The sequence below is a fragment of the Longispora fulva genome (assembly GCF_015751905.1).
GTDB lineage: Bacteria > Actinomycetota > Actinomycetes > Mycobacteriales > Micromonosporaceae > Longispora > Longispora fulva.
In genome coordinates, this window is sequence record NZ_JADOUF010000001.1 from 6,048,827 (window position 1) to 6,160,914 (window position 112,088).

A 112,088-nucleotide genomic window follows, 5' to 3' on the forward strand; every position below is an offset into this window, starting at 1 on the left:
CCTGCCGCGCCGTCGACGACATGGGTGACCTGCGCGAGCCCCTCGACGGGCTCGCGCAGGCACACGCCCAGGTGTTGCGGGACAGCCAGTCCGGGCTGGGGCGCACGGCGCACCTGCTGGGCCAGGCGGCCCGGGAGTACCGGGCGCGGGATGTGGACGCGGCGACCAGCCTGGACAGGCTGCGGGGCAGCTCGTCCGCCCCGGGCTACGCCGCCACGGGCGGCACCGGCCCGGGTGGCGCGGACGTTCCTCCGCTCCCGATCCCCGAGTTCCACCGCCACGAGCGCCTCGCCGGCACCGAGGAACGCCTCGCCGAATACACCGACCTGTGGCACCGGCTGACCACCGACAACCTCCGCGCCCTCGTCACCGGCCCGCTCACCGGCCGGGTCGAGCGGCTCAGCTGGCTCGCCGCCGCGTACGCGACCCTCGGCACCGGCACGGCCGCCGTCCTCGACGAGATCGGTGCCGGCATCCCCACCTGGCGGACGCCGGCCGGCGCGGAGTTCGACGGCCACCTGCGCCACTGGCGGGCCGGCCTGTCCGGCGTCGCCGAGCTCGACCACGCCGTCGCCACCGAGCTGACCAGGGTGTCCGCCACCTGGGCCCGCTGCACCGAACGGGTCCTCGACCTCGCCGACGAACTGCTCGACGGCCCCCTGCCGCGCCTGCGCGCCCTGGTCTACCCGGACCGCAGCCTGAAGATCTGGCTGGTCCCGGCCCAGACCCAGGAGATCTACTCCGAGCTGCGCCGGGGCCTGGCCCTGCTCGCCGACATCGGCACCGACCTCGCGAAGGTCGAGCGGGCCGGCACGGCAATGGCCGACCAGCTCGGCCAGTGGCGGGGCGCGTGCGAGTCACTCCTGCCGAGCGCCGGCCGACGCGCATGAGCTTCGGGGAGCGCGACCAGCCGACGACGCCGTTCGGTGGCGTTCCCGGTCCGCGTACCGAGCCACCGGAGGTGGGGATGGACCTGTCCTCGACGGCGTTCGACGACCACTTCGCCCAGCTGGGGCAGTGGGCGAAGGAGGGTTGGCACTGGGACGACATCGAGTCCCGGGTCTACGACCTCTTCGACATCCCCGACCAGCACCGCCCTCCGGACTAAAAACCCGACCACCATTCGGTTACGCCGCGTCTCCGCACCCTGCCCGACGGCACCTCCACGGGAAGGTCAGCGGGCCCCGGCCCCAAAACGGCCCCCGGACCGGGCGTCAGCCCCACGCGCGGGGTCTGGCCAGCCAGGCCTTGCCGCCTTCGAGCACCGCCGCGTGCACCGCCCGTGCCAGCCGCGCGCCCCACACGGACCGCGGCCCGCCATACGGCTCCGATTCGCCCGTCACCGGACAGAGCAGGCACGACGCGTTGCTCGCCGTGCCGGTCGCCTCGATGCCCAGTTCCCACATCGCCTGCGCCTTGGCCTCCGCCGCCGTGGCGACGGCGTTCACGAGTGCCGCGTCGGACAGCCGGACCGGCAGGAAGCACACGAGGTTGATCGTGCCCGGCCGCATCCGGCGCAGGTGCCCGTCCGGGGCCGCGGCCCAGGCCGGGCTCCCGAGCCCGACGGTCGCGTGCGCCGTCACCCCGGCGTCGGCGGCCGAGACCACCTCGCGGACGTCCACCCCGGTCAGCAGCCCCACCCCGGGACCGGTCAGTCCGAGCCCCGCCGCCAACTCGCCGACATGTTCGGACGGGTCCGGCCGGCTGTAGGACATGGGGACGGTCGCGTTGAGGACCCAGTCTCGGACGCCCAGCCCGCCGCCATGCACACCGCTGGAGACCGCCGTCATGGGGGCGGGAAGTCTCCAGTACAAAATGGGGATTTGGAACCCGGATTCGGGCCGTGAGGTGAGTGTGCCGTCCACGCCCCCATCGTGTCCGACGGAGAAAACGACCTTGATCGTGGGTGCTGGCCCGTTTCCGACAACGATGGGCCTAGACTCGACTCGCGCGGGCACACCTGCGCGAGTGGAGGTTGCAGACGATGGATGAGGTACTGGGTCGCAGCGGGATCTTCCAGGGGGTAGATCCGGAGGCCGCCGAGGCGCTCGCGAAGGACATGGAGTACATCGACGTCCGCAAGGGTGACGTCGTGTTCAGCGAAGGTGAGCCTGGGGACAGTCTGTACATCGTGCTGTCCGGCAAGGTGAAGATCGGTCGCCGGGCTGTGGACGGGCGACAGAACCTGATCGCGGTCATGGGCCCGAGTGACATGATCGGCGAGCTCTCGCTGTTCGACCCCGGGCCGAGGACGGCGACCGCGACGGCGGTGACCGACACCCGTCTGTCCCGGCTGCGCAAGCAGGCCCTGCGTCCGTGGCTGACCAACCGGCCGGAGATCGCGGAGCAGCTGCTCCGAGTCCTCGCCCGCCGGCTCCGCCGCACCAATGACGCACTGGCCGACCTGATCTTCACGGACGTGCCCGGCCGGGTCGCCAAGAACCTGCTGCAGATGGCCAGCCGGTTCGGCACCCGCGACGGCGGCGTCCTGCGGGTCACGCACGACCTCACCCAGGAGGAGCTGGCCCAGCTGGTCGGCGCGTCCCGGGAGACCGTGAACAAGGCCCTGGCGGACTTCGCGTCGCGCGGCTGGCTGCGCCTCGACGGCAAGAGCGTGATCATCCTGGACCCCGAGCGCTTGGCCAGGCGCGCCCGGGTCTGACGGGATCCGCCGAGAACGAATCTGGACGGCGCAGTGAGCAGGTCCGCAGGGCTGGCCCTAGCGGACCTGCTCACTGCTTGCCAGATTCGCCCGCAGCGGGCCACTGCGCCTTAGAGCAAGATCAAGATCTTTATTTGTTACGCCGCGTCCCTTCTTCGGCACGCGGCGGTCTTCCCGCGCTGGTCAGAGGGCCGGGGTCACCCTGGCCTGGTCGGGGTGCGCCGCACCGGTCGTCAGCGATGCCAGCAGGGCGTCGCTCGCCGGCCGCTCCGCGAGCTGCTGCGTCGAGTACGCCAGCTCCACGGCCACCGTCGCCACCTCCCGCGCCTCCACCAGCTCCCCGGCGGCGGCCAGCGCCGAGGCGAGTGCCCGCTGGGCCACGATCCGGCTGCGCAGTTCCTCCACCGGGGACTCCGCCGCCCACCGGGCGTGCGCCACAGCCTCGTCGATCCTGCCGGCCTGGAGCAGCGCCTGGGCGTAGTGCGCGACGGCCTGGGTGCGGGGCAGCAGCAGCGACGGGCAGGCCGCGCACGCCGACACCTCCTCCAGCAGTTCCAGCGCGCGGTCGACGTCGCCCTGGGCGCGCCGGGCCTCGGCGAGCAGCACGAGCGGGCCGACCCTCGCCGCGTCCTGGGCGTCGTACGTCGACACGAGCTTCAGCGTCTGCAACGCCTCCTCCTCGGCCGCCGCGACGTCCCCCAGCTCCAGCCGGACATAGCCCCGGATGGTGCGGGCCATGCCGATGAGCAGCGGGTGGCCGGCCCGGGTCGAGTACGCCTCGGCCTCGTTGAGCAGGTCCACGGCCTGGGCGGGCTCGGCCAGCCCCCGGGCGACCACCCCGCGCACGATCATGGCCAGCCCCCGGCCCCAGTCGTCGTCGGTGGCCGCGAAGTCGCGGTACGCCCGCCGGGCCTCGCGGTCGGCCTCGGCCAGCTCGCCCAGCTCGGCGGCGGCGAACGCCTCCACACTGCGCAGGGTCCCGACGGCCCAGTGTTCACCGACCCGCTCGCCGAACGGCAGGAAGGCAGTGGCGAGCCGGCGGGCCTCGGCGAGTTTGCCGCCGAGTAGGCGCGCGAAGGCCGTCGTACCCCGGATCCATGCTCTGCCGACCGGGTCGTCGAGCTCGGCGAACAGGCGCGCGGCCCGGCCGAGCACGGTGTCGGCCGCATCGAAGTCGCCCCGGGTGGTGGTGACCCAGCCGAGGTGCTGCAACGCCCACGCCTGGTTGCGCCGATCCCCGGAGTCGACGGAGACCTTGTGCGCGGCCTCGAACCGCTGGGCGGCCTCGGTCAGCTGCCCGGCCAGGTAGTCGGCCATCCCGAGCCGCAGCAGCGCCTCGGCCCGTTGGGTGGGGATGTTGGCGGCCTCCGCGCCGGCGAGGGCCTCCGTCCACAGCCGCACGGCCTGCTCGGCGTCGCCCAGCACCCGGTGGGCGCGGCCGGCCAGGAGCTGGGCCTGCACCCGCACCAGCGGGTCGGCGTCGGCGAGGACGGGCGCCACGTGGTCGAGGGCGTCGTGCGGCCGGGCGAGTTGGAGCAGCGCGCGGGCGTAGGTGACCTGGTCGGAGGCTGACAGGGCACCGCCGGACAGGGCCGCGGCGCGTTCGGCGTACCGGGCGGCCTGCGTCGGGTCCCCACCCGACACCGAGCGCCGGGCCAGCCGGCCGAGGGCCGCGACCCCGAGCCGCGTGACGCTGGGCCGGTTGGGCTCGTCCTGGTCCTCGCGGAGGCCCATGGCCTGGCCGAAGTGCAGGGCCTGCTCGGCGTGCTCGGCGATGAACAGGTCGACGTCCACGGCGGACATGCCGGCCGGCGGGGAGGCCGACACCCAGCGGGCCAGCTCCGCGTGCCGTTCGGCCTTGTCCGCCATGCCCACCCCCGCGTACGCCGCCTGGCGCATCAGCGGGGTGGTGAACGAGTAGCCGTACCGTAGCCGGCGCAGCATCCGTCGGCTGAGCAGCTCTTCGAGCACCGGTTCGAGTTCGTCCTCCTGGGAGCCGAGCAGCATCTCCAGCGCACCGGACGGAACGGTGTCGCCCACGACGGCCGCAGCCCGGAGCACGGAACGCGACTCGGGCGGCAGGGCGTCGATGCGGGCGGCCAGGACGGCGGCCAGGTCCCGGGACAGCAGCCGGCCGTCGAGCGAGCCCGGCTCCAGGGTCCACTGGTTGTCCACGGAGGTCAGCAGGCCGCGCTCCTGGAGCAGGGTGACCAGCTCCGCGAGGTAGAACGGGTTGCCCAGCGCGGTGGCGAGCAGCTTGTCCTCGTCGGCCTGCGCGAGCCGGCCACCCGAGAGGTACGCCGACAGCAGCCGGGCGGCGTCGGCCCCCCGGAGCGGGGACAGCGCGTGCACCTCGGCGTCGGAGATCCGGCCGAGCACCCCGGCCGTGCGGACCAGCTCCGGGCGGCCCAGCAGCAGCACCAGCACCGGCCCGGTCAGCCGGGACAGCATCGCGCCGAGCGCGTCGATGCTCTGCGGGGTCGCGTCGTGCGCGTCGTCGACCTCGACCAGCAGCGGGGTCTCGGTGGCCAGCGCGGAGATCAGGGTGGCGACGGCCGCGGGGACCGCCTCCTCCTCGGACTGCTCCCTGCCGAGCCGCTCGGGCTGCATGACCGGCAGCTCGCCGAAGCCGAGCAGGGCGAGCAGCAGGTCGATGCTGATCGGATCCTTGACCTTGCCGCCCTTGGCCAGCCGCTCGGACACCCGGCGCAGCCGCTCCTCGGCGACGCCCTTGGTCAGCCCGGGGTGGGTGTTGCTGTCCTCCGGGTTGAGCCCGATGGCGACCCGGACCAGGTCGGCGAGGGGGGCGAGTCTCCTGCGTTCCCCGTACGCCGCGCAGCGCACCGACAGCGTCCTGGTCCCGCGCTTGGCCGCCTTGCGGGCCGCCTCGGCCGCGAACCGGCTCTTGCCGACCCCCGCCTCGGCCGTGACCACGAGAATACGCGGCTCGCCCCGGTCGATGACCTCCGCCAGCCGGTCGGTGACGCGGCCCAGGTCGGTCTCCCGGCCGAGGAACGCCGCCTCGTCGCTGAACCCGAGACGGGCCCGGTCCATCGGGGCGTCGAGCAGGCCGAGGAGTTCGTAGGTCTCGACCGGTTCGCGCTTGCCCTTGAGCTTGAGCGGGTGCAGCTTCCGCCAGGCGGCGATCCGTCGGGTGTCCGCCGCGGTGTACTCCCCCGCGTACGCGGTCCCGATCGCCGCCGCGTCGCCGATCCGGGCGGCGGTGTTCACGGTGTCCCCGATGACCGTGTACTCCACGCCCGCCTGCACCCCGGCCACCACCTCGCCGGTGTTCAGCCCGATCCGCAGCCCCATCGGGACGCCGCCGCCCTGCTCGTCGTCGAGCACCCGGCGGACGGCCCGCTGCATGGCCAGGGCGGCCCGAACGGCGCGCTCGGTGTCGTCCTCGTGTGCGACGGGCGCGCCGAAGACGGCCATGATGCCGTCGCCGGTCAGCTTGTCCACGTGCCCGCCGAAGGTCTTGACCGCGCCGGCCAGCGCGGCGAGCACCCGGTCGGTGACCGCGCCCACCCGCTCCGGGTCGCGGTCCTCCGACCAGGCGGTGAAGTCGGACAGGTCGCCGAACAGCACGGTGACGATCCGCCGCTCGGTGACGGGCAGCACGGCCTCGGCCGCCGGCAGGGCGGTGCCGCAGTTGTGGCAGAACCGCGCGCCGGGCACGGCCGTCGTGCCGCAGACCGCGCAGGTCACCGCGTCACCTTCAGGTAGTCGAGCTGGGCCTGGACCGTGAGCTCCGCCGCCCACCACAGCGAGGGGTCGACATCGGAGTAGACGATGGCGACGACCTCCGCCGGGGTGGTCGCGCCGGACCCGACGGCCGCACGGACCTGGTCCAGCCGGGCTCTGCGGTGCGCGAGGTAGTGGTTCGCGGCGGCCGAGACGTCGGCGAGGGGCGGGCCGTGGCCGGTGAGCGCGGGGATCGGGCCCAGGTCGGCGAGCCGGGTGAGGCTGGCCAGGTAGTCGGTGAGGTTGCCGTCCGGGTGCGCGACGATCGTGGAGCCCATGCCGAGGATCGTGTCTCCCGTGAGCACCGCCTCGCCGTTGACCAGGAAGGACGCGGAGTCGGACGTGTGCCCGGGGGTGAGCAGCACCTGGAGGGTGAGCCCGGTGAGCGGGATCTCGTCGCCGTCGCGCAGCCCCTCGGGAGCCCCGCCGTCCGGCTCCTCATGCCCGACCGGGTGCGCCCCGTGCGCGGGGTCGACGGCCAGGATCGGAGCCCCGGTCAGCTCCCGGAGCCGTGCAGCACCTTCGACGTGGTCGTGGTGACCGTGGGTCACCAGGATCATGGCGACGGGCCCGTGCGCGACGATCGCCGCGAGGTGGTCCTCGTCGAGGGGTCCGGGATCGACCACGACGCCGGCATACGCCTCCGGGTCGCGGAGGACCCAGGTGTTCGTCCCGGTGAGGGTCATCGGCCCGGGGTTGGGCGCACGGACCAACGTCGCCCACGCCGGCAGCTCGTCCAACAGGGCGCCCGCCGACCCGGACATCCGCCCCCCAGCATCCGTCATGACAGAGATGGTACGGCGACGAAGCTCACTATGCCCGGCGCGTAGTTACTCCGAGTCAATCGACCTACGCATATCGGGGCAACCGGGCGGACGACCAGGGAGGAGTTGTCGCCATCCAGTCACAGACGACGACAACTCCATCCAAAAGTGCTAGAACTACCGCACCTCGACGATCAGGTCGAGCTCGACCGGCGAACCCAGCGGCAGCTCCGAGACGCCGACGGCCGCGCGGGCGTGCCGGCCGGCCTCACCGAACACGGCGAGGAACAGGTCCGAGGCGCCGTTGATCACGCCGGGCTGTCCGGTGAAGCCCTCGGCGGACGCGACGAACCCGCCCACCTTCACGATCTTGACGACCTCGTTGAGCCCGACGAGCGAGTCCACCGCCGCGAGGGCGTTGAGCGCGCAGATCGCGGCCAGCTCCTTCGCGCGGTCGGCGGTCACGTCCGCGCCGACCTTGCCGGTCTCGGTGAGCTTGCCGTCCACGAACGGCAGCTGGCCGGACACGTAGACGAGGTTGCCGGTCCGCACGGCCGGCACGTACGACGCGACGGGCGCGGCCACGACCGGCATGGTGTGCCCGAGCTCGATGATCTTGGCGTAGGGGTCAGACATCACTTCTCCAGAGGGCGCTTCAGGTAGGCGACGGGCTGCTCCGGGCCGTTCGGTCCGGGGATGACCGTCACGAGTTCCCAGCCGTCCTGGCCCCAGTTGTCGAGGATCTGCTTCGTGGCGTGTACCAGCAGGGGCACAGTCACGTATTCCCACTTCGTCATGGTCCGAAAACCTATCAGTCGCCAGGTGGCACTACGCTGAGTCTGCAGCGCCACCACGCGGAGGGGTACATGCGGGCTCGCAGCGGACTGATCACCAGCCTCGTCTTCGGTGTTGTTCTCCTACTCTGTGTCGGCGGGGGCACCGGGGCGTTCCTCCTCGTGTCCTCCCTCGAGGGCAAGGGCGCCAGGACGCCGACCGCGGCGGTGGAGGGCTTCCTCACCGGCGTCTTCGTGCAGCGCGACGAGGACAGGGCCGCCGACTTCCTCTGCTCGGACGTCGACCCGACCCAGCTCGCCCAGAAGGTCAGCGAGGTCGACTCGCTGGTCCGGCGGTACCCGGATGTGACCTTCACCTGGACGACGGAACAGAAGTCGAAGGCCAAGCGCGAGACCGTCTACGACGTGCGGGTGACCGCGAAGACCCCGGCCGAGACGGTCGGGGCCCAGCACCTGGAGGTCACAGCGACGTCCAACGGCGGCTGGCGGGTCTGCGGCGTCAAGCGCGTAGCGGCATGAGCGAGCGCCAGCGAGCGAATCGTCGACACAGTCCCCTCGTGCCTCGTGCGACCGGCGAGCGCAGCGAGGCGGGCGCATGAGTCATCCGAGGCTGCACATCGTCACGGGCAAGGGCGGCACCGGCAAGACCACGGTCGCGGCGGCCCTGGCGCTCGCCCTGGCCGGCGAGGGTCGCCGCACGCTGCTGGTGGAGGTCGAGGGCCGTCAGGGCATCGCCCAGCTCTTCGACACCGCCCCGCTGCCCTACGAGGAGCGCAAGATCGCCACCGGCCCGGACGGCGGGGAGGTGCGGGCGCTCGCCGTGGACGTCGAGGAGGCCCTCCTCGAGTATCTGGACATGTTCTACCGGCTCGGTCGGGCCGGGCGGGCGCTGCAGAAGTTCGGCGCGTTCGACTTCGCGACCACGATCGCGCCGGGGCTGCGGGACATCCTGCTGACCGGCAAGATCAAAGAGGCGACGACCCGGACGGAACACAACAAACGGGTGTATGACGCGATCGTCGTCGACGGCCCGCCCACCGGCCGGATCGGCCGGTTCCTCAACGTGACGGCCGAGGCGGCCAAGCTCGCCAAGGTGGGTCCGATCAAGACCCAGAGCGAGGGGGTCGCGGCGGTCCTGCGGTCCCCGATGGCCACGATCCATGTGGTGACGCTGCTGGAGGAGATGCCGGTCCAGGAGTGCCGGGACGCGATCGCCGAGCTCACGGCCCTGGACATGCCGATCGGTTCGGTGATCGTCAACGCGACCCGGCCGTCGGCGCTGGACGGCGTCAAGATCACCCAGGCGGAGCTCAAGCGCGGGCTGACGTCCGCGGGGCTCCCCGCCGACAAGGCCACGGTCGGCGGTCTGCTGGAAGAGGCCAAGCTCCATCAGGTACGCCTGCGCCTGGAGCGCGAGCTGTCCTCGGAGCTCGACGCCCTGGAGTACCCGATGGTGCGGTTGCCACTGCTCCCCGACGGCATGGACCTCGCCGGCCTCTACGAGCTGGCCGCGACGCTGCGGGGTTCACTGTGAACCTGGACATGGACGCCCTGCTCGCCGACGCGCACACCCGGATCGTGGTGTGCTGCGGCTCCGGCGGGGTCGGCAAGACCACCACGGCCGCGGCACTGGCCCTGCGGGCAGCGGAGAAGCACGGCCGGCGCACCGTGGTGCTGACCATCGACCCGGCCCGCAGGCTGGCCCAGTCGATGGGGCTCACCGAGCTGGACAACACCCCGCGCAAGGTGGAGAGCGCCGATGGCGACCTGTTCGCGATGATGCTCGACATGAAGCGGACCTTCGACGAGGTCGTGCTCGCCCACACCGACCCGAAGCGCGCGAAGGAGATCTTCGCCAACCCGTTCTACCAGGCCATGAGCTCCACGTTCGCCGGGACGCAGGAGTACATGGCGATGGAGAAGCTCGGCCAGCTCCGCGCCACCGACGAGTGGGACCTGATCGTGGTGGACACCCCGCCGTCCCGGTCGGCGCTGGACTTCCTCGACGCGCCGCAGCGGCTCGCCCGGTTCCTCGACGGCCGGATGCTCCGGATGCTGCTCGCCCCGGCCCGCGCCGGGGGCAGGAGCGTGTTCAACCTGGTCACGGCCTCGTTCGGGGTGATGACGAAGGCGTTCACGAAGATCCTGGGCGGCCAGCTGCTCACCGATGTGTCCGGGTTCGTCACGGCGTTGGACTCGATGTTCGGCGGGTTCCGCGAGCGCGCGGAGCAGACGTACAAGGTGCTGCAGGCCCGGGAGACGGCGTTCCTGGTGGTGGCCGCCCCGGAGCCGGACGCGCTGCGCGAGGCCGCGTACTTCGCCGGCCGGCTCGCCGAGGAGAAGATGCCCCTGGCCGGCCTGGTGCTCAACAGGATGCACCGGCTCTCGGTCCCGGACCTGTCCGTCGAACGGGCGCTGGCCGCTGCGGAGAAGGTCGACAGCCCGGTGACGGCGGAGGTCCTGCGCGTGCACGCGGACCTCAGTCGGCGGGTGGCCCGGGAGCGACGGCTGGCTGACCAGTTCACCGCCGCCCGGCCGGGCGTGCCCGTCTTCGAGGTACCAGCCCAACCGGAGGATGTCCACGATCTGGACGGCCTCCGGCGGGTGGTGGGTTAGCAGATCTTCGCGAGTTCGCGATCCTTGAGGGCGGCCTCGAAGAGGCGCCGCCAGCTGGTGACCTGTGGGTGTCGGCGGATCAGGGCGCGGCGCTCCCGCTCGGTCATGCCGCCCCACACCCCGAACTCGATCTTGTTGTCCAATGCGTCGGCGAGGCATTCATAGCGAACCGGACATGTCCGGCACACTCGTTTTGCCACGTTCTGCTCAGCCCCCTGAACGAACAGTGCGTCCGGATCCCCGGACCGACACGCGGCTGCGCTCGCCCAATCAACGACAAGGCCCATATTTCCCGGTCCCCCCTTGTGGTGTCCCCCCTCATGGTTCGTTCGTGTACCCCACGTCCGAACCACCCAACCCTCACCCGGCGCGACCTGTGGTCAGCGAACCCCCTCGTTGACGCACCTTCCAAGCCGTGTGAACAAGTCTGCCCTGCGCGATCATCATCCTCCGTGATTGACCGATTACGCAATGTGTTGGAGAGAAAAACGGACAGTAATTTTCTCCTGACACATCGGAGTGGCTCACCCCCATCACGGGTGACGGAATGTCAACCTTCCCGTTGGACGCAACCTTCCCCGGACTCAGCACGTCTCTTGACACGTCAGGTCGGACCCGCGCGGGTGCCGGCCATACCGGCGCGTCACGTACTCTGAGGCGGTGCACTGGATGCGAGACCGCGATCGAACCCTGCTCTCCAACGCCGCTTCGCTGCTGGTCTGCGGCATCCTTGCCGGCGTAGTCGTCGCCGCCGTGGCCTTCCCGGCCGTGGCGGTCTCCGGGCTCGCCGCCAAGTCGGGAGCCGAGGCGTTCGAGAACCTGCCGAGTGAGCTCAAGACCCCGCCGGCGCCCCAGATCACCTATGTCAACGCCAGCGACGGCAAGACCCTGCTCGCGATGCTCTACGACGAGAACCGGCGCGACGTCGCGCTGACGGGCGTCGCGGACATCATGCAGAAGGCCATGGTCGCGGCCGAGGACACCCGGTTCTACGAGCACAAGGGCGTCGACCCGAAGGGCGTGGTCCGGGCGTTCGTCGCGAACAACGGCAGCGACGACGGCGACACCCAGGGCGCGTCGACCCTGACGATGCAGTACGTGCGGCAGTCGTTGCGGTACAACGCGACCACGCCGCAGGAGGTGCTCGCCGCCGTCGCGCAGACCCCGGCACGCAAGCTCAAGGAGATGCGCTACGCGCTGGCGCTGGAGAAGAAGCTCACCAAGGCCCAGATCCTCGAGCGCTACCTGAACATCTCCTACTTCGGGCACCAGGCCTACGGCATCTCCTCCGCCTCCCAGGTCTACTTCAACAAGCCCCCGGACAAGCTGACCCTCGCCGAGGCGTCGCTGCTCGCCGGCCTGGTGAAGTCGCCCAGCGAGTACGACCCGACGCTCAAGAACGGCAAGCAGTTCGCCCTCGACCGGCGGACCTACGTGCTCGAGCAGATGGTCAAGCTCAAGATGGTCACCCAGGCCGAGGCCGACGAGGCCGCGAAGGCCCCGATGAACATCACGGCGCACGACCTGCCCAACGGCTGTGTCAACGTCCAGCCCAACAACGCCGGGTTCTTCTGCGACTTCCTGGTCTCCTGGTGGAAGGAGCAGCCGGCGTTCGGCGAGGGCCCCGGGGAGCGGGAGGACCGGCTCAAGCGGGGTGGCTACACGATCACCACCACGCTCGACCTGAACCTGCAGAACACGGCCGTGGCCAACCTGAACGACCAGATCTCCAACCGCAACTCGATCGCGATCACCACCGCCGCGATCGAGCCGGGCACCGGCCGGGTGCAGGCGATGGCCGCGAACCGGAACTACAGCCTCGACCAGAGCGGCAACGGGGCGACCACCGACCCGGCGAAGCAGGGCCAGAAGGGCACCTGGCCGAACACCACGAACCCGCTGGTCAGCGGGGGCGGGGACATCACCGGGTACCAGGCGGGCTCGACCTTCAAGATCTTCACGCTGGTCGCGGCGTTGGACGCCGGGTTCCCGCTGGCCTACACGATCAACGCGAAGAGCCCGTACATCTCCAACCGGTACTGGAACTCCGAAAAGGGCGACTCCAGCTGCAACTACGACGCCGGTCGCCAGGAGTACCACTACTGTCCGAAGAACGACAACGCCAGCTGGATGAACGGCAACCGGTCCATGTGGACGGGCTTCGGGCGCTCGGTGAACACGTTCTTCGTCCCGCTCCAGGAGAAGGTCGGTACCTCCAAGGTGGTCAAGGCCGCCCAGGACGCCGGGATCAAGTTCCGGTCCAAGGGCGACGCCGAAATCTACGCCGGCCCCGCAGCCGACAACTACGGCTCCTTCACGCTGGGCGTCACGGCGACCACCCCGCTCGACCTGGCCAACGCGTACGCGACATTGGCGGCCGGCGGTAACCGGTGCGAGCCCATCCCGGTGCTGGAGATCAAGGACCCGGCCGGCAACAAGGTCGACGGCGCCACGCCGAAGTGCAGCCAGACGATCAAGCCCGACGTCGCCAACGCCGCGATCGACGCCGCCCGGTGCCCGCTCGACGACCAGTCGGCAGCGCACAAGTGCGACGGAGCCACGGCCAACGGCTTCCACAGCACCGTGGGTCGTCCGGTGGCCGGCAAGACCGGTACCTCCGACGAGACCTCGTCCACGGTCGTCGCCACCACCCCGCAGCTCAGCATGGCCGCCATCGCCGCCGACCCGGACAACCCGCAGCGCGGCGCGACCAACATGCACAACCAGGTCAACAACCTGGTCTCGAGAACCCTGCGCGACGGCCTCAAGGGCAAAGAGGTGAAGAACTTCACCCCACCGACCCAGCTGATGGCGTACGGCGACCAGAAGCCGGTCCCGTCCGTGAAGTGCCAGACGGCAGGGGCGGCCGAGTCCGCGATCCGGCGGGCAGGGTTCGAGGTCGAGACGTCCTCCGCCAAGATCCCGTCCGCGTGTCCCGAGGGCACGGTGGCCGAGACCAGCCCCGAGGGCCAGGCGCCCAAGGGCTCCACGATCACCCTGACGCTCAGCAGCGGCAAGGCCGGCGCGAGTGCCACCCCGGCCACCAACAACGGTGGCGGCGGGGGCGGCCCCGGCAATGGTGGCGGAGGAGGTGGCGGGGGCGGCATCCCGTTCCCGCCGATCCCGAACTGGCCACCGTCCAGGCGGTAGCGACAAAGGGGCACCCCGATCTCGGGGTGCCCCTTTCACGTTCCGGCCGTGGGGCTCGGGTCAGCCGAGCTGCTTGCGGACCTCCGCCGCGACCCGCCCACCCTCGGCCCGCCCGGCGACCGCGGCCTGAGCGGCCTTCATCGCCATCCCGAGGGCCTTCGGCCCCTCGAAACCACCGGCGGCGAGCGCGCCGGCCACCAGCTCGGTGAGTTCGGCGTCCGACAGCTGCGCCGGCAGGTACGCCTCCAGGATCTCCTCCTCGGCCCGCTCCTTGGCCGCCAGCTCCGTGCGGCCCGCGTCGGCGAAGGCCACCGCGGACTCGCGCCGCTTCTTGGCCTCCTTCGTCACGACGGCCAGCACCTCGTCGTCGCTCAGCTCCCTGGCCTGCTTGCCGGCCACCTCCGCGCTCTTCACGGCGGTGAGCACCATCTTCAGGGTGGAGGTCGTGAGCTCGTTGCGGGCCTTCATCGCGGTACGCATATCGGTTTCGAGCCGGTCCTTGAGAGTCGCCATACCGGGAAAACTACGCTAGGGGGCATGCGGACACGCAATGTAATTCGGTTGGCCGGTGCGGTCGGGGTTGTCGGGGCGGCATGTGTGGCCTACGGCACATTCGTGGAGCGGACCCGCTACACGCTGAGACGGGTCGACGTGCCGGTGCTCGACGCCGACGCCGAGCCCCTCCGGGTGCTGCACGTCACCGACCTGCACATGACCCCCAACCAACGCGGCAAGCAGGAGTGGGTGGCGGCGCTCGCTGCGCTCGACCCGGACCTGGTCCTGCTCACCGGCGACAACATGGCCCACCCGGAGTCGCTGTCGGGCGTGCTCCGCGCTGTCGAGCCGCTGCTGGACTTCCCGGGCGCGTTCGTGTTCGGCTCCAATGACTATCTGGGCCCGGTACCCAAAAATCCTTTCATGTATTTCAACCCCAACCGGGTGTACAAGCAGGGCGTGCCCCTGCCCAGCGAGGAGCTCCGGGCCGCGCTGACCTCGGCGGGATGGGCCGACCTGAACAACGCGAAGGCCACGGTGAAGGCCGGCGGCCGGCGGATCGACTTCGCCGGCGTCGACGACCCGCACGTGAACCGCGACGACTACGACTCGGTCGCCGGCCCGGTGGACCCGACGGCAGACATCCGGATCGGCGTGACGCACTCGCCGGCGTCCCGGGTCCTCAACCGGATGGTCGCCGACGGCTACGACCTGTTGGTCGCCGGCCACACGCACGGTGGCCAGGTGTGCATCCCGGGCATCGGCGCCCTGGTGACGAACTGTGACCTACCGCGCTCCATGGCCAAGGGACTGCACTGGTACTCCCGCGGCGACCACGCGGCGTGGCTGCACGTGTCCGCCGGGCTGGGGACGAATCCATACACACCATTCCGATTCGCGTGCCCGCCGGAGGCTACGGTGCTGACGCTGATCCCGCGGTAACCCGGTTGGCTTGAGCCCGGGGGGCTGCGCTACTATTTGGCGGCACGATCGGGGTATGGCGCAGTTTGGTAGCGCGCTACGTTCGGGACGTAGAGGCCGTCGGTTCAAATCCGGCTACCCCGACAGTTAGAACGGCAGGTCAGGGCCGGTTTCCCATCACGGGAGACCGGCCCTGACTCGTTTCAAGATCCGCTCCGGGAGAAATCTGGGAGAAGATCTTGAGAATGGGCCACTCAGGCGGCGGAACTCTCTCCCCGCAACAGCCGGTCCAGCACACCCACCGGGGACCCTGGGCTCAGCGTCCGGCGCTCGGCCAGGGCGGCAAGCCACAGCCCCGTCAAACCCTCCATGAGCGACTCTCGCATCGGAGCGGTGGTGTGGGAGTACCGGGCCTGGACCGATCCGTCCATGTGCCCCATGCGCTCGTCCTTGAGCTGCGCAGGGATGCTCAGCCCGTCCATGATCGTTTTGTGGCTGTGCCGTAGACCGTGCGGCGTCAGCCGAGGGGCGATCGGCAGCCAGCAGGCGTCGGCACGCAGTGCCGCGCCCCTCCCCCGTGCAGGCACCCCGGGCCAGGGTTCACCCAGGATCGGCACTGGTCGCGGTTGCCCGCCTGTCTGTCCGGGGTACCGGCCCGTGGCTGCCGGGTGAAACAGCCAACTCGCGAACCCTGACCGTCGCCAGTGCGCGGCCAGCTCTCCCACTCGCGCGCTGCGCACATAGCCGAGATCCGCGACAGCCGCCCGCACCGTGACCCGCGTGGCCTCTGGAACCGTGTCCGGTCTGTTCAGCACGTTGGAGACAGTGCCGGTAGACACGCCAGCTCTCCGGGCCACGTCGACCAGCTTCGGGCCGGGCAGGCTCGCGGCACCGTTGGCCGGTCGGTGACCACGGAACACGTAGGTCCGCCCATGGCAAGCGCAGGGCGGGTGCGCGGAGTGCGCGATGTGGTCGAGCAGTAGACGGCTGTGCCACCGCGGCAGGTCGATAGTCCTCCGCGAATCGTCCTTCGGTGGGCACCGGTGCAGTTCCCCGGTGTCCAGCTCGTAGAGCTGCCATTCCACCCGCAGCTCTCGCCCCCGGACGTACTCCGTCTCCAGCCCGACCATCTCCCCCCAGCGCATGCCGGTGTAGCCCTTCGTCACCACCGCGACGAATTCGTCATCGCGGCCCGACAACAGCGCGGCGCGTTCAGCGAGGAGGAGGATGCCCAACGCGTCGGTCACGGCCTTTTCGGGTCCGCGTCGGCTGGTTCGTCCGGCTCGTTTCCCTCGTCCGCGTCGCTTGGTGACGGGGTTGTCCGTGATCAGCTCCTCGTCCACCGCGTCGGACATGATCAGGTGGAACGTCGCCCGCCAGGTCTTGATGGTCGACTCCGCGTAGCCCAACGCCCGCTCGCGCTTCTCCCAGGCGTCGACATCCCCGCGCTTGATGTCCGCAAGCGCCCACTCCTCAAACGCCGTCAGGAGGTGGGTTTCGAGGTTGCGGCGGTAGGTCTGCATGGTCGATGCGGCGAGATCCTGGGCCGCGTACCACCGGGTGGCGTAAGCGCCGAACGTCTCCCGCCCGAGCGACGGGTCGCGCCAGGTGCGTTTGCGAACCCGGGCCTCTTCCTCCTCGGCGGCCTGCTCGGCCTCCCGCTTAGTGCGGAACCGGATCGTACCGCCGGCGTCGTCCTTGACGGTCCCGTACTTTCCAGTATCGATCTTGTACCGGCCACGCCAGTAGCCACCGCGATTCTCCGCGAACGCCATGTGCATCACTGCCCTTCAGAAATGGAACGCCCCGCACGGCAGTTGCCGTGCGGGGCTGACGAATCATGCTGCGGACCGCAGCGTTGCCGCGCGGACACGAGGCGGCGTACGCCCCTTCAACGGGATCACCGTTCCTTCCCCCTGGCTGCGTCGCTGCCGAGGGATGGCAGCCACGACAGTGGGGGTGCGATCGCGGTTGGTGGCTTCCACCTCGAAGAGGCGAATGATCTCGGTGATGTGCTGTTCGGTGAAGCGGTAGCTTCCGCCGATCCAGGCGAAGGGAATTCGCTTCTTTCGAGCCTGTTCCTTGACCCACCACTCCGAGCAGTCAAGGATCACGGCGACTTGGGCCGGACGGTAGAGCGCCGGCAGCCCCGTGACGGCGGGACCCCTGGGGGAGTCAGTGCGCACCACGTCTACCTCCCATGTAGCAGGTGCAGGGAACCCACCTCAGAGGCCGCAGACGATGCCAGCAGCACTCAAGGGTCTCCCGTGATGGATGACGACCCGCCTCCGATATGGAGTGTTTCAGCGGCCCTCTCAGAGCGCCGTAGAGGCAAGATCTCGAACGGGTTGGTAGCCAAGTAAGGGCCGGTTGCTCTCAGAGGCTCTGAGAGGGTCCGTTTCCGGCTCTCGGCCCGTGATCGTTCCGGGCGGGTGCCGATTTGGGGTGGGGTAGCCGTCCCAGCCGTCCCAGCCGTCCCAGTGCAGGTCAGCCCTGGGACGGCTTGAACGGTGGGACGGCTTAAGCCGTCCCAGGGACATCACGGCGACCGGCGAGAGGGTTCCGGCCCGGGGTTGCGTGGGACGGCTTGAGCCGTCCCACGCGAAAAGCCGTCCCGGGGTCTAGCTGGGCGGGGACGGCTGGGACGGCTGGGACGGCTCCCCCGCGTCCACCGGCTCCTCGGCCGTTTCGGGGCCAGGGATGTACCTGTTCCACGCGTCCTGGAACTCGACACGCAGGTAGCCCTTGGACTGTCCCAGCGGTGCGGGGAACCGGATGTTCTTCGACCGGATGTCGTACTCCCGCAACAGGTCACCGAGCTTCATCGCGGTCAGCCCCGCCGTTCCGTAACCGGCCCACGGTGCCTCGGGGTCGGCCTTGAGCCGTTCCAGGAGCAGCCCGGTCGGCAACGCGTCGAGGTCCGCGAACGCCGTCCGGCAGTCCGCGAGGAGCCGGATGCGGTCCGACGCCCCGGCCGTGTCGTCGGCAGCAGCCGTCAGGACGACGGCGGCGGCCCGTGCCCGATCGGGCCAATCCCCACCCGCCAGGTCCGCGATCGCGATCAGAGGCTCCCAGGTGTCGGCGGCCCGATCCTCCAAGGGCATGCCCGGCTCGGCCGCCTCCAGCGCCGGCAGATGCCCGGCGAGCCACTTCGTCAGCTCGACCCCGATCGCACGCAGCGCCGGACCGTCGCGACGCACCCGGTACGGAGCGACCGTCTCCCCAGGTGCCCGGCGGCGCATCCGGATGATGACGGCCCGGTCCTCGATCGTGTCCGGCATCGCGCCGATGCCGGCGAGTGCCGCCATGGCGAACGTGGGGATGTGCTCGACCTCGTTGCGCTGGTTGTTCCACCGGATCGTGGACCGGTTGCGCTGGTGACCCGCGTTCAGCAACCCGCGCAGGTCCTCGTTGTCCCCGGCCTTCGCCCCGAAGATGGTGTCCGCCTCATCGATCAGCAGGGTCGGCGGGGTGTCCATGCCGATCGAGCGGTACACGGCAGCCGTGGAGCAGTTCACCGTCATCAGCGGCTGGTGACACGTGCCCTCGACAACGTCGAGGAGACGGGACTTCCCGCACCGACGCTCCGGCGCCCGGATCACCAACCGGGGAGCGTGAGCCCACGCAGCCTGCGCGTGGGTCGCCGCGATCCACAAGACGGTGGCGTCGGCGGACTCGGGGTTGGGGGTGATGACGTAGCGGACGAGCGCGGCCCGCAGCGCGTCGAGCAGGGCGGCACCGTCGATCTTCACGGCACGTTGGGTGGTCATGCGGCGGCCCTCCGGTTGATCGGGTGAACGGTGGCGATGCGGTCGGCGGCACGGTGGGCGGGGCCGTGCGGGTGGTCGGCGGCGTAGGTCTCCATCTCCGCGATGCGGGCGGCCACCTGCTCCTCCCACGTCGGGGCGAGCGGGGCCGGCGCGGCGGCGATCTCCACCTGACGGGTCGCGACGTGCCGCAACGCGTGCTGGTAGCCGGAGTGCCACGCGGACTCGACCATGTAGCCGATGAACTCGTGAAACGTCGTCGGGTCAGAGAACATGGCGTGCATCGTGTGCTCGGCCACGGCCTGCGGGTCGGGGATCACGACGAGACCTCCGGGGTAGTGGCGGTCAAGGTCTGGAGCTGGAACAACAGGCCCAGCAGTCGGGCCTGCGCGGCGGCGTCGTCGGCCGGGAGCCGGACCGACAAACGCACCTCGGCGTGCTGCGCGCTCGGCCCGGCGACGCGGGTCAAGACGGCGGACCCGTTCGGGAGCTGGAGTCGCACCGGGTGCGCCCGGTGCTCCCCCAGGTCGCACCCGCGTCCCCGGCACCAGTCCGGGCACGTGGCTCGGTTGCGGCGGTTCATCGGCTGTTGCGGCGTTGGGTGGACAGGAACGTGAAGATCCGGCGTCCGGTGCGGATGCGCCGTCCGGTGCCCTTGCAGCGCCGGCAGTCACGCCACGCACGACCGAGGGGGGACCGGCGTTTGCCGGAGCCGGTGCAGCGCCGGCAGGCCGCGAACGGCCAGTACGCGCACGCCAAGGCATAACCGAGCGTGATCAGAGGTATTCCGAGGCAGAGGGTGCTAGCGAGGATGGTTCGGGGGTTCACAACGCCTCCACAGGCCGTTTCAGGGCATGGCGGTGGAAGGCCGCTAGCATGCTAGCGGCCTGGCCAGGTCAGATATGGATTGCTAGCGAAGGTGCTAGCGCTAGCACCACCCGGTACTAGCGCTAGCAGCCTTCCGGCACCTAGGCCGCACCCCGCTTACGGTCACGCTCCGTCATGACGTCGTGGACGTCGGACCGTGCGATGCCGCGTCGGGTGACGGCCTTGCCCTCGACGCGCTTACCGACGTCGGTGACCTTGATCCCCGGGTGCGGCTTGAGCGCCGCCGTGAGCTGTTCGGACGCCCAGCCCTCGTAGATCTCGGGCCGCATCTCGGCGAGACGCGTGGTCAACGTGTCGTTCCACGCCTTGGCGTCGCCCTCCGGCCACACGGCCAGGAGGTCAGCGAGGAGGTCGAACGTCGGGCCGGTCGGGCGGGTCTGCTCTTCCTCGGTCGGCATGGTGCCGGCCTTCTGCCGGTAGCCGATCGCGCGGCTGATGATGCGCTCCGCCGCGACGTTGTCGACGTAGTAGGACCGCTTCGCCCCCGGCTTGCCCAGCCCGGACAGGATGCCCCAACCGGCCTCTACGACCGGCTCGAACACCGTCGCGCGCAGCCCGTTCTTGTAGGCCGACGTCCCGAGGATCATGTCGTTGGCCGTCTGGTCTGCGACCGACAGGCAGAAACGGGTGTTGACGTTGCGCGTGATGCCGGTCGGGAGCGAGTCCTTGTCCGGGATCTGCGTCCCCAACAGGATGATGATCCCCAGCGCACGGCCCAGCTTGATGACCTTCTCCATCTTCTCGCCGGCCGGCTTGCCGAACGTCGGGTGCGAGAACAGTTCCTGCACCTCGTCGAAGAACGCGACGAGGGGGTGCAGCCCCGAGCCCTTCAGGGACGCCAGTTCCGGGGTGACCTTGTTCTCGGGTGCCTTGCCGGCCTTGCCGTAGTGGTCGATGCGCTTCGAGCGGCGCTGGCACTCCTCATACAGCCAGTCGACGAACGCCGCAGCCCGGCCGATGGTGTCGTCATCGAACCCGTTGCCGTACTCCAGGCACACGGGCGCGACCTTGGCGAAGTCCCCGACGCCCTTGAGTTCGTACCCGCGCAGCTCCACCCGAGGGTCAAGAGCCGCAGCGAGGACCAGGTCCCGGAGGGCGAACGTCTTGCCCGAACCGGGCTGTCCGCCGAAGAGCCAGTTGCGGAACATCAGCTCCGCGTCCACCGTGTCCAGGCGCGGGGTGGTGGCGAACGGGAACGGCTTGAACACGTCCACCTTCCCGCCCGAGATCAGCGGCCACGCGGGCTGCTTCATCTGCGACGCGGGTTCGTACCCGACCCAGAGGGCGAGTCGGCCGGTGTGCCCAGGGGCCTGCTCCGGCCAGACCTGGTCAAGGGGCAGCCGCAGGCCCGAGGCCAGGCGTCCGCGTCGGGCGATGACGTCGGATGCCTCGACCCCGTACGGCAGGTCGATGATGGCCAGGTGTCCGGGGCCGTCGCGGTGGATGTCGGTCGGGAACGCGATCGCCTTGGGGTTCTTCGCCACGGCCGAGTTGATCCCCGACAACTGGAGGCTGACCAGGGCGCGGCGGACCAGCTCCGCCGTGAGCTTGCGGTACTTGTTGCCCTCGATCACCCGGTCCGTGATCGGCTTGTCCGCCGGACGACCAAGCCGAGCCAGGACCGGCACCGACCCGACCGCGATCGCCCAGTTCCACCACGACGGCGTCGGCCCATACGCCAGGACCGCGCCGGCGATGCTGGCGGCGGTCGCGCCCCCGAAGACGAGCATCCACCGCCACCGGGCGGCGGCCTGGCGCTGCTTGTCCAGCTTGAGCCACGTCTCGGCGTCCTTTCGGTCGGCAGCCGCCTGGCGCAGCGTGTAGTTACCCTCCTCCGCCGTCGCCCACTTGAGCATCCGACCGATGCCCCTGAACAGGCCGACGGGTGCCCACCACAGCATCTTCGCGACGTACTTCGGCACCCGCAGCGCGTGGTACGCCGTGACGTACGCGGTCTGCTTGGTCCACCACCGCAGCATCGACCGGACCCCGCGCCAGGACCGCAACCACTGCGCCACGAGGGGGCGGCGGGCGGCTTCGCGCAGCGCGAACCCGGGGGTGATCTCGTCCGGCGGGTCCACCGGGCGGCCCAACGGCGGTTCGGTCACCTCGAACGACTCGAAGTCCTCCGGGTCGTCGGAGTCGTCGCCGTCGTCGGTGCGGATGTCCTGCGGGCGGGGAGCCGGGCGGGTGCGGTTGGCCCGCGCCGTGTCCAGGTCCACCACGTCCGCGTCAGGGAGGGTGAGGTCGTGTTCGTACCGGTCGAAGTCGAACCGGTCATCCGGGCTTGTCATGATGGTTCTACCTCCATGTTGGGGTGCGGGGCACAGCCGTGGTTTCCAGGCCGTGAGGGCTGTGCCCCGCGTGAAAGTCAGGCGTTGGGGCGGTTCGGGTCGATGACCACGCGCAGCGCGTGCAGCTCATCGAGGAGGTCCTCGACGATGTACTGCAAGTCACGGGGCTCGGTGTTCATGTCGCTGTCGGCGCGGTCCAGCAGCGCGGACAGTCGGGCGTGGGCGTAGGCGAGCAGGTCGGCCGGGGTGGTCACTTGTCCTCCTCGTGCAGGAGGTGCGCGAGTGCGGCGCCCATCCCGAGGACGGCCACCGGGAGGGAGGCGACGGCGGTGGTGATGGTCCAGTGCGCCTCGACCATGTGCGCGGCCGTCATCAGGTGATAGGCCACCTGACCGGCCGCGCCGACGGCGAGGGACGCGATCGCGGACAGGCGGGCGAACCGGCGGGCGCGGACCGGAACGTTCGGGGACAGCCACACCCGCAGCGCGAACGCCGCGTACGTCTCGACCCCGATCGGGAGCGTGATCGCCGTGTTGATGGTCGACCAGTGCCCGTCAGCGACGATGCCGGGGAGCAGGTTCACCATTCCGAACCCGGTCAGCGTGCCCAGCCCGACCCACCCGGACCAGATGGCGACGAACGCCGGCAGAGCCAGCAGCAGCACCGGCCACGACCGCACCTTCCGGACCGGCTTCACCGGCTCCGGGGCGGGGTTCGTACCCGGGTACGCGGCACCCGTGACCAGCCCGAACGGCTCCGCGATGTTCGGGGCCGACGTGGGCCGGTCCGGCACCGGGGCGGGCTCGACGCCGGGGCTCGTACCCGGGTACGCCACCGTGTCCCGGGCTGTGTCCGGCGAGGTGTCGACGTCCGGCACCGGGGCCGGCGGGGCGGTGTCGACGTCGGGGACGGCGTGCAAGTGCCGACCGTCCGGCTCTACCGGCACCGGCTCGACGTCGGCAGGCTCGTCGTCAGCCAGCGGCGTGAGCCGGGCCAGGACGTCGGCGGTGAACTGTGCCCGAGCCCCGGTCGACACGTCCCCGGCGTCGGTCAGCAGAACCTTGGCCAGCCCCCACTCGATCGGCTCGGCCGACAGGGTCTGGCGGATCGTGTTCGCCTTGGCCGGGCCGATGTGCAGCTCCGCCATGAGCCGGTTGCGCGACGGCAACTCCCCCAGGTCGATACCCAGGTCCAGCGCACGGGCCAGCAGGCCGTCGACCGGCAGCGGGTACGCGCTGGCCCGGGTGAGGGTCGGGGCGCTCACTGGGCACCCCCGATCGTGTCGAGGAGGTTGTCGACGTCCGTCGCGGTCGCGGTGAATGCCTCGATGTGGCACACCGCCAGCCACACGCCGTTCTCGCGGGTCTCGGCCTCGATGCAGCGCTGCCAGTTGTCGCCCTCGACCTGGTAGACGCGCATGGTCGGGGCCGGCAGGCCCAACGCGTCGGCCCACATCGCGACCGTTTCGGGGTCAGAGACCGAGGCGCTGATGCGTCCGGCGTCCTTGGCCACGTACAGCGTCGTCGGCACCGGGCACCCGGCGGCCACCGCAGCGGTCAACCGGTCCCACACGGCCACCCGCACGGCCTCGATGTTCACGATGGTTGCGGTCACTTGGCACCCCCGACCACGCCAGCGGCGAACTGGCCGATCCCGGAAGCGATGTTCACGGCAACGTCGGCGGCGGCGTGCGGGTTGGTGATGATGAAGAACACGACGAACGCGGCGACGATGTACACGGGGACCTTCTTCACGACCGGTTCTCCTTCCGGGTGGTGGCGCGCAGGTTGGCGACGTGCAGGGGCAGCGTTGCGGCGGTGACCAGCAGGCCCGCCGGGTGCCCGTGCCAGGCGGCGACGGCACCGGCGACGCTGACGGCGGCCAGCAGCAGCGAGTAGACGGTTCGCATCAGGACTCCATTCCGGCGCAGGTCAGGCACTCACCGAACTTGCGCGGGATGTAGTAGGTGCGCTCGGTGCCGCAGGTGGAGCAGGTGCGCCGTGCCCGCAGGGCCTCACCGATCGCGGCGAGCTGCGCGGGGGTCGCGGTCCGCTTCGGGAGCGCCAGGGCGACGCGGTAGAGGTAGGCGGTACGAACCCCGCCGACACCGCGCCACAGGACCTGAGCGGCGATCTCCTGACCACCCGGGCGCAAGCCCTCAGCGCGGAGCTGCCGGCGGGTCGCCAGACCGGCCGGGGCCGACTTCCACGGGAACGTCGGCACCGGGTGCCGCAGGGCGTCGGGGTCGAAGAACGCGGCCCGGTAACGGGTCGCGATGGCCATCAGGCCACCGCCCGCAGGACCGGCACGCTCTCGAAGGTCGCGGCGCCGGACAGGGTCGCCGCGATGATGCGGCGACGCGTCCGGCGGGCGCGACGGCTGTCGAGGTCAACCACCAGCGCGTCGACGGCCAGCAGCGTCTCGTCCAGGTCGTCCAGCGCCAGGATGTCGGCCTCGATCTGCGGCCACTCGGCCTCGATGGCGGCCAGCTCCTGGGGCGTCGGGCCGTCCAGGAGGTCGAGCACGTGCACCTCGACCGTGTCGGCCTGGGTGGGTTCCGCGCTCACGACCCGCAGGCCGCGTCGTGGGATGCTGTTCATGGGTCTAACTCCCTTGGGTAAAGGTCAGTGGAGGCCCGAAACGAGGCCCGGCGGCGGCAACCGCTGGGCCTCACCTGTGAGCCGTGAAAACGTTGTAGGCCGCGCTAAGCGGCGCGGCAACGCGGTAAACGCGCTGCCGGATGACGTGCACGACACCGCCGGGAAGCCAGGTTCCGAAGCGGCTGACAACACCCCCGCCAGACCGGCGGGAGCTGGCACTACGCACGAACCTCAGTCGTGCCCGGCCACCTTCACGGGGAGGTGACAACCCCTGTTGCATGTCTTCCCTGTTGAGTTCTCAAAGACCAAGCCGCGACAGCAGCTCGCAGAGCGCACTCCACCCGAAGTGGCGTAATCGCCCCGGCGACCGACCGGCCGAGATCCAGCGGCGGAACCGCCGAGTCTCGTTTCGTATGGCCAAGTTGCAGCCATATCGACATGGTGCACCTACTGCATTAGGTATGTCAACAGCCTCCTTGGTGGCGGCGTGTCGATGTGGTGCACTAGGTGCCGTAGGCAAGTCAGGCTGACCTGGAGGGCTTGTTGAGCACCGTTACCGGACAACCCCATTACCAGCGGATTGCCGCTGACCTGCGTGCCAAGATCCTTGACGGCACGTACCCGCCCGGAAGCTCCCTACCCTCAGCGAAAAGGCTGATGGAGAGCTACGGCGTGTCCTCGACCGTGATCCGCGAAGCGACGGGAGCCCTACGGGTCGAGGGTGTCGTGCAGGGCCAGCCGGGCAAGGCTGTCTACGTCCTGCGGGAACCGGACGGAACCGGCGAGGCTGCTGGGTTGGACCTCACACGCACGGTCGGCGAGCTGGTCGAGACTGTTCGGCTTCTCAGTGAACGAGTTGCCGCGCTCGAAGGTGCTCGACCGTCGAAGCGGTGATCCTCGGTTCTGCGTGATCGCTGTCATGCATTGAGCGTGCCGCAGCGTCGGTCCATCGTGTAGATGACGTGGCTGGACATGGAAGGACGTGGGGCGTGTCCCAAGAGGACGGCAGGCAGTTCCGGCCCAACCTCGTGCTCATCGACCATCGGCGGCGACGTGGATGGGAGTCACGCCGCAAAGCCGCACGGGAGCTTCACAGGCTCGGGCAAAAGCACGGCATACGCGAGACTCCGGCGCTTGAGTCGATCGAGAAGGCAATGTACCGGCATGAGACGGGACGTGCGGCAATCACGGACCCGGTTTACCGCCAGCTCTATTGCCTCGCGTACGACGCAACGCCGCATGACCTCTTCGGCGCGTTTGAGGCAGTCGAGGACAGTCGCGACCACTTTGTCGTACGCTCCCACAAGTTCATCCCGACATTCGTGGGGACAGAGGCTGTCGTACGCCTCATTGCAGATCTGGATTTGACCCCACAGTTGGGCCAGTGGACAGACTGCCACTCAACTAGTGTCGAGCATCCGGGCGGGCCATGCGACATGTATGCGTGGCCATTCGGAGTGGTGATCTACCATCTCGTGGAAGAACTAGAGTTCCCAAACGTCGCAGCACTCGCCGTGTGGCGGCAAGCGTCGTACCGAGACAATATGTTGTGGACAAGCGATGACCTTGAGGCGCACCTGGGAACGCCGCACCCGGCGTCATACATCCTTGGTGCCTATTGGATGGTCAAACCTCTTTGGTCGGGTGGATTGCTCGACACGGCACTGCGCATCCTGTGTACGCCGAAGGTCCTACTCAGGCGGGACTCCGACGGAGACGGCACGCTTGGGCATGCCGAGCTGGTCGAACGTAGCCTGATGGCCGAGGGGTACGAGCATGGCGAGATCGTTGACTTTGGAATCAAGGGCGTCTCGTCGGGCTATGCCTCGTGGTCGGGAGTGGTCTACTACCCGACAGCGCCGGACCGAGCACTGACCGAGGGTGAGTTTGTAGCATGTGAACTGGCGACTCAATCCCTGTGGGCTTATTGTGAATTTCTCAATAGTCAGATTGAAGCCGGGCGTGATCCCGTCGTTCCACCTGAGTACGGTTGGCGGTTCCTGAGGGGAATGCGTTCACGAATGACAACCCCAAGGCCGCGAGAGACCGGACAGCATCGCTCTTTGCGGAACGCAGTATTGCAAACCAGTGATCTTGTGCCCCACCTCGCGCAGGCAATCGAGACGCTTCGCGAATTGAACGAAGGATGATGGAATGAGCCCCGTTCTGATCGTCGTAGACATGCAAAACGGTTTCGTTCGTGAGAAGTCAGCGCATGTTGTGCCGAAGGTTGTGGATCTCGTGGACCGCTGGCAGGCAGCCGGCGGCGACACGCTCTTTACGCGGTACATCAACTATCCGGGCAGCCCGTTCGAGCGGCTGATTAACTGGAGCAAGCTACAAACTCAGCCCGAAATCGACTTCGTGCCGGAGTTGACACAGTACGTGGCCCGAGCGACGGCGGTCCTCGACAAGCCGATCTACACCCCGTTCACCGAGGAAGGCGCGTCCCTGATCCAGCGCCACGGCTGGACGGACTTGTACATCTGTGGGCTGGCCACCGAGAGCTGCGTCCTGAAGACAGCCGTGGACGCGTTTGAACGCGACCTGACCCCTTGGATCATCGAGGACGCGTCGGGCAGTCACGCGGGCCAAGAGGCTCATGACGCAGGGGTGCTTGTCGCCGGTCGGTTCATCGGTCGAGGGCAGATCATCGACATGGCACGTGTCCCCGCCGGACTGCTGGCAGCGAAGCGTTGATCGGCGCGGGGAGAAAACCGGGAGAGGATCTTGGCGCGAACCGCTCTGGCAGCCTACGTAGACCGATCCATACCAACGCTTTGACCTGCGCGTTTATCCCGAACAGCAGGTGATCAAGGTGCCCGGACGTTCTTCGGGACGTAGAGGCCGTCGGTTCAAATCCGGCTACCCCGACAGAACGGAAGGCCAGGTCAGAGATTCTCTGACCTGGCCTTCCGCGTTACCGGGGATCCGAGGACCATTCACCATCACGGCACGAAAACGGGATGGCGGACCATGGCCCCTGGCCTCAGCCTTGGGAAGTGACTTACCAAGACAGTCCGGCCGGCCCCGCCTACGGCGCGCCCCCCGCGAAGAAGTCGAACAAGACACTCCTCATCGTGCTGGCCGTCGTTGGCGGGCTACTCCTGCTGTGCTGCGTCGGCGGCATCATCGCCGTGGTCGTCGGTGGTAACGAGGTCAAGAAGAAGGTCACCGCCAGCCACCAGGTCAGGTTCGAGGTCACCTCGACCGAGGCCGGCAGCGTGTCGGTGACCTATCTGGCGGGCACCACGACCGCCACGCTCTCCGACGAGGCGCTGCCCTTCTCGAAGACGATCACGATGAAGGAGTCGTTCGGCATCGTCAGCGTCAACGCCTCGGCGGCATCCGGGCGGATGAGCTGCAAGCTGTTCGTGGACGGCAAGGAGGTCAACAGCAACGAGAGCGACCTGATGGTCGACTGCGTGGCAACGGTCACACCGTAGGTCGATTATTCAGCCGGCAGGCGAGGGGTCGGCGGACCGTGCTCTCGCCTGGCGGCTCTCACGGTGGCGGGAGAACCGGGGCTCGACGTCAGTCGACCTGCCGCGTTGGGCGGCTGGTCGCAGGGGTCGGGCTGCGGTCGAACCCAAGGACGGCCGCGTAGGCGTCGGCCAGGTGGTGGATGGTCGAAGGATCGCGTGTGCCGGCCGCCATGTCCGCGATCTTCCTCAGAAGCGCGAGTTTCGCCGCGTCCGCGGCTTCAGTCAGATTCGCCATGCACTCAGCGTAACCTCAAGGTCACCCTGCTGGCGGCGCTGTCCGGAGTGGCCGGTGCCGCCGTCGCCCTGGCGCGGGTCGGCTGCCGCGCCCCCGGCTCCGCGGGAGGCACGACAGCCCATGGAAACTACTGGAACTTCGCCTTCAGGTCTTCGACCTTCTCCTTGATCGCGTCGCCGGCCTGTTCCAGCTTGCCTTTGGCCTGGTCGCCGACACCCTCAGCGCGCAGCTTGTCGTCGCCGGTCAGCTCGCCGAGCTTCTCCTTGGTCTTGCCGACCAGTTCGTCCTTCTTGCCCTCGAAACCCATGTCCAGCTCCCTTCCTAGCGTGCCTACGGGTTACCCGGCGCTTCCGGTGACCAAACCCTGGTGTGGGCCAGCCAACAGTGCCTGACTGGTCAGATTCCCAGTATCGAGAGATAGCTTGTCGGGGTGCCCCGCCGATACTTTGTGCTGCTCGGATGGCTGTCAGCCTTCGCGCCGCTGTCCATGGACATGTACCTCCCGGCCCTGCCAGCCCTGGGCCGGGAGTTCGGGGCGCCCGCGGCCGACGTGCAGCTCACCCTCACGGCGTGCCTGATCGGCCTCGCGGTCGGGCAGCTCGTCGCCGGCCCGCTCAGCGACCGGCTCGGCCGGAAGATCCCGCTCCTGACCGGGCTCGCCGTCTACGCCCTGGCGTCCCTGGCCTGCGCCGTGGCGAACAACGTCGAGGTCCTGATCGGGATGCGGCTCCTCCAGGGGCTCGCCGGAGCGGCCGGCATCGTGATCGCCCGCGCCATCGTCCGGGACCTCTACGAGGGCGTGACCGCCGTCCGGGTCCTCACCATCCTCATGATGATCAACGGGTTGGCCCCGATCCTGGCCCCGCTGGTCGGCGGCGAACTGCTGCGCTTCGGCACCTGGCGGCTCGCGTTCCATGTGCTGTCGCTGATCGGGGTCGGGCTGCTCGCCGCGACCTGGCGGTTCCCGGAGAGCCTGCCGGCCGAGCGCCGTCGGGCCAGCGCGTTCGCCAACTTCGGACTGGTACTCCGCGACAGGGTCTTCCTCGGCTACACCCTCGCGTGCGCGCTGGCCTTCGCCGCCCTGTTCGGCTACATCTCCGCTTCGCCGTTCGTGCTCCAGAACGTGTACGGCCTCAGCGCCCAGCAGTTCAGCTACGCGTTCGCGGCCAACGCCCTCACCCTCGTGGTGTTCGGGCAGGTCAACGGGATGCTGGTCAAGCGGGTCCGCGCCGTGGTGCTGCTGCGGGCCGGGCTCGGCGTCACCCTGCTCGGCGGGCTGCTCCTGCTGACGGCCGTCCTCGGCGGGCTGGGGCTGGGCGCGGTCCTGCCGGCGCTGGCGCTCGTGGTGGGCAGCATGGGCGTCATCTTCCCCAACCTGACGGTGTTGGCGATGGCCGATCACGGCGCGACGGCGGGCACGGCCTCGGCGGTGCTCGGGACCGTGCAGTACATCGTCGGGGCGGCGGCGGTACCGCTGGTGGGGCTGGCCGGGGACCACACGGCGCTGCCGATGGCGATCGTGGTGGCCTCGCTGGCGGCGGCGGCCGTCGCGGCGTACACGTTGACGCTCCGGCCCAGGGTGTCCCCGGCCTGAAGAGGTGGTTACGGCTTCTTCGTCGGGGTCGGCGTCGGAGCCGGCGGCAGCGCGGCCAACTGGAGCGCCGGCCCCCCGGACACCGGGCCCGGGAGCGGCACGCTGGCCGGTGGAGCGGCGGCTGCGCCCACCAGCACCAGAGTCCCGGCGGCGATCCGGGCCCCGGTCAGCACCCCGTCCGGGCTGAAGCAGTACGTCCCCGGGTCGACCGGGGCGGCGATCGACGCCGATGTGGACTCGACCGAGTAGCACGAGCCCGGGGCCTCGAACTTCGCCACCGCCACCGACAGCGCGGCCGACCTGCTGGTCAGCGGCGGCAGCCAGTCGGTGAACAGGTGCTGGACCCGCACGTCGTACTTCCCCGGCACCGGCGCGGCCAGCTTCACACAGGTGGCGGGGCCGGGGGTCGCCGGGGCGGTGACCGGGGCCACCCCGCACTGGTAGACGCCGTCCTTGACGCTGACCATCGAGATGTTCGCGGTGCCGCCGAGCGCGCCGTTCGGGATGTCGATCCGCCACGAGCCGTCCACGCCGAGCGCCACGTCCATCTTCCGCGCCGGCTGCCCCTTCGGCGTGTACGTGTACGACGCCGTGTACCGGTGGTCCAGCGCCGCGGCGACCAGGCCGGCGAGCTGCGCGCGGGGCTCCTGGGGCGCCACCGTCCTCGTGGCGGCCGCCCCGGGCTTGGGCGGCGGGCCGTCCGAGCAACCGGACAGGGGCACGGCGAGGACGCAGAGGGCCAGGAGGGCACGGACGGGGCGCATTCGATGATTGTGCCCGATCCCACAGCCACACTCTGGGACGCTCTCGGGCGGACGTCCCATCCACCGGTAAGGTGCAGGAAGTACCGCCAGCGTTAAGGAGCATCGTGGCACTCGTCGTGCAGAAATATGGTGGCTCCTCGGTCGGTGACGCCGAGCGCATCAAGCGCGTGGCCGAGCGCATCGTCGCCACGCGCAAGGCCGGCAACGACGTGGTCGTTGTGGTCTCCGCGATGGGCGACACGACCGATGAGCTTCTCGACCTCGCCAACCAGGTGAGTCCGCTGCCCCCTGGGCGCGAGCTGGACATGCTGCTCACCTCGGGTGAACGGATCTCGATGGCCCTGCTGGCCATGGCGATCCACAACCTCGGGTACGAGGCGCGGTCCTACACCGGGTCCCAGGCGGGCGTGATCACCACGTCCGTGCACGGCAAGGCGCGGATCATCGACGTCACCCCGGGCCGGCTGAAGACGGCCCTTGACGAGGGCGCGATCGCGATCGTCGCCGGGTTCCAGGGCGTCTCCCAGGACACCAAGGACATCACCACGCTCGGCAGGGGCGGCTCGGACACCACGGCCGTGGCCCTGGCCGCCGCGCTGCACGCCGACGTGTGCGAGATCTACACCGACGTGGACGGCGTGTTCAGCGCCGACCCGCGGATCGTGCCGGACGCCAAGAAGCTTGACACGATCACGTACGAGGAAATGCTCGAGATGGCGGCGACGGGCGCGAAGGTGCTCATGCTGCGGTGCGTGGAGTACGCCCGGCGGTTCAACATGCCGATCCACGTCCGTTCGTCTTACACCAACAAGCCCGGGACCATGGTCTCCGGTTCGATGGAGGATCTTCCCGTGGAGCAGGCACTCATCACCGGCGTCGCGCACGACCGGAGCGAAGCGAAGATCACGATCGTCGGCGCGCCCGACGAGCCGGGCACGTCCGCTGCCATCTTCCGCGCCGTCGCCGACGCCGAGATGAACATCGACATGATCGTGCAGAACAACTCCACGGAGGGTACTGGGCGCACGGACATCTCCTTCACCCTGCCGAAGGAGGACGGGGCCGCAGCGATGGCCGCGCTCCAGCGGGTACAGGAGAAGGTCGGTTTCAAGGGTCTGCTCTTCGACGACCACATCGGCAAGGTCTCGCTGGTCGGGGCCGGGATGCGCTCGCACCCGGGCGTGACGGCGATCTTCTGCGAGGCGCTGGCCAGCGCAGGCGTGAACATCGAGATCATCTCCACCTCGGAGATCCGGATCTCGGTCGTCTGCCGGGACACCGACCTGGACGCAGCGGTCCGCGCGATCCACGACGCCTTCGAGCTCGGCGGCGACGAAGAGGCCGTGGTCTACGCCGGCACCGGCCGATAGTCATGACCCGTCTCCCCACGCTGGCGGTCGTCGGCGCGACCGGCGCTGTCGGCACCGTCATGCTCGAACTGCTCAGCAGCCGCAAGAACGTCTGGGGCGAGATCCGGCTGATCGCGTCCGCGCGCTCGGCCGGCCGGAAGCTCTCGGTGCGCGGCGAGCAGGTCGAGGTCGTCGCGCTGACCCCGGAGGCGTTCGACGGGGTCGACGTCGCGATGTTCGACGTGCCCGACGAGGTGTCCGCCGAGTGGGCCCCGATCGCGGTGTCCAAGGGCGCGATCGCCGTCGACAACTCCGGCGCGTTCCGGATGGACAAGGACGTGCCGCTGGTCGTCCCCGAGGTCAACCCGGAGCACGTCCGCAACCGGCCGCGCGGCATCATCGCCAACGCGAACTGCACGACCCTGGCCATGATCCTGTCGCTGGCCCCGCTGCACCGCGAGTACGGGCTGCGCGAGCTGATGGTGTCCTCCTATCAGGCGGCGTCCGGTGCCGGCCAGATCGGCGTGGACACGCTGCACGACCAGTTGTCGAAGGTGGCCGGCGACCGGTCGGCCGGCACCCGCACCGGAGACGTCCGGCGCGTCGTCGGCGACGACCTCGGGCCGTTCCCGGCCCCGCTGGCGCTGAACGTGGTGCCGTGGGCGGGCTCGCTGCGCGACGGCGGCTGGTCCAGCGAGGAGCTGAAGATCCGCAACGAGTCGCGCAAGATCCTCGGATTGCCGGACCTGAAGGTGTCCGCGACGTGTGTCCGGGTGCCGGTGGTCACCGGGCACTCCGCGTCGCTGCACGCGATCTTCGGCTCCGAGGTGGACGCCGACCGGGCCCGGGAGGTCCTGGAGGCCGCGCCCGGCGTGGTCGTGTCGGACAACCCGGCCGAGGACGAGTTCCCGACCCCGGCGGATGCCGTGGGTACGGATCCCACCTGGGTCGGCCGGATCCGCCGGTCGCTGGACGATCCGCGGGCGCTGGACTTCTTCGTCGTGGGGGACAACCTGCGCAAGGGGGCGGCGTTGAACACGGCGCAGATCGCTGAGCTGATCGCGGCGGAGTGGCGCTAGGCACCACCTGAGACGGATGACGGCACCTGCCCTGCTGGGCGGGTGCCGTTTTCGTGTGCGCTGGCGCGTGGAGTGTCCCCTGAACTGGTCACCTTGCGGGAGGGGCTGCAATTTTGCACGCCCCATCGCGCCGCTTCCGGCATGTCGGTGATCCGCGCATCTCGGTGGCTGGGACGGATGGGGCGCATGGCGAACCGGAGTCGTGAGAGGGCGGTCGCAGGAGTGCGCGGCGAAGAGCGCGTTCGCCGGAGGGCTTCCTGCGGCGTCGACTTCTGGCTGGAGGATGTCGCCCCATCGCGGGCGGGCGGGAGTTCCGGCACGGAGAAGAGAGCCGGACGCCCGCGCCAGGAGCGGGGTCGCTCGCGCGCGGAATACCCGATGAGCTGCGGAAATGACGAGACGCATCTCACGTAGCGGGACGAATTGTCTGAGGGTTGGGTGATCACGTAACGTGGTCGTGTCATGTGGCGCGCGCATCTTCTCCTTCGCTGCCGCGGCGAGGCCTCTCAGGCCGGCACCTCGCCGCGGGTTCCGACGCGCCCCTAGGGCCCGTCCGACCGGTCGCTCTCGAGAAGTAACTCCCCAGAGCATGACCTCCCGGAAGGCGTGACATGTCGCCCTTTGACACCCAGAAGCCCAGCAAGATGCCGTTCGGCCGCTATCAGGCGTACCCGTTCAGCGTGGATCTGCCCGATCGACAGTGGCCGGGCCGGCGGATCGAGAAAGCCCCGCAGTGGTGTGCCGTCGATCTGCGCGACGGCAACCAGGCGCTGATCGACCCGATGTCCCCCGAGCGCAAGCGGCGGATGTTCCTGCTGCTGGTGAGCATGGGGTACAAGCAGATCGAGGTCGGCTTCCCGTCGGCCAGCCAGACCGACTTCGACTTCGTCCGGATGCTGATCGAGGACGGGCTGATCCCCGACGACGTGATCATCCAGGTGCTGACCCAGTGCCGCGAGCCGCTGATCGAGCGGACCTTCGAGTCCCTGCGCGGCGCGAAGCAGGCGATCGTGCACTTCTACAACTCGACGTCCGCGCTGCAACGCCGGGTCGTGTTCGGCCTGGACCGCGACGGCATCAAGGACATCGCGACGTCCGGCGCGCGGATGTGCCAGAAGTACGCGGAGATGCTGACACCCGACACCGAGATCTACTACGAGTACTCCCCCGAGTCCTACACCGGCACGGAGCTCGACTACGCGCTGGAGGTGTGCTCGGCCGTCATCGACGTCATCGAGCCCACCCCGGACCGGCCCCTGATCATCAACCTGCCGGCGACGGTCGAGATGGCCACCCCGAACCTGTACGCGGACTCGATCGAGTGGATGCACCGCAACCTGCCCAACCGGGAGTCGCTGATCCTGAGCCTGCACCCGCACAACGACCGGGGCACCGGCGTCGCGGCCGCCGAGCTGGGCGTCGCGGCCGGGGCCGACCGGGTCGAGGGCTGCCTGTTCGGCAACGGCGAGCGCACCGGCAACGTCGACCTGGTCACCCTGGGCCTGAACCTGTTCGCGCTGGGTATCGACCCGATGATCGACTTCTCGGGGATCGACGCCGTGAAGCGCACCGTGGAGTACTGCAACCAGCTGCCCGTGCACGAGCGGCACCCGTACGCCGGCGACCTGGTGTACACGGCCTTCTCCGGCTCGCACCAGGACGCGATCAAGAAGGGGCTCGCGGCTGTGGACCCCCGGCTGTGGGAGGTGCCCTACCTGCCGATCGACCCCGCCGACGTCGGGCGGTCCTACGAGGCGGTCATCCGGGTCAACTCGCAGTCCGGCAAGGGCGGCGTCGCGTACATCATGGAGTCCGAGCATCATCTGGTCCTGCCCCGCAGACTGCAGATCGAGTTCTCGGGCGTGGTGCAGCGGCACACCGACGGCGAGGGCGGCGAGGTGTCGCCGGCCGCGATGTGGCAGATCTTCGAAGCCGAGTACCTGACGCCGGGGCGGCTGCGGATCGACACGTATTCGACGTCCACGGCCGCGGGTAAGGCCGAGGTCACCGCGCAGACCACGCTGGGCGAGCTGACCGGTGTCGGCAACGGGCCGATCGCCGCGCTGGTGTCGGCGCTGTCCGCCGTGGACATCGACGTGACCGTCCTGGACTACGCCGAGCACGCGCTGGCCTCCGGCGGGGACGCCAAGGCCGCGGCGTACGTGGAGTGCGCGATCGGCGGGGAGACGTACTGGGGCGTCGGCGTGTCCGACAACATCGTGACGGCCTCGCTGCGCGCGGTGACCTCGGCCGTGAACCGGGCGGAGTAGGCGGCCAACCGCCCCACACGGTGATCAACTACACGAAGTTGCGGTTTCTCCCACCGGAGAATGCGCAACAACGTGTAGTTGATCACCGTAGGTGGTTAGGCGGCCGCCTTCGACGGCCCGGAGCGGAGGAGGACACCGGCCGTCAGGCCGCCGCACACCATCAGGCCGGCACAGAAGGCCATCGCGATCCTGTACCCGCTCGCGAAGGCCACCGCGTTCGTGTACGACCCCACCGACAGCCCCGCCAACGCCGGCAGCGCCGCCACCGACAACAACCCCGCAGCCCGGGACACCGCGTTGTTGATCCCGCTGGCCACCCCGGCGAACCGGTCGGGGGCCGCGGCCAGCACCCCGGCCGTCAACGGCGCGACCAGCGTCGTCATCCCGACTCCGAGGACGAGCACCCCGGGCAGCACCCGCAGCCAGTACGACTCGCCGGCACCGATCAGCAGCAGACACCCGGCCGCGCTGATCACCGGCCCGACGGTCAGCGGGATCCGCGGCCCGAGCCGGTGCCCGAGCGCGCCGGCCCGCGACGAGAAGAACAACAGGACCAGCGTGAACGGCAGCAGGGACAGGCCGGCGGCGAGCGCGGAGTACCCGGCGGAGACCTGGAGGAACACCGGGAGGAAGAAGGCGACGCCGTAGACGGCCGCGTACACGAAGAGGGTCACGCCGTTGATCACGCTGAACTCCCGGCTCCGGAACAGGTGCAGCGGGAGCATCGGGGCCGTGCTGCGGCGCTCGACATAGAGGAAGGCCACCCCGGCGACGATGCCGAGGAGTCCCGCCGGGAGGTTGCCCTCGATCAGGGCGTAGGTCGTGCTGCCCAGGCACACGGCGGTGAGCAGCGCGCCGGGGACGTCGAACCGCGCTCGGGCCTCCGGTGAACGGGTCTCAGGCGTGTACACCAGGGTCAGCACGACGGTCAGCACCGCCAGCGGGACGTTGATGTAGAAGACCCACCGCCAGCCGAGGGTGTCGATCAGCCAACCGCCGACGAACGGGCCGGCGGCGATCGCGATCCCGCCGAGGCCGGACCACGCGCCGATCGCCTTGCCGCGCTCGTCGGGGTCGAACACCGACTGGATGATCGCCAGCGACCCCGGCACCAGCAGCGCCGCGCCGATCCCCTGCAGGATCCGGGCCGCGATCAGCATGCCGATGCTGACCGACACCCCGCACAGCACCGACGCCAGCGTGAACCACACGACGCCGATCAGGAAGACCTGCCTGCGGCCGTACCGGTCGCCCAGTGCGCCACCGAGCAGCACGAACGCCGCGAGGGTCAGCGCGTAGCCGTTGACCGTCCACTGGAGTCCGTCGAGCCCGGCGTGCAGGTCCTTACCGAGGTGCGGCAGCGCGACGTTGACGACCGTCCCGTCGAGGATGGCCATGCCCGAGGCGAGCACGGTCGCGGCCAACGTCCCGCGACCCGCCGCCGACTTCAACAACATGGCCGAATTGTCCCTCAATCTGGCATGGATCGCAGGTATTCAGTTCCTTGCTTCGTTCCCGACGCTCCAGGACGCTTGAGGGGTGTCCTCCCTCACGCGCGGTATCGCACTCCTCGTCACCGCCGCCCTGGTCGGCGGCTGCGTCCAGCCGGCCACCGGCTCGTCCTCCGACAAACCCAGCAACTCCCCCGAGAAGGCCTCGACCGCCAAGCAGCAGCTCGCGGCCCTGAAGACCGCCGCGTCGCGGTCCATGGCGGGGTACAGCCGGGAGAAGTTCCCGCACTGGCGCTCCCAGGGCGACGGCTGCGACACCCGCGAGTTCGTCCTGAAGCGCGCGGGCAAGGCGGTCAAGACCGACAGCGCCTGCAAGGTCACGGCCGGCACCTGGCTCAGTCCGTACGACGACGCGAAGCACACCGTCGCCAACGACATGGACATCGACCACATGGTGCCGCTGGCCAACGCCTGGCGCTCCGGGGCCAACGACTGGACGAACGACAAGCGCAGCGACTTCGCCAACGATCTCGACCGACCACAACTCTTCGCGGTCACAGCTTCCGTGAACCGCGCCAAGGGTGACCAGGATCCTTCCACGTGGAAGCCCCCGAGCCGGGCATACTGGTGCAGTTACGCGGAGAGCTGGATCACAGTCAAGTCGTACTGGCAGCTCACCGTCACGGAAGCGGAGCGCACCGCGCTCACCGACATGCTGGGGACGTGCACATGACCTCACCCAAGCCTGGGCCCCCTCCGGGGCGGACCGCCGCACCACCGTCCACCCCTGCCGCTCCGGCGGCACCGGCGCCCCCGCCCGGCGGCACGCCCGCGGCCCCTGCCGCTCCGCCGGCTCCGGCCGCTCCCGCCGCCCCGGCGGCCGCCACGCCCGCCAAGGTGTTGAAGACCGACATCGTGGCTGGTCCCGGCGGGGTGATGACGGACGAGGCCGGCGTCGTGACCGGTGACCTGACCCTGTCGACAGCGTCGGAGCACGGCAGCGCGACGGTGAAGGTCCAGTACAAGGACGCCGAGGAGTGGTACACGGTCACGGGCTCGAAGGTGACGCTGCACAATCCCGCGGACGCGGAGGCGATCCACGCCCTGGCCGTGGGCCTGCTCAACCGCCCGGCCGGCTAGCCCGAGGCCGCACGACTGACCAGTCACCGGCGAGCGCTGTCCTCTGGGCCCGACGGTGACGACATTTTCGGGGAACCTGTCGGTCAGGTTCCCCGAAAGCGTCAGTTCCGGGCGAGTACCCCCGCGTCGATCTCCGCCGTGAAGTGGCACGCCACCTTGTGGCCGGGGCGCACCTCGACCAGCTCCGGCCGCTCGGTCGCGCACTTGGCCTGCGCCCACGGGCAGCGGGTGTTGAACCGGCAGCCCGACGGCGGGTTGGCCGGCGACGGCAGGTCGCCCCGGAGCAGGATCCGCTCCCGCCGGTCCTCGACCTCCGGGTCGGGCACGGGCACGGCCGACATCAGCGCCCGGGTGTACGGATGCAGCGGCGTCGCGTACAGCTCCCGGGACGGGGCCTCCTCGACGAGCCCGCCCAGGTACATCACGCCGACGACGTCGGAGATGTGCTTGACGACGGCGAGGTCGTGGGCGATCACGAGGTAGGTCAGGCCCAGTTCGGCCTGGAGCTCCTCCAGCAGGTTGATGACCTGGGCCTGGATGGACACGTCGAGGGCCGAGACCGGTTCGTCGGCGACGATCAGCTCGGGGCCGAGGACCAGGGCCCGGGCGATGCCGATCCGCTGGCGTTGGCCACCGGAGAACTCGTGCGGGTACCGGGACATGGCCCACCGGGGCAGCCCGACCGCGTCCAGGGTCTCCATCACCTTGGTCCGCCGTTGCGCGGCGTTGACACCGAGGCCGTGCGCGACCAGTCCCTCGGTGAGGATGGACTCGACGTTCTGCCGGGGATCCAGGCTGGACATCGGATCCTGGAAGATCATCTGCATCCGGCGCCGACTCTTCCGCAGCGCCTCGCCGTTCAGCGCCGCGACGTCCACGCCGTCGAACACGACCCGGCCGGCGGTGACCGGGCTGAGCCGCAGCAGCGCCCGGCCGAGGGTCGACTTGCCGCAGCCCGACTCGCCGACCAGGCCGTACGTGCCACCCCGGGGGACTTCGAGGTCGACGCCGTCGACGGCGTACACGTGGCCGACCGTGCGGTCGAACAGGACGCCGCGCCGGATCGGGAAGTGCACCTTGAGGCCCTGCACGGACAACAGCGTCATACCCGCTCCTCGTGGCTCACCGGGTTCACGCACCGGCACAGATGCCCCGTGAACGTGTCCTCCAACTCCGGCGCCCCGCCGACGCACCTCTCGACCGCCCGGTCGCACCGGGGCTGGAACGCGCAGCCCTTCGCCCACGGCAGCGCGTCGCGCACCGACCCGCGGATCGGCCGCAGCGCCTCGTCGACGTCGGCGTCGAGCCGGGGAATCGACCCCAACAAGCCATGGGTGTACGGATGCCGGGGCGCCGCGAACAACGGCCTCCTCCCGGCCGCCTCGATCACCCGCCCCGAGTAGAGGACGTTGACGGTGTCGCACAGCCCGGCGACCACCCCGAGATCGTGGGTGATCATGATCATGGAGGTGCCGAACTCCCGGACCAGGTCCTTGAGCAGCTCGAGGATCTGCGCCTGGATCGTCACGTCGAGCGCGGTCGTCGGCTCGTCGGCGATCAGGAGCCGGGGCCGGCACGCGACGGCCATCGCGATCAGCGCGCGCTGCCGCATCCCGCCGGAGAGCTGGTGCGGATACTCCCGCAGCCGACGCTTCGGGTCCGGGATGCCGACCCGGTCGAGCAGTTCGGCCGCCTCCCGGGTCGCAGCGTCGCCCTTGAGCCCCCGGTGCCGGCGGAGCACCTCGGTGACCTGCAGCCCGATGGAGATCACCGGGTTCAGCGAGGACAGCGGGTCCTGGAAGATCATGGCCACGTCCCGGCCGCGGACGTCGCGCATGGCGCCCGGGTCGAGCTGGAGCAGGTCGGTGCCCTCGAAAAGGGCCTTGCCGCCGAGTCGGACGCCGCGCCGGGGCAGCAGCCCCATGATCGCCAGCGACGTCACGCTCTTGCCGCAGCCGGACTCGCCGACCAGGCCGACGATCTTGCCCTCCTCGACCGTGAAGCTCACCCCGTCGACCGCGAGCACGTCGGGCTCGCCGCGTCGGGTGAACGCCACGGTCAGGTCCTGCACGTCGAGCAGGCTCATGGTCACCGCCGGAGCTTCGGGTCGAGGGCCTCGCGCATCGACTCACCCAGCAGGGTGAACCCGAGCGCCGTGATGATGATCGCGACCGCGGGGAAGATGGACAGCCGGGGCGCGACGGACAGGTAGCGCTGCGCGTCGGCCAGCATGACCCCCCATTCCGGGTACGACGAGTTGGCGTTGCCCAGCCCGAGGAACGACAGCCCGGCCGCCTCGATGATCGCCACGGCCAGGGTCAGCGTGGCCTGCACGATCACGGGTGCGATCGAGTTGGGCACGATGTGGCTGAACACGATCCTGGGCTTGCGGACGCCGAGCGCCGTCGAGGCCAGCACGTAGTCCGAGTGGGCCTGGGCGAGCATGGAGCCCCGGAGCAGCCGGGCGAAGATCGGCACGTTGATCGTCCCGACGGCGATCATCACCGTGGGCAGCCCGTTGCCGATCATGGCGGCGAGGCTGATCGCGAGCAATAGGCCCGGTACCGACAGCAGGATGTCGATGAACCGCATGATCACGGAGTCGATCCAGCCGCCGACCCGGCCACCCAGCCCGGCTGCCGTGCCAGAGGCGATCCCGAGCGCCGCGCCGATGACCAGCCCGAACACCGTCGCCAGCACCCCGACCAGCAGCGAGATCCGCGCGCCGATCACGAGCCGGCTGAACTCGTCGCGGCCGAGGCTGTCCACGCCGAGCAGGTTGCCGGACCGGGGGCCGGGGAACAGGCCCATCGACTCGCTGATGTCGCCCCGCCAGGTCTGGGCGACCGGGTCGTGCGGCGCGAACAGCGGGCCGAGCAGCGCGATCAGCAGGAATACCGCGATGATCACGGCGCCGACGATGGCCGTGGGGCTGCGCCGGACCCGCTTGAACGCGACCCGCCACAGGCTCTCGCCGGTCTCCGCCCGGGTGCCGGCCAGCTCGGCGAGCTGGTCGATCCGGTCCTTCTTCCGACTCATCGCACCCTCACCCGTGGGTCGATCAATCCATAGGAGACGTCCACGGCGAGGTTCACCAGGACGTAGACGAGCGCGATCATCATGATGAAGCCCATCAGTACCGGATAGTCGCGGAACTCGATGGAGTCCCGCAGGAACGAGCCGATCCCGCCGAACGCGAACACCGTCTCCGTCAGCACCGCGCCGGACAGCAGCCCGCCGACCGCCAGGCCGATGACCGTGGCCACCGGGAGCAGGGCGTTGCGCAGGATGTGCCGGCCGCGCACGGTCCGCTCGGTCAGGCCCTTGGCCTCGGCGGTGCGCACGTAGTCCTCGCCGACGACCTCCAGGACACTGGCCCGGGTCATCCGCACGATGATCGCGAACGGGATGCTCGCCAGGGCGATCCCCGGCAGCACCAGGTGCAGCAGCGCGTCACCGGCCGCGTCCCACTCCCGGGTGATCAACCCGTCGAGGACGAACATGCCGGTCACGTGGGTGGCCTCGAGCAGGTCGCTCTGCCGGCCGGAGGACGGGAAGACGTGCAGGTACTCGGAGAAGATCGCCTTGAGCACGTAGGCGAGGAAGAACACCGGCACGCACACGCCGAGCAGCGAGCCCATCACCGTGCCGTTGTCGAGCCAGCTCCCCCGGCGGCGGGCGGCCATGTAGCCCAGCGGGATGCCGATCCCGATCGCGATGACCAGGGCTGTGACCGTCAACTCCAGGGTCGCCGGGAACCGTTGGCCGAACTCGGTCATCACCGGCCGGCCGGTCTGGATCGAGGTACCGAAGTCGAAGGCCACGAGCTTGCGCATGAACCGGCCGTACTGCACCCAGATCGGCTCGTCGAGGCCGAGGGACGCCCGGATCTGGGCCCGGCGCTCCTCGGTGGCCCGCTCGCCCAGGATCGAGGTCTCGGGGCCGCCGGGCAGCCGGTGCAGCCAGATGAACAGGAGCAACGACAGGCCGAACATGGTCGGTACCAGTTGCAGCAGCCGCCGGACGATGAAGCGAATCAAGAGGGACCTCCAGGACCGGCGCGGCACCCCTGATCGCTCAGGGGTGCCGCAACCGTGGCCGTCAGGACGTGAACTCGGCCGTGTAGAACTTCTCGTCGGTCAGCGGGCTCGGCTTGACGCCCTTGACGTTCTTGGCGAACGCGATCGACGGCGGGGAGGAGGACAGCGGCACACCGGGGAGGAACTCCATGATCTGCTTGTTGATGTCCTTGTACATCTCGATCCGCTTCTCGCGGCTCGGCTCGATGTCCACCTTCGCCAGGGCGTCGCGCAGAGCGACGTTGTCGAAGCTCCACTCGGGCTTCTGCCGGCCGAAGAACGTGCCGACGAAGTTGTAGCCCTCGTTGTAGTCACCGGTCCAGCCGACGATCCACAGGTCCGGCTTGCCGGCCCGGACGTCGTCCAGGTAGGTCGGCGACCACTTCTCCGGCACCGGGGTCACCTTGATCCCGGCCTCTTCCAGCCCGGCCTTGAGGATCTCGAAGATGTCCTTCGGGTTCGGCATGTACGGCCGGGTGACCTCGGTCGGGTAGTAGAACTTCAGCTCGACCCCGGTCGCGCCGGCCTCGGCCAGCAGGCTCTTGGCCTTGGCGACGTCGTGCGGGTACTTCTTCACGTCCGACGCGTAGCCCTCGACCGAGTCCGGCATGAACTGGTCGGCGACCTTGGCACCGTTCGGCAGCTTCGACTTGACCAGCGCCTCGCGGTCCACCGCGTAGGCGATGGCCTGCCGGACCCTGACGTCGGCGAGCTTCGGGTTGTCCTGACCCATGCCCAGGTAGAGGATGTTGAACGGCGGGCGGGCCGGGACGTCGAAGCCCTTGCTGGTCAGCGAGGGCACGTCGGCCGGGGCGACCAGGTCGTAGCCCTGGATCTCACCGGCTTCGAGGGCCTGGCGACGGGCGTTCTCGTCCGGGATCGCGCGGAAGATCAGCTTGGCGATCTTGGCCTTGTCACCCCAGTAGCCGTCGTTGCGCTCCATGGTGATCTTCTTGTTCGCCCGGTCCCAGCTGACGAACTTGAACGGGCCGGTGCCCACCATCTTCTCGAGCGCGTACTTCGGGTACGTCAGGTTCTTGGCGTCCCCGCTCATCGACTCGTTCGCGTACTCCGCGAGGGCCTTCGGGCTCTGGATCGACATCGCCGGCAGCGTGAACGCGCCCGGCAGCCGGCTCGTCGGCTTGTTCAGGGAGATCACCGCGGTGTTCGAGTCCTTCGCGGCGCAGCTCTTGAAGTTCGACGGCGGCGCGGTCGGGCTCTCGCTCTTCGCGAAGCCGCCGAAGGTGTCCAGCCAGTACTCCGCGACGTTCTGGTACAGGCCGGTGAAGTTGAACCAACGGTTGAAGTTCTGGCAGACCGCGTCGGCGTTGAAGTCCGTGCCATCGTGGAACTTGACGCCCTTGCGCAGGTTGAACGTCCACACCGTGCCATCCGGGGAGACGTCCCACTTCTCGGCGAGGCGGGGCACGAGCTTCGCGGAACCCTGCTCGTTGCCGATCAGGGTCTCCAGGACCTGCCGCGGCGGACGGTAGGTCTCGCCGTCCGTGGCCAGGGCCGGGTCCAGCACCTTGGGCTCGCCCGCGGTACCGAAGACGAGGGTCTTGTCCTTGCTGGTCGAACTGTTATCGCGCTTGCTCTCGGCGCAACCGGCGATGCCGACGGTCAATGCCGCGATCGCCGCGACCGCGCAAGCGGTCCTGAACCTGCTTCGTTGCATGATTCCACCTCGGCTGTGACTGGGGTCACTCTCTGGAAGGCACCTTAGTGGCCACAGGAGGCGGGAGGAATAGATGGCCATAGGTCGTGGTCAAATTGTGCCCTGTGTCACTCTCGGTAGTGGACGCCGGGTTGTGCGAGGCTGGGGCATGGCCTTCTCACCCAGCCGCCGGATCGTCGTGTTCGGAGTCGACGGCGTCCGGACCGACACCCTCGCGGCGGCGCGCACCCCCCGGATCGACGCGATCGCCGCCGACGGCTTCCACGTCGCGTTCGAGCTGAACGACCTCGCGCCCACCGTCTCCGGGCCGGGCTGGTCCAACGTAGCCACCGGGGTCTGGGCCGACAAGCACAACATCGACGGCAACATCTTCGCCGACCACCGGCTCGCCGACTACCCGGACTTCCTCACCCGGCTGCGCACCGCCTGGCCGGAGATCCGGACCTACGCCGCCGCCGACTGGCCGCCGTTGGTCGGTCCCGACTGCGAGGGCCCCGTGTTCGCCAACCCCCATCGGGTACTGCGGCTGGAAGCCTCCTCCCATGACTACGACTCGACCGGGGCCGACATCGCACTCGACGCCGCCCGCACGCTCGGCGAGGGCGACTACCACGCGGCGTTCGTCTACTTCGGCGAGCCGGACGAGATCTGCCACCACGAGGGCGTCACGCCGAACTACCTGGCGGCGGTGGAGCGGGCCGACGCGCGGATCGGCCAGGTGCTCGACGCGATCCGGGCCCGCCCCGGGTACGCGGCGGAGGAGTGGACGTTCGTCGTCGTCACCGACCACGGGCACATCGACACGGGCGGGCACGGCGGGCGGGACCCGTGGGAGGCGCGGGCGTGGATCGCTGCCAGTGGGCCCGGGATTCCGACGGGCGAGGTGACCGCCGAACACGCGGACATCGCGCCGAGCGTGTTCGCGGCCCTGGGCCTGGACGTCGAGGCGGAGTGGGGCCTGGAAGGCGTCCCGTTCGGCCAGCGGAAGGCCTGACGTGGAGCGCTTCCGGTCCTGGGACGGCACCGAGCTCAGCTTCCGGCTGATCGGTTCCGGCCCGCCGCTGGTCTGCGTGCCGGGCGGGCCGGGCCAGGCCGTCGAGTACCTGGCCGATCTCGGGGGGCTGTCCGCGCACCGGACACTCGTCCTGCTCGACAACCGGGGCACCGGCGCGTCGGAGGTACCGGCGGACCCAGGGACCTACCGGGTCGACCGGCTCCCCGAGGACGTCGAGGCGCTGCGCGCGCACCTCGGCCTCGACCGGATGGACCTGTTCGGGCACTCCGCGAGTGGCGGCGTCTGCATGCTCTACGCCGCGCGGTATCCGCACCGGCTCGACCGCCTCGTGCTGGTCGACCCGTCCCTGCGGGTGACCGGCATCCAGTCCGACGTGGGCGTCGAGGAGGTGCTGGCCGAGCGGGCGGCGGAGCCGTGGTTCGCGGAAGCGGTCGCGGCGCTGACCGCGGAGGCCGGCACCCCGGAGGAGTTGGAACGCTACCGCTGGCTGTCGGCCCCGCTGCTCTACGGCGCGTGGAACGCCGCGGCGCAGGCCCAGGCCGCCGCCGAGCCGGGGCAGTTCGCGGCACCAGCGACCGACGGGTTCTACGCGGACTTCGAGCCCGACCCGACCCTGCCGGCGCGGCTCGCGGACCTGCCGACCCCCGTGCTGCTGGTGGTCGGCGAGCACGACATCTGGCCCACCCGGGAGGCGGTGCGCGCGCTGGCGGACCTGTTCGGGAACGCCGACCTGGTGGTACTGCCGGGAGCCGGGCACTTCCCGTGGGTGGACGACCCGGCGGCGTTCGCGGCCACCGTGGCGTCGTTCCTCACCGGCGCGGCCGGATAGCCGGGTCCCGACCACCGGCGGCACCGGACAGCCAGGGCCGGACGATGGGCGGGGCCGGACAGCCCGGGCCGGACCATGGGCGGGACCCCACCGGGACCGCCGGGGCTAGACGGTGCGCCGGCCCTCGAAGGCCCGGCCGAGGGTGATCTCGTCCGCGTACTCCAGGTCGCCGCCCACCGGCAGGCCACTCGCCAACCGGCTCACGATCAGCCCCATCGGCTTGACCAGCAGCGCCAGGTACGTCGCTGTCGCCTCGCCCTCGGTGTTCGGGTCGGTGGCCAGGATCAGCTCCTTCACCTCGCCGCCCCGCAACCGGAGGAGCAGCTCGCGGATCCGCAGCTGGTCGGGGCCGATGCCCTCCAGTGGGTTGATCGCGCCACCCAGCACGTGGTACTTGCCGCGGAACTCGCCCGTCCGCTCGATCGCGACGACGTCCTTGGGCTCCTCGACCACGCAGATCACCTCGGTGCCCCGGCGGGGGTCCCGGCAGATCCGGCAGCTGTCGTTCTCCGAGACGTTGAAGCACACGTCGCAGAACCGGACCAGCTCCTTCACCCTGTTCAGGGCGGCGGACAGCCGGTGCACGTCGGCGTTGTCGGCGGCGAGAATGTGGAACGCGAGCCGCTGGGCGCTCTTCGGGCCGATGCCCGGCAGCTGCCCCAACTCGTCGATCAGGTCCTGGATCGCACCCTCGTACACGGCCTACATCCCCGGGAGACCGAGGCCACCGAGCGCGCCGGTGATCGGTCCCATGATCTTCTCGGTGAGCTTCTGGGCCTCGCCGTTGGCCACGTGCACGGCCGCGATGATGAGGTCCTCGAGGGTCTCGACGTCGTCGGCGTCCACGACCTTCGGGTCGATCTTGATGCTGCGGAGCTCCCCGGCGCCCGTCACGACGGCCGTCACCAGGCCACCGCCGGAACTGCCGCTGACCTCGGTCTCGGCGAGCTGCTGCTGGGCCGCCGCCACCTGCTGCTGCATCTGGGCAGCCTGCTGCATGATCTTCTGCATGTTCGCCATGGCGGCTCCCCCTCTGTCGGTATCGCCACTCAGCCTATCGTCCCTTTCGGGAGCCCCCGGCCGCGCGGGCGACCCGGCCGGGGTCGGGCAGCAGCCACACCACGATCCAGCCGAGGCCGGCGAGCAGGACGAGGAGCCCGGCGACGGTCAGGGTGACCTGGCCGCCCAGCGGCAGCGGGTCGTTGGAGAAGGCGCACCGGGTGGGGCGCTGCGGGTCGTAGCGGATCCGCCACCCCTTGCCCGCCCCCGGCGGCACGCCGTCCACCCGGCCGCAGCGCACCAGCTCGCCACGGGGGTCGCTGTACTCGAGCACCCAGGTCTGTCCCCCCTGGCGGGTCCTCGGCCCCTCGACGGACACCCCGGTCGTCTCCACGCCCCGGTCCCGCAGGCCCGACGTGACGGACCAGTTCCACAGTCCCAAAGTCGCGGCGAACAGGCCGATCAGCGCGACGACCACGGACGCCGAGTGCGGGGACCTGGCGCTACCTGACAACCGTGACATGCGTGCCGAGCAGCTTGTCAGCGAACGTCTGGCGCTGGGCGTCCCAGATCGGGAAGAACCAGCCGGCGAGCAGCGAGACGGTGTCCAGGACGTGCGCGACGTCGCGGAGCAGCGCCCGCCACAGGCCGATCGGCTCGCCCGAGTCGACGGACAGCAACCGGATCCGCAGCAGCCGCCGGCCGACGGTCTGGCCGGTGCGCCCGCTGAGATACCACCGGTTCGCCGCGGTCAGGACCAGCGCCACGATGCCCCCGGCGAGCTGCAGGTGCAGCTCGGCGGCCGCGAAGACCACCAGACCCACGATCCCCACATCGATCAGGTACGCGGCGGCGCGGAGCACCCAGTGCGCGTACCTGGGCCTCTTGTGGGCGGGGATCCGACTGCCCCGGGCTTTCTTCGCCATGGAACCGAAGTCTGGACCTGACCTCGATAGGCGTCAATAGGCCGCTAGGAGATCTTCTGCGCGCCCAGCATCTCGGAGAGCAGCTTCATGGCCTGCTCCTCGGAATTGAGGGGGGCGTCCTTGTCGACCACCTCGTCACCGGGCTCGTCCCCGGGCTCGAAGCCCTCGTACTCGGGGACGGCCTGGGCCGGGGCGACCGGGACCTGCACCATCGGGGCCGGCGGCGGCTCCTCCTCGTCGAAGGACGGCGGGAGGTCCGGCCAGGGTTCCTCGTCGTCCACCGCCGGAGGCGCGGCCTGGGTCGGGGCTGGGCGAGAGGATGTCGGAGGTGGTCCGGCCTGGGGGCGGGCCGCCGGGGCTGACGGGGCCGGGCGGGGCTGCGGAGCCGGGGCCGGGCCCGGGGTCGGGGTGGCCGGGCGGGGCGGCGGGGTGCCACCGCCGCCGATGTCGCAGCGGATCTTCAGGGCCGTGCCGAGCACCTGGAGGAGGGCCTCCTCCACGATCCCCGAGGCCTTGGTCACCTCGTCGGCCTGGAACTTGTTCTGGCAGACGAGCACGACGGTGATGCCGTCCAGGTCGCGGACCGTGACCTGGCGGACCAGGGCCGAGGCCCGGAGGCTGCGGTTGCGGACCTGGCCGAGGACCTCGTCCCAGGCCCGCTGGACGGCGACGACGTCGAGCGCGCCGGACGGGACTGGCGGGGTCGCCGGCGGGGTGGGGGTCGCGTGCGGGGTCGGCTGCGGCACGGCGGAAGCCGGTGCGCCCGGGGACCCGGCCGGCGGGAGGGCCTGGCCAGCCGGGAACGCCGGCGGGGCGGACTGGCTCGGGGAGCCGGCGGGCTGGGTCGCCTGGCCTGGCTGCGGGGTCTGGCTGGCCTGGCCCGGCGCTGGCCGCTGGGACCCCGCCGCCGGGGACTCCGCGGCCGGGCGGGACGTGTCAGCCCTGGTCGGGGCGCTCTGGGCTGCCGGAGGGACCGGGGTCGGCCCGGCGGCGGGAACGGCCGCGGCTGCCGGGGCAGGAACCCCCGTAACCATATTGTGGGTTTTGGATTCGAGCCTTTCGAGGCGCTGCAGGAGAGCGGCCGTGGTCTGTTCCGCGCCGGGCAGGAGCATCCGGGCGCAGATCAGCTCCAGGGTGAGCCGGGGGGCCGTCGTGCCGCGCATGGTGGCCAGGCCGTCGTGGACCAGCTCGGCGAGGCGGGAGAGTTCGGCGGTGCCGAGGCGCAGGGCCTGGGCGGTCATCCGCTCCACCTCGTCGGCCGGCACGTCCAGCAGGCCCTTGCCGATCGCGTCGGGCACCTGCTGGAGCACGATCAGGTCCCGGAAGCGTTCGAGCAGGTCGGTGGCGAAGCGGCGCGGGTCGTGGCCGGCCTCGACCACCCGGTCGATCGTGGCGAACAGGGCCGCGCCGTCGGCGTCGGCGAGCGCGTCGACCGTCTCGTCGATCAGGGCCGCGTCGGTGACGCCGAGCAGGGCGACGGCGCGCTGGTAGGTCACGCCCTCCTCGCCGGCGCCGGCGATCAGCTGGTCGAGGATCGACAGCGTGTCCCGGGCCGAACCGGTGCCGGCCTTCACGACCAGCGGGAACACCGCCGGCTCGATGGCCACGCCCTCGGCGGCGGCCAGCTGCTCGCAGTACGGCCGCAGGATGCTCGGCGGGATCAGCCGGAACGGATAGTGGTGGGTCCGGGACTTGATCGTGCCGAGGACCTTCTCCGGCTCCGTCGTCGCGAACACGAACCGGACGTAGTCCGGCGGCTCCTCGACCAGCTTGAGCAGGGCGTTGAACCCGGCGGAGGACACCATGTGGGCCTCGTCGATCACGTACACCTTGAAGCGGGAGGAGACCGGCGCGAAGAACGCCTTCTCCCGCAGCTCGCGGGCGTCGTCCACGCCGCCGTGACTCGCGGCGTCGATCTCGATCACGTCGATGGAACCCGCCCCGTCGGGGGCCAGGTCGCGACACGACCGGCACTCGCCGCAGGGGTTGGGCGTGGGGCCCTGCTCGCAGTTCAGCGAACGGGCCAGGATCCGGGCACTCGACGTCTTCCCGCAGCCCCGGGGGCCTGAGAACAGGTAGGCGTGGTTCAGCCGGCCGTTCCTCAGCGCCTGGATCAGGGGCTGGGTGACATGGTCCTGCCCGATGATCTCGTCGAACGTCCTCGGCCGGTACTTGCGGTACAGGGCTGTCACGGGTCTACTTTCTCACGCCGAGCGGCACGCCGTTCACGTGCACGGGTAGCCTGCTGGACATGCGCCGGCTCCTCACCCCCCGGTGGCTGCTGCTCCACCTGCTCGCGGCGGCCATCGTCGCCGCGATGCTCGGGCTCGCGTGGTGGCAGATCGGCCGGGCGCGGGACGGCAACGCGCTCAGTATCGGTTACTCCCTGGAATGGCCGGTATTCGCGGGTTTCACCATTTTTGTCTGGATCAGGGCTGTTCGGCGGGAGCTCCGGGGGTCGGTGGACGCGTTGCGGCCTGAGGTCGGCCCGCTGCCGTCCGGATCCGGCGCGCGGGCGTCCGGCGCGGGGGCGACCGGCGCGCGCCCGGCCGGCGACCAGGCCGGTGCCGACCAGAGCGCGGCTCCCGTCGAGCGGGCCTCCGGCGCGGACGTCGCCCGGCGACTCGCCGAGCAGCGGGCCGCCGCCCGGGCCTCGGCCCACGACGACGACCCCGAGACCGCCGCATACAACCACTACCTCGGGTGGCTGAACGCCCACCCGCACCGGTCGCCCAACGACTACCCGGGAGTACAGACATGACCGAGCGCGCCGAACTCGCCACCGACGCCGTCCAGGACGACGCCGTGCCGGCGGCCCCCGCGGTCACTCTCGCGGAGCCCGGCGTGCCGGGGGCACTGTCGCGCTACCGGCTCTCCTCGTACGTCGTCGGCGTCGCCCTGCTCGCGCTCACCCTGGTGGCGATGCCGCTGAAGTACCTGGCGGACCAGCCGGCCGGCGTCGCGATCGTCAGCCCGATCCACGGCCTGCTCTACATGGTCTACGTCGTGCTGACGTTCGACCTGGGTCGGCGGGCCGGCTGGCCGTTCGGCCGGATCGTCCTGATGATGCTCGCCGGCACGATCCCGTTCGTGTCGTTCTACGCCGAGCGGCGCGCGGTGGCCTGGGTGCGCGCCGCGGCGTGACCCACGGCGCCCATGCGCACACCGCACTGCGGCGCGTGCGGATCACGCGCAGCCGGGTGTCGGGGCACTCTTCTGGCGGCCCGCGCGGGGAAGCTGTCGCACCCCGGGAGTACGGTTATCGACCGTGACCGTCGACGTCGAAAAGCTGCTGGCCGCCGCCGTCGGAGCGGTCCCCGGTGGGGCCGAGCGACCCGGGCAGAAGGAGATGGCCAAGGCCGTCGACAGAGCCATCCGCACCGGCGAGCACCTGCTCGTCCAGGCCGGCACCGGCACCGGCAAGTCCCTCGCGTATCTCGTTCCGGCCCTGCTCGTGGACGGCCCGGTCGTGGTCTCCACCGCGACCCTGGCCCTGCAGTCCCAGCTGGTCACGGGCGACCTGCCCCGCCTCGCCGACGCCGTGGAGCCGGTGCTCGGCCGCCGGCCGACGTTCGCGCTGGTCAAGGGTCGGGCGCACTATCTGTGCAAGGCGAAACTGGAGTCGTCCAACGCCGACGAGCCCGACCTGTTCCAGCAGGACGACGCGCCGAAGTGGCTGGGCCAGGCCGGCAAGCTGGGCCAGCAGGTGACCCGGATCCGGGAGTGGGCGGAGACCACCGTCGAGGGCGACCGCGACGAGCTGGACCCGGGCGTGGACGACACGGCGTGGCGCAGCGTCAGCATGCCGGCGCGGGAGTGCATCGGGGCGCAGAAGTGCCAGTTCGGGCACGAGTGCTTCGCCGAGGCGTCCCGGGAGCGGGCCCGCGCCGCCGACATCGTGGTGACGAACCACAGCCTGCTGGCGTTCGACTCGTTCGCCGGCCGGCACATCCTGCCGGAGCACGACGTCCTGATCATCGACGAGGCGCACGAGCTGGCCGACCGGGTGACGTCGGCGACCCAGGCGGAGCTGACCACGAGCGCGATGGACGTCGCCGGTCGCCGGGCCCGCCAACACATCGACGCCAGTGCGTACGAGCGGCTGGTCGAAGCGTCCGACGCGCTCGCCGTGGCGCTGGCCGACGCCCGCCCCGGCCGGCTGGAGTCGCTGCACGGGCAGCTCCGCGAGGCGCTGACCATCGTCGACGCCGCCTGCCGGCACGCGATCGACGGCATCGGCGACATCAAGAACGACGACCCGTCGGCCGTGGACAAGCAGCCGGCCAAGGTCAACCTGGCGGCGATCACCGAGACGGCCCAGCGGCTGCTCGAGGAGGCCGCGCACGACGTGGCCTGGGTGGAGAAGGACGACCGGGGCAACCGGCGCGCGCTCGTGGTGGCCCCGTTGTCGGTGGCCGGCACGCTGACGGAGACGCTGTACCCGGAAAGGGTCGTCATCGCCTCGTCGGCGACGCTAGCCCTGGGCGGGGAGTTCAAGGCGGTGGCCCGTTCCCTCGGCCTGCCCCCGGCGGACGCCAAGCCCGAGGCCGGCCTGAAGTGGACGTCCCTGGACGTCGGCTCGCCGTTCGACTACCCCAAGCAGGGGATTCTGTACGTGGCGGCGCACATCCCCCGGCCGACCATGTCCGGCCTGTCGGACGGGGCGGCCGACGAGCTGGTCGAGCTGGTGGGCGCGATCGGCGGCCGGACCCTGGGGCTGTTCTCCTCGCGGAAGGCCGCCGAGCGGGCCGCGGAGGTGGTCCGGGCGCGCACCGACCTGCCGGTGCTGCTGCAGGGCGAGGAGTCGCTGCCGCTGCTGGTGAAGCGGTTCAAGGCCGAGCCGGAGACGTGCCTGTTCGGCGTCATGTCGCTGTGGCAGGGCGTGGACGTGCCGGGTGACGCGTGCCAGCTCGTGGTCATCGACCGGCTGCCGTTCCCCCGTCCGGACGAGCCGCTGTCGGCCGCCCGGTCGGCGGCGATCGACGCGGAGGGCGGCTCCGGGTTCGCGGCGGTCAGCGTCCCGCACGCCGCCGTCCGGCTGGCGCAGGGTGCCGGACGGCTGATCCGCACGCTCGGGGACAAGGGCGTGGTGGCGGTGCTGGACTCGCGGCTGCACACCCAGCGGTCGTACGGGCCGTATCTGCGCAAGTCGCTGCCGCCGTTCTGGTACACGACGGATCCGGCCGTGGTGCGGCAGGCGCTGAAGCGGCTCGGGACGAGCTGACGGCCCCGGGGGCAGCGCGGACTGCCCGCGCGGCGGCCCCGCCGGTCGGCCCGTCCGCGCCCGGCGCACCCGATGATCTACAGGTACAGCCCGGTCGAGTCGGGTTCGACGCGCTTGGCGGCGACAGCGTGCACGTCCCGTTCCCGCAGCATGATGTACTCCCGGCCGTGCAGCTCCACCTCCGAGCGCTCGTCGGGGTCGAACAGCACCCGGTCGCCGGTCGCGACGGCCCGTACGTTCGGCCCGACGGCCACGGCGGTGGCCCAGGACAGCCGTTGGGCGATGGAGGCGGTCGCCGGGATCACGATGCCGGCGGCGGACCGGCGTTCGCCCTCGTTGCCCTCGAGTTGGACGAGCACCCGGTCGTGCAGGAGGCGGATGGGTAGCCCATCGCTGGTCTGGGTATCGGTCACATCTGTTGACGCTACCGGCACGCTCGAACGCGCGACTATGGTGGTGTTCAAGCTGAACCGACGGGGAGGTGCACGCTGGCCAGGATGAAGGGCTGGGGCTCTCGTGCCCTGAGTGCCTGGGAGTCGATGCGCGCACCGGTGCGCGCCGCCGCCGAGCGACGGGATCAGGAGTTCACCCCGCCGCCCCTACCGATGGTGGTGGAGCCCGTGCCAGAGGTCGAGGTGTCGCCCGATCAGGAGGTGTCCCGGGGGATCCGGATCGCCGCGGCCTGGAGTTGGCGGCTGTTGCTGATCGGCGCCGCCGGGTACTTCGTGCTGATCCTGGTGGGTCGGCTGTCGGCGATCGTGATCCCGATCATCGTGGCCCTGCTGCTGTCCGCCCTGCTCACGCCGCTGGTCGGTTGGTTGCGCCGGGCCCGGCTGCCCGGTTCCCTGGCCACGGCGATCGCTCTGATCGCCGGCATCGCCGCCATCGTCGGGGTGCTGACGGCCGTGATCCAGCAGTTCGTGAGCGGCTTTCCGCTGCTGACGAAGAAGGCCGCCGAGGGCATCGAGCAGATTCAGGACTACCTGAAGACCGGCCCGTTGCACATGACCGACCACCAGCTCAACCAGATGCTGGACACCGTCAGGACGTGGCTGGTCGGCAACAAGGACAACCTGACGGAGAACGCGGTCTCGACGTTCGTCACGACGGCGCACGTCCTGACGGGCATGCTGCTGGTGCTGTTCGTCACGTTCTTCTTCCTCCGCGACGGCCAGCGGATCTGGACCTTCCTGGTGGGCCTGTTCCCGGTCCGGGCGCGGGAGTCGCTGGGCGGCGCGGGTCAGGCCGCGTGGCGGACGCTGGTGGCGTACGTGCGGGCGACCGTGCTGGTGGCGTTCATCGACGGGGTCGGCATCGGGATGGCGGTGTGGCTGCTGGGGGTGCCGCAGTTCGCGCTGCCGCTCGGGGCGCTGGTGTTCCTCGGTGCGTTCATCCCGATCATCGGGGCGACGCTGACCGGCGCGATCGCGGTACTCGTCGCGTTCGTGATCAAGGGTCCGTTCACGGCGTTGCTGGTGTTCGCCGCCGTGATCGCCGTACAGCAGCTCGAGGGCCACGTCCTGCAACCGTTGATCATGGGTCGGGCGGTGGCGATCCACCCGCTGGCCGTGATCGTGGCGATCGGGGCCGGTCTGGTGCTGGCCGGGATCGTGGGCGCGCTGGTGGCGGTGCCGCTGGTGGCGACGCTGAACACGGGGATCCGGTACATCGTGGGGCGCAATGTCGTGCTCACCGAGATGGAAGAAGACACCGGGTAGCTAATCCGGGCGGAAACTGTCCGGATTCGGTTCTAGCCTGGGCGCATGACAACCTTTGTTCTGGTACCCGGTTACTGGCTCGGCGGATGGGCCTGGCAGGACGTCACCGACGCGCTGCGGGCCGCCGGCCACGACGTGCACCCGGTCACGCTGACCGGCATGGCCGACCGGGCCGCCGAGGCCGGCCCCGACACGGACCTAGACACCCACGTCGCCGACATCGTCCGGGTGATCGAGGACAACGACCTGACCGACGTCGTCCTCGTCGCGCACAGCTACGGCGGTTCCCCGGTCACCGGCGTGGCCGACCGGATCCCCGACCGCCTCGCCCGGGTCGTCTATGTGGACAGCGGGCCCCTGCCCGACGGCTTCGCCCAGGCCGACTTCGGCGGGCCGGAGGGCCGGGCGTACCTGGAGAGCCTCGCCGGGGACGGGTGGCGGATCCCGCTGCCGTCCTGGGAGGACGTCGCCACCACGATGGGCGCGAGCCTGGCCGGCATGGACGACGCGGCGCTGGCCCGGTTCCGGGCGGGCGCGACCGACCAGCCGCTGGGCACCGTCACCCAGCCGATCCGGCGCACCGGGGCCGACGACGTGGCGTGCGACCTGGTCGCGTGCTCGTTCCCGCTGCCGGTGGTGCGCGAGATGATCGCCGCGGGGCATCCGTTCTTCGCCGCGCTGGGCGGGCCGCGGTGGCGACTGTTCGAGCTGACCACGGGCCACTGGCCGATGTTCAGCCGCCCGAAGGACCTGGCGGAGCTGCTGGTCGACCTCACGACCTGACAGATCAAGACCACACTTCGACGGTTACGCCGCGTCTCCGCCCCGACAGCGGCGGCACCTCTGCCGGGAGCTCCATCCTAGCGGCGCGCGTTCTCGCCCAGCCGGGTGGCCAGCTCCGCGACGGCCACCCGCAACCCGTCCGGGACCCGGATGGTGAATCCCCACCCCAACCCGGCGAGCATCACGGCCATCCCGTCCAACCGTTCGGCCCTGGTCGTGAACAGCACCCCGTCGGGCACCTCCACCAGCGTCCCGAGCGTCGGGGAGATCCGGCGCCGGGCGCTGTCCAGGTCGGTCTCCAGCACCACCTCCACCGGGTGCCGGTAGGGCACCTTCGCCAGCGAGTCCGTCACGTGCGCGACGGGGTCGAAGTCGACCGGCCCGGCGAAGGACTCCGCGGCCAGGCGCGCGGACAGCACCCGGTCGATCCGGAACGTGCGCACCTCGGAGCTGCGGTGGTCGAGCCCCGCGACGTACCAGCGGCCGGCGTGGAAGACCATGCCGTACGGGTCCAGCTCCCGGTCGGTCTCCTCGCCCCGCCAGGACACGTAGCGCAGGGTCACCCGGCGGTGGTCCCTGGCGGCGGTGGCAACGGTGAGCAGCACCGCGGCGTCCGGGGGCTCGCCGGACAGCGCCGGCAGCGTGAAGGCCAGGGTGTCGGCCACGGCCAGGGTCCGGTCCCGCAGCGCCACGGGCAGCACCCGCCGCACCTTGCCGAGGGCCCCGTCCGCGTCGCCCACGGCGAGGCCGAGCTGCCGGCTGGCGAGCAGGCCGACGACCACGGCCGTGGCCTCCGCGTCGGTGAACATCAGGGGCGGGAGCTTGTAGCCGGGGCGCAGCCGGTAGCCGCCGTACCGGCCACGGGCCGCCTCGACGGGGATGCCCAGGTCGCGGAGCTGGTCGGCGTACCGGCGAATGGTTCTGGGGTCGACGCCGAGCTGTTCGGCGAGCGCGGCGCCGCCCAGCCCCGGGCGGCCCTGGAGGAGTTCGAGGAACGCCAGGACCTGGGACGCGGACATCAGCCCCGGTAGCCGTAGGGGTAGGGCTGGTAGCCGTACATCGGCGGCGGGGGCGGGGGCGGCGGCGGGGCGACCGGGATCGGCACGACCGGGCTGGCCGACGGCGCGACGGCGCGCACCGAGCGGTCCGGGAACACCAGGTGGTAGACGGAGCCGTCCCAGCGGCCCTGCGGGGTGAGCGGGTCGCGGCCGGTGAACACGTTGCGGTACGCCGCGAGGTCGTGCAGCAGCCGCAGCTCCTCGGCCGCGAAGTCCGGGCCGGCCAGCCCGCGCTCGGCCCCGTCGCGGAGCAGGGCGAGCTTGGTGGCCGTGTCCTGGTAGCCGCGCATGGCCTGCGCGCCGGACGCGCCGGCGACCCGGCGGGCCCAGTACCGCGCGGTGAGGCGCCGGCCGACGGTGATCAGGGACGCCACCTCCGGCGGGGTCATCCACGCCGTCCGCACGTACGCCGGCAGCACCCGGCCGGCGATCCGGCCGTCCTGGGCCCTGGTCCACAGGGCGAATCCGAAGACGCCGAAGAAGATCGGCACCATCAGGCCGAAGTAGCCGTACAGGAACACGAGCTGGTTGTGGGCGCTGAGCGTCGCCATCAGGTTCCACGTGCCGTGCAGCATCATGGCCATCATCAGGCCGGACAACGGCAGCAGGGTACGGGTGACCTTGTTGGAGCTGCGCGCGGCGAAGCCGACGGCGATGCCCGTCATCGACGTGAACAGCGGGTGCGCGAAGCCGGACATCACCACCCGGACGACGAACAGCACGACCACGCTGATCGCACCCTGGGACACCAGGCCGGTGTCCGCGGACGTCCGCACGTAGATGCCGCCCATGTAGAGGATGTTCTCCATCATGGCGAACCCGACGGCGGAGAGTCCGAAGTAGACGATCCCGTCGGTGGGGCCGGAGAAGGACCGCTTCACGAAGATGTACAGCAGCAGCGGGCCGAGCGCCTTCATCGACTCCTCGATGAACGGCGCGACGAGGGTCGCCACATGGCTGCCGGAGACCCCGAGGTTCGGGAACACCCACTCGCCCATCAGCGTGTTGACCACCAACGCGACCGCGGTGGCGACGCACGCCCCCCACGCGAAGCAGAAGGCGAGGCGCTTCCACGGCTCCGGCTCGTACCGGTCGAGCCAGAGGAACGCTGAGACCAGCAGCGGGACGGGGAGGATCGCGCCGGCCAGCCCGACGAGGGTGGGGCCGACGCCGTAGGCGAAGCCCAGGTAGAGCAGCATCGCGATGCCACCGGCCGCGATCACCACCACCGCGATGATCATGACGATCAGGCGTTTCCAGTCGAAGCGCCTCGGCGGCGGGGGCGGCGGACCGTAGTGCACGTCACCCTGTGCGAGCTCTGCCATGGGCTCAGCTTATGCGGTAACCTCTCGGCAGGTCATGAGCGCCAGCGACAAGCCCCGGCTCGCTGGCCGGCAACCCTCCACCGCGGTGGGGTGCCCCGGGTGAGGACCAGGTCCAGCATTCGTTCGTGCTGGTCAAGCGCGGACCCCGGCACATTCCCCGAGGTCCCTGAGACCTCGGAGGATTCTCCATGTCCGCCCTCACCGCCACCCGCGCAGACCTCTCCGTCCTCGGCGCGGACGTCACGGTCAAGCTCGCCGACGGCACCCACGTCCCGTACGCCAACTTCGACTACGCCGCCACCGCCCCGTGCGCCTCGGCCGCCGCCCGGGCGGTGAACGAGATCCTGCCGCACTACGCGAGCGTGCACCGGGGCGCCGGCCAGCTCTCCCAGCTGTGTACGAAGCGGTACGAGGAGGCCCGCGAGACCCTCCGCGAGTTCGTCGGCTGCCGGCCGGACGACAACCTGATCTTCACCCGCAACACGACCGACGCGCTGAACCTGCTCGCGCACGCCGTGCCGGCCGGCACCACGGTCCTGGCGTTCGCCGCCGAGCACCACGCGAACCTGCTGCCGTGGAAGCGCACGGTCCGGCTGCCCTCGCCGTCCTCGCCGTCCGGGGCCGTGACCGCCGTGCACTCGGCGCTGCGCGAGCTGCGCCGCACCGAGGCCGACAGCCCGCTGCTGCTGTCGGTGACCGGCGCGTCCAACGTGACCGGCGAGCTGTGGCCGATCCGCGAACTGGCCGCCGCCGCGCACCTCTACGGCGCGCGGATCTGCGTGGACGCCGCCCAGCTCGCCCCGCACCGGGCGGTGGACATCGCCGAGCTGGGCGTCGACTACCTCGTGCTCAGCGGCCACAAGCTGTACGCGCCGTTCGGGGCCGGGGTGCTCGCCGGGCGGGCCGACTGGCTGGACGCCGCGGAGCCGTACCTGGTCGGCGGCGGCGCGACCGCGCACGTCGGCGACGCCACCCACGACGTGCGGTGGGCGGCCGGCGCCGCCCGGCACGAGGCCGGCACCCCCAACCTGCTGGGCGCGGTGTCCCTGGCCGCGGTGTGCACCGAGCTGGCGCTGGCCGACCGCGCCGAGGTCGAGGCCGAGGAGGAGGCGCTGACCGCCCGGCTGCGCTCCGGCCTGGCCGCGATCGACGGCGTGCACGACCTGAATCTGTTCGGACCCGAACACCCGAGGATCGGCGTGGTCGCGTTCGTGGTCGACGGTGTGCCGTCGTCGCGGGTCGCGGCCCGGCTGGCCACCGAGTTCGGAATCGGCGTGCGCGACGGGCTGTTCTGCGCGCACCCACTGACCCGCCGACTGCTGGGCGCCCGGGCGGGGCGCTCAGCAGTCGGCGCCTGTAGTGACGCGCCACGGGGCGTGGCGCACTGCGGGGACGAGAACATCCCGGACGTCACAGCCGTCCGGGCGAGCCTCGGCCTCGGGAGCACCATCGAGCAGGTGGACAGGTTGATCTACGCGGTACGGTCGATCGCGTGACTGACATGACCTACCGCCCACTGGGCAACTCCGGCCTGATTGTCTCCGTCGTGGGCCTCGGCTGCAACAACTTCGGACGTCCCGGCTCGGTGACCGAGGGCGTCGATGGCACCCGCGCGGTGGTCGACGCCGCGATCGACGCCGGCATCACCCTCTTCGACACCGCCGACATCTACGGCACCCCCGGCCGCTCGGAATCCCTGCTGGGCGAGGTGCTCGGCGAGCGGCGCGACCAGATCGTGCTGGCGACCAAGTTCGGCATGGACATGCAGGGCCTCAACGGGCCGGACTGGGGCGCGCGCGGCTCGCGGCGGTACGTCCGGCTGGCCGTCGAGGCGTCACTGCGCCGGCTGGGCACGGACTGGATCGACCTGTACCAGTACCACGAGCCCGACGGGGTGACCCCGATCCAGGAGACCCTGGCCGCCCTCGACGAGCTGGTGGTGGAGGGCAAGGTCCGCTACATCGGCAGCTCGAACTTCTCCGGCTGGCAGGTCGCCCAGGCCGACTACGAGGCGACCGGCGCGCGGTTCATCAGCGCCCAGAACGAGTATTCGCTGCTCAACCGGGCTATCGAGACCGAGCTGGTGCCGGCGTGCGAGGAGTTCGGGGTCGGCATCCTGCCGTACTTCCCGCTCAAGTCGGGGCTGCTCACCGGCAAGTACGCCCGCGACGAGGCCCCGGCGGCCGGCACCCGGCTGGCCAACCGCCCGCACGTGCACGCCGGCGCCGACTGGGACCTGATCGACCGGATCGCGACATTCGCCGCCGAACGCGGCGTCGGGATGCTCGACGTGGCGATCGGCGGGCTCGCCGCCCAGCCGGCCGTCGCGTCGGTGATCGCCGGGGCCACCAGCGCCGCCCAGGTGGTCGCCAATGTCGCGGCCGGCACCTGGGCCCCGGCCCCGGAGGAGCTCGCGGCACTCAACGCGCTGTAGCACCGGTACCCGTCGGCCAATTCGCCTGCTGGTCCGCTCTTTTCCCCCGAGTGGACCAGCGGCCGATGGGGTACGTTCTAGGTGTGCTGCCGCCGGAGCTAGACATCTCCGTCCGTCACGACACCAGCGAGACCGTCGTGGCGCTCATCGGTGAGATCGATATCAGCACCGTGTCCCAGCTCAGTGCCGCCGTGGAGAAGGCGCTCGTCGACACGCCGGCCTCCCGGCTGATCCTGGACCTGGAGAAGGTCACCTTCTGCGACTCCCAGGGCCTGGGCACCCTCGTCGTGCTCAACCGGGCCGCCGCCCGGTCCCAGCACGCCCTGATCCTGGTCAATGTCGGCGACTTCCTGCACCGGCTGCTGGACGTCACCGGCCTCAAGCAGGCGTTCTACATCCGGGACTGAGCGGCCCGGACGGGCCACCGCGCCGACCCGGGCTCACGTCGAGGGCCGGGCCTGCCCCAGCACCTTGGTCGCCTCGGCCACATCCCCCCGCTCCAGCAGAACCAGCGCCTCGTCCACGGCCCCGGCCAGCGCCGCGTACCTGGCCGCCGTCGCCGCCTGCTCCGTGAGCTGCTTGTTCTTCGACCACAGGTCCACGAACACCGACACCTTGGCCCGTAGCGCCCACGGGTCGAACGGCTTGGTCAGGTAGTCGACCGCGCCGGCAGCGTACCCCCGGAACGCGAGGTGTGAGTCCCGGTCCACGGCGGTGAGGAAGATGATCGGCACATAGCGGGTCCGCTCTCGCTGTTTGATGTGACTCGCCGTTTCGAACCCATCCATACCGGGCATCTGCGCATCGAGCAGGATGACCGCGAAGTCGTCGGTGAGCAGCCGCTTGAGCGCCTCCTCCCCGCTGGACGCGGTCACCGGCTCGACGGCCAGGCCCTGCAGGATCGCGGCGAGCGCGACCAGATTCTCCCGGCGGTCGTCGACCATGAGGACCTTGGGAGAGGACGTCACTGAACCCACCCGCCCATGAGTTCCAGCAGGTCGTCGAGGTCCACGGGTTTGGTGATGTAGTCGCTCGCGCCGGCCGCGAGGGCCTTCTCCCGGTCGCCGGGCATGGCCTTGGCGGTGAGGAACACGATGGGCAGGTCGACGAACTCGGGGATCCGCCGGATCGCCTGGGTCGTCTCGTTGCCGTCCATGTCGGGCATCATCGCGTCCATCAGAACGATGTCGACCTCCGGGTGCTCGGTGATCAGGCGGACGCCCTCGGCTCCGTTGTCGGCGTAGAGCACGGTCATGCCGTGCAGCTCCAGCGCGCTGGTCAGGGCGAACACGTTGCGTACGTCGTCGTCGACGATCAGGACACACGCGCCGTCGAGCCGCTGGGTGGTGCTGGTGACCCGCTGCTCCGGGCCGGCCGGCTGGCGGAGGATCGCCGGGGCGTTGGCTGCGCGCATGGTCGGCGTGCTGCTGGGCGCGGGGCGGGCCGGCAGCTGGATCGGCCGGATCGGGGCGAGGCCGGGCAGCACGTCCGGCAGGTACAGCGTGAACGTGGAGCCGGTGCCCGGCGCGGACTCCACGGTGATCGTGCCGCCGAGCAGCTGGGCGAGCTTGCGACTGATGGACAGGCCGAGGCCGGTGCCGCCGTACTTGCGGCTCGTCGTGCCGTCGGCCTGCTGGAACTCGTCGAAGATCAGGGACAACTTCTCTTCGGGTACGCCGATCCCCGTGTCCTGCACCGCGAACGCCACCACGTGCTCTGCCCCGTCCAGGGTCGGCACCCCGAACCGCGCGCCCCGGGGCGCGAGCCCGATGGTGAGCACCACGGAACCGGCGTCGGTGAACTTGACCGCGTTGGACAGCAGGTTGCGGAGGATCTGCTGGAGCCGCTGGGCGTCGGTGAGGACCGTGGCCGGCAGGTCGACGGTGCTGTCGACCCGCAGCTTGAGCCCCTTCTCCTCGGCCTGTGGCCGGAAGGCCCGCTCCACGTACTCGGAGATCTCGCTCAGTTCGACATTGCTGGCCTCGACGTCCATCCGACCGGCCTCGATCTTCGACAGGTCGAGGATGTCGTCGATGAGGGACAGCAGGTCGGAGCCGGCGTTGTGGATGGTGCGGGCGAACTCGATCTGCTTCTCGGACAGGTTGCGCTCGGTGTTGTCGGCGAGCAGCCGGGCGAGCAGCAGCAGCGAGTTGAGCGGGGTGCGCAGCTCGTGGCTCATGTTCGCCAGGAACTCCGACTTGTACTGGGAAGCCAGCGCCAACTGCTGCGCCTTCTCCTCCAGCCCCAGCCGGGCCATCTCGATCTCCTGGTTCTTGATCTCGATGTTCCGGTTCTGCTCGGACAGCAGCGCCGCCTTCTCCTCCAGCTCCAGGTTGGTCCGCGACATCTCGCCGGACTGGTCCTGCAGCTCCAGGGCGAGCCGCTGCGACTGGGCCAGCAGCTCCTCGGTGCGCTGGTTGGCCCGGATCGTGTTCAGCGCGACGCCGATCGTGGCGACGAGCCGGTCGAGGAACGTCAGGTGCAGCTCGGAGAACGTGGACAGCGAACCGAACTCGATCACGCCGAGCGGCTGGCCCTCGAACAGCACCGGCAACACGACGACATCGGCGGGCGGCGCGCTGCCCAGCCCGCTGCGTACCGTCAGATAGCCCGGTGGGGTTGACGTGACCCGGATCGTGCGCCGGGCGGCGACCGCCTGGCCGACCAGCCCCTCGCCCGGGGCGAACACCACGGCGTGGCCCTCGGGCACGTAGCCGTAGGAGCCGGTGAGCCGGAGCCGGGTGGTGCCGTCCTGGCCCTCCTGCTGGAGGAAGAACGCGCCGACCTGCGCCTCGATCAGCGGGGTGACCTCGTCCATGATCATGCGGCAGACCTCGCCGAGGTCGCGCTGGCCCTGCAACAGGCCGGAGACCCGGGCCATGTTGGAGTTCAGCCAGTCCTGCTCCGCGTTCTTCTTCGTGGTCTCGCGGAGCGTGACGATCATCTGGTTGATGTTGTCCTTCAGCTCCGCGACCTCGCCCTGGGCCGCGACCGTGATCCGCTGGGTCAGGTCGCCCCGGGTCACGGCCGTGGACACCCGCGCGATGGCCCGCAGCTGGGTGGTCAGGGTCGACGCGAGCTGGTTGACGTTCTCCGTGAGGTCCTTCCAGGTACCGGACACGCCGCGCACCTGCGCCTGGCCGCCCAGCTTGCCCTCGGACCCCACCTCGCGGGCGACACGCGTGACCTCGTCACCAAACGAGGACAGCTGGTCCACCATCGTGTTCATCGTGCTCTTCAGCTCGAGGATCTCACCCTGCGCGTCGATCGTGATCTTCTGCGACAGGTCACCCTTGGCGACGGCGGTGGCGACGGACGCGATGTTACGCACCTGCGCCGTCAGGTTCGACGCCATGAAGTTCACGTTGTACGTCAGGTCGCGCCAGGTGCCCGACACGCCCGTGACCTTCGCCTGCCCGCCGAGCTTGCCCTCGGTGCCGACCTCGCGGGCCACCCGCGTCACCTCGTCGGCGAAGGACGACAGCTGGTCGACCATCGTGTTCACGGTGCGGCCGATCCGCGCGAACTCGCCCCGCATCGGCTGGCCGTCGATCTGCAACGCCATCTTCTGCGACAGGTCGCCGTCGGCCACGGCGACGATCACGCGGGCGATCTCGGTGGTCGGCCGGCCCAGGTCGTCGATCAGCGCGTTGACGGCCCGCACCCCGCCGCCCCACTCGCCCGGGTGGTCGGTCACGTCGAGGCGTTCGGTGAGTTCACCCTCGCGGCCGACGATCTGCGCGATCCTGATCAGGTCCTGATTTCGGCGCTCGAGCTGTTCGACGACCTTGTTGAACCGGTCAGCGACCTCGTCGGCACCCTCGGAGGAGGAGTTTTGGGGCAGACGTACCTGAAAGTCACCCTGCTGGACACGCCCCAACGCGTCAACGAGCTGAGTGAGCAGCGCGGAGTCCATCGCCCCATCCTCCCCTGCGATGGCGCAAATGGCGAGAACCCGGCACCCTGATCACTATCTCGGCCATGAACTAGCGGAAAACTACTTGGTCAGGAGAGACTTCACCCGTGCCCACGCACGCCCGGCGACGGCTTCGACTGCCAGCCGACCACCAGTCACCGGCGCACGCCCGTGCCGCCGTCCGCGAGGTTCTCGCGGAGGCGGGCCTGGCGGAGTTGCTGGACGAGGCTCTGCTGTTGACCACGGAGCTCTCGACCAACGGTGTCGTGCACGCCGGTACTGACATCGATGTCGACGTCCAGGTCGACGACGCGGGCGTCACGGTCACGGTCACGGACTTCCACGCCGGGGACATCGGCCCGGCCACCCGACCCGACCACTTCAGCGAGGGCGGCCGGGGCCTGCTGCTGGTCGACCAGTTCGCCAGCGCGTGGGGCACCACGCACGGCGAGGACCGCAAGGGGGTGTGGTTCCGGCTGGACCGCACTCCCCCGTCCCACACCGAGCCGCCGGCCTCCCCGCAGCGCCGGGACTGGCTGTCGTTCCTGTCCGAGACGAGCGAGTTGCTCGCCCAGTCCCTGGACCCGGAGCTGACCCTGGCACTGATCCCGCAGCTGGTCGTGCCCCGGCTCGGGGACTGGTGCGCCGTGCACAGCGCCGACGAGTGGGGCAACCTGACCCTGTCAACGTGGCTGCACCGCGACGAGGCCGCGCTGCCCGTCCTGCGCCAGCAGCTCGACGAGGTCGCGCCCCGGCTCCGCGACGTGGTGACCTCCCGGGCCCCGATCACGCTGCCCCGGCCGTTCGAGGGGGTCGCGGTGCCGCTGATCGCCCGCGACCAGCTGCTCGGCACGCTGTCGGTGGGCCGGCACCTCGACCGGCTGCACAACGTCGACGAGGTCGCCGTGGTCGCCGACCTGGCCCGGCGGGTCGCGCTCGCCCTGGACAACGCGCGGATCCACGCCGAGCGGGAGAACATCGCCCAGGCGTTCCAGCGGGCGCTGCTGCCGGCCAAGCTGCCGTTGTCGACCGGGCTGGAGTTCGGCGCGGAGTACGTGCCGGCGAGCACCGGGACCGACGTCGGCGGCGACTTCTACGACGTCCTCCCGCTGAGCGACTCCGGCGAGTGGCTGGTCTCGATCGGCGACGTGTGCGGCAAGGGCGCGCAGGCCGCTGCCCTCACCGGCCTGGTCCGCGACGTGGTGCGGGTGCTGGTCCGCGACGGCCGTTCCCTGCCCCGGACGATGGAGCTGCTCAACACGACGATGCTCGAACGCGGCGACGGCAAGCACTGCACCCTGGCCGCGGCGATCGTGACCCGGTCGACCAGCGGGGTCGTGGAGCTGGAGCTGTGCCTGGCCGGGCACGACAAACCGGTGCTGCTGCACGAGGACGGCGGCACGACCCTGGTCGGCGAGGGCGGCACGGCGGTCGGCCTGCTGGACACGGTGCGTACCCCGCTGGCCACGGTCCGGCTGGCCCCGGGCGACGCCCTGGTGTTCTACACCGACGGAGTGACCGAGCGCCGGCGCGGCGACGAGCTGTACGGCCAGGGCCGGCTGCGCCAGGAGCTGGCGGGCCTGACCGGGCTGCCGGCGCAGGCGATCGCGAGCCGGCTGCGCGCCGCGGCGCTGGCGTTCTCGCCGGAGCAGCCTCGGGACGACATCGCACTGTTGGTGCTGCGCAACCCGGGCTGACCTCGGGTAGCGTTGCCCGCTATGAACGCAGTTCCCCCGCTCGCGAAGCAGGTTCCCACGACCCGTGTCCAGCACGGGGACACCACGGTCGACGAGTACGCGTGGCTCCAGGACAAGACCGACCCCGACACCATCGGCTACCTGACGGCGGAGAACGCCTGGGCCGAGGAGCGGACCGCGCATCTCGCGGGCCTCCGGGAGACGCTGTTCACCGAGCTGAAGTCCCGCACCCAGGAGACGGACCTGTCGGTCCCGACCCGACAGGGCGATTTCTGGTACTACAGCCGCACGGTCGAGGGCAAGCAGTACGGCATCCACTGCCGGGTGCCCGTCGTCGGCGACGTCGTCCCGCAGGTGTCCGCCGACGGCGCTCCGCTGCCGGGCGAGCAGGTGGTGCTCGACGAGAACGAGCTGGCCGGCGACAAGGACTTCTTCTCTCTCGGCACCTACGACCCGAGCCCGGACGGCACCCTGCTGGCGTTCTCGACGGACTACTCCGGCGACGAGCGGTACACGATGCGGGTGAAGAACCTGGTCACCGGCGAGGTCCTGCCCGACGAGATCCCGAACACCTTCCACGGCTCGGCCTGGTCGCTGGCCGGGGACGTGCTGTTCTACCTGACCGTGGACGAGGCGTGGCGGCCGCACCAGGTGTGGCGGCACACCCTGGGATCGGGCGAGCCCGACGTGCTGGTGCACCACGAGACCGACGAGAAGTTCTGGGTGAGCGTCGGCCTGACCCGGTCCGAGAAGTTCATCCTGATCGACATCGGCAGCAAGATCACGAGCGAGCTGCGATACATCGCCTCCGACGACCCGACCGGCGAGGTCAAGGTCTTCGGCGCGGGCCGGGTCGAGGGCGTCGAGGTGCAGATCGACCACCAGGGCGACCGGTTCTGGGTGCTGCACAACCAGGACGCGGTCAACTTCGTCATCGGCTGGACGCCGGTCGCCGACACGCACCAGTTCCACGAGGTGATCGCGCACCGCGACGACACCCGGCTGCTGGAGGTGCAGGCGTTCTCCGACCACGCGGTCGTGCACTTCCGCCGCGACGGCCTCACCGGCCTGCGGGTGCTGCCCAACGACGGCGAGCCGCGCGAGATCACGTTCCCCGAGCCGGTGTACGACGTGGCCCCCACCGGCAACGCGCACTACCCGGCGACCACGTTCCGGCTGTCCTACACCTCGCTGGTCACCCCCGACTCGGTGTACGACTACTCCCTGGCCACCGGCGAGCTGACCCTGCTCAAGCGCCGCCCGGTGCTCGGCGACTTCGACCCGGCCCGCTATGAGCAGTTCCGCGAGTGGGCCGTCGCGCCGGACGGCACCCGGGTACCCATCTCGATCATGGCCCTGAAGGGCACCCCCCGGGACGGCTCGGCCCCCCTGTCGCTGTACGGCTACGGCAGCTACGAGGCCAGCATCGACCCGTGGTTCTCCATCGCCCGACTGTCCCTCGTGGACCGGGGCGTCACGTTCGCCATCGCGCACGTCCGCGGCGGCGGCGAGATGGGCCGGCACTGGTACGACGACGGCAAGCTGCTGCACAAGATGAACACCTTCACCGACTTCGTCGCGTGCGCCAAGCACCTGGCGGCCGCCGGCTGGACGAGCCCGGAGCGCACCGTGGCCCGGGGCGCGTCGGCCGGCGGTCTGCTGATGGGCGCGATCGCCAATATCGCGCCGGAGGCGTTCGGCGGGATCGTGGCGCAGGTGCCGTTCGTGGACGCCCTGAACACGATTCTCGACCCGACGATGCCGTTGACCGTGGTCGAGTGGGACGAATGGGGCAACCCGCTCGCGGATCCCGAGGTCTACCACTACATGAAGTCCTACTCGCCGTACGAGAACGTCACGGCGCAGGAGTACCCGGCGATGCTCGTGATGGCCGGGCTCAACGACCCCCGGGTCGGCGTGCACGAGGCCGCGAAGTGGGTCGCGCGGCTGCGCGTGGTCGGCAAGGGCGGGCCGGTGCTGCTGAAGACGGAGATGGGCGCGGGGCACATGGGTCCGTCGGGCCGCTACGACGTGTGGAAAGAGGAGTCCTACGTCAACGCGTGGCTGCTGGACGTGGTGGGCGCCGCCTCCTAGCTGGCACCGGGCGCGGGGGTGAGGTTCGCGGGCCCTGGGGGCCGGGTCGCGCGCCATCTCACCCGGCCCGGCACGGGCCGGGCTGGGTGAGATGGCCGGAAGTGTCGGTCCTCCGTGATAGGAAGACCGCATGGCACACGTCCTGCTGCTGCACTCCGTCTACGGGCTCCGGCCGGCGGTCCTGGCCGCCGCCGAGCTGCTCCGGGGCGGCGGCCACACGGTCGCCACCCCGGATCTCTACGAAGGCTTCGTCACCGGCGACCTCGACGCGGGCATGGCCTTCCAGCGGGAGCACGGCTCCGCCGCCTTCGAGCGCGCCGTGGCCGCCGCGGCGGACCTCCCGGCCGGGACGGTCTACGCCGGCTTCTCCATGGGCGCGTGGGCGGCCTCAGAGCTGATCCGGCACGACCCGGCTCCGGGCGGGCTCGTGCTGCTGCACAGCGCCGGCGACGTCGGCACCGGCGAGCGGCTGCCGTGCCCGTGGCAGCTGCACGCCGCGGAGGGCGACGAGTTCGCCACGCTGGACGAGATCCAGGAGTGGGAGATGGCCGAGCCAGGCGGCGAGACGTTCCTCTACCCCGGCGGCGGCCACATCTACACCGACGCCGACCTGCCCGACTACGACGCGACCTCGGCCGACCTCACCTGGCGGCGCGTCCTCGCCTTCCTGGCCAGAATCTAAAACCAACATCGTCATCCGATGACGGTGGTCCCCGACCCGGGTTCCAGCGGTCCGACACGTGCACGCCCGGAAAGGCAATGCCCCGACGGTCAGACCAGGGCCGCCAGGAGTGCCGGGTTGATGTTGCCGCCGGAGAGCACCGCCACGGTGCGCCCGATCGGCAACTCCTCCCGGTGGTAGAGGTACGCGGCCGTGGTCACAGCCCCGCTCGGTTCGGCCACCAGGCGGGAGGAGCGGGCCAGCACGCCGACGGCCGCGCCGATCTCCTCCTCGGTGACGGTGACGATGGCGTCGACCACCTCGCGGATGTGCGCGAAGGTCAGCTCCGACAGCTGGGGGCTGCGGAGTCCGTCGGCGATCGTCTGCTGGGTGCTCTCGATCGGCCAGGACACGACCCGCCCGGCGGCGAGGCTCTCCCGGGCGTCGGCCGCCAGCGCCGGTTCGACCCCGATCACCTTCGCGCGCGGGGCGAGGGCCCGGATCGCGGTACCGACGCCGGAGATCAGGCCGCCGCCGCTGATCGGGACGAGTACGACCTCCACGTCGGGCAGGTCCTCGGCGATCTCCAGCCCGACGGTGCCCTGTCCCGCGATGACGTCGAGGCTGTCGAACGGCGGGATCAGTGGGTAGCCGTGCCGCGCGGCGAGTTCCTCCGCCCGGGACACCCGCTCGGCGGGTGCGACGACGATCACGTCGGCGCCGAGATTCTGCATCCCGGCGATCTTCACGTCGGGGGTGGTGTCGGGGACGACGACGATGGCGGGGATCCCGAGTTGCCGGGCGACGTAGGCGACGGCCTGGCCGTGGTTGCCCGACGAGTACGCGACCACTCCGGTCATCCCCGGCCGGATCGCGTTCCGCGCGCCCCGGATCTTGAAAGCCCCGATGGGCTGCAGGTTCTCCGGTTTGAGCCAGAGTGGTCGGTCGGCGTCGCCCCACGCGCAGGGGACGAGTGGGGTCCGCAGCGCGGTGCCGGCGATGGTCTCCGCTGCGGAGTGGATGTCACCCAAGGTCACGAGCCTCATAGTCGTCAAGGTAACCACACGGCGAATTCATCGTTATGTAGTTGGGTAGCTACCGCACGAAGTGGCACCAGCAGATAACTTGTTACCCCCCAGTCCAGCGTCTAGCCTTGGGACCGTTCGTCCGGGTACAGCGACCCGACGGGGGGAGCACCGGTCGAATGCCGCCGAATCGCCTCTGTGCGAATCGGGGACCCACAGTGCTAGTTGGGGTGAGTCCGTCACTGTTCGTAGTGATGGTAGGGCGATCTTCCCGCCCGAACCCGTCAGCTAACCCGGTAGGCGGCTGATGGAAGAAGGAGCCGACAGACCAGGTGAATTCCGTCCGCGGAGCCTACTTAGCCGTCGTCGCCGTCACCGCCACCGTCGTGATGTCCTTCGCGGGCAGCGCGCACGCCGACGATGTCGACGAGATCGAGCGCCAGCTGGATTCCAAGTGGAGCTCGCTGGAAACCACGATCGAGCAGTACAACAAGACCGCTGCGACGTTGAAGTCCACCAAGGCCGAGGCCGAGGCGGCGTCCGTCAAGGTCAAGCCCCTCCAGGACAAGGTCGACGCCGCGTACGCGCAGATCGGCCAGATGTCGGCCGCCGCGTACAAGGGCGGCAAGGCCAGCACCGCCAACGCGCTGCTCGGCGGCAACTCCGCGGACGCTGTCCTCCAGCAGCTGACCCTCCTCGACGCGATCAGCGGGTCGGAGCAGAAGCAGATCGACGAGCTGAACAGGCTCAAGGCTCCGCTCGACGCCGAGAAGAAGAAGATCCAGACTCTGCTCGACGCGCAGCAGAAGATGGAGTCGGAGCTCTCGGCCAAGAAGGTCGCCATCACCGGCGAGATGGACTCGTTGCAGACCCAGCGGGCCGCGGCGTACAAGGACCGGGCGAGCCGCAGCGGCACCCGGATCGACTATGTGCCGCCGTTCATCCCCGGCCCGCCCGGCAAGGCCGTGGCGTTCGCGATGGCCCAGATCGGCAAGCCGTACGTGTGGGCGGCCGCCGGCCCCGACTCCTACGACTGCTCGGGCCTGACGCTGGCCGCGTGGGCGCAGGGTGGCGTGACGTTGGGCCACTACACCGGCTGGCAGCGCGACGCCTCGACCCCGATCACCCGGTCGCAGCTGCAACCCGGTGACCTGATCTTCTACGGTGGCGACCGGCACGTGGCGCTGTACATCGGCGACAACAAGGTCGTGCACGCCCCGCAGCCCGGCCAGAACGTGAAGATCGAGAGTGTGGACATGGGCGGGGACAACCCGACCGCCTACGCCCGCCCCAAGTACGCGCACTGACACCCCCCTCGCGAACGGCCCGCCTCCCCGTGGAGTGCGGGCCGTTCGTGTCACGTGGGTGTGCCGTCGCCGGTCGGGGGCGGGGAAGGACCGCCGCGCGCCGGGGCGGGTGTCGCCGTAACCGGAAAAGGGTTTTAGTAGCGCGGGCCCTCGGGCGTCGGCAGCGCGTCGAGGTCCGCCAGGTCCTCGGCCGTGAGGACGAGGTCGGCGGCCGCCGCGTTCTCCTCCAGGTAGCCGATCCGCTTCGTGCCCGGGATCGGCACGACGTGTTCGCCCTGGGCGAGGGTCCAGGCGATCGCCACCTGGCCGGGCTTGGCACCATGCCGGTCGGCGATGGTGCGCACCGCGTCGACCAGCTTCTGGTTGGCGGCCATCAGCTCGGCGGAGAACCGGGGCATCAGGCGGCGGCGGTCGCCCTCCTCCAGGTCGTCGAGGCTCGCGAGCGCGCCGGTCAGGTAGCCCCGGCCGAGCGGCGAGAACGGGATGAACGCCGCCCCGTTGGCCCGCGTCCACGGCACGACCTCGTCCAGGTAGTCCCTGGTCCACAAGGACAGCTCGGACTGGACGCTGGCGACCGGGTGCACGGCGTGCGCGCGGGCGGCCTCGTCGGCGGTGACCTCCGACAGCCCGATGTGGCGGACCTTGCCGGCGGCGACCTGCTCGGCGAACGCGCCCCACGACTCCTCGATCGGCACGTCCGAGTCGACCCGGTGCAGCTGGTAGAGGTCGATGTGGTCGACGCCGAGCCGCTGGAGTGACGCGTCGACGGCGGCCCGGATGTGCTCGGGACGACCGTCGGGCCGCATCGCGGCCGGGAACGGGGCGGGCACCAGGCCGGCCTTGGTGGCGAGCACGACCTCGTCCCGGCGGCCGGCGAGCGCCCGACCGACGAGCTCCTCGTTGTCGTACGGCCCGTAGATGTCGGCGGTGTCGATCAGGGTCACGCCGAGGTCGATCGCCCGGTGGATGACCTTGATGTGCTCGTCGGGCGACTGGGTCCCCGTCGAGTACGCCCAGGTCATGCCCATGCAGCCGAGGCCGACCGCGCCGACTGTCAGGTCGGTGTTGCCCAGGGTGCGCTGATGCATCAGTACTCTCCCAGCTATCAGTGCTCTGATTGTTTCAAGAGCGAGACTATCAGAGCCCTGATAGTGTGGGCAACATGCAGCTCGGAATGTTCGTACGCAGGCTGGAGCAGACGCTGACCGCCGCCAAGGCCGAGGCGTTCCGGGAGACGGGGCTGACCGTGCCGCAGCACCTGGCGCTGCTCGTGCTCGCCGCGTCCCCCGGCAACTTCTCCGCGGCCCAGCTCGCCAGGGTCTGCCTGGTCACACCACAGACCATGTCGACGATCACGGCGAATCTGCTGGCCAAGGGGCTGATCGAGAAGCATCCGTCGGACGTGCACGCGCAGGTGCTGGTACTGAAGGCGACGCCGGCCGGGCTGGAGCTGCTGGAGCGGGCCGAGCCGGGACATCTCGCGGTGGAGGCCAGGTTGATCTCGACGTTCACGCCGGAGGAGCAGGAGAAGTTCCGGGAGTTCCTGATCCGGGCGCTGGACGCGCTCACGGACTGAAGCGGCGCGGGCCTGTGGCGCTCCCCGCTAGCTGACCGGGACGACCGTGCCCTGGCCGCTGACCCCGCCGTGCAGCTCCAGCCGGGTGAGCTTCGCGCCCTTCGGGATGTCGAACACCACGATGCCGGTCGCCTGCGCGCCGGCCGGGATCTCCTTGACCAGGGCCTGGTTGTCGCCGTTGGCGTAGACGCCGGCGACCGGGTCGCTGCGCACCTCGGCCGGCGCGTCCGTGAACGCGCGCTGCAGGGAGTCGGTGAAGACCCTTGCCTCGGTGGCAGTGTTCTTCACACCGAGGGTGACCAGGCAGTACTGCCCCTGGGGGGTCTTGTTCAGGGCGTCGGTGCCGACCCGCTCGACCCCGCACCGCACGTTCTGGGCGACGAACTCGAAGCCGGCGTCGCGGATCGGGCCGGTCGCCGACGGCGTCGGGGTGGCCGCGGCCTTCTTGTCCTCGTTCTTACCGCCTGTGGACAACACGAGGGCACCGAGGACAACCACGAGAAGTAGCGCGGCGATGCCCAGCGCGAGCGGCAGCTTGCTCTTGTTCGCCATGCGCCCGAGCCTACGTTCGACCTGCGGTTATCCACAGGTTATCCACAAGGAAGAGAGGTTACCCACAGGGTTGTCCACAACTTATCCACAGGTTGTGCACAGGGTTATCCACAGGCCCTGTGGACAACCTCACAGCCCGCGCGACGTCGCTACGCTCGGGCGCTCGGGCCATGGTCTCGTGAGGTCAGCGCCTCACTGGCGGAAGATCACCTTGGCGATGCCGGTGAGCTCCTTGGCCGCGATCTCCTCGCGGGTCAGGAACAGCATGGCCTGACCCTCGCCGACCACGACGTCGTCCTGGGTCGCCTCGGTGGTGCCCGAGAAGATGTGGAACCGCACCCCGACCCCGTCGGTGGCGCCCAGCTCGACCACCCGGCCGGCCTTGAGGTACGCGACGAGGCCGGTCTCCTCGTACAGCTCACGCTGGGCGGCGAGCAGCGGGGTCTCGCCCGGCTCGAGACGCCCGCCGGGTGGCGTCCACTGGCCCGGAGCCACCGGCGCGTCCTCGGTGCGGTGCTGCATGAGCACCCGGCCGGCGGGATCGGTGAGGACGATGACGGCCACCTCGCGAGTGATCTCCATGCCGTGAGGCTAGAGCGTCGCGTCGGTGGCGCCCGGATGGGGGCCGGACACGCCGACGCGCCCGGCGCCCGACCCCCTCGGGGGAAGGCGCCGGGGCGCGGCGGACGCGCTACGCGCGGATGATCAGGCGCCGGCGGTAGGCCCAGGCGAACAGGACCCCACCGAGCACGAGGAGACCGGCACCGATCGGGACCAGGGTCGTCCAGGAGTTCTGGCCCGTGACCGGGAGCTGGCCCTTGACGGACGGCGTGGCCGACGGCTTCGGGGTCGTGCCCCACACCACGGGGTGGTCCTCGACCTCGCCGCCCTTGACGGCGCCGAACACGGTCGGGGTCGACGCCGTGTCCGGGTAGATCCGGATCCGGATGAACGGGGTGTCGTTGACGTAGCCGGCGTAGTCCTTGCCCTCGGCGGCGGCCGGGACCTTGAAGGTCAGGGTCACCGTGGTCGCGTTCGGGGCGATCGGGGCGACCGTGCTCTCGTCGGCGTCGAACTTGCCGTTGTTGTTGAAGTCGAGCCAGCCGCCCATGACGCCGGCGATGTGCCCGGTGTTGGTGACGGGCACCGGCACGTCGACCGTGAGGCCGCTGCGGTCCAGGACCAGCGGGTCCGGGAAGGCGTCCTCGTCGTCGGTGCCGAGCTTGTCGTCGCCCTGGCCCTTGAGGCTCGGGTGCCCGTCGTTCTCCAGGTCGACCGTCTTACCGATGGCGAAGACCTGACCGTTCAGCGCCTCGGAGGCCGTGTGCCGGGGGCCATCCTCCGCCTCGCTGGTCTGGTAGCTGTCCGGGGCGTCGCCCCAGTCGGCGCTACCGGCATCCTCGACGGCGCCCGGGGCCGCAGGGGCCGCCGGAGCCACCGCCACGGCGACGCCGGGAGCTCCGGGGGCGGCCGGGGCGACGGCCACGCCCGGTGCGGGAGCAGCTGGGGCCGCCGGTGCCGGTGCGGCTGGAGCCACGGGCGTGGCTCCAGCCGCGCCGGGGAGGGACAGGGATCCAATGATTATCCAGCCGGCGGCGACAGCCGCAGCAAGCCGGGAATGTACTCGCACAGCACCATCCTTGGGAGAGAACCATCAGCCTTACGGCATGATTAGCGGATCTTACCCCATATGTCCAATTAGCTGAGATACCGGCTCAGTGCGGTAACCAGTGATTGTGCTGCTTTCTGGCGAAAGTCCGGGCTTTTCATCAGGCTCGCGTCGCCGGCATTGCGCATATTGCCGGCCTCCAACATCACCTTCGGCACGGTGGTCAGGTTCAGACCACCCATGTCGGTACGGGGGTTCAGACCGTCCGTCCCGATGTAGCTGGACGCCTGGAGCCCGGTACCGGCGCGGTAGGAGTCGCGGACGGCGATCGCCAGCCGGTGCGACGGCTCCTTGATCGGCCCGTTCAGCCCCGGCTCCATCACGTGGAACCCCGAGCCGCCCGCCGGCCCGCCGTCGCCGTGGATGGAGATGACCACTGCGGCACCCGACTCGTTTCCGATCCGGGCCCGGTCGGTGATGCACGGGCCCCACGCCGTGTCGGCGTCCAGCGTCATGACGACCTTCGCGCCGGCCGCCCGGAGCAGACCGGCGAGGCGGGTGGCCACGTCCCAGGTGAACGCCGCCTCCTGGTACCCGTCGTTGGTCTGGGTGCCCGTGGTGTCGCAGGCCTTCATGCCGTTGCCCGAGTCGACCTGCTTGTTGATCTCGGCGGTGTGCTGGCCGTTGTTCCGGTTGTGCCCGGGGTCGATCACGATCGTCTTGCCGGCCAGGCCCTTGGTCTGCACGACCGGGGCCTTCGAGGCGGCCGGCGAGGGCGCGGAGGACGGCGACGGCGTGGACGCCGCGGACGTGGGCGCGGCCGACGGGCTCGGGGAGGATGCCTCCGACGGGCTGACCTGCGCCGCGACCGGGGCGGTCTTCGGAGCGGAGGTGCCGCACCCGGCGAGCACCGCGAGGGCTCCGGCCGCCACGAGGACGGTTCCTCTTTGCACTCGGGTCCGCACCCAGGATTCCCTTCATCGACGCCAGGACCCGGCCATCCTAACCGCCGGGCGCCCGCCGCCCGGATTTCCGTCCGCTTCGCACCCTTTGCGGGACCGCCGCAGCGGCCCCGCACCACAGGATGACCACCACGGGTTACCGGAAGCCGACCACCGACGGCCCGTCCGGTGCCTCGACCGTCACCGAAGGCTCCAGTGCGACCCGGCCCTCCAGCGCGTTCGGGGCCGTGGGCAGGCGCAACAGGCTCCGGGCCAGGTCGACGTCGACGGTCGCACCGGTCGACTTCGGCGACACGAACTCCTGGTCGCTGAGGCTCAGCACCAGCCCGAGCCGGTGCCCGGCCGGCAGCACCTGGTCGAGGGGGCGCAGCTTCCACGTGACCGTGTACCAGGTCCCCGCCGCCATGTTCGTGGGGCTGCTCAGCGAGTCGCGGTGCGCGCCGTCGATCCACCCCCGGCTGAGGACGGCCAGGTCGGCGGTCGCCACCGTCTTCGCGGTGTTCTTGTAGCAGGCGTCATCGGCCGCCGTGGCCGGTCCCCAGCACGACTCCGACGCGAGGGTGGTGATCCCCTCCCCCGAGGCGCGATAGTTGACCCGGGTCGCCGTGCCGTAGTCGACGAGGCGCGCGGACAGGATCGTGGTCGCCTTGGTGGACCGGACCCGCAGGGTGACCGTGGGGGTGCCGGCGAGGTGCAGGGGTGCGGCGAGCGGTGCCGTCCAGTACACCTTGCGGCCGTTCTTGTTCTGGGTCGGCGAACCGACCGTCGTGCTCTCGCTGGCGTTGGGCGAGTCGCTGATCGTGCTGGTGCCGGCCACGGGGGCCGCGAGGCTCAGGGTGCCGGGGGTGCCGGCCGCCAGGGAGTAGACGTTGTCGACCGTGCCGGCCGGCGGCCAGGTGGTCGAGTCGGCCCAGACGTCCGCTCCGCGCTCGACGGAGGCCATCGGCTCGGACATGACGCCGCTGTCGAGGCCGAGCAGCCAGTAGTCGAACCAGCGGTGCAGGGTGTCGACCCACGCCTGGCGGCGGAAGTCGAACGGGTCGACGTGGCCCTCCTGCGACAGCCAGATCTTGCGCGGCACGTTGTTGGCCGCCAGCGCGTCCCACCACTGTCCATAGTTGACACCCTGGACGTTCAGATCGTTCATTCCGTGTACGACGAACACGCTGGCCTTGACCTGGTTCGCCTTGGCCACGTAGTTCCGGGCGTCCCAGAAGGAGTTGTAGTTGGCCGTCGCGGCGTCCGAGCCTGAGGACAGGGCGTTGGTGACGGCGGCGCAGGTGCCGGACGGGCGGCTGGTGACCAGGCCGTGCAGGCCGGTCATCGAGCTGGTCCTCGGGTTGACGGCCCCGTTGATCCGCTCGTAGTCGTACCAGCTGGAGATGGCGGAGATGGGGACGATCGTGGCCAGGCCCTTCACGCCGGTGGCGGCCACGCCGTTGGCCACGCTGCCGTCCCAGGACTTGCCGATCATGCCGACCTTGCCCGTGGCCCAGGACGCGACGACGGTGGCTCCGGCGGCGTCGTGCGCCGTGGCCGTGCCGTTCAGCCAGTCGATCACCGCCTTCGCGCCGAGGACCTCTTCGGGGCCGCCGACGTCCTCGCACCCCGTCGAGCGGGACGTGCCGGCCAGGTCGACGGCGAGGAACGCGTAGCCGCGCGGGACGAAGTAGTTGTCGTAGTACAGCGGGAACTTGGTGACCACGCCGTTCGCGTAGACCTTGGTCTCGCTCTCGTTGCCCCGGCCGCAGCACTGGTAGTACGGCGAGGCGTCCATGATCACGGGGACCCTGCCGCCCGTCTGCGCGGGCTCGCTCGGCCGGACGATGTCGACGGCCACCTTGTCGGGGACGCCGTTGCCGTCGTTGTCCAGCGGGGTGTCGACCCAGACCGCCTCGCGGATCGCGGCGGAGTACGAGTAGATCGGGTCGCTCTGCGCGAACCGTGGCGCGGCGTGCACCGGCGGGGCCCCCGCGAGCGCTGCGACCAGGGCCAGTCCGACAACGAACAGACGACGCATGGGTCCTCCCGGGGCCGAAATTCAGCCCACAGTGACATACGCGGTTATCGATGTCCAGGTCTGGGCGTGCCAATGAGCTTTGTACCATGAAGAAGGGTTTATCCGACGCACTCCGCCAGCTTCCGCGCCTGGTCAACCCCGGTTCTCACCTTCCGAGAAAGCCCGTTTCATACCTCGGCCAGCCATCGAATACCGGACAACGACATCTCCAATTTGGAGCATCTCCACGCGGTAGCTTTCGATGGTGCAGGACATCGACGGCCTCCTCCGCCAGGCGATGACGATCCGCGGCGCCCAGTGCGCGAGCCTCATCGACTACACGACGGGGCTGCCGGTCGACACCCTCGGCGCGGTCCTCGGGATCAGCCCGGAGGCCACCGCCGCGGGCACCGCCGAACTGATGCACGTCATGCTCGACACGGCGGCCTTCGCCTCCGCCCCGGGCGGCGACGAGCTCGAGGACATCGTCGTGACCGCGTCCTCCGGCTACCACGTGTTCCAGTGCGTCCCGGCCCGGTTCGACAGCCGTCTCGTCCTGCACGTGTGGCTCGACCGGCACAGCGGCAACGTCGCGCTCACCCGACGCCGACTGAAGCTGCTCGTCGAAGAGCTGGTCGGCTGATGGGCGCGCTCCAGGACGTCGCCCAGCTGTGCGGCACGGGGGCCACCGGGGCCGCGCACGTCTCCGGCAGGCCCGGCGGCACCCTGCACCTCGTCGCCGGCAACCTCGGCTACGCGACCTGCCCGGCCGTCCCCGGGGTCGGCCGGCTGCTGACCGCCTCCGGCCGGATCGACGCCACGACCTGGGACGCGGTGTCCGCGCAGGGCCCGGCGGCCGCCAGCGAGCTGACCGGCAACGGCCACCTCACCCTCGGCGAGCTCCAGCTCTGCGTGCGGTCCGCGGCGATCGACGCCGCGCACTTCGTCCTCGGCCCCGGGGCCGGCGCGCTCACCTTCTCCGCCGGGGCCCGCCACCCGTTCGACAACGTCCTCGGCACGCCGTTCCCCACCCTCGAACGGGAACTGGCCCGCCGTACCAGCCTGCTCGCCGAGGCGTGGCCCGACTCGGCCGTCGACTCCGCGCCGCTCGTGCCGGCACCCCGGGTCAGGCACCGCCGGATCACGCTGACGGACGTGCAGTGGGAGCTGGTGGCCAACGCCGACGGCCGGCGTTCACCACTCGACCTGGCGTCCCGGCTCGGCCGGTCGGCGTTCGCCGTCACCCTCGACGCCCGGCGGCTCGTCGCCGCCGGCCTGCTGTCCGCCCCGCCGCGCCCCCTCCCACCGGCCCCGCCCGTGGCCGCCCTGCTGGCCGGGGACCTGCCCCGCCGGGGGCCGATGCCGGACTCGCCGTGGGCGCGGCGCGACGTGCGTCCGTCGGACGCGCCCGGTACGGACGTGCTGCTGCGGGTGCGCGACGCCCTGGGGAAGCTGTGAGGTTCTTTCGATGGCGGGCGGATCCCGGGAGGAGACTGCGGATGGACGTGCAGGTCGAGGTACTCAAGGAGCTGCGGGACCTGGCTGCGAGGCTCCCGCACGCCGTGGGCAGCTCCGTCGCGAGTACCGACGGGCTCCTCATCGCCCACGACGTGCGCGGCGTCGAGCCGGACATGCTCGCGGCGCTGTCGGCGGCGTACCTCGCCCTCGGTCAACAGCTCGCCGGCGCCCTCGACCGGGGCGCGTTCCGGGACACGGTGACCCGCGCGGCCGACGGCCACGTCGGCGTGTACGCCGCAGGCCAGTCCGCGCTCCTCACCGTCCTGACCGGCCCGGACACCAACATCGGCCGCCTGCACCTGGAGGCGCGCGGCTCCGCCGACCGGATCGGCGCACTGGTGGACGGGGCACTCGCCCGCCTTTCATGACACCCGTCAGAGGAGAAGAGATGCACGCCAAGAAGGGAAACAGGATGGACATGGACACGGCGTTGAAGGACGCGATGACGATCGAGGGCGCGTTGGGGGTCGCGATCGTCGACTACTCCAGCGGGATGGCGCTCGGCATCCTCGGCGGCGGGAAGGATCTCGACCTGTCCGTGGCCGCGGCGGGGAACACCGACGTGGTGCGGGCCAAGATGCGCGCGATGGAGATGCTCAATCTGCAGGACAGCATCGAGGACATCCTGATCACATTGGGGAACCAGTACCACATGATCCGGCCCATCACCGGGCACACCGGGCGCGGCCTGTTCATCTACCTCGCGCTGCTCAAGAGCCGGTCCAACCTCGCGATGGCCCGGCACCAGCTGCGCAAGATCGAGGAGGAGGTCGAGGTCTAGGTACTCTCGCTGGGTGACCACGCATGCCACAGTCGAACTGTCCGTGGGCGTCAACGAGGCGTCCGACCTGCTGACCGTCCGCGCGCCGGAGGTGCTCGCCGCCCACGGCTGGACGGCGGCACTGTGGACGGTGCTCGACGAGGCCCCGGTGGAGGAGTCGATCGCCCTGCTGGGCCGGGCTCCCGACGGCACGTGGTCCACCCATCTGCTGGCCACCGACGCCGGGGCGGAGGCCGGCCGGACCGAGGATTCGGAGTCCCTGGCCTACCACGACGGGTACGTCTACGTCCTCGGCTCGCACTTCGGCAGCAAGCGGGGCCCGCTGCAGCCCCGTCGGGCGTTCGCGGCCCGGTTCCGGGAGGTCGACGCCGCTGGTCCCGGGCCGGTACGGCTGGAGGTGGCCCGCAACCGGTTCCGGCTGCACCGCGCGGTCAACGACGCCCTGGCCGGGGCCGGCATCGATCCGTTGCGCCCCGGGAGTTCCGTCCACCAGCGGTTCATCGTCGAGACGCTGGTCCGGGGTGCCGAGCGCGGCAAGAAGTGGATCACCCGGATCGTCGAGGGGGACCTGCCGGTCAACATCGAGGGCGCGGCGTTCACCCCGACCGGCAGCCTGCTGCTGGGCCTGCGGTTCCCGGTGACCGCCGACGGGGCCCCGATCGTGGTCGAGCTGGCCGACGCCGGGGACCTGTTCGACGGCTCCGAACCCAAGGTCGCGGCCGTGCACGTGCTCGATGCCGCCGAGGAGGGCGTGCTGACCGGGATCCGGGCGCTGTCGGCCCGGCAGGACGGGTCGTTCGACGCGGTGGTGGGGTCGATCGACGCGGTCGGCAAGGAGTCGGTGCTGCTCGACGACCATCCGCACGGCGGCGGGGTGCCGTGCCGGCATCTGCGGTTCCGGTTGCCGGAAGACGGGTCGTTCCTGATCCGGCCGGAGGTGGTGGGGGCGATCAACGGGTTCCACAACGTCGAGGGGGTCGCGGAACTCGACGGCCGGCCGGTGTACGTGACGGACGACGACCACCGGGTCGCGCTCTGGTTCTGACCACGGGAAAGGCCCCGCTCGGGCGAGCGGGGCCTTCCGTCATGACGGCTACCTGTCCAGGCAGGTCCAGAAGTCGTAGCGGTGGTCCCTGGCGAAGTCCGCGCGGTGCGGACCGGTCGAGGCCAGCGACCGGACGTAACCCTGCTGGCCGGTGAACCGGGGCCAGTCAGCGGTCCCGGTGTGCGCGAAGCGGGACCAGTGCCCGATCATCTCGTCGCCGAAGTGCCGCTGCGCCGGGGTGAGCGGCTCGGCGTACGTCGCGTCGAAGAGGTAGGCCAGCTCAGAGACGTGGGCCGCGCCCACCGGGAAACTCGGGGACGGCGCGCCGGCGAACCACGGGTTGTCCCGCTCGGCGAACTCGTACGCGTACGTCGGCACGTGCCGGGCGAGCAGCTTGTCGGTGTCCAGGGCCGGGACGGACCAGTTGTGGTCGGTCAGGATCGTCGCGAGCCGCTGCCCCGGGGAGTCCTGCGCGCCGAGCGGGTAGGTGGCGAGCACCCGGTCGGCGTCCGCCCCGAAGGTGGCCCGGACCCGCTCCGGGTACTCCTCCCTGGTCAGCGGGTGGGCACCGGGGAACAGCTCCGCGCCGGCGACCATGAGGCGTTCCTCGTCGTGGTTGACGCCGATCAGGACCGGTACCCGATTGAACGTTCCGGTTCTGAGGGCTTCGGACGCTCCGAGCGGGAGCAGCGCGCCGCCGATCGTCGGACGCGGTGCCGGGAAGTCGAGCAGCGCCGTGGTGGCCTTGCCGCGCAGGCAGGCCGCGACCGTCGCCGGATCGGTGCACCCGACCGACGTCGCCAGGGCCGTGCCGCGCGCCTCCCCCTCCGCCCGGGGCACCGCGATGTCCGCCGCGCACGGCGCGCTCTGGATGATCACCCGGTCGAACAGCCCGGCCGAGGCCGGCGACGCGAGGTGCGAGCAGGTGCTGAACCCGCCGGCCGACTCGCCGAACAGCGTGACGTTGCGCGGGTCGCCGCCGAACGCGCCGGCGTTGGCCCGCACCCAGCGCAGCGCGGCCTGCTGGTCCTGGAGGCCGTAGTTGCCGTCCCCGAGCGCCGGGTGCGCGAGGAACCCGAACGCACCGAGCCGGTAGTTGACCGTCACGACGACCACGTCACCCCGCGCGGCGAGCCTGGCCGCGCCGTAGATGTCCCCGGCGCCGTAGGCGAGGTCCCCGCCGTGCATCCAGACCATCACCGGCACCTTCCGGGCGTTGCGCGGGGTGGTCACATTCAGGAACAGACAGTCTTCCTCGGTACTGGGCCTGCCGACCGGCAACCCCGGAGGCTGGGCGCACGCGGCCCCCGGCAGCGTGGCGTCCCGGGTCGCCGTCCAGCTCGCGGCCGGCCGCGGGGCCGTCCACCGGAGCGGGCCGACCGGGGGCGCGGCGTACGGGACGCCCTGGAAGGTGCGGACCATGTCGGTGACCGTGCCGCGCACCGGTCCACTGTGGGTCGTGACCACGGCCTGGTCACCAGCTGTCGGGGTTACGCCCGTCGGGGTTCCGACAAGGACGCCGGCCAGGCCGAGTGCTGCAACGAGGATCTTCATAGGGGTACTGTGCGGCCGTCCGCTGACCGGCCACGCACCGTCCGCTGACGACCCAGGTGTACTCGTCGGCGTGTCGGGCGCAACGGCCGGGGGACCCCGGTCGTTGTTCACCTTGGGATTCAAGGGGGGCACCGTGACGAGCACCATCGAGAACACCGGCGGTCATCCGACCGTCTTACCACCGCCAGGGCTCAACGGCCGCGCCGTCGCGGCCCGGATGGACGCGCCGCCGTGCCGGCACTGCCAGGAGCCGCTGACACCGGACCCGATCTGGGGCCCGGTACACGCGTCGGGCGGCTACCTGTGCCTCGGCCCGAACGGCGAGACGATGACGTCACCGGCGACGTTGCCGGAGGGCTGGCGACCCACGGTCCGCCCGGTCACCCACGCGCACGAGGAGCCGCACTAGGCGCGCATCACCGTGGCGATCGGCACCCGCGCGGCCCGGATCGCCGGGATCAGCCCGCCCAGCAGGCCGGCGACCAGTCCCGCGACGACCCCGGCGACCCCGGCCTGCCAGGGGAAGTCGAGATGGTGCGGGAACGGGCCTCTGCCTGCGAGGAACGTGCCCAGCACCTTCAAGACCAGGACCCCGAACCCGATCGCCGCCGCCGCGGTGAGCAGGCCGGTGAGCAGGGTCTCCGCGAGGACGATGCCCGCCAGGAGCGACCGGGGCGTGCCCACGGCCCGGCGGAGCGCGAACTCCTCGACCCGTTCGCCGACCGTGGCGAGGCCGACGTTGAGGATGCCCGCGACGCCGATCAGCAGCACCAGGCCTGCCATGCCCAGGAACACCCACCGCATCAGGGCCAACTGGCTGGCGATCCGCTCCTTCGAGTTGATCACCTGGGTGTGGATCTGGTCGGCGGACGCCCCGTTGGCGACGAGCCGGGCCCGCAGGATCTGCTCGAAGGTCGACGCGGTGGGAGTCATCAGCACCTGCATGCTGTCGCTCCGACCGCCGACCGCGCTGGCGGTGGGGATCCAGTTCAGCAACTCGTCCGCCCGGACGTACGCCTGGGGCTGCTCGCTGCCGTCGTCCACCACCCCGATGATCCGGGGCGTCGGGTTGACGGGTGCGCCAGGGAACCGCATCTCCGCCGGCACCCGGTAGCGCCCGAAGCCCTTCGCCGCCTCCTTGTTGAGCACCAGCCTGGGCGACAACGAGGGGGCCGACCCGAAGTCGAGCCACTGGCCGGACTCGGCGCGGAACGGCCGGAACTGCCGGATGTCCCCGGTCATCGCCGTCAGGTACAACTCGATCGCCTGGCCGGACACCGTGGCCGCCTGCGCCGGATCGGAACCCGGGTAGCACATGCCCTGGCTGTCGCAGTAGTAGTCGCCCCCACGGCCCCGGCCCTCGAACGGCGCACCGTGCGGGTTGACCGGCGTGACCCCGGGCTCGCCGATGATCACGCTGGTGCCGAAGGAGCCGACCGCGTCGGTGCGCCCCTTGAGCAGGTCGACGGCGATCGGGGTGACCTGGGGACCCGACGGCAGGTACATCTGGACCGTGCCGTCCTTCCCCTCGTGCAACTCGATGTCCGCGAGGGCTGCCGCTGCGGCCAGCTCGGCGCCGGCCTGCACGACGACGACGGCGAGCACGCCGAGGAACAGGCTCACCATCGACAGCAGGGTCCGCATCTTGCGCGCCCGGATGCCCTGCAGGCCGATGACCAGGGAGGACCGGAACCGGCCCGACAGCCCCGTCATGCCCGGACCCCGGCCGGGGCGAGCACGCCGTCCTGGAGCTCCAGCACCCGGCCCATCCGGTCGGCGTGGTCCCGGTCGTGCGTGACCAGGATCAGGCCGCAGCCCCGGTCCGTCGCGGCGTGCAGTGCCTCGATCACCAGTCTCCCCGTCTCGGTGTCCAACGCGCCCGTGGGCTCGTCGGCCAGCAGCACCCGCGGCTCGCGGACCAGCGCGCGGGCGATGGCCACCCGCTGCTGTTCGCCGCCGGACAGCCGGGGCGGGCGGTGCTTGGCCAGGTGCGCGATGCCGACCTGTTCCAGCGCGGCCATCACCTTCGCCCGGCGCTTGCGGCCGGCCAGCCAGCCCTGGCCGTTGACCAGGGCCATGGCGACGTTCTGCGCGGCGGTGAGGTGCTTGAGCAGGAAGAACCGCTGGAAGACGAACCCGAACTCCGCGCTGCGCAACGCTGCGGCCTTCCGCTCGGGCAGCCGGGTGATGTCCCGCCCGCCCAGCAGATACTCCCCGCCGTCGGCCCGGTCGAAGAGCCCGATCAGGCTGAGCAGCGTGCTCTTGCCGGAACCGGACCGGCCGAGGATCGCGACGCTCTCCCCACTGTGCACGGTCAGGTCCACGCCGGTCAGGATGTTGCGCGGCGCGTTCTGTCCCTTGAGCGTCTTGGTGATCCCGGTGAGCTGGACCAGCGCCGTCGTCACTGGCCCTTGCCGCCCTTGCCGTTCGGGCCACCCTCGGATGTGCCCGGCGGCAGGTTCGGACCGGGCACCGCGATGCTCTCCTCGCCGGTCAGCCCGGAGCGGATCTCGACGACCTTGCCGTCGGTCAGGCCGAGCTCCACGTCCCGGGTCTCCCGGGTGTTGTCGGCCTTCACGATGTCGACCTTGCCCTTGCCCTGCGAGCCGGCGACCGCCTCGACCGGGACCGTGAGCACGTTCGTCGCCTTCTCGGTGACGACCTGCAGGGTGGCGTCCACGCCGTTGATCAGCTTCACGCCGGGCGGTGCGGTGCACACCAGGCGCAGCCCGGTCGGGGTGGACGGCTCGGTGTCCCGCCGGTCCGGGGACGATGGCGCACCCATCGGCGGGCCACTCGCCGGGGGCTTGGCCGTCGGGGCCGGCGGCTCCGGAATCGTGCCGGCGGGCAGCGCGGCGATCGTGCCGAGCACCGAGCAGGCGAACGGCCCGGGGCCGTTCTTGATCTGCGCCTGCACGGAGCCCAGCGCGTCGGAGATCCGGTAGGCCTGGGCGCCGTCGATCTCCGCCACGATCCCGTAGCCCACGAATCTCGCGGAGGCCACCGGCATGCCGACCGGCACCGTGGCCTTGTCGTCGGCCAACCGGCCGGCGAACGTCGCACCCGCCGGGACCTCGATGTTGCTCGGCTTGCCGTTCGCCCAGACCGTGGCCACCCGGGTCGGCTTGGTCGGGGTGCCCTGCGCCGTCGGCACGTCGAGGTAGCGCACCTGGCCGGCCACCGGCGAGACCAGGCCGAACACCGGGTTGACCGTGACCTTGCCCGTCAGGCTGACCTTGTTGTCCAGGTTCTGCCGGACCGGCTTGGTCGTGGTCATCGTCGTGCCCCGCGGTTCCATCCCCGGGGTGGCCTTCTTCTCCCCCGACGAGGTGCACGCCGCAGCTGCGGCCAACACCATCGCCAGGACAGCACAACGGGCCAGAGATCGCTGTCGCACCGGTACCCCCATCACCGAACGCCGATGCGAAAGTGTAGATCGACACATCGGCATCGCCAACACGATCCGGACACTGTGGCAATCCCTTAAGGAACGAGCACGATCTTTCCCCGGTTGTGCCCACGAGTCAGGTGCTCGAAGGCCTCCCGGACCTGGTCCAGCGGGTACACCGCCTCGATCGGGACGTCCAGAAGTCCCTTGTCGACGAGCCCGGCCAGCTCCGCCATCACCTCGGCCGTGGCGGCCTGCAGGTTCGCCTCCGCCTTCACGCCGTGCTCGGCCGCCGCCGCGAAGTTGATGGTCGTGTTGATCCGGTCGGGCGCGATGCCCAGTTCGAGGGCCAGGTTCACGTAGTCGGCGCCGTGCGTGTCGATGAACGCGTCCACCGTGCCGCCGGTAGCGGCCCGGATCCGGTCTGCGACCCCCGGCCCGTACGTCACCGGGATGACGCCGTGCGCCCGCAGCCATGCGTGGTGCCGCTCACTCGCCAGGCCGACCACTGTCGCGCCCGCCTCCCGGGCCAGTTGCACGGCCAGTGAGCCGACCCCGCCCGCCGCGCCGGCCACCACGACCGTCTCGCCCGGCCGCAGGGCCACGGCGCGGACCGAGCCGTACGCCGCCGTGCCGGCGATGAACAGGCCACCGGCCGCCTCCCAGGACACCCCGGCCGGCTTGAGGACCAGCTCAGTGGCCTCGACCAGCACGTACTCCGCGAAACTCCCCCGGGTCAGCTCGAACGTGTGCGTGAACCCCAGCACCTCCTCGCCCACCACGAAGCCGCGCACGTCCTCGCCGACCTCCTCGATCACCCCGGCCAGGTCGCTGCCCAGCCCCGCCGGCAGCGTCGCCGGCCACCGCTCGGCGAAGAAGCCCGACAGGATGCCCACCTCGACCGGGTTGATCCCGGCTGCACGCACCCGGACGAGCACCTGACCGGTGCCGGGGACCGGGCGGTCCACCTCCTCGACCGTGAGAACCTCGAGCCCGCCGTACTCGGAGAACCTGACTGCCTTCGACATCTCGTACCCCTCAGATCGGTGTTGATCTGACGGTTCCACCGATCCGCGCCGGTGAGGAGCGGAGAGCTGTGGCTAGGAGTGGCACTCCCTGGCTACGGCCGGGAGCCCGCGCGATACTCGTGATCATGAACCGCCGCGATCTCGCCGACTTCCTCCGCCGCTCCCGCGAACGGCTGCGCCCCCAAGAGGTGGGGATGGCCGCCGGTCCGCGCCGACGCACCCCCGGCCTGCGCCGCGAGGAGGTCGCCCTGCTCGCCGGCATGTCCGCCGACTACTACATGCGCCTCGAACAGGCCCGCAGCACCCAGCCGTCGACCCAGATGGTCGCGGCGCTCGCCCGAGCCCTGCGGCTCAACGACGACGAGCGCGACCACCTCTACCTGCTCACCGGGCACCGGCCGCCCGCCGGTCGGCAGTGCGGGGAACACGTCCGCCCGGGCCTGCTGCGGCTGCTCGACCAGCTCACCGAGACCCCGGCGCAGATCCTCGGCGACCTCGGCGACCTGCTGGCGCAGAACGCCATGGCCGAAGCCCTCTTCGGCACGGTCTGCACGGTGTCCCAACACGGCCGAAACATCGTGTGGCGCTGGTTCATGGACCCGACGGTGCGCGGGGCGTACCCGGCGGAGGAACACGACCACTACAGCCGCCTGCACGTCGCCGACCTGCGCGCGGCGGCGGCCCGGCGGGGCAATGACACGGCGTCCACCACCCTGGTGAACAGGCTCAGGGCAGCCAGTCCCGAGTTCGCCGGCCTGTGGGACCTGCACGAGGTCGGGGTGCGCCGCAGCAGCCGGATGCGGGTGCTGCACCCGGTGATCGGGCCGATCGAGCTGGATTTCGAGGCGCTGCTGACCCCGTCGGAGGACCAGCAGCTGCTCGTGTTCACCCCGCCGCCCGGCACGGAGAACGTGGCGCACCTGGAGCTGCTGCGGGTCGTGGGCCGCGAACAGTTCGCCTAGCGGCACGGGTCTGCGGAAATGGCCGGTCGCCCGCCATGATGGACGGATGGCGCACCTGAGGGACATCGTCGTCGACTGCCGGCACCCGGCCACCGTCGCCCGGTTCTGGGCCGCGGCCCTCGACGGGTACGACGTCGCACCCTACGACGACGCCGAACTGGCCCGGCTGCGCGCCAACGGCATCGACGACCCGGAGGACGATCCGACTGTGCTGGTCGAGCGCGCCGACGGCGGTGGTCCGCGGTTCTTCTTCCAGCTCGTGCCGGAGGCCAAGGTGGTGAAGAACCGGCTGCACCTGGACCTGCGGGCCGAGGAGCCGGCGGCGGAGGTCGCCCGGCTCGTCGGGCTGGGCGCGCTGGTGCTCGTCGAGCATCCCGGCTTCGTGGTGCTGGCCGACCCGGAGCGCAACGAGTTCTGCGTGCTGCGGTAGGGGTCGCGTCCGCTCGGCGGACACCGCACGGGCGGCGCGTCACACTCGGCGGACGGGTCGAACGTGAGCGAGTTTTCGCAGCACAGGCCGGGTGTATCGACCACAATCGTGTCGTGACCAGATCCCCCGACGACGACGCCACCTCCCGGGAACACGTCGGCAGCAACCCGTTCGCCGCCACCCTGAACCGGGCCATCGAGGTCCGCGGCCTGAGCCTGGAGCGCCTCCAGGCCAAGCTCGCGGAACGGGACATCACCCTCAGCCTGACGACCCTGAGCTTCTGGCGGCGCGGTCGCAGCCGCCCGGAGCGCGCCCGGTCACTGCGGGCCGTGGCGGTGCTGGAGGAGGTCCTGGGCCTGTCCGGCGGCTCTCTGGTCGCGCTGCTGGGCCCGCCCCGACCCCGGGGCCGCGTCGAGCAGACCCCGGCGCTGGGCTTCGAGAAGCTGTACGACGAGCACGTCTCCCTGCGGCACGCGCTGGACGAGCTCGGCGTCGACGCCGGCATGCAGGTCATCAACCCCGACCTGGTGTGGCTGAGCATCCACGACCGCTACGAACTCGACCGGCACGGCACGGAGGCGCACCTGTCGGTGCGGCACATCGGCCGGGCGGTCGGGCCGGTGAGCGTGTGCCGGGTGCTGTTCCAGGCCGACGACCCGATCCGCCCGGGCGGGGTGGTGCGGGCCGTGCGCGGTTGCCGGCGCGGTCGGGTGCGTACCGACTCGGAGACCGGGTTGACGGTCACCGAGCTGCTGTTCGACCAGGAGTTGAGCCCCGGCGACGTGGTGGTGTTCGACTACGCGATGTCCTTCGAGCCGGGCGGCGTGGCCGAGCACCGGTTCGGCCGGATCTTCAGCATGCCGGCGGGGCTGTACGTCGCGGAGGTGGTCTTCGACGAGCAGGCGGTGCCGGAGCGCTGCCACGAGTACGTCCAGGCTTCGCGGGACGCCGACATCCAGGTGCTGCGCGAGGTGACCATCGGTGAGGGACTGACGGCGACCATGGCCGTCCAGGACGTCCACCAGGGCCTGCACGCGCTCGAATGGGACTGGAAGGGGCCGGCCACCACGCGGTGACCGGCCCCGTTCGGGAGAGGGTGTTACGAGAGCGCGACCGAGACGTCGTCGAGGACGAAGCTGGTCTTGAGGGAGTAGTCCTCGGTCTCGGTGAACTTCAGCGTGACGGTCTGCCCGGCGTACGCGGACAGGTCGTAGCTGCGCAGCACGTAGCCGGCCGCGGCGTTCGCGTTGGAGAAGCTGCCGAGGCTGGTGGTGCCGGCGAGCACGGTGAACTTGTCGTACGCCGTGGCGCCGCTCTCGGCGGTGTCGATGTGCAGGTAGAACTTCAGGCTGGCCTTGCAGCCGGCCGGAATGGTGATCGACTGCGACAGCGACTCGGTGACCGCGCTGCCGTTACCGCCGAGCCACGCCATCCGGGTGCCGCCGTGCGCCGGCTGGGCCGCGGTACCGGCCTGGATGACGCCGGTGGTCCCGGCCCACGGGGCGGTGGCCGTCTCGAAGCCGCCGTTGGTGACGGGCTGGCCGGCGGCGCAGGTGCCGGTGGTCGGCTTGACCGTCGGGGTGGCGGAGGGGGTGGCCGTCGGCTGCGGGTTGCCGGCGCACGCCGGCTCGTTCGCCTGGACACCGACGCCGACAGCGGTCCACGCGGCCTTCATGGTGGTGCACTCGGCGCCACCGTAGAGCTCGTTGGTCGCCTTGAGGGTCGAGATCCGCGCCATCGGGTACGTCTCGTTCGACGCCATGTGCTGGGTCAGCGCCCGGTACCAGATCTTGCCGAACTTGTCGTTGCCCAGCCCGTTGACCTGCGGGGCGTTGTTGCACGCCGGGCTGTTGTAGTTCACGCCGTTCACGACGCGGGCACCGGTGCCGACGGCCGCGACGAAGAACAGGTGGTTACCGATGCCGGAGGTCAGGTGCGGGTCCTGCGTGGTGCCCATCTGCGCGTTCCAGCAGCTGAAGGAGCGCCCGTCGCGGGCCGGGTCGTCCAGGTACCGCAGCGGCCTGTTGTCGCCGAAGTAGTTGATCTGCTCGCCGATGAAGTAGTCCGGGTTGTCGCCGGGGTTGTTCGCGTTGAACTCGACCAGGGTGCCGAAGATGTCGCTGGTGGCCTCGTTGATGCCGCCGGACTCCTTGAAGATCCCCAGGTCCGGCCTGCCGTAGTCCAGGTTCGCGGTCGCGAACGTCACGCCGTGGCTCATCTCGTGCCCGGCCACGTCCAGCTCGGTCAACGGGTGCTGGTTGAGGGCGCCGTCGCCGTAGGACATGCAGTAGCAGTCGTCGTCCCAGAAGGCGTTCTGGTACGCGTTGCCGTGGTGCACCACCGACAGCGCGCCGGTGCCCTGGTTGTTGATGCCGTTGCGGCCGTGCACGTTCTTGTAGTAGTCCCAGGTCTGCCCGACGCCGTAGTGCGCGTCCACGGCCGCCGAGGCCCGGTTGTTGTTCGTGTTGTCGCCGAAGGTCCCGTTGGCGCTGGAGAACGCGGTCGTCTGCGCCTTCGGCACCGGGACCCCGTCCGCGCCCTTGTTGTTGGCGTCGCGGGTCTCCTGGCCGCCCCGGGACGGGTCCAGCAGCTCGTACGTGCCGTCGGCCTTCTGGTTGACGCTGATGGCGACGTTGCCCACCAGGAGGCCCTTGCCGTTGCCGGCGGCGGGACCCGCCGCAGCGGCCTGTGCGGCACCGGCCGTGGACCGTGCTCCCGGGGCGGCCAGCGTCCGGACGCTGCTCGACGCGCCGAGCACCGCACCGGTCGTGGCGCTGATCCGAACCTTCCCCCGGCTCGGGGTGCCGTCGGCGGACGTGCCGTCGGCCTTGACCTCCCAGACGAGTGCCGGGGCACCGTCCAGCGCGTCGACCGCCAGGACCGGCGCGGCACCGAGGCTGAGCCCGGTCCACTTCGCGGCGACGATCTGGCTCGCCCTGGCCGCGTCGATCTTCGGGGTGGTGTCGACAGAGATGGCCTGGCCCTTGGTCTCGGAGAACTGGCCGTTGCCGGCGCTGTTCACGACGACGCTGCCGCCGAGGACGGGCAGGCCCTTGAAGGTGCGCTCGAACCGGACGTGCCGGGAGCCGTCGGCATCGACGTTGACGTCCTTGGCCGTGTAGCTGTCGCCCTCGGCGGCCACGGGCTTGTGACTCCCGGTACCGGTCAGCGCGGTCAGGGCTTCACGGACAGCGACGTCCGGGTTAGCGCTCGCGGCGACCGGGGCCGGGGTGGCGGCCTCGAGGGGGCCAGCGGTGGCGAATCCGGCGGTGGCCAGGACTCCGCCGGTCACGACGGCCGTGCTGACGAGCACCGCCCGCCGGGACCAGGTTCCTACGTGAGTCATGTGAGGGGGTGTCCTTCCCAGTCTCACGCGCCCGGCGGTCGATGGGAGGAGACCACCGGGCACGCTCCGCAATTGCGGAGGTGGGAAGCATCACAACGGGTGACGTAACGTCACGTGAAATGCACGTTAAGAAGGGCTTAGCTGATTAAACAGTTATGACAGTTTGCTATTTCGCGGGCTCCGGCGACGTTTCGCAGGGGCAGCCGGCGTTCCGCGGGCTCAGGCAGCCTTCGCGTGCAGCATCGCCCGATCGGCGACCTCGAAGGCCCCGGTGAGATCCGTGCGACTGTCCAGTTCGGCCAATCCGATCGTCACGGAGACCGGAGTCCCCGGGACCACCGCCGCCCAGTCGTGGGCCGCGACCGCCCTGGTCAGCCGGGCGCTGATGTCTGCGGCCTCGCCGGGCCGGGTGTCGGGCAGGACGAGGACGAACTCGTCGCCACCGTACCGGGCCAGGAAGTCCCCGCCGCGCAGGGTGCGCCTCAGGATCGCCGCGACCTGCTGCAACACGAGGTCACCGGCGAGGTGCCCGTGCAGCGTGTTGACCGCCTTGAAGCCGTCGAGATCGGCGACCCCGATCATCCCGTACGTGCCGTGCCCGGTCAGCTCGGCCACATACCGCTCCAGGTGGCGTCGATTCGGCAGACCGGTGAGCGCGTCAGTGTGCGCCTCGTCGGCATACCGGGTGACGCTGCTGCGCAACTCGTCGTGGTCGAGCCGCGCGGTGATGCCCTCGAGGAACATGTTGACCATCCGACCGGTACTCCGCGCCACCTTGCACGCCACCACCCGCTCGTCGGCCAGCGCCGCGGCGTGGTCCCCCAGCGCGGCATGGGCCAGGGACCGCAGCCGCGGCACCTCGGCACCACCGAGCACACAACTGGCCGCCGTGGCGTCTTCCAGCAACTTCACCGCGACGTCGGCCTGCCCCTCCCCGATGGCCAGGCAGGCCTCCCCGAGCCGGCGCAGCTCGGCCCCCTCCTCATACGGTTCGAGGTCCACCCGCAACAACACCCGAGGATCCCGGGCCGGCCGGTCACCGAACGCCGCCAACCGCGCCACCGCGTACCCCAGATACGGCAGCTCGAAAGCCACCACAGTGTCGGGTCCGAGGCTCGTCACGACATCGCGGAGCACCCGCGCACAGCCGTCCGCGTCGCCCTGGTGGTCCAGCGCGACCGCGTAGCGGACCCGGATCTCGGGATGCGCGAAGTCCACGGGATCGAGGCCGGCCGCGCGGGCCACCTCGTGGCACCGCTGCTGCGCCTCGACGGCCAACTGCGCGAACCCGGCCCAGGAGTAGGTGACCGCCAGATCCAACCAGGCGACAGCCGCCTGGTGGTCGGGCCGCCGGACCTGCTCCAGCGCCCGGACCCCCTGCGCGAGGTGCGTCATGCACCGGCCGAGCGATCCCTGCTTGTGCGCGACACTCGCCGCCAGCGCGTGGAACTCCCCGAGCATCGCCGGCTCGTCGCACGAAGCGAGCTCGGCGTGCGCCCGGTCGAGCACCGGGGGACACTCGTCGACCCGGCCGAGGTTGAGCAGGGCCGCGAGTTGGATCAGGCACATCCTGGCCCGCTCCCTCGGATCGGCGGCGCGGGCGTAGCCCAGCTCGGCCTGCTCCGCGGCCTCCGTCGACCGGCCGGCCTTGATCAGACGGTTGACCCCGTCGAGGGGGCTCTCATCTGTCACTGCCAGTCACCCCCACCCCACGATCGGATACTCCAGTATCACGCGCCGCAGGTCAGAGACGCTCCCCGATTCGGCCACCCCCCACCACCCGACGGGTACGAGGGGCCAGCCGAACGGCCCGTAAACAGACGAAAGCCCAACCCCGGGTGGGGTTGGGCTTTCGTTGAAGTTGTGTCCGGCGGCGTCCTACTCTCCCACCCCGTCCCCAGGGCAGTACCATCGGCGCTGAAGGGCTTAGCTTCCGGGTTCGGAATGTTGCCGGGCGTTTCCCCTTCGCTATGACCGCCGTAACTCTCTCAGAACAACAGCACCCGCACTGAACTCACACACTTTCGTGTGGGTTTGGTGGGTGTTGTTTTCTGTGAACCGTATAGTGGACGCGACAAATTTAGCTGGTAATGGTGGTGAAGTCCTCGGCCTATTAGTACCAGTCAACTGAACCCGTTACCGGGCTTACATTTCTGGCCTATCAACCCAGTCGTCTAGCTGGGGGCCTTAACCCTCTAGGGGTGGGATACCTCATCTTGAAGCAGGCTTCCCGCTTAGATGCTTTCAGCGGTTATCCCTTCCGAACGTAGCTAACCAGCCGTGCTCCTGGCGGAACAACTGGCACACCAGAGGTTCGTCCGTCCCGGTCCTCTCGTACTAGGGACAGCCCTTCTCAAGTATCCTACGCGCACGGCGGATAGGGACCGAACTGTCTCACGACGTTCTAAACCCAGCTCGCGTACCGCTTTAATGGGCGAACAGCCCAACCCTTGGGACCTACTCCAGCCCCAGGATGCGACGAGCCGACATCGAGGTGCCAAACCATCCCGTCGATATGGACTCTTGGGGAAGATCAGCCTGTTATCCCCGGGGTACCTTTTATCCGATGAGCGACACCGCTTCCACATGCGAGTGCCGGATCACTAGTCCCGACTTTCGTCCCTGCTCGACCTGTCAGTCTCACAGTCAAGCTCCCTTGTGCACTTGCACTCAACACCTGATTGCCAACCAGGCTGAGGGAACCTTTGGGCGCCTCCGTTACATTTTGGGAGGCAACCGCCCCAGTTAAACTACCCACCAGACACTGTCCCTGAACCGGATCACGGTCCGAGGTTAGATACCCAAATCAACCAGAGTGGTATTTCAACGTTGACTCCACGAACACTGGCGTGCCCGCTTCACAGTCTCCCACCTATCCTACACAAGTTAATTCAAATACCAATGTCAAGCTATAGTGAAGGTCCCGGGGTCTTTCCGTCCTGCCGCGCGTAACGAGCATCTTTACTCGTACTGCAATTTCGCCGGGCCTGTGGTTGAGACAGTGGGGAAGTCGTTACGCCATTCGTGCAGGTCGGAACTTACCCGACAAGGAATTTCGCTACCTTAGGATGGTTATAGTTACCACCGCCGTTTACTGGCGCTTAAGTTCTCAGCTTCACCCCGAAGGATTAACCGGTCCCCTTAACGTTCCAGCACCGGGCAGGCGTCAGTCCGTATACATCGTCTTACGACTTCGCACGGACCTGTGTTTTTAGTAAACAGTCGCTTCCCCCTGGTCTCTGCGGCCATACAACGCTCCCCCAGCAAGTGGGATCACGTCTCCGGCCCCCCTTCTCCCGAAGTTACGGGGGTAATTTGCCGAGTTCCTTAACCACAGTTCACCCGATCGCCTTGGTATTCTCTACCTGACCACCTGTGTCGGTTTGGGGTACGGGCCGCTCGAAACTCGCTAGAGGCTTTTCTCGGCAGCATAGGATCATCCACTTCACCATAATCGGCTCGGCATCACCTCTCAGGCTGTATGAGACACGGATTTGCCTATGTCTCGCCCTACAGGCTTACCCCGGGACAACCACCGCCCGGGCTGGACTACCTTCCTGCGTCACCCCATCGCTCACCTACTACCCCCCAAGTTCCCAGCCCCATCAACCTCACCCCGAAGGGATCCGTCTCAGGAGGTGGTTAGTACAGGAAGGTTCAGCGTTTGCGCTTCTTCGCGGGTACGGGAATATCAACCCGTTGTCCATCGACTACGCCTCTCGGCCTCGCCTTAGGTCCCGACTTACCCAGGGCAGATTAGCTTGACCCTGGAACCCTTGGTCATCCGGCGGCAGGGTTTCTCACCCTGCATTCGCTACTCATGCCTGCATTCTCACTCGTGTGGCGTCCACAACTGGTTCACACCGCTGCTTCACTCGCCACACGACGCTCCCCTACCCACCCACACACCTGGACCCTTACGGGCCGGGCTATTGTGTGAGTGCCACAGCTTCGGCGGTGTGCTTGAGCCCCGCTACATTGTCGGCGCGGAACCACTTGACCAGTGAGCTATTACGCACTCTTTAAAGGGTGGCTGCTTCTAAGCCAACCTCCTGGTTGTCTATGCGATCCCACATCCTTTTCCACTTAGCACACGCTTAGGGGCCTTAGCTGGTGATCTGGGCTGTTTCCCTCTCGACTACGGAGCTTATCCCCCGCAGTCTCACTGCCACGCTCTCACTTACCGGCATTCGGAGTTTGGCTAACTTCAGTAAGCTTGTGGGCCCCCTAGGCTATCCAGTGCTCTACCTCCGGCAAGAAACACGTGACGCTGCACCTATATGCATTTCGGGGAGAACCAGCTATCACGGAGTTTGATTGGCCTTTCACCCCTAACCACAGGTCATCCCCCAATTTTTCAACATTGGTGGGTTCGGTCCTCCACGCGGTCTTACCCGCGCTTCAACCTGCCCATGGCTAGATCACTCCGCTTCGGGTCTAGGACACGCCACTGAGTCGCCCTATTCAGACTCGCTTTCGCTACGGCTACCCCACACGGGTTAACCTCGCGACGTATCGCTAACTCGCAGGCTCATTCTTCAAAAGGCACGCCGTCACCTCCCGCACAAGGCGGTCAGCTCCGACGGATTGTAGGCACACGGTTTCAGGTACTATTTCACTCCCCTCCCGGGGTACTTTTCACCTTTCCCTCACGGTACTAGTCCGCTATCGGTCACCAGGGAGTATTTAGGGTTACCAGGTGGTCCTGGCAGATTCACTGCAGATTTCAGGGGTCCGCAGCTACTCGGGATACCACTCCAGAAAGACTGTGCGCTTTCACCTACCGGACTCTCACCGTCTACGGTCGACTTTTCCAAGCCATTCGACTAACACACAATTTTTTGACTTCCCGATCCTTCGGCAGAAGAATCCAAGTGGTCCCACTACCCCGATGACGCAACGCCTGCCGGCTATCACACGCCACTCGGTTTACCCTCATCCGCTTTCGCTCGCCACTACTCACGGAATCACATGTTGTTTTCTCTTCCTGCGGGTACTGAGATGTTTCACTTCCCCGCGTTCCCTCCACACGCCCTATGTGTTCAGACGTGGGTAACCAGACATGACTCTGGCTGGGTTCCCCCATTCGGAAATCCTGGGATCAACGCTAGGTTGGCAACTCCCCCAGGCTTATCGCAGCCTCCAACGTCCTTCATCGGCTCCTGGTGCCAAGGCATCCACCGTGTGCCCTTATCAACTTGACCACAACATTGACCAAAGTAAATAAGATGCTCGCGTCCACTATACAGTTCTCAAAAAACAACCAACCCCACACCACCACCCACAACACCAACACCGAACCCACCATCACTGGCATCGTCGACCGGTATGTCGCAGAAGGCGCGGACTGTGTCCTCGCATGAAAGACATCCCCAGCAGTCTGCGGACCCCAGATGCTTGCATCTGCTGTCCGCAGGACCATGGTTTGTTCTTTCAGGACTCAACAGGGTGTCTTACAACTCCAACCGCACCACTCTTCCGTTCCCACCAGCGAGCTGGCTGTACTAGGGGTTGTGGCCGTTGTCGGAGTTGAACTAGTTAGTGTCTCCACCATTAAGCACACCCCCACCAGGACACTCGCCCAGTGCGGGGTCTTTGACCGCTTTCGCGGTAAAGAGGCTCCTTAGAAAGGAGGTGATCCAGCCGCACCTTCCGGTACGGCTACCTTGTTACGACTTCGTCCCAATCGCCAGCCCCACCTTCGACGGCTCCCTCCCTTACGGGTTGGGCCACCGGCTTCGGGTGTTGCCGACTTTCGTGACGTGACGGGCGGTGTGTACAAGGCCCGGGAACGTATTCACCGCAGCGTTGCTGATCTGCGATTACTAGCGACTCCGACTTCACGGGGTCGAGTTGCAGACCCCGATCCGAACTGAGACCGGCTTTTTGGGATTCGCTCCACCTCACGGTATCGCAGCCCATTGTACCGGCCATTGTAGCATGCGTGAAGCCCTGGACATAAGGGGCATGATGACTTGACGTCATCCCCACCTTCCTCCGAGTTGACCCCGGCAGTCTCCCATGAGTCCCCACCATAACGTGCTGGCAACATGGAACGAGGGTTGCGCTCGTTGCGGGACTTAACCCAACATCTCACGACACGAGCTGACGACAGCCATGCACCACCTGTGAACGCCCCCGAAGGACACTCTATCTCTAGAGTTTTAGCGCACATGTCAAACCCAGGTAAGGTTCTTCGCGTTGCATCGAATTAATCCGCATGCTCCGCCGCTTGTGCGGGCCCCCGTCAATTCCTTTGAGTTTTAGCCTTGCGGCCGTACTCCCCAGGCGGGGTGCTTAATGCGTTAGCTGCGGCACGGAGACCTGGAGAGGTCCCCACACCTAGCACCCACCGTTTACAGCGTGGACTACCAGGGTATCTAATCCTGTTCGCTCCCCACGCTTTCGCTCCTCAGCGTCAGTATCGGCCCAGAGACCCGCCTTCGCCACCGGTGTTCCTCCTGATATCTGCGCATTTCACCGCTACACCAGGAATTCCAGTCTCCCCTACCGAACTCTAGCCCGCCCGTATCGGTTGCAAGCTCCAGGTTAAGCCTAGAGTTTTCACAACCGACGCGACGAGCCGCCTACGAGCTCTTTACGCCCAATAAATCCGGACAACGCTCGCACCCTACGTCTTACCGCGGCTGCTGGCACGTAGTTGGCCGGTGCTTCTTCTGCAGGTACCGTCACTTGCGCTTCGTCCCTGCTGAAAGAGGTTTACAACCCGAAGGCCGTCATCCCTCACGCGGCGTCGCTGCGTCAGGCTTCCGCCCATTGCGCAATATTCCCCACTGCTGCCTCCCGTAGGAGTCTGGGCCGTGTCTCAGTCCCAGTGTGGCCGGTCGCCCTCTCAGGCCGGCTACCCGTCGTCGCCTTGGTAGGCCATCACCCCACCAACAAGCTGATAGGCCGCGAGCCCATCCCTGGCCGAAAAACTTTCCACACAGATCCCATGCGAGACTGTGTCGTATCCGGTATTAGCCACCGTTTCCGATGGTTATCCCGAAGCCAAGGGCAGGTTGCTCACGTGTTACTCACCCGTTCGCCGCTCGAGTACCCCGAAGGGCCTTTCCGCTCGACTTGCATGTGTTAAGCACGCCGCCAGCGTTCGTCCTGAGCCAGGATCAAACTCTCCAATAAGGTTTGTTTGCACCCCGGCAAAGAACAATAGCTGACAAAGATATTACTTTGCCGCTGTTGTCCATTACCAAAGGAATCCACATCTCCAGCCATAGCTGGGACGGGGTAAATCATAATTGGCACTAACTTTCCGACACCCTGTTGAGTTCTCAAAGAACAAACACACACCACTCAGCAACCGTTAAGTCACCCTGGGGGTTTTGTTTACCGCTTGTCTTACTCGAGTTACTCTAGCAGGCCCATTCCCGCGTCCCAAATCCGGGGTATTAACCCTGATCGATCAGCTTGGAGTCCACTACAGCTACCAGCCCGGCCACTCGCGATCTTCCTCCGAAGAAGAGATCCGCTCGCCCGGCTCGCTGGCGCCTTGGAGAACTCTACCCAGTCGGCCCCCCGATGCAAAATCGGGCCGCCGTAGCCCTGCTCACACCCGCACCGACCGGACCGTCCTCCGGCTGGGACTCTGTCCGCAGCGGACACACCGGCTCGCAGCCAGGTGCATGGATGTTCCCAGTTCAGAGGGTGGGCCGCCAGGGGGTCGAACCCTGAACCCACGGATTAAAAGTCCGTTGCTCTGCCATTGAGCTAGCGGCCCTCAGCGCCTCAGGCTACCCGACCGGGCGACCGAATTCGACCTTGGATGCCCAGGACAACGCCTCCTGACCGCTCCCGTCACCGGTGCGGGCCTGTACACGGAGAAGCGGCGCCCCGGGATCCCGGAGCGCCGCTGTGTTCGTACCCGTCAGGGCGCTCTGAAGGCGGACGTGTAGCTGGCCCCGATGGTCGGGGTCCCGATCGGAGCGGCCATCCGGAGCGCGGCGCCCGCCGTCGTCGGGTGGAGGAAGTAGCGGCCCACCACGTCGACGACCAGCTGGACGTTGCCGGCGTGGTTGTAGACGTTGAACGCGCTCGACGGGCCGATCTGGGTGATCGCGGCGTTCGGGGTCACCTTGCCCGGGGACGGGTTCAGGTTGCTGACCGCCGGTCGGTCCTGGCCCGCGACGCCGTTGGCCCACACGCTCATGAAGGTCAGCGCTGTCGGGTCCACCGCGGTGACGTTCAGCGCCAGGCTGGAGGTCGCGCCGCCCTGGGTACTCAGGATGGCGGCCGGGGCGGTGACCTTCGTCGTGGACGCCTGGCCCAGTGGGCCGGACACCCCGAGGCTGTCGCGGGTGTCGACGATCCGGGTCGGGGTGACCGGGTCGAACCGCAGCCCGTCCGCCGAGTAGGTGCCGTCGTCGAAGAAGCCGACGATGTCCACGATCACGTGCGTGGTCGCCAGCGTGTACACGCCGATCGACGGCCAGTTCTCCGATGCGCCGCAGCCCCAGCAGGCGGCGACCGGCACGATGGCCATGTTCGGCACGTTCTGGTCGCGCCGGTAGTTCAGCGTCGACGTCTCCCGCAGGGTGTCGGTCCGCCCGTTCCAGGCCGTCAGGAAGCCGTCGGACTCCGCCTCCGTCGCCGTGACGTTCACGGCCCACGCCTTGATGTGCTGGTTGGCCGCGCCGAAGTCCAGCGCGGACCGCAGGTAGTAGCCGGAGGGCAGCTTGGCGTCGCCGTCGCGGGTGTCGATCAGCCGGCGGGGCGTGAGCGGGTGGTAGAGCCCGTTCATCGAGTACGCACTCTGGGTCTCCGAGAAGTAGCCCGTGACGTCCACGATCACGTGCGTGTCGCCCTCGTGGTTGTAGATGTCGACCCCGCCGCTGGCGCTGACCGCGACCGTGACGGAGTTGGCGCCGGTCCAGCCCGGGGTGAAGTTCAGCGAGGAGGCGTTCGGCCGGGCTATGCCCGCCGGGTACACCGTGAGGAATCCGGACGTGGTCTGCTGGGTCACGGTGACGTTCAGTGTGACGGCGGACACTCCCGACTCCGGTACGCCGCTCCGGCCGCCGACCTGCAGGTGCAGGGTGCCGGCCCGGCCGATCGGACCGACGGGTGCCCCGTTGCCGCTGCGGGTGTCGAGGATCCGGCTCGGGTTGAGCGTGGTGTAGGTGCCCTTGGCTCCGGCCCACGGGTCCACGGAGTTCATGGACAGCGCGATGGCCTTCTTACCGTCGGCCATGTTGGCGGGGAGGATCAGGTTCGCGGGCTGGTCGCCCTTCTGGACGGGCTGCGCCTGGACCTTGACGGTGCAGGTCTGCCCGAAGCTGAGGGTCGCGCCGCCGCAGGTGCCGCCGGAGACGCGGTAGGCGCCGGCGCCGGTGCCCTCGAAGACCGGGGTGCCGAACTTCGTCGGCGCGGACCCGGCGGACGTGAAGGTGACCTGCTTCTCCGCGCCCGGCACCTTGACGGCCTGGTCGCCGAAGTCGAGTACGCCGGGGCTGGCCTGGGCCGCCGCGTACGGGACGGTGGAGTGCCAGCGGGCCTCGCCCCGGTAGGCGATCTCCGTGTTCTCGCATCCGGTCGCGTACCCGGCGGCGAACGCCGTGAGGTTGCCGGCGGAGTCTCGGGTGGCCTCCCGGATCGTGATGGTGCCGAACAGCTGGTTGCACCCCGAACCGTCGCCGCTCACGTCCAGGCCGGCCGCCGTCGCGGTGTTGCCCCGCTCGGTCGGATAGGTCTTGCCGACCTCCCAGAGCGTGCCCTTCGGCGGGCCGGCCGACAGGGAGAAGTTGTGGTCGGCGGTACTGGCCCGCAGGTCGATGATCTCGCCGGTCGAGAACTGGCCGACGGTCGCGCCGGCCTTGTCGAAGACGAAGTTGGCGCCCCAGCGGTCGACGGTCAACGCGTCGTAGGGTGCCGTGGGTGCCACCGCGGAGGCGGGACTCGGCGAAATGACCGCTGTGACCGTCAGTGCGACGACAGCGGTGATGGCGCTGCGAAACAGGCGCAACGTGTCTCCCCCGTAGGAAGTTGCAAAGGCGCAAATTAGCCCTACGTCACCGCATTACACAAGCCACATTGGCCAATGTCTCACCCGGGTTCACCAGGGAGAACTGCCTGCTCAACCGTAAAGACGCCAAACGGACGACTTTCCCCGGAGCCTTTTCGGGGCTGCGGGACTATCGGCGCCGCTGTTAGATTGGGCCCCACCTCTCGGCCCAACTCACATTGCCTCATTTGGCATGGGTTGGGCGCCTATTACCGGAAGGTCAGATGAGTACTCAGCGCTTCATGACGGTGGGTGTGTTCGCCACTGTCCTGCTCGGGGGAGCCGCAGCACCAGCACTGGCCGAAACCCCCTCAGCCCTCTACGTGAACCCCTCAGCCTCCGGCTGCTCGGACACCGGACCGGGCACCTCCGCCGAGCAGCCGTTCTGCTCCCCGCAGGTGGCCGCCGACCAGGCCCAGCCCGGGCAGACCGTCAGGCTCTACCCGGCGTCGTACGCCACGGGGCTGAAGCTCAGCCGATCGGGCACGGCGGACAGTCCCATCCGGTTCGAGGCGTATCCGACGCCCAACAAGACGTTCCTTCCGGGCAGCCTGCAGATCGACGCCGGGGTGCACAACCTCGCCCTGACCGACCTGGGCTTCTACACGGCGTCGATCCAGGGTGCCAGCGACATCGCGTTCGACCGGGGCCGCCTCTCCGGACTGGGCACGGACATTCCACTGAGCATCGGCGGTGACTCCCATCACATCAGGGTCACCCGAACCCGGATCGTGACGCCCGCCGTCAAGGTCTCATCCGTGGCGGTCAGCGCGCCGGCGCACGACGTCGTGCTGAGCACGAACACGGTCTACGGCGGCCAGGTCACCGACACGGTCACCGTGGCCGGGGCCCAGAACGTGGTCGTCACCAGCAACACGATCCGGCAGGGCACCCGGCACGCCCTGTCGGTGTCCGGCGCGGCCATCGGCACCGTGATCGAGAACAACGTGCTGATCAATCCGAGTAGCGCGACGCAGGCCGGCGCGAAGTTGGCCGTCGCGGCGGACTCGACCGCACAGACGACGGCCCTGTTCAACGCGTTCAGCACCGGCGTGGGACAGCCCTACACCTGGGGTGGCACCGACTACCAGACCGCGGCGCAGTTCCAGGCGGCGACCGGCCAGGGCCGGTCCGACGTGCTGGGCGCCTTCGACGGCTCGAACGGCGGCCTGGCCGCCCTCCCGGAGCTGGTCGACTCGGCGGACGCCTCGGCACCCGGCGAGTTGGACACGGACGTGCTCGGCAACGCGCGGGTGGACCACCCCGGGGTGGCGAACACCGGCGGTTCCATCCACGACCGGGGAGCGTTCGAGTCCATCGACCGGCTGTCGTCCAACCACGATATTTACGCGCTCACTGACTCTGGCGCCGGCATCGGCCTGCGCTTCATGTGGAGCGCCAACTGGTACGGGCTCACCGTCACCTCCAGAGTCAATTGGGGCGACGGCAGCCCGGAGACCACGAAGGCGGCGCAGGCCACGCCGTACCCCACGGGTGACCTCGACCAGCAGCACGTCTATCAGCACCCGGGCAGCTACACCATCACGAGCACAGTCACCGACGGGGTCGTGACGAACACCAGGACCCAGGCGACCGAGACGCTGGGGAACGCGTACACGGCGCTGACCCCGACCCGGATCATGGACACCCGCGAGTCGGGTGACCGGCTGTGCGACATCCGGAACCTCCACGTGGTCGGGCAGGCCGGCGTACCCGCCGGGGCGACCGAGGTCGTGCTGAACGTGACCGCGACCGACTCAACCGGTCCGGGCTTCCTCACCGTCGGTTCCATCGGGTACCCGGGACAGGTCGGCGAGTGGTCGAACGTGAACTACGCGACCGGCCAGACCGTGGCGAACCTGGTCACGGCACCGCTCGCCGCGGACGGCACGGTCCAGATCTACGCCAGGTCCGGTTGCCCGCACGTGGTGGTGGACATCGCCGGCTACTACGCGAAGACGAGCGCGGCCGGGTACACGCCCGTCACGCCCACCCGCCTGGTGGACACCCGGGAGGGCACCGGCACCGGTGGCAAGGTGGCCAAGCTCGGTCCGGGGCAGACGCTCCAGCTCAAGATCACCGGGCAGGCCGGGATCCCGACCACCGGGGTGACCGCCGCCGCGCTGAACCTGACCGTGACCGGGCCGACCGGGCCGGGGTTCATCTCCGCGTACCCGGCCGGGGGCGCGCACCCCGGGGTGTCCAACCTCAACTACGTCTCCGGGCAGACCGTGGCCAACGCCGCGATCGTCCAGGTCTCCGCTGACGGGACGATCGAGCTGCGCAACACCTCGGCCAGCACCACGGACTTCGTGGTCGACGTGTCCGGCTACTACACCGCCACCGGCGGCCTGTACTTCGTGCCGAGGTGGCCGACCCGGATCGTCGACACCCGGGCCGACATGGTGGTGAACGGCGACACCAACAACCACAGCCCGCTGCTGCCGTTCGGCACGTACCGTGCTCCGGTGCGGATCGATCCCGCCCATGCGGTACCGGTCATGAACGTCACGGTGACGAACACCCGGTCCACGGGGTTCCTGACGGCGTTCCCCGAGGGATCCCGGCCGAACGCCTCGAATCTGAACTGGACGCCGGGCCTCAACGTGCCGGCGATGACCCAGGTCGGGCGGGGTGCCGACGGCACGGTCAGCTTCTACAACGGTTCGAACGGAAGCACCGACCTGGTCGTCGACGTGTTCGGCTACTTCGTCTGAGACGACGGCTCCACGAGGCCCGGCTGGATTCCAGCCGGGCCTCCCGTGCGCTAGCGGTGTCTGGCCGCCGGCTGCCGCGCCTCCCGTGCGCGGGTCACCGCCCGGCCCACCTGACCGAAGATCCGTTCACTCCCCGTGGCGAACAGCAGCACCCACGCTCCCCGGTGCTCCGCCCACAACTCCCATCGCCGGCCGACCCGGAAGACAGCCGACAGTCCCGTCGGCGGTGCGACCTCGATCCGGCCGAGTTCCGCGAGGGGATAGCACGTACCAGCGACTTCGACGCATTGTTCCGTGACGCGCACGCCGTCGCGCTCGTAGTAGATGGTCATCGCCCGGCCCTCCAAGCGATAGATGCCCAAGCGACCAGTGTGCGTCGCGGAGGCGTCCGCGAACAGGGGACAGTCCGCTACTTGGCACAGTCTGTTACGACACGGCCTGTTCACGACCCCGCAACGTCAGCGTCACCGGCTCACGGCCTCCGCGAGGAGTACCCGACCTGCGAGGCTCCACTTGCGCAGGGTCGGCACCCGGGCCCGGGTCGCGAACACGTTGTGGTCCGCACGGACGATCTCGTCGAGGATCCCGGCGTACAGCCGCTGGGCGCTGCGGACACAGGCGCGCGAGCTCGGCTGGAGCAGGGCGATCCCGGGTTCGGCGAGGGCGTAGTGGTGGCGGGCGCGCTGCACCTCGTACCGGATGAGGGCCTGGATCTGGGGGTTGATCTCGCCGGAGGCCGCGGCGGCGCGCAGGTCGGACAGCGTGACGCCGAACCGGGCCAGGTCCTCCAGCGGCAGGTAGAGCCGGTCGCGGTCGAGGTCCTCGCCGATGTCGCGGATGAAGTTGGTGAGCTGGAACGCGATGCCGAGCTGCCGGGCGGGTTCCCGGGCCGCCGCGTCGTCGACCGAACCGAGCAGGGGCAGCATCATGGTGCCGATGGCCGCCGCCGAGCCCGCCATGTAGTCCAACAAACTGTCAAATGTCGGATAATCGATGATGGTCAGATCCATCGCCATGCTTCGGAGGAACACCGCGAAGTCGTCGGCCGGCAGGTCGAACACCCGGATGGTGTGGATCACCGCCGGCAGCAGTGGATCATCGATCGGCTCCCCGCGCAGCCCGGCCGCGAGCAGCTCCCCCCACTCGGCCAGGCGCTCAGCGCGCTCCGCGACGCCCGGTCGGTCCACGATCTCGTCGGCATACCGGGTGAAGCCATACAGCGCGTGCACATGCCGCCGTTTCCACGCCGGCAGCAGCCGGGTGGCGAGGTAGTAGCTGCGACCGTGGTGACGGTGCAGCAACCGGCAGCGTTCATACGCCTCGGCCAGCCTGATGCCCATCGTCACCCCCGGGGACCTACGGTATTCGTGTGCGCAGAGTAACCGGACCAGCCGAGCATGTCGTCATCGTCGGTGCCGGGCTGGGGGGGCTCGCCTGTGCGCTGCGCCTCGCCGGCGCGGGGCGGCGGGTCACCGTGATCGAGAAATCGGAGAGCCCCGGCGGCAAGGCCGGCCGGCTCAGCCTCGGCGGCTACGAGTTCGACACCGGCCCCACGGTGCTGACCGCCCCCGAGCTGATCGCCGAGACCCTGGGCGCGGTCGGCGAGAAGCTGGAGGACTGGCTGGACCTGATCCCGCTCGGCCCCGCCTACCGGGGCCACTTCCCCGACGGCTCGACCCTGGACGTGCACACCGACACCGCGGCCATGGCCGCCGAGGTCTCGCGGGTGTGCGGGCCACGGGAGGCCGACGGCTATCTGCGCTTCGCCGAATACGCCCAGCGGATGTACGAGCTGGAGCTGCGGCACTTCATCGACCGCAACCTCGACGGCCCGCGCGACCTGGTGTCCCTTTCGCTGCTCAAGCTGATCGGCATGGGCGGCTTCCGCAAGCTCGGCCCGGTCGTCGGGGACTTCCTGAAGGACCCCCGGACGCGCCGCCTCTTCTCCTTCCAGTCCCTCTACGCAGGCCTCGCCCCCGCCGACGCCCTCGCGATCTACAGCGTGATCTCCTACCTCGACTGCGTCTCCGGCGTGTACTTCCCCCGCGGCGGCATCCACGCCCTCCCCCGCGCCCTGGCCGGCGCGGCCGAGAAGCACGGCGTCGAGTTCGTCTACGGCCAGACCGTCAGCAAGGTCGAGCTCGCCGGGGACCGTGCCCGCGCGGTGATCACCTCGGACGGCACCCGGATCCCGGCGGACGTCGTGGTCCTCAACCCGGACCTGGCGTCGTCGTACCAGCTCCTCGGCCGCCGGGCGACCCGCCAGCTGCGGTACTCGCCGTCCTGCGTCGTCCTGCACGTCGGCTCCCGGGCCAGCTACTCCGGCATCGCGCACCACAACCTGCACTTCGGTAAGGCATGGGACGAGACGTTCGACCAGATCATCAAGCGCGGCGAGGTGATGAGCGACCCGTCGCTGCTGGTCAGCAACCCGAGCCGCACCGACCCGACCCTGGCCCCGACCGGCAGGCAGGCCTACTACGTCCTCGCCCCGGTCCCCAACCTGCGCGTCGGTCCCGCCTGGGACGGACTGGCCGGCAGGCGCTATGCCGCGGAACTGGTCGCGACCCTGGAGGCGCGCGGCTACCTGGACTTCGGGGCCGAGATCGAGGTTTCGCACGTGGTGACCCCGTCCGACTGGGCGCGCGAGGGTTGCGAGGCTGGTACCCCATTTTCACTTGCGCATACTTTTGGGCAGACTGGACCGTTTAGGCCCGCTAACCTGGCATCTGGGCTAGCGAATGTCGTCTTCGTCGGCGCCGGTACCCAGCCAGGAGTGGGCGTTCCGATGGTGTTGATCTCCGGGCGGTTGGCGGCGGAAAGGATCACAGGAAGCTGATCATGCTGCTGCGCCGGGTACTCGTCGCACTCCTGACCCTGCCGCTCCTCGTCGCGTGCGACCACACCACGGCAGCGTGGCGCGAACCCAAACCGCCGCCGCCTCCGGTGATCGTCAGGACCACCCAGCCGCCGCCCGTGGTCCGCCCCGAGTTCACCCCCTACGAGACGATCAAGAACACCGGCGGCCCCGACGCCGCGCTGACCTTCGACGACGGGCCCAGCCCCACCTACACGCCCCAGATCCTGGCCCTGCTCAAGCAGTACGGGATCAAGGCCACGTTCTGCCTGATCGGCACCGAGGCCCAGGAGTACCCGGCGCTCGTCCAGGCGATCGCCCGCGACGGCCACACCCTGTGCAACCACAGCTGGCACCACGAACTCGGCCTCGGCTCCTGGTCCCCGGACGCGATCCGCGCCAACCTGTCCCGCACCAACGACGCCATCCACCGGGCCGTCCCCGGCGCCCAGATCCGCTACTACCGCCAACCCGGCGGCATGTGGAGCCCCACCCTGATCGACGTCGCCCGGTCACTCGGCATGCGCTCCCTGCACTGGTCCGTCGACACCAAGGACTGGACCCAGCCCGGAGCCGATGCGATCTACACCACAGTCTTCACCCAGACCCAGGCGGGCTCCATCGTGTTGATGCACGACGCCGGAGGGAACCGCTCCGGCACCCTCACCGCGTGCAGGAGACTGTTTCCGCAGCTCAAGACGCGAATGACCCTGGTGGCCATGCCCTGAGTTGGAGGATGCCCGGGGCATCACGTATGCTTTCCAAGCCTCCAACGAGGGCCTGGACGGAAGGCAAACGCGAAAGTCCCGCACCGTGTGCGATGATTTTCGAGCCGCCCCCATCGTCTAGCGGCCCAGGACGTCGCCCTTTCAAGGCGGTAGCACGGGTTCGAATCCCGTTGGGGGCACAGGTAAGATCAGCAACACCAGCAAGGTCCTGTGGAGCAGTTGGAGTGCTCGCCGCCCTGTCAAGGCGGAGGTCGCGGGTTCAAGTCCCGTCAGGACCGCTTTGTTTGCGCACGGCCAGGTAGCTCAGTTGGTACGAGCGTCCGACTGAAAATCGGAAGGTCGGCGGTTCGACCCCGCCCCTGGCCACTTAGCTCTTCGCCGGGCTAGAGCATCGCCCACCTGCGGAAACGCTGGTGGGTGTTTTGCTGTCCGGGGCACATCCCGGCTAGGCCGACGACCGCCAGTGCCCCTGAAAATCCATGATCAGCCGGTCGCTGTCGCACGCTAATCGCACGCCTGGACCACCTCGCCCGCAGCCAAGGTGCTGGCCTGAGGGGACCATCCCGTCACCTGATCTCTGATCGATCGCGCCGACGCCGGGGTGTCAAAAACGGGTCATCGTTTGATACCCCGGCGGCGGTGTGATTGCCCTCGCGGCAGGTGACGGGATGGCCCCCGACCCAGAACCGCAACCACAAACTCTCGGCAACGTGCCCGACCAGCCCCAGCCATCCCGGAGCCTGCCCGTCCGGCGAGGACAAGGTTGCTACCCCCAGTCAGCCAGAAGCCGCCGGTAGACTACGGCCAGATCCTAGGATCAGCCGCCTGTAGCTCAATCGGTAGAGCGGCCCCTGCGAGGGGAAGGTTGCGGGTTCGAACCCCGTCAGGATGGGAACAGGGCACCTCACATGAGGTGCCCTGTTTTACGTTCTCGCCTCGCGGGTGGTTCTGCGCTGGGCGGGTGCGGCTGCCGTCGGTTGTCGGCGGCTTCCGCTCCGGCCGACCGGAGGGAAGGCCGGAGCGGCTTGCCGCCGGACGGGTCTCCGCACCCGCACAGCGCGCCGCGAGGCGCGCCTTGATCCTGTAGAGAACAATTCGGCAACCAACTGCTACGCGTTCGTCCGACCACCCTCGGCCAGCCGTGGAGGTAGCGGCCAGATCGTCGTGAAGGCTTCGTCCGAACAACCTGCCATCAACGCGTTGGTCATTGTCACGTAGACCGGCCCATGCGGCGTGTGAACCCGCCAGTTCTCCCACTGATCCAGATCATGTGATGCGAACCTCGCCAGCAACCTGGCCAGCTCCCCCAATTCGGCGTCGCTAAGCCGTTCGCCAGGATCAATGTTCTCCATCCGGCAAGCATGGCAGAACGCGCGTGCCCAGACCTGCCGCGCGAATCTGGGCACATCGTTCGGCACTCAGGTGGTGCGAACGAGCCTGGTGGTGAAGCCGGCCTTAACCAGGCGCTCGAACGCCGCGTGTACCTCGTCGGGCATGGGCTGAGGGATCGCGAAGCCGAGTGGCTGCTCTACGGCATCGCGCCGAAGAACGCCGGACCGACCCTGCGCCCGGGTCACTGCCGGGGCAAGGTCCACCAGCGCCAGACCCTCGGCTTCACCGGGCGGCGGGTTCTCATCTCCCGGCAGTGGTCGAACAAGACGCTCACCGACCACCGCGACGACAACCGGGCCTGGGTCCGCGCCCTCCTCGAACTCCCCGACGACCAGAGCGACAACACCAAGCCGCGGTTCGAGTACCACGTTCGGTGCACGCAGGACTACCACGCCCGCAGCCCCAGGTTCGGGTCTGAGGGGCCCCCGGCCATCCCGGAGCCTGCCCGCCGGCCAGGCGATGCCTTACCCCACGGCTCGCCAGAAGCGCTGTAGGGTCAGCAAAACTTGGGAGGCTGCGCAGGTGCTGGCGAAGATTGCGTTCTCTGTGGGCGGCACGGTGGCGACCGGGGTCGTTCTCGGCCGAGTGGTCAAGGCCGAGACGGACACGGTGTTTCTGGTGATGGGCTTCGTGCTGGTCACCCTGGTCGGCCTTGCGGAGATGATCCGCCCGAGCCGATTCTCCGACTCCTGACCGCCATGTCAGTTCGGCAGCCAACTGCTACGGGTTCGCCTGACCGCCTTCAGCCAGGTGTGGGGGCAGTGGCCAGATAGTCGTGAAGGCTACGTCCGGGTACTGCCGGCCACAGTCGAGATCAGCGCCGACATCGTCGTCCACCTGGCGCGTCGGCGGTAGCGTCCGGGGCGGACAGCGGAAGGAACACCACCTACGCTCCCCCGCATGACAGATCTGTGGCCTGACGAGAAGAAGTCCCGCTATCCCGGTCAGGCGACCGCGCTCGGCCTGGCCATGCTGCTGCTGTGCCCCACCACGGGCTGGGTGCTGTACATCCTCGACTCCCGCGACCAGCTGCACGGCGCGATCAACGGCATCACCATCTTCACGTGTTTCGTCCCCTTCCAGTTCTTCGGGACGGCAGCTCTCCTGTCCGCCTTCTTCAAGCTCGGCAAGAGGAAGGCCTGGCCCGGTTGGCTGGCCCTCGCCGTGGGCCTGGGGGTGGTACTCCTGATCAGTGGTGTGCTGGCTCTCATCGCTTCCTTGATCAACACGGACTAGGCTCAGTCGGTGCCGCCCGCCGCTATCGCCCTCGTCGTCGCAGCAGCCTTCTGCCACGCCGGGTGGAACCTGGCGGCGAAGCGGGCCGGCGACGGCGGGCCGGCCCTGCTCTGGATGTCGACGGTCGTCTCCTCGGTGCTGTACGCGCCGGCGCTCTTCTTCGTCCGGCCGAGTTTCACCTGGGCCGCGATCGGAGTGATCTTGTGCAGCGCCGTGATGCACCTGGGCTACTTCGTGCTGCTCCAGCGCGGCTACCGGGTCGGCGACCTGTCCGTGGTGTACCCGCTGGCCAGGGGTACCGGTCCGCTGTTGTCCGTCGGGGTCGCGGTGCTGGTCCTGGGCGAGCGGCCCGGCTGGCTGGCCCTCGCCGGCGGGCTGACCGTGGTGGTCGGCATCCTGATCGTGAGCGGTGGCCCGGGCACCGGGGATCGGCACCGCCGCCGCACGGGCCTGGCGTACGGGCTGGTCGTGGGGGTGTTCATCGCCGGGTACACCGTGTTCGACGCGCACGCCGTGGGGCCGCTGGCGATCGCGCCGCTGTTCTACGAGTGGGGCAGCAACGTGTGCAGGCTGGTGTTCCTCACCCCGTACGCGGTCAGGAATCCGGACCGGGTCAGGGACGTGTGGCGCCGGTACCGGAAAGAGGTGTTCGTGATCGCCGGGTTGTCACCACTTGCCTATATTCTCGTGCTCTTCGCCTACCGGATGGCCCCGGTCAGCCTGGTCGCCCCGGCCCGCGAGCTGTCCATCGTGGTCGGCAGCGTGTTCGGCTGGCTCCTGCTCCGCGAGCCCAACCCGCTCCGCCGGCTCCTCGGCGCGGCGGTGGTCCTGGGCGGCGTGATCGCCCTGGCCGCAGGCTGAACGGTGCCCCGCCGGCCCGCTCCGCGACCCGGCTACCGGCGCAGAGTAGCGATCGCCGACGTCACCAGCGCCCCCAGACAGGGCCGGATCTCCTCGTCGTTCACCGCCGCCCGATACAACGCCCGGGCCGTGTCCTCCTCGCCGTTGGCGTGTGCGCTGATGAACCGCGCGACCCACCGCAGGTCATACCCGGCGGACTCGATCCCGGGGAAGTCCAGCGTCCAGAACTCCGCGTCCTCCGGCTGGCGGAAGTCGCCCAGCATCTCGGTCACGATGGCCCCGGCCAGGTCATACACCGCCCAGGCCCCGTGCTCGGCGACGATCTCGTCGACCGAGCGCATGGCGCCGTCGAGATCGCCGACCACCCCCGCCGCGAGGACCGCGTGCACGTGGTCGCCGATCTCGTCAGACGCGCTGGCCGGGATCGATGTCATCAGCCGCAGGTTACTGCGACCGGTCAAGTCAGAGGGCCGGATTGGGCCGAATCGCACAGGTGAGTCGCGCCGTGCAGATCCGCCGGCCCGCGCTGTCGGAGATGATGATCTCGTACGTGGCCAGGGTTCTGCCGAGGTGGATCGGCGTGGCGACCCCGGTGACCAGCCCGGTTCGGGCCGACCGGTGGTGGGTGCAGCTCAGCTCGGTGCCCAGGGCGATGCCGCCGGACTGGCCGGCGTACAGGGCGGAGCCGATCGAGCC

Annotated in this window: 108 protein-coding genes, 5 tRNA genes, 3 rRNA genes, 1 pseudogene and 2 riboswitches (2 of these 119 running past the window's edge); of the genes and pseudogenes, 53 read left to right on the forward strand and 64 right to left on the reverse strand. The window is 69.7% G+C overall.

The annotated features are described in order from the left end of the window. A protein-coding gene (locus IW245_RS27340; protein WP_197006028.1) for a hypothetical protein crosses the window boundary here: on the forward strand, positions 1-890 show its 3' portion. The gene continues 103 nt to the left of window position 1, outside the view; only the last 890 of its 993 coding nucleotides appear in the window; its start codon lies beyond the left edge, outside the window; the stop codon is at positions 888-890. After that, positions 887-1,108 (forward strand): hypothetical protein, encoded by a 222-nt coding sequence (locus tag IW245_RS27345; RefSeq protein WP_197006029.1) that lies wholly within the window; start codon positions 887-889, stop codon positions 1,106-1,108. Before IW245_RS27340 ends, IW245_RS27345 begins: the two co-directional genes overlap by 4 nt. A gap of 106 nt (positions 1,109-1,214) precedes the next feature. Here IW245_RS27345 and IW245_RS27350 read toward each other — a convergent pair whose 3' ends face one another. Beyond that, a complete protein-coding gene (locus IW245_RS27350; protein WP_267920028.1) occupies positions 1,215-1,865 on the reverse strand; it encodes an adenosylcobinamide amidohydrolase in 651 nt (216 codons plus the stop codon). Positions 1,866-1,984: 119 nt separating this feature from the next. On the opposite strand from IW245_RS27350, the gene IW245_RS27355 reads away from it, so the two are divergent. Then, positions 1,985-2,662, forward strand: coding sequence for a Crp/Fnr family transcriptional regulator (locus IW245_RS27355; protein WP_197006031.1), 678 nt, complete (start codon positions 1,985-1,987; stop codon positions 2,660-2,662). A 183-nt stretch (positions 2,663-2,845) separates the two neighbouring features. Here IW245_RS27355 and IW245_RS27360 read toward each other — a convergent pair whose 3' ends face one another. The 4 genes from IW245_RS27360 to sp36 form a co-directional block, all read right to left on the reverse strand. Next, positions 2,846-6,373: an AAA family ATPase gene (locus IW245_RS27360; protein WP_197006032.1), complete on the reverse strand. Its 3,528-nt coding sequence runs from the start codon at positions 6,371-6,373 to the stop codon at positions 2,846-2,848. Then, the gene (locus IW245_RS27365) at positions 6,370-7,194 is read right to left on the reverse strand and encodes an MBL fold metallo-hydrolase (RefSeq protein WP_372445256.1); all 825 of its coding nucleotides are present in this window, start codon (positions 7,192-7,194) and stop codon (positions 6,370-6,372) included. The genes IW245_RS27360 and IW245_RS27365 overlap by 4 nt, the downstream gene beginning before the upstream one ends. A 156-nt stretch (positions 7,195-7,350) precedes the next feature. Then, positions 7,351-7,809: a RidA family protein gene (locus tag IW245_RS27370; protein WP_197006033.1), complete on the reverse strand. Its 459-nt coding sequence runs from the start codon at positions 7,807-7,809 to the stop codon at positions 7,351-7,353. Next, a complete protein-coding gene (gene sp36, locus IW245_RS27375) occupies positions 7,809-7,970 on the reverse strand; it encodes a Sp36 family protein (protein WP_197006034.1) in 162 nt (53 codons plus the stop codon). The genes IW245_RS27370 and sp36 overlap by 1 nt, the downstream gene beginning before the upstream one ends. A gap of 69 nt (positions 7,971-8,039) precedes the next feature. On the opposite strand from sp36, the gene IW245_RS27380 reads away from it, so the two are divergent. The 3 genes from IW245_RS27380 (at position 8,040) to bagB (ending at position 10,583) form a co-directional block, all read left to right on the forward strand. Continuing rightward, positions 8,040-8,486: a hypothetical protein gene (locus IW245_RS27380; RefSeq protein ID WP_197006035.1), complete on the forward strand. Its 447-nt coding sequence runs from the start codon at positions 8,040-8,042 to the stop codon at positions 8,484-8,486. A 76-nt stretch (positions 8,487-8,562) separates the two neighbouring features. Beyond that, positions 8,563-9,501 (forward strand): ATPase BagA, encoded by a 939-nt coding sequence (bagA, locus tag IW245_RS27385; protein WP_197006036.1) that lies wholly within the window; start codon positions 8,563-8,565, stop codon positions 9,499-9,501. Between the two features lie 8 nt (positions 9,502-9,509). Then, on the forward strand, positions 9,510-10,583 hold the full coding sequence (gene bagB / locus IW245_RS27390; protein WP_197008704.1) for an ArsA family ATPase: 1,074 nt from the start codon (positions 9,510-9,512) through the stop codon (positions 10,581-10,583). Here the strand turns inward: bagB and IW245_RS27395 are convergent. Continuing rightward, complete coding sequence (locus IW245_RS27395) at positions 10,580-10,870, reverse strand: WhiB family transcriptional regulator (protein ID WP_197006037.1); 291 nt, start codon at positions 10,868-10,870, stop codon at positions 10,580-10,582. The two genes, bagB and IW245_RS27395, sit on opposite strands and share 4 nt — an antisense overlap. Positions 10,871-11,252: 382 nt before the next feature. Here IW245_RS27395 and IW245_RS27400 point away from each other — a divergent pair, with 382 nt between their 5' ends. Next, positions 11,253-13,733: a penicillin-binding protein gene (locus IW245_RS27400; RefSeq protein WP_197008705.1), complete on the forward strand. Its 2,481-nt coding sequence runs from the start codon at positions 11,253-11,255 to the stop codon at positions 13,731-13,733. A 60-nt stretch (positions 13,734-13,793) separates the two neighbouring features. On the opposite strand, the gene IW245_RS27405 is transcribed toward IW245_RS27400, so the two are convergent. Continuing rightward, entirely contained in the window at positions 13,794-14,246 is a 453-nt protein-coding gene (locus tag IW245_RS27405; protein WP_197006038.1) for a GatB/YqeY domain-containing protein, read from the reverse strand. 24 nt (positions 14,247-14,270) lie between these two features. Between IW245_RS27405 and IW245_RS27410 the strand changes: the two genes are divergently transcribed. Beyond that, complete coding sequence (locus IW245_RS27410) at positions 14,271-15,170, forward strand: metallophosphoesterase (RefSeq protein WP_197006039.1); 900 nt, start codon at positions 14,271-14,273, stop codon at positions 15,168-15,170. Positions 15,171-15,219: 49 nt separating this feature from the next. Further along, positions 15,220-15,293, forward strand: a tRNA-Pro gene (locus IW245_RS27415). 110 nt (positions 15,294-15,403) lie between these two features. Here the strand turns inward: IW245_RS27415 and IW245_RS27420 are convergent. From IW245_RS27420 to IW245_RS27480, 13 genes are all read right to left on the reverse strand, one after another. Next, a complete protein-coding gene (locus tag IW245_RS27420; RefSeq protein ID WP_197006040.1) occupies positions 15,404-16,924 on the reverse strand; it encodes a LacI family DNA-binding transcriptional regulator in 1,521 nt (506 codons plus the stop codon). 63 nt (positions 16,925-16,987) lie between these two features. Beyond that, the gene (locus IW245_RS27425) at positions 16,988-17,338 is read right to left on the reverse strand and encodes a helix-turn-helix domain-containing protein (protein ID WP_197006041.1); all 351 of its coding nucleotides are present in this window, start codon (positions 17,336-17,338) and stop codon (positions 16,988-16,990) included. Between the two features lie 432 nt (positions 17,339-17,770). Beyond that, positions 17,771-18,919, reverse strand: coding sequence for a DUF3631 domain-containing protein (locus IW245_RS27430; RefSeq protein WP_197006042.1), 1,149 nt, complete (start codon positions 18,917-18,919; stop codon positions 17,771-17,773). Next, the gene (locus tag IW245_RS27435) at positions 18,916-19,236 is read right to left on the reverse strand and encodes a hypothetical protein (RefSeq protein WP_197006043.1); all 321 of its coding nucleotides are present in this window, start codon (positions 19,234-19,236) and stop codon (positions 18,916-18,918) included. Before IW245_RS27435 ends, IW245_RS27430 begins: the two co-directional genes overlap by 4 nt. Beyond that, on the reverse strand, positions 19,233-19,385 hold the full coding sequence (locus tag IW245_RS27440) for a hypothetical protein (RefSeq protein WP_197006044.1): 153 nt from the start codon (positions 19,383-19,385) through the stop codon (positions 19,233-19,235). Before IW245_RS27440 ends, IW245_RS27435 begins: the two co-directional genes overlap by 4 nt. A gap of 499 nt (positions 19,386-19,884) precedes the next feature. Next, positions 19,885-22,098, reverse strand: coding sequence for a P-loop NTPase family protein (locus IW245_RS27445; RefSeq protein ID WP_197006045.1), 2,214 nt, complete (start codon positions 22,096-22,098; stop codon positions 19,885-19,887). 77 nt (positions 22,099-22,175) lie between these two features. Further along, positions 22,176-22,352, reverse strand: a complete 177-nt coding sequence (locus tag IW245_RS27450; protein WP_197006046.1) for a hypothetical protein — start codon at positions 22,350-22,352, stop codon at positions 22,176-22,178. After that, positions 22,349-23,362: an ABC transporter permease gene (locus IW245_RS27455; RefSeq protein WP_197006047.1), complete on the reverse strand. Its 1,014-nt coding sequence runs from the start codon at positions 23,360-23,362 to the stop codon at positions 22,349-22,351. The genes IW245_RS27450 and IW245_RS27455 overlap by 4 nt, the downstream gene beginning before the upstream one ends. After that, positions 23,359-23,712, reverse strand: coding sequence for a hypothetical protein (locus IW245_RS27460; protein WP_197006048.1), 354 nt, complete (start codon positions 23,710-23,712; stop codon positions 23,359-23,361). The genes IW245_RS27455 and IW245_RS27460 overlap by 4 nt, the downstream gene beginning before the upstream one ends. After that, entirely contained in the window at positions 23,709-23,852 is a 144-nt protein-coding gene (locus IW245_RS27465; RefSeq protein ID WP_197008953.1) for a hypothetical protein, read from the reverse strand. Before IW245_RS27465 ends, IW245_RS27460 begins: the two co-directional genes overlap by 4 nt. Beyond that, positions 23,849-24,007: a hypothetical protein gene (locus IW245_RS27470; protein ID WP_197006049.1), complete on the reverse strand. Its 159-nt coding sequence runs from the start codon at positions 24,005-24,007 to the stop codon at positions 23,849-23,851. The genes IW245_RS27465 and IW245_RS27470 overlap by 4 nt, the downstream gene beginning before the upstream one ends. After that, complete coding sequence (locus tag IW245_RS27475) at positions 24,007-24,381, reverse strand: RRQRL motif-containing zinc-binding protein (RefSeq protein WP_197006050.1); 375 nt, start codon at positions 24,379-24,381, stop codon at positions 24,007-24,009. The genes IW245_RS27470 and IW245_RS27475 overlap by 1 nt, the downstream gene beginning before the upstream one ends. Then, the gene (locus IW245_RS27480) at positions 24,381-24,698 is read right to left on the reverse strand and encodes a DUF6284 family protein (protein ID WP_197006051.1); all 318 of its coding nucleotides are present in this window, start codon (positions 24,696-24,698) and stop codon (positions 24,381-24,383) included. The genes IW245_RS27475 and IW245_RS27480 overlap by 1 nt, the downstream gene beginning before the upstream one ends. Positions 24,699-25,241: 543 nt before the next feature. On the opposite strand from IW245_RS27480, the pseudogene IW245_RS41800 reads away from it, so the two are divergent. After that, a pseudogene (locus tag IW245_RS41800) lies at positions 25,242-25,397 on the forward strand (winged helix-turn-helix domain-containing protein); the annotation flags it as partial. A 9-nt stretch (positions 25,398-25,406) separates the two neighbouring features. On the opposite strand, the gene IW245_RS41000 reads toward IW245_RS41800, so the two are convergent. Further along, positions 25,407-25,619, reverse strand: a complete 213-nt coding sequence (locus tag IW245_RS41000) for a hypothetical protein (RefSeq protein WP_231398956.1) — start codon at positions 25,617-25,619, stop codon at positions 25,407-25,409. 68 nt (positions 25,620-25,687) lie between these two features. On the opposite strand from IW245_RS41000, the gene IW245_RS27490 reads away from it, so the two are divergent. From IW245_RS27490 to IW245_RS27500, 3 genes are all read left to right on the forward strand, one after another. Beyond that, complete coding sequence (locus IW245_RS27490) at positions 25,688-26,848, forward strand: hypothetical protein (protein WP_197006053.1); 1,161 nt, start codon at positions 25,688-25,690, stop codon at positions 26,846-26,848. A 4-nt stretch (positions 26,849-26,852) separates the two neighbouring features. After that, the gene (locus tag IW245_RS27495; protein WP_197006054.1) at positions 26,853-27,398 is read left to right on the forward strand and encodes a cysteine hydrolase family protein; all 546 of its coding nucleotides are present in this window, start codon (positions 26,853-26,855) and stop codon (positions 27,396-27,398) included. A gap of 302 nt (positions 27,399-27,700) precedes the next feature. After that, positions 27,701-28,144 (forward strand): MmpS family transport accessory protein, encoded by a 444-nt coding sequence (locus tag IW245_RS27500; protein ID WP_197006055.1) that lies wholly within the window; start codon positions 27,701-27,703, stop codon positions 28,142-28,144. 88 nt (positions 28,145-28,232) lie between these two features. On the opposite strand, the gene IW245_RS27505 is transcribed toward IW245_RS27500, so the two are convergent. Further along, the gene (locus tag IW245_RS27505; protein WP_197006056.1) at positions 28,233-28,418 is read right to left on the reverse strand and encodes a hypothetical protein; all 186 of its coding nucleotides are present in this window, start codon (positions 28,416-28,418) and stop codon (positions 28,233-28,235) included. A gap of 127 nt (positions 28,419-28,545) precedes the next feature. Continuing rightward, the gene (locus IW245_RS27510; protein WP_197006057.1) at positions 28,546-28,725 is read right to left on the reverse strand and encodes a CsbD family protein; all 180 of its coding nucleotides are present in this window, start codon (positions 28,723-28,725) and stop codon (positions 28,546-28,548) included. Positions 28,726-28,848: 123 nt separating this feature from the next. Here IW245_RS27510 and IW245_RS27515 point away from each other — a divergent pair, with 123 nt between their 5' ends. Beyond that, positions 28,849-30,012, forward strand: coding sequence for a multidrug effflux MFS transporter (locus IW245_RS27515; protein ID WP_233472943.1), 1,164 nt, complete (start codon positions 28,849-28,851; stop codon positions 30,010-30,012). Between the two features lie 8 nt (positions 30,013-30,020). Here IW245_RS27515 and IW245_RS27520 read toward each other — a convergent pair whose 3' ends face one another. Beyond that, positions 30,021-30,776, reverse strand: coding sequence for a hypothetical protein (locus IW245_RS27520; RefSeq protein WP_197006058.1), 756 nt, complete (start codon positions 30,774-30,776; stop codon positions 30,021-30,023). Between the two features lie 104 nt (positions 30,777-30,880). Here IW245_RS27520 and IW245_RS27525 point away from each other — a divergent pair, with 104 nt between their 5' ends. From IW245_RS27525 to leuA, 3 genes are all read left to right on the forward strand, one after another. Then, positions 30,881-32,146 (forward strand): aspartate kinase, encoded by a 1,266-nt coding sequence (locus IW245_RS27525; protein ID WP_197006059.1) that lies wholly within the window; start codon positions 30,881-30,883, stop codon positions 32,144-32,146. 2 nt (positions 32,147-32,148) lie between these two features. Then, on the forward strand, positions 32,149-33,204 hold the full coding sequence (locus tag IW245_RS27530; RefSeq protein WP_197006060.1) for an aspartate-semialdehyde dehydrogenase: 1,056 nt from the start codon (positions 32,149-32,151) through the stop codon (positions 33,202-33,204). A 611-nt stretch (positions 33,205-33,815) separates the two neighbouring features. Beyond that, complete coding sequence (gene leuA / locus IW245_RS27535) at positions 33,816-35,474, forward strand: 2-isopropylmalate synthase (RefSeq protein WP_197006061.1); 1,659 nt, start codon at positions 33,816-33,818, stop codon at positions 35,472-35,474. A 95-nt stretch (positions 35,475-35,569) separates the two neighbouring features. On the opposite strand, the gene IW245_RS27540 is transcribed toward leuA, so the two are convergent. Beyond that, a complete protein-coding gene (locus IW245_RS27540; RefSeq protein ID WP_197006062.1) occupies positions 35,570-36,931 on the reverse strand; it encodes an MFS transporter in 1,362 nt (453 codons plus the stop codon). Between the two features lie 82 nt (positions 36,932-37,013). Between IW245_RS27540 and IW245_RS27545 the strand changes: the two genes are divergently transcribed. Further along, positions 37,014-37,658: an HNH endonuclease family protein gene (locus IW245_RS27545; protein WP_197006063.1), complete on the forward strand. Its 645-nt coding sequence runs from the start codon at positions 37,014-37,016 to the stop codon at positions 37,656-37,658. Between the two features lie 164 nt (positions 37,659-37,822). Continuing rightward, a complete protein-coding gene (locus IW245_RS27550; RefSeq protein ID WP_233472944.1) occupies positions 37,823-38,065 on the forward strand; it encodes a hypothetical protein in 243 nt (80 codons plus the stop codon). 101 nt (positions 38,066-38,166) lie between these two features. Here IW245_RS27550 and IW245_RS27555 read toward each other — a convergent pair whose 3' ends face one another. The 5 genes from IW245_RS27555 to IW245_RS27575 all read right to left on the reverse strand — a co-directional run bounded on the left by IW245_RS27555 (position 38,167) and on the right by IW245_RS27575 (position 43,822). Further along, positions 38,167-39,171 (reverse strand): ABC transporter ATP-binding protein, encoded by a 1,005-nt coding sequence (locus IW245_RS27555; RefSeq protein WP_197006064.1) that lies wholly within the window; start codon positions 39,169-39,171, stop codon positions 38,167-38,169. After that, positions 39,168-40,151 carry an ABC transporter ATP-binding protein gene (locus IW245_RS27560; protein ID WP_197008708.1) on the reverse strand — a complete coding sequence of 328 codons (984 nt, stop codon included), beginning with the start codon at positions 40,149-40,151 and terminating at the stop codon, positions 39,168-39,170. Before IW245_RS27560 ends, IW245_RS27555 begins: the two co-directional genes overlap by 4 nt. 2 nt (positions 40,152-40,153) lie before the next feature. Then, on the reverse strand, positions 40,154-41,104 hold the full coding sequence (locus IW245_RS27565) for an ABC transporter permease (RefSeq protein ID WP_197006065.1): 951 nt from the start codon (positions 41,102-41,104) through the stop codon (positions 40,154-40,156). Further along, complete coding sequence (locus IW245_RS27570) at positions 41,101-42,105, reverse strand: ABC transporter permease (protein ID WP_197006066.1); 1,005 nt, start codon at positions 42,103-42,105, stop codon at positions 41,101-41,103. The genes IW245_RS27565 and IW245_RS27570 overlap by 4 nt, the downstream gene beginning before the upstream one ends. A 61-nt stretch (positions 42,106-42,166) precedes the next feature. Then, a complete protein-coding gene (locus IW245_RS27575) occupies positions 42,167-43,822 on the reverse strand; it encodes an ABC transporter substrate-binding protein (RefSeq protein WP_197006067.1) in 1,656 nt (551 codons plus the stop codon). Between the two features lie 148 nt (positions 43,823-43,970). Between IW245_RS27575 and IW245_RS27580 the strand changes: the two genes are divergently transcribed. Together IW245_RS27580 and IW245_RS27585 are read left to right on the forward strand one after the other, a co-directional pair. Further along, a complete protein-coding gene (locus IW245_RS27580) occupies positions 43,971-44,816 on the forward strand; it encodes an alkaline phosphatase family protein (RefSeq protein WP_197006068.1) in 846 nt (281 codons plus the stop codon). Between the two features lie 49 nt (positions 44,817-44,865). After that, complete coding sequence (locus IW245_RS27585; RefSeq protein ID WP_233472950.1) at positions 44,866-45,666, forward strand: alpha/beta fold hydrolase; 801 nt, start codon at positions 44,866-44,868, stop codon at positions 45,664-45,666. Between the two features lie 105 nt (positions 45,667-45,771). Here IW245_RS27585 and recR read toward each other — a convergent pair whose 3' ends face one another. From recR to IW245_RS27610, 5 genes are read right to left on the reverse strand one after another with little or no spacing between them, the layout of a single operon-like run. Then, complete coding sequence (gene recR / locus IW245_RS27590) at positions 45,772-46,365, reverse strand: recombination mediator RecR (RefSeq protein WP_197006070.1); 594 nt, start codon at positions 46,363-46,365, stop codon at positions 45,772-45,774. A 3-nt stretch (positions 46,366-46,368) separates the two neighbouring features. Further along, positions 46,369-46,677 (reverse strand): YbaB/EbfC family nucleoid-associated protein, encoded by a 309-nt coding sequence (locus IW245_RS27595; protein WP_197008709.1) that lies wholly within the window; start codon positions 46,675-46,677, stop codon positions 46,369-46,371. A gap of 43 nt (positions 46,678-46,720) precedes the next feature. Next, positions 46,721-47,188, reverse strand: coding sequence for a DUF3592 domain-containing protein (locus IW245_RS27600; RefSeq protein WP_197006071.1), 468 nt, complete (start codon positions 47,186-47,188; stop codon positions 46,721-46,723). Next, positions 47,169-47,591, reverse strand: a complete 423-nt coding sequence (locus IW245_RS27605) for an RDD family protein (protein WP_197006072.1) — start codon at positions 47,589-47,591, stop codon at positions 47,169-47,171. The genes IW245_RS27600 and IW245_RS27605 overlap by 20 nt, the downstream gene beginning before the upstream one ends. Positions 47,592-47,635: 44 nt before the next feature. After that, positions 47,636-49,783: a DNA polymerase III subunit gamma and tau gene (locus tag IW245_RS27610; RefSeq protein WP_197006073.1), complete on the reverse strand. Its 2,148-nt coding sequence runs from the start codon at positions 49,781-49,783 to the stop codon at positions 47,636-47,638. Between the two features lie 59 nt (positions 49,784-49,842). On the opposite strand from IW245_RS27610, the gene IW245_RS27615 reads away from it, so the two are divergent. The 3 genes from IW245_RS27615 (at position 49,843) to IW245_RS27625 (ending at position 52,815) form a co-directional block, all read left to right on the forward strand. Further along, on the forward strand, positions 49,843-50,352 hold the full coding sequence (locus IW245_RS27615) for a hypothetical protein (protein ID WP_197006074.1): 510 nt from the start codon (positions 49,843-49,845) through the stop codon (positions 50,350-50,352). Continuing rightward, positions 50,349-50,735 (forward strand): DUF3817 domain-containing protein, encoded by a 387-nt coding sequence (locus IW245_RS27620; RefSeq protein ID WP_307788920.1) that lies wholly within the window; start codon positions 50,349-50,351, stop codon positions 50,733-50,735. Before IW245_RS27615 ends, IW245_RS27620 begins: the two co-directional genes overlap by 4 nt. 205 nt (positions 50,736-50,940) lie before the next feature. Then, the gene (locus tag IW245_RS27625) at positions 50,941-52,815 is read left to right on the forward strand and encodes an ATP-dependent DNA helicase (RefSeq protein ID WP_231400309.1); all 1,875 of its coding nucleotides are present in this window, start codon (positions 50,941-50,943) and stop codon (positions 52,813-52,815) included. A gap of 77 nt (positions 52,816-52,892) precedes the next feature. Here IW245_RS27625 and IW245_RS27630 read toward each other — a convergent pair whose 3' ends face one another. Continuing rightward, complete coding sequence (locus tag IW245_RS27630) at positions 52,893-53,228, reverse strand: GroES family chaperonin (RefSeq protein ID WP_197006075.1); 336 nt, start codon at positions 53,226-53,228, stop codon at positions 52,893-52,895. 84 nt (positions 53,229-53,312) lie between these two features. Between IW245_RS27630 and IW245_RS27635 the strand changes: the two genes are divergently transcribed. Further along, positions 53,313-54,533 carry an AI-2E family transporter gene (locus tag IW245_RS27635; protein ID WP_197006076.1) on the forward strand — a complete coding sequence of 407 codons (1,221 nt, stop codon included), beginning with the start codon at positions 53,313-53,315 and terminating at the stop codon, positions 54,531-54,533. Between the two features lie 45 nt (positions 54,534-54,578). Further along, the gene (locus tag IW245_RS27640) at positions 54,579-55,316 is read left to right on the forward strand and encodes an alpha/beta fold hydrolase (protein ID WP_197006077.1); all 738 of its coding nucleotides are present in this window, start codon (positions 54,579-54,581) and stop codon (positions 55,314-55,316) included. Between the two features lie 77 nt (positions 55,317-55,393). Here the strand turns inward: IW245_RS27640 and IW245_RS27645 are convergent, their stop codons facing one another. Beyond that, positions 55,394-56,335, reverse strand: a complete 942-nt coding sequence (locus tag IW245_RS27645) for a helix-turn-helix transcriptional regulator (RefSeq protein ID WP_197006078.1) — start codon at positions 56,333-56,335, stop codon at positions 55,394-55,396. Next, entirely contained in the window at positions 56,335-57,699 is a 1,365-nt protein-coding gene (locus IW245_RS27650; protein ID WP_197006079.1) for a PrsW family intramembrane metalloprotease, read from the reverse strand. The genes IW245_RS27645 and IW245_RS27650 overlap by 1 nt, the downstream gene beginning before the upstream one ends. A gap of 30 nt (positions 57,700-57,729) precedes the next feature. Further along, a riboswitch (SAM riboswitch) is annotated at positions 57,730-57,844 on the forward strand. A gap of 43 nt (positions 57,845-57,887) precedes the next feature. On the opposite strand from IW245_RS27650, the gene IW245_RS27655 reads away from it, so the two are divergent. The 3 genes from IW245_RS27655 (at position 57,888) to IW245_RS27665 (ending at position 60,540) form a co-directional block, all read left to right on the forward strand. Continuing rightward, complete coding sequence (locus IW245_RS27655) at positions 57,888-59,195, forward strand: aminotransferase class V-fold PLP-dependent enzyme (RefSeq protein ID WP_197006080.1); 1,308 nt, start codon at positions 57,888-57,890, stop codon at positions 59,193-59,195. Between the two features lie 5 nt (positions 59,196-59,200). Continuing rightward, positions 59,201-60,133 carry an aldo/keto reductase gene (locus tag IW245_RS27660; protein ID WP_197008712.1) on the forward strand — a complete coding sequence of 311 codons (933 nt, stop codon included), beginning with the start codon at positions 59,201-59,203 and terminating at the stop codon, positions 60,131-60,133. A 65-nt stretch (positions 60,134-60,198) separates the two neighbouring features. Further along, entirely contained in the window at positions 60,199-60,540 is a 342-nt protein-coding gene (locus tag IW245_RS27665; protein ID WP_197006081.1) for an STAS domain-containing protein, read from the forward strand. A gap of 33 nt (positions 60,541-60,573) precedes the next feature. Here IW245_RS27665 and IW245_RS27670 read toward each other — a convergent pair whose 3' ends face one another. Then, complete coding sequence (locus IW245_RS27670; RefSeq protein ID WP_197006082.1) at positions 60,574-61,101, reverse strand: response regulator; 528 nt, start codon at positions 61,099-61,101, stop codon at positions 60,574-60,576. After that, positions 61,098-64,049 carry an ATP-binding protein gene (locus tag IW245_RS27675; RefSeq protein WP_197006083.1) on the reverse strand — a complete coding sequence of 984 codons (2,952 nt, stop codon included), beginning with the start codon at positions 64,047-64,049 and terminating at the stop codon, positions 61,098-61,100. Before IW245_RS27675 ends, IW245_RS27670 begins: the two co-directional genes overlap by 4 nt. A 107-nt stretch (positions 64,050-64,156) precedes the next feature. Between IW245_RS27675 and IW245_RS27680 the strand changes: the two genes are divergently transcribed. The 3 genes from IW245_RS27680 (at position 64,157) to IW245_RS27690 (ending at position 68,522) form a co-directional block, all read left to right on the forward strand. Next, positions 64,157-65,746: a SpoIIE family protein phosphatase gene (locus IW245_RS27680; protein ID WP_197006084.1), complete on the forward strand. Its 1,590-nt coding sequence runs from the start codon at positions 64,157-64,159 to the stop codon at positions 65,744-65,746. Between the two features lie 21 nt (positions 65,747-65,767). After that, entirely contained in the window at positions 65,768-67,840 is a 2,073-nt protein-coding gene (locus IW245_RS27685) for a S9 family peptidase (RefSeq protein ID WP_197006085.1), read from the forward strand. Positions 67,841-67,970: 130 nt separating this feature from the next. After that, positions 67,971-68,522, forward strand: a complete 552-nt coding sequence (locus IW245_RS27690; RefSeq protein ID WP_197006086.1) for a dienelactone hydrolase family protein — start codon at positions 67,971-67,973, stop codon at positions 68,520-68,522. 89 nt (positions 68,523-68,611) lie between these two features. On the opposite strand, the gene IW245_RS27695 is transcribed toward IW245_RS27690, so the two are convergent. Continuing rightward, a complete protein-coding gene (locus tag IW245_RS27695) occupies positions 68,612-69,547 on the reverse strand; it encodes a threonine ammonia-lyase (RefSeq protein ID WP_197006087.1) in 936 nt (311 codons plus the stop codon). Positions 69,548-69,699: 152 nt separating this feature from the next. After that, positions 69,700-69,845: riboswitch (cyclic di-AMP (ydaO/yuaA leader) on the forward strand. A gap of 13 nt (positions 69,846-69,858) precedes the next feature. On the opposite strand from IW245_RS27695, the gene IW245_RS42375 reads away from it, so the two are divergent. After that, positions 69,859-70,833 (forward strand): C40 family peptidase, encoded by a 975-nt coding sequence (locus tag IW245_RS42375; RefSeq protein ID WP_197006088.1) that lies wholly within the window; start codon positions 69,859-69,861, stop codon positions 70,831-70,833. 134 nt (positions 70,834-70,967) lie between these two features. On the opposite strand, the gene IW245_RS27705 is transcribed toward IW245_RS42375, so the two are convergent. After that, positions 70,968-71,921: an aldo/keto reductase gene (locus IW245_RS27705; protein WP_197006089.1), complete on the reverse strand. Its 954-nt coding sequence runs from the start codon at positions 71,919-71,921 to the stop codon at positions 70,968-70,970. Between the two features lie 74 nt (positions 71,922-71,995). Between IW245_RS27705 and IW245_RS27710 the strand changes: the two genes are divergently transcribed. Beyond that, positions 71,996-72,409 carry a MarR family winged helix-turn-helix transcriptional regulator gene (locus IW245_RS27710; protein WP_197006090.1) on the forward strand — a complete coding sequence of 138 codons (414 nt, stop codon included), beginning with the start codon at positions 71,996-71,998 and terminating at the stop codon, positions 72,407-72,409. 27 nt (positions 72,410-72,436) lie between these two features. Here the strand turns inward: IW245_RS27710 and IW245_RS27715 are convergent, their stop codons facing one another. The 5 genes from IW245_RS27715 to IW245_RS27735 form a co-directional block, all read right to left on the reverse strand. Then, positions 72,437-72,961 (reverse strand): DUF4352 domain-containing protein, encoded by a 525-nt coding sequence (locus tag IW245_RS27715; RefSeq protein ID WP_197006091.1) that lies wholly within the window; start codon positions 72,959-72,961, stop codon positions 72,437-72,439. A gap of 192 nt (positions 72,962-73,153) precedes the next feature. Continuing rightward, positions 73,154-73,543, reverse strand: a complete 390-nt coding sequence (locus IW245_RS27720) for an NUDIX domain-containing protein (RefSeq protein WP_197006092.1) — start codon at positions 73,541-73,543, stop codon at positions 73,154-73,156. Between the two features lie 109 nt (positions 73,544-73,652). Next, positions 73,653-74,447 (reverse strand): GEVED domain-containing protein, encoded by a 795-nt coding sequence (locus IW245_RS42380; RefSeq protein WP_197006093.1) that lies wholly within the window; start codon positions 74,445-74,447, stop codon positions 73,653-73,655. A gap of 212 nt (positions 74,448-74,659) precedes the next feature. Beyond that, positions 74,660-75,535: an N-acetylmuramoyl-L-alanine amidase gene (locus IW245_RS27730; protein ID WP_197006094.1), complete on the reverse strand. Its 876-nt coding sequence runs from the start codon at positions 75,533-75,535 to the stop codon at positions 74,660-74,662. Between the two features lie 133 nt (positions 75,536-75,668). Further along, complete coding sequence (locus IW245_RS27735; RefSeq protein WP_197006095.1) at positions 75,669-77,552, reverse strand: Xaa-Pro dipeptidyl-peptidase; 1,884 nt, start codon at positions 77,550-77,552, stop codon at positions 75,669-75,671. A gap of 244 nt (positions 77,553-77,796) precedes the next feature. On the opposite strand from IW245_RS27735, the gene IW245_RS27740 reads away from it, so the two are divergent. From IW245_RS27740 to IW245_RS27760, 5 genes are read left to right on the forward strand one after another with little or no spacing between them, the layout of a single operon-like run. Next, on the forward strand, positions 77,797-78,174 hold the full coding sequence (locus IW245_RS27740; RefSeq protein ID WP_197006096.1) for a hypothetical protein: 378 nt from the start codon (positions 77,797-77,799) through the stop codon (positions 78,172-78,174). Continuing rightward, positions 78,174-78,989, forward strand: coding sequence for an ADAM 12 protein (locus IW245_RS27745; RefSeq protein ID WP_197006097.1), 816 nt, complete (start codon positions 78,174-78,176; stop codon positions 78,987-78,989). The genes IW245_RS27740 and IW245_RS27745 overlap by 1 nt, the downstream gene beginning before the upstream one ends. Positions 78,990-79,030: 41 nt before the next feature. Then, positions 79,031-79,417: a roadblock/LC7 domain-containing protein gene (locus IW245_RS27750; protein ID WP_197006098.1), complete on the forward strand. Its 387-nt coding sequence runs from the start codon at positions 79,031-79,033 to the stop codon at positions 79,415-79,417. Between the two features lie 20 nt (positions 79,418-79,437). Then, complete coding sequence (locus IW245_RS27755) at positions 79,438-79,830, forward strand: hypothetical protein (protein ID WP_231398957.1); 393 nt, start codon at positions 79,438-79,440, stop codon at positions 79,828-79,830. Positions 79,831-79,843: 13 nt separating this feature from the next. Beyond that, positions 79,844-80,875 carry a hypothetical protein gene (locus IW245_RS27760; protein ID WP_233472946.1) on the forward strand — a complete coding sequence of 344 codons (1,032 nt, stop codon included), beginning with the start codon at positions 79,844-79,846 and terminating at the stop codon, positions 80,873-80,875. A gap of 48 nt (positions 80,876-80,923) precedes the next feature. Here the strand turns inward: IW245_RS27760 and IW245_RS27765 are convergent, their stop codons facing one another. Then, on the reverse strand, positions 80,924-82,429 hold the full coding sequence (locus IW245_RS27765) for a carboxylesterase/lipase family protein (RefSeq protein ID WP_197006099.1): 1,506 nt from the start codon (positions 82,427-82,429) through the stop codon (positions 80,924-80,926). 133 nt (positions 82,430-82,562) lie between these two features. Between IW245_RS27765 and IW245_RS27770 the strand changes: the two genes are divergently transcribed. Beyond that, the gene (locus IW245_RS27770) at positions 82,563-82,838 is read left to right on the forward strand and encodes a hypothetical protein (RefSeq protein WP_197006100.1); all 276 of its coding nucleotides are present in this window, start codon (positions 82,563-82,565) and stop codon (positions 82,836-82,838) included. Here IW245_RS27770 and IW245_RS27775 read toward each other — a convergent pair. From IW245_RS27775 to IW245_RS27790, 4 genes are all read right to left on the reverse strand, one after another. Beyond that, positions 82,835-84,142: an ABC transporter permease gene (locus IW245_RS27775; RefSeq protein ID WP_197006101.1), complete on the reverse strand. Its 1,308-nt coding sequence runs from the start codon at positions 84,140-84,142 to the stop codon at positions 82,835-82,837. The genes IW245_RS27770 and IW245_RS27775 overlap by 4 nt on opposite strands. After that, entirely contained in the window at positions 84,139-84,834 is a 696-nt protein-coding gene (locus tag IW245_RS27780) for an ABC transporter ATP-binding protein (RefSeq protein WP_197006102.1), read from the reverse strand. Before IW245_RS27780 ends, IW245_RS27775 begins: the two co-directional genes overlap by 4 nt. Next, complete coding sequence (locus tag IW245_RS27785; RefSeq protein ID WP_197006103.1) at positions 84,831-85,787, reverse strand: permuted SH3 domain-containing protein; 957 nt, start codon at positions 85,785-85,787, stop codon at positions 84,831-84,833. The genes IW245_RS27780 and IW245_RS27785 overlap by 4 nt, the downstream gene beginning before the upstream one ends. 125 nt (positions 85,788-85,912) lie before the next feature. Beyond that, on the reverse strand, positions 85,913-86,845 hold the full coding sequence (locus IW245_RS27790; protein ID WP_197006104.1) for an NADP-dependent oxidoreductase: 933 nt from the start codon (positions 86,843-86,845) through the stop codon (positions 85,913-85,915). 125 nt (positions 86,846-86,970) lie between these two features. Here IW245_RS27790 and IW245_RS27795 point away from each other — a divergent pair, with 125 nt between their 5' ends. The 3 genes from IW245_RS27795 (at position 86,971) to IW245_RS27805 (ending at position 89,313) form a co-directional block, all read left to right on the forward strand. Continuing rightward, positions 86,971-87,807: a helix-turn-helix transcriptional regulator gene (locus IW245_RS27795; RefSeq protein WP_197006105.1), complete on the forward strand. Its 837-nt coding sequence runs from the start codon at positions 86,971-86,973 to the stop codon at positions 87,805-87,807. A 46-nt stretch (positions 87,808-87,853) separates the two neighbouring features. Continuing rightward, complete coding sequence (locus IW245_RS27800; RefSeq protein WP_197006106.1) at positions 87,854-88,237, forward strand: VOC family protein; 384 nt, start codon at positions 87,854-87,856, stop codon at positions 88,235-88,237. Positions 88,238-88,350: 113 nt separating this feature from the next. Continuing rightward, on the forward strand, positions 88,351-89,313 hold the full coding sequence (locus IW245_RS27805) for a hypothetical protein (protein WP_197006107.1): 963 nt from the start codon (positions 88,351-88,353) through the stop codon (positions 89,311-89,313). Positions 89,314-89,336: 23 nt separating this feature from the next. Here the strand turns inward: IW245_RS27805 and IW245_RS27810 are convergent, their stop codons facing one another. The 7 genes from IW245_RS27810 to IW245_RS27840 all read right to left on the reverse strand — a co-directional run bounded on the left by IW245_RS27810 (position 89,337) and on the right by IW245_RS27840 (position 101,562). Next, positions 89,337-91,583, reverse strand: a complete 2,247-nt coding sequence (locus tag IW245_RS27810; protein WP_197006108.1) for a M4 family metallopeptidase — start codon at positions 91,581-91,583, stop codon at positions 89,337-89,339. Between the two features lie 219 nt (positions 91,584-91,802). Further along, positions 91,803-93,275: a GGDEF domain-containing protein gene (locus IW245_RS42385; protein WP_197006109.1), complete on the reverse strand. Its 1,473-nt coding sequence runs from the start codon at positions 93,273-93,275 to the stop codon at positions 91,803-91,805. A 173-nt stretch (positions 93,276-93,448) separates the two neighbouring features. Continuing rightward, positions 93,449-93,565: ribosomal RNA gene (gene rrf / locus IW245_RS27820) — 5S ribosomal RNA — on the reverse strand. A gap of 111 nt (positions 93,566-93,676) precedes the next feature. Further along, positions 93,677-96,787, reverse strand: a 23S ribosomal RNA gene (locus IW245_RS27825). A gap of 423 nt (positions 96,788-97,210) precedes the next feature. Beyond that, positions 97,211-98,726: ribosomal RNA gene (locus IW245_RS27830) — 16S ribosomal RNA — on the reverse strand. Together the 16S, 23S and 5S rRNA genes form the textbook arrangement of a ribosomal RNA operon. A gap of 523 nt (positions 98,727-99,249) precedes the next feature. Then, positions 99,250-99,321, reverse strand: a tRNA-Lys gene (locus IW245_RS27835). Positions 99,322-99,468: 147 nt separating this feature from the next. After that, positions 99,469-101,562 carry a hypothetical protein gene (locus IW245_RS27840; protein WP_197006110.1) on the reverse strand — a complete coding sequence of 698 codons (2,094 nt, stop codon included), beginning with the start codon at positions 101,560-101,562 and terminating at the stop codon, positions 99,469-99,471. A 263-nt stretch (positions 101,563-101,825) separates the two neighbouring features. Between IW245_RS27840 and IW245_RS27845 the strand changes: the two genes are divergently transcribed. Further along, complete coding sequence (locus tag IW245_RS27845; protein WP_197006111.1) at positions 101,826-104,318, forward strand: hypothetical protein; 2,493 nt, start codon at positions 101,826-101,828, stop codon at positions 104,316-104,318. A gap of 50 nt (positions 104,319-104,368) precedes the next feature. Here the strand turns inward: IW245_RS27845 and IW245_RS27850 are convergent, their stop codons facing one another. Together IW245_RS27850 and IW245_RS27855 are read right to left on the reverse strand one after the other, a co-directional pair. Then, positions 104,369-104,680: a DUF6232 family protein gene (locus IW245_RS27850; RefSeq protein WP_197006112.1), complete on the reverse strand. Its 312-nt coding sequence runs from the start codon at positions 104,678-104,680 to the stop codon at positions 104,369-104,371. A gap of 102 nt (positions 104,681-104,782) precedes the next feature. Continuing rightward, positions 104,783-105,658: a phytoene/squalene synthase family protein gene (locus IW245_RS27855; protein WP_197006113.1), complete on the reverse strand. Its 876-nt coding sequence runs from the start codon at positions 105,656-105,658 to the stop codon at positions 104,783-104,785. A 29-nt stretch (positions 105,659-105,687) separates the two neighbouring features. Between IW245_RS27855 and crtI the strand changes: the two genes are divergently transcribed. The 5 genes from crtI (at position 105,688) to IW245_RS27880 (ending at position 108,269) form a co-directional block, all read left to right on the forward strand. After that, the gene (crtI, locus tag IW245_RS27860; RefSeq protein ID WP_197006114.1) at positions 105,688-107,157 is read left to right on the forward strand and encodes a phytoene desaturase family protein; all 1,470 of its coding nucleotides are present in this window, start codon (positions 105,688-105,690) and stop codon (positions 107,155-107,157) included. A 2-nt stretch (positions 107,158-107,159) separates the two neighbouring features. Continuing rightward, on the forward strand, positions 107,160-107,903 hold the full coding sequence (locus IW245_RS27865; RefSeq protein ID WP_197006115.1) for a polysaccharide deacetylase family protein: 744 nt from the start codon (positions 107,160-107,162) through the stop codon (positions 107,901-107,903). 106 nt (positions 107,904-108,009) lie between these two features. Next, positions 108,010-108,082: transfer RNA gene (locus IW245_RS27870), tRNA-Glu, on the forward strand. A gap of 25 nt (positions 108,083-108,107) precedes the next feature. After that, positions 108,108-108,181, forward strand: a tRNA-Asp gene (locus tag IW245_RS27875). Between the two features lie 14 nt (positions 108,182-108,195). Beyond that, a tRNA-Phe gene (locus IW245_RS27880) sits at positions 108,196-108,269 on the forward strand. Between the two features lie 743 nt (positions 108,270-109,012). Here IW245_RS27880 and IW245_RS27885 read toward each other — a convergent pair. Further along, complete coding sequence (locus IW245_RS27885) at positions 109,013-109,255, reverse strand: hypothetical protein (RefSeq protein WP_197006116.1); 243 nt, start codon at positions 109,253-109,255, stop codon at positions 109,013-109,015. A gap of 126 nt (positions 109,256-109,381) precedes the next feature. Between IW245_RS27885 and IW245_RS42390 the strand changes: the two genes are divergently transcribed. From IW245_RS42390 to IW245_RS42395, 4 genes are all read left to right on the forward strand, one after another. Continuing rightward, positions 109,382-109,789 carry a replication initiator gene (locus tag IW245_RS42390; RefSeq protein ID WP_307788921.1) on the forward strand — a complete coding sequence of 136 codons (408 nt, stop codon included), beginning with the start codon at positions 109,382-109,384 and terminating at the stop codon, positions 109,787-109,789. 28 nt (positions 109,790-109,817) lie between these two features. Further along, positions 109,818-109,988 carry a hypothetical protein gene (locus tag IW245_RS27895; protein ID WP_197006117.1) on the forward strand — a complete coding sequence of 57 codons (171 nt, stop codon included), beginning with the start codon at positions 109,818-109,820 and terminating at the stop codon, positions 109,986-109,988. Positions 109,989-110,195: 207 nt separating this feature from the next. Beyond that, the gene (locus IW245_RS27900) at positions 110,196-110,531 is read left to right on the forward strand and encodes a hypothetical protein (RefSeq protein ID WP_197006118.1); all 336 of its coding nucleotides are present in this window, start codon (positions 110,196-110,198) and stop codon (positions 110,529-110,531) included. A gap of 9 nt (positions 110,532-110,540) precedes the next feature. Continuing rightward, on the forward strand, positions 110,541-111,392 hold the full coding sequence (locus IW245_RS42395; RefSeq protein ID WP_197006119.1) for an EamA family transporter: 852 nt from the start codon (positions 110,541-110,543) through the stop codon (positions 111,390-111,392). A 32-nt stretch (positions 111,393-111,424) separates the two neighbouring features. Here the strand turns inward: IW245_RS42395 and IW245_RS27910 are convergent, their stop codons facing one another. Both IW245_RS27910 and IW245_RS27915 read right to left on the reverse strand, forming a co-directional pair. Further along, positions 111,425-111,826: a hypothetical protein gene (locus IW245_RS27910; protein WP_197006120.1), complete on the reverse strand. Its 402-nt coding sequence runs from the start codon at positions 111,824-111,826 to the stop codon at positions 111,425-111,427. A 28-nt stretch (positions 111,827-111,854) separates the two neighbouring features. Then, positions 111,855-112,088, reverse strand: partial view of a hotdog fold thioesterase gene (locus tag IW245_RS27915; protein WP_197006121.1) — the 3' portion only. It continues 171 nt past the right edge of the window; only the last 234 of its 405 coding nucleotides appear in the window; its start codon lies off the right edge, out of view — the gene reads right to left on this strand; its stop codon occupies positions 111,855-111,857.

Coding starts and splice junctions, on each gene's coding strand:
- IW245_RS27660 (WP_197008712.1), top strand. CDS start 59,201: ATGACCTACCGCCCACTGGGCAACTCCGGCCTGATTGTCTCCGTCGTG.
- IW245_RS27685 (WP_197006085.1), top strand. CDS start 65,768: ATGAACGCAGTTCCCCCGCTCGCGAAGCAGGTTCCCACGACCCGTGTC.
- IW245_RS27530 (WP_197006060.1), top strand. CDS start 32,149: ATGACCCGTCTCCCCACGCTGGCGGTCGTCGGCGCGACCGGCGCTGTC.
- IW245_RS27705 (WP_197006089.1), bottom strand. CDS start 71,921: ATGCATCAGCGCACCCTGGGCAACACCGACCTGACAGTCGGCGCGGTC.
- sp36 (WP_197006034.1), bottom strand. CDS start 7,970: ATGACGAAGTGGGAATACGTGACTGTGCCCCTGCTGGTACACGCCACG.
- IW245_RS27575 (WP_197006067.1), bottom strand. CDS start 43,822: ATGCAACGAAGCAGGTTCAGGACCGCTTGCGCGGTCGCGGCGATCGCG.
- IW245_RS27410 (WP_197006039.1), top strand. CDS start 14,271: ATGCGGACACGCAATGTAATTCGGTTGGCCGGTGCGGTCGGGGTTGTC.
- IW245_RS27785 (WP_197006103.1), bottom strand. CDS start 85,787: ATGGTGTTGGCCGCAGCTGCGGCGTGCACCTCGTCGGGGGAGAAGAAG.
- IW245_RS27675 (WP_197006083.1), bottom strand. CDS start 64,049: ATGGACTCCGCGCTGCTCACTCAGCTCGTTGACGCGTTGGGGCGTGTC.
- bagA (WP_197006036.1), top strand. CDS start 8,563: ATGAGTCATCCGAGGCTGCACATCGTCACGGGCAAGGGCGGCACCGGC.
- IW245_RS27800 (WP_197006106.1), top strand. CDS start 87,854: ATGGCGCACCTGAGGGACATCGTCGTCGACTGCCGGCACCCGGCCACC.
- IW245_RS27775 (WP_197006101.1), bottom strand. CDS start 84,142: ATGACGGGGCTGTCGGGCCGGTTCCGGTCCTCCCTGGTCATCGGCCTG.
- IW245_RS27625 (WP_231400309.1), top strand. CDS start 50,941: ATGGCCAAGGCCGTCGACAGAGCCATCCGCACCGGCGAGCACCTGCTC.
- IW245_RS27790 (WP_197006104.1), bottom strand. CDS start 86,845: ATGTCGAAGGCAGTCAGGTTCTCCGAGTACGGCGGGCTCGAGGTTCTC.
- IW245_RS27755 (WP_231398957.1), top strand. CDS start 79,438: ATGCACGCCAAGAAGGGAAACAGGATGGACATGGACACGGCGTTGAAG.
- IW245_RS27380 (WP_197006035.1), top strand. CDS start 8,040: ATGCGGGCTCGCAGCGGACTGATCACCAGCCTCGTCTTCGGTGTTGTT.
- IW245_RS27445 (WP_197006045.1), bottom strand. CDS start 22,098: ATGACAAGCCCGGATGACCGGTTCGACTTCGACCGGTACGAACACGAC.
- IW245_RS27595 (WP_197008709.1), bottom strand. CDS start 46,677: ATGCAGAAGATCATGCAGCAGGCTGCCCAGATGCAGCAGCAGGTGGCG.
- IW245_RS27720 (WP_197006092.1), bottom strand. CDS start 73,543: ATGGAGATCACTCGCGAGGTGGCCGTCATCGTCCTCACCGATCCCGCC.
- IW245_RS27765 (WP_197006099.1), bottom strand. CDS start 82,429: ATGAAGATCCTCGTTGCAGCACTCGGCCTGGCCGGCGTCCTTGTCGGA.
- IW245_RS27540 (WP_197006062.1), bottom strand. CDS start 36,931: ATGTTGTTGAAGTCGGCGGCGGGTCGCGGGACGTTGGCCGCGACCGTG.
- IW245_RS27750 (WP_197006098.1), top strand. CDS start 79,031: ATGGACGTGCAGGTCGAGGTACTCAAGGAGCTGCGGGACCTGGCTGCG.
- IW245_RS27735 (WP_197006095.1), bottom strand. CDS start 77,552: ATGCGTCGTCTGTTCGTTGTCGGACTGGCCCTGGTCGCAGCGCTCGCG.
- IW245_RS27520 (WP_197006058.1), bottom strand. CDS start 30,776: ATGCGCCCCGTCCGTGCCCTCCTGGCCCTCTGCGTCCTCGCCGTGCCC.
- IW245_RS27655 (WP_197006080.1), top strand. CDS start 57,888: ATGTCCGCCCTCACCGCCACCCGCGCAGACCTCTCCGTCCTCGGCGCG.
- IW245_RS27495 (WP_197006054.1), top strand. CDS start 26,853: ATGAGCCCCGTTCTGATCGTCGTAGACATGCAAAACGGTTTCGTTCGT.
- IW245_RS27580 (WP_197006068.1), top strand. CDS start 43,971: ATGGCCTTCTCACCCAGCCGCCGGATCGTCGTGTTCGGAGTCGACGGC.
- IW245_RS27395 (WP_197006037.1), bottom strand. CDS start 10,870: ATGGGCCTTGTCGTTGATTGGGCGAGCGCAGCCGCGTGTCGGTCCGGG.
- IW245_RS27635 (WP_197006076.1), top strand. CDS start 53,313: ATGAAGGGCTGGGGCTCTCGTGCCCTGAGTGCCTGGGAGTCGATGCGC.
- IW245_RS27370 (WP_197006033.1), bottom strand. CDS start 7,809: ATGTCTGACCCCTACGCCAAGATCATCGAGCTCGGGCACACCATGCCG.
- IW245_RS27910 (WP_197006120.1), bottom strand. CDS start 111,826: ATGACATCGATCCCGGCCAGCGCGTCTGACGAGATCGGCGACCACGTG.
- IW245_RS27745 (WP_197006097.1), top strand. CDS start 78,174: ATGGGCGCGCTCCAGGACGTCGCCCAGCTGTGCGGCACGGGGGCCACC.
- IW245_RS27645 (WP_197006078.1), bottom strand. CDS start 56,335: ATGTCCGCGTCCCAGGTCCTGGCGTTCCTCGAACTCCTCCAGGGCCGC.
- IW245_RS27430 (WP_197006042.1), bottom strand. CDS start 18,919: ATGACCACCCAACGTGCCGTGAAGATCGACGGTGCCGCCCTGCTCGAC.
- IW245_RS27555 (WP_197006064.1), bottom strand. CDS start 39,171: ATGACGCTGTTGTCCGTGCAGGGCCTCAAGGTGCACTTCCCGATCCGG.
- IW245_RS27560 (WP_197008708.1), bottom strand. CDS start 40,151: ATGAGCCTGCTCGACGTGCAGGACCTGACCGTGGCGTTCACCCGACGC.
- IW245_RS27365 (WP_372445256.1), bottom strand. CDS start 7,194: ATGACGGATGCTGGGGGGCGGATGTCCGGGTCGGCGGGCGCCCTGTTG.
- IW245_RS27480 (WP_197006051.1), bottom strand. CDS start 24,698: ATGAACAGCATCCCACGACGCGGCCTGCGGGTCGTGAGCGCGGAACCC.
- IW245_RS27505 (WP_197006056.1), bottom strand. CDS start 28,418: ATGGCGAATCTGACTGAAGCCGCGGACGCGGCGAAACTCGCGCTTCTG.
- IW245_RS27640 (WP_197006077.1), top strand. CDS start 54,579: ATGACAACCTTTGTTCTGGTACCCGGTTACTGGCTCGGCGGATGGGCC.
- IW245_RS27565 (WP_197006065.1), bottom strand. CDS start 41,104: ATGAGTCGGAAGAAGGACCGGATCGACCAGCTCGCCGAGCTGGCCGGC.
- IW245_RS27810 (WP_197006108.1), bottom strand. CDS start 91,583: ATGACTCACGTAGGAACCTGGTCCCGGCGGGCGGTGCTCGTCAGCACG.
- IW245_RS41000 (WP_231398956.1), bottom strand. CDS start 25,619: ATGACAGCGATCACGCAGAACCGAGGATCACCGCTTCGACGGTCGAGC.
- bagB (WP_197008704.1), top strand. CDS start 9,510: ATGGACGCCCTGCTCGCCGACGCGCACACCCGGATCGTGGTGTGCTGC.
- IW245_RS27855 (WP_197006113.1), bottom strand. CDS start 105,658: ATGGGCATCAGGCTGGCCGAGGCGTATGAACGCTGCCGGTTGCTGCAC.
- IW245_RS27605 (WP_197006072.1), bottom strand. CDS start 47,591: ATGGCGAAGAAAGCCCGGGGCAGTCGGATCCCCGCCCACAAGAGGCCC.
- IW245_RS27650 (WP_197006079.1), bottom strand. CDS start 57,699: ATGGCAGAGCTCGCACAGGGTGACGTGCACTACGGTCCGCCGCCCCCG.
- IW245_RS27900 (WP_197006118.1), top strand. CDS start 110,196: ATGACAGATCTGTGGCCTGACGAGAAGAAGTCCCGCTATCCCGGTCAG.
- IW245_RS27620 (WP_307788920.1), top strand. CDS start 50,349: ATGACCGAGCGCGCCGAACTCGCCACCGACGCCGTCCAGGACGACGCC.
- IW245_RS27865 (WP_197006115.1), top strand. CDS start 107,160: ATGCTGCTGCGCCGGGTACTCGTCGCACTCCTGACCCTGCCGCTCCTC.
- IW245_RS27695 (WP_197006087.1), bottom strand. CDS start 69,547: ATGAGGCTCGTGACCTTGGGTGACATCCACTCCGCAGCGGAGACCATC.
- IW245_RS27475 (WP_197006050.1), bottom strand. CDS start 24,381: ATGGCCATCGCGACCCGTTACCGGGCCGCGTTCTTCGACCCCGACGCC.
- IW245_RS27885 (WP_197006116.1), bottom strand. CDS start 109,255: ATGGAGAACATTGATCCTGGCGAACGGCTTAGCGACGCCGAATTGGGG.
- IW245_RS27420 (WP_197006040.1), bottom strand. CDS start 16,924: ATGGCGTTCGCGGAGAATCGCGGTGGCTACTGGCGTGGCCGGTACAAG.
- IW245_RS27665 (WP_197006081.1), top strand. CDS start 60,199: ATGGGGTACGTTCTAGGTGTGCTGCCGCCGGAGCTAGACATCTCCGTC.
- IW245_RS27710 (WP_197006090.1), top strand. CDS start 71,996: ATGCAGCTCGGAATGTTCGTACGCAGGCTGGAGCAGACGCTGACCGCC.
- IW245_RS27795 (WP_197006105.1), top strand. CDS start 86,971: ATGAACCGCCGCGATCTCGCCGACTTCCTCCGCCGCTCCCGCGAACGG.
- IW245_RS27615 (WP_197006074.1), top strand. CDS start 49,843: ATGCGCCGGCTCCTCACCCCCCGGTGGCTGCTGCTCCACCTGCTCGCG.
- IW245_RS27345 (WP_197006029.1), top strand. CDS start 887: ATGAGCTTCGGGGAGCGCGACCAGCCGACGACGCCGTTCGGTGGCGTT.
- IW245_RS27600 (WP_197006071.1), bottom strand. CDS start 47,188: ATGTCACGGTTGTCAGGTAGCGCCAGGTCCCCGCACTCGGCGTCCGTG.
- IW245_RS27715 (WP_197006091.1), bottom strand. CDS start 72,961: ATGGCGAACAAGAGCAAGCTGCCGCTCGCGCTGGGCATCGCCGCGCTA.
- IW245_RS27845 (WP_197006111.1), top strand. CDS start 101,826: ATGAGTACTCAGCGCTTCATGACGGTGGGTGTGTTCGCCACTGTCCTG.
- IW245_RS27690 (WP_197006086.1), top strand. CDS start 67,971: ATGGCACACGTCCTGCTGCTGCACTCCGTCTACGGGCTCCGGCCGGCG.
- IW245_RS27355 (WP_197006031.1), top strand. CDS start 1,985: ATGGATGAGGTACTGGGTCGCAGCGGGATCTTCCAGGGGGTAGATCCG.
- IW245_RS27470 (WP_197006049.1), bottom strand. CDS start 24,007: ATGCGAACCGTCTACTCGCTGCTGCTGGCCGCCGTCAGCGTCGCCGGT.
- IW245_RS27510 (WP_197006057.1), bottom strand. CDS start 28,725: ATGGGTTTCGAGGGCAAGAAGGACGAACTGGTCGGCAAGACCAAGGAG.
- IW245_RS27405 (WP_197006038.1), bottom strand. CDS start 14,246: ATGGCGACTCTCAAGGACCGGCTCGAAACCGATATGCGTACCGCGATG.
- leuA (WP_197006061.1), top strand. CDS start 33,816: ATGTCGCCCTTTGACACCCAGAAGCCCAGCAAGATGCCGTTCGGCCGC.
- IW245_RS27400 (WP_197008705.1), top strand. CDS start 11,253: ATGCGAGACCGCGATCGAACCCTGCTCTCCAACGCCGCTTCGCTGCTG.